Consider the following 113,953-nt stretch of genomic DNA (forward strand, 5'->3'; position numbering starts at 1 on the left):
CAGCTCCCCCCCGGAACTGGGCGCCCGCCCCGCCCGCGGCCTCCCGGGGCGGCCCCGACCGCCCCCTCTCTCGTCGGCCGCCCGCGGGGCCCCCCCGCGGGCGGGCGGGGGGGGCGCCACTCGTGCGCCTCCGCGCGTACGGGCCGCCCGTCAGCTGTCCCCGGCGCGCGGTCCCCGCGGATGCGGCGCTGCTCCCGGCGGCCGCCGGGGTCCACCACCGGGATGCGGTCGCCGGGCCCGGGAGACACCGGTGGGGCCGGCTCCGCATGCGGAACCGGCCCCACCAGCCTTCATGTGACGCAACGCGTGCCCAGACACCCTCCGCGGCCCGCGGACGCCCCGTACCCCCGGTGCTGCCACGCCGGGAAGGCCGGACCCCTCGCCGTCAGGGGGTGCGCGGTCCGCTGAGGGTGTTCAGCGCACCGGGGTCACCTCCCCATGCCCCAGCCGTGAGCGCCGTTGGCGCACGCGTTCCCGAACGCGGGGTTCAGCAGACCGATCACGTCGACCGTGTTCCCGCAGGCGTTGACCGGGATGTGGATGGGGACCTGCACGACGTTGCCCGACAGGACGCCCGGCGACGACACCGCGGCCCCCTGCGCACCACTGTCGGCCGAGGCGGCACCCGCACCCGCGACGACCGCACCCCCGATGGCGACCATGACGGCGGCACTCTTCAGCAGACGAGACATGACACTTCCTCTACTTGCTTGCTCGGCACGCGCCCTGACGGGCGGTGCGAGGGGAGCCGAACGCCCCTCACCCGCAATCCGTACCGGCGCCCGGGCCGGCTTGGGCCGACCGTCCTGATTCCCTCGCATGGCGCAACGGCCGGACAGGCGTCCGATAGTTCAGGAGACGGTCGAACCTCGCGGCGGGCCCCCTCGCCGGAGGCGGCTCAGGCGTCGGTCTCGGTGCGGTCACCACCCCAGAGGGTGTGGAAGCTGCCGTCGCGGTCGGTGCGGTGGTAGGTGTGGGCGCCGAAGTAGTCGCGCTGGCCCTGGGTGAGGGCGGCGGGCAGGCGCGGGGCGCGCAGCGAGTCGTAGTAGGCGAGGGTGGCGGCGAGGGCGGGGGTGGGGACGCCCTGGGTGACGGCGGTGGCGAGGACGGTGCGCCAGGCGTCCTGGGCGGCGGCGATCTCCTCGGCGAAGCCCTTGTCGGCGAGGAGGCTCACGAGGTCCGGCTGGGTCTCGTAGGCCTGGGTGATGCGGTCGAGGAAGGCGGCGCGGATGATGCAGCCGCCCCGCCAGATCGCGGCGACCTTGCCGAGGTCGATGTCCCACTCGTACTGCTCGCTGCCGGCGGCGATCTGGTGGAAGCCCTGGGTGTAGGAGACGATCTTCGAGGCGTAGAGGGCCTGCTCGACCTGGTCGGCGAAGGCGGCCGCCTCGTCCTTGCCCAGGGTGCGGGCGGAGGGGCCCGCGAGGTGCCGGGAGGCCTCGCGCAGGTCGGCGTGGCCGGAGACGGCGCGGGCGAAGACGGCCTCCGCGATCCCGGAGACCGGGACGCCCAGGTCGAGGGCGATCTGCACGGTCCAGCGGCCGGTGCCCTTCTGCTCGGCCTGGTCGAGGACGACGTCCACGAAGGGCTTGCCGGTGGCGGCGTCGGTGTGGGCGAGGACCTCGGCCGTGATCTCGATGAGGTACGAGTCGAGGCGGCCGGTGTTCCAGGTCCGGAAGGTCTCCGCGATCTCGGCGGGGGAGTACCCGGCGACATCGCGCAGCAACTGGTACGCCTCGCCGATGAGTTGCATGTCGGCGTACTCGATGCCGTTGTGCACCATCTTGACGAAGTGGCCCGCCCCGTCCGGGCCGACGTGCGTGACGCACGGGGCGCCGTCCTTCGCCTTCGCGGAGATCTTCTCCAGCATCGGGCCGAGCGCGTCGTAGGACTCGACGCTGCCGCCGGGCATGATGCTCGGGCCGTGCAGCGCGCCCTCCTCGCCGCCGGAGACGCCGGTGCCGACGAAGTGGATGCCCTGTTCGCGCAGTTCCTTCTCGCGGCGGCGGGTGTCGGCGAAGTGCGCGTTGCCGCCGTCGACGATCATGTCGCCGGGTTCGAGCAGCGGCGCGAACTCCTTGATCACCGCGTCCGTCGGCTCACCGGCCTTCACCATGATCACCAGGCGCCGGGGCCGCTCCAGCGCGGCCACGAACTCCTCGGCGCTCGTCGTGGGCACGAAGATGCCCTCCTCGCCGAACTCCTCCACCAGCTGGTGCGTCCGGGACGCGGTGCGGTTGTGCAGGGCGACCGTGTAGCCGTTCCGCGCGAAGTTCCGGGCGAGGTTGCGCCCCATGACAGCGAGCCCGCTGACACCGATCTGGGCTGTAGTGCTCATGTCTGTCGCTCCTGGATTGGAATTTGATAGATCTTGTTCGGGTGGAAAGGGCGGGAGCGTAGCGTGGGCGACCGCCTCCACCGAGCCCTCGTCCGCACTCTCTACGATGTCGGAGCCGCGCGTGCCTCATTTCGATCTGCCGCTCGACGAACTGCGTGCCTACAAGCCGCCGTTGACTGCGCCCGACGACTTCGACGCCTTCTGGGCGAAGACGCTCGCCGAGGCCGGGCAGTACGCCCTCGGCGCGCGGTTCCGCCCGGTCGACGTCCCGCTCACCGCGGTCGACGTCTTCGACGTTACGTACGCGGGCTTCGCGGGGCATCCCGTGCGGGGCTGGCTGGTCCTCCCCGCGGGGACCACCGAGCCGCTCCCGGCCGTCGTCGAGTACATCGGCTACGGCGGCGGCCGGGGGCTGCCCCACACCCACCTGCGCTGGGCGGCCGCCGGGTTCGCCCACTTCGTGATGGACACCCGCGGCCAGGGCAGCGGGGGCTCCGCCGGTGACACCGCGGACCCGGTCGGCAGCGGTCCCGCGGCCCCCGGATTCATGACGCGCGGCATCCAGGACCCGCACGACTACTACTACCGGCGGGTCTACACGGACGCCGTGCGCGCCGTCGAGGCGGCCCGCGCGCACCCGCTGGTCGACGCGGAGCGCGTCGCCGTGACCGGGGGCAGCCAGGGCGGCGGCATCGCGATCGCCGTGGCCGGACTGGTGCCGGACCTGCGGGCCGCGGCGCCCGACGTGCCGTTCCTCTGCCACTTCGGCCGCGCCGCCACGCTCACCGAGCGTCACCCGTACCGTGAGATCGCCCTCTACCTCAAGGCGCACACCGGCGAGGACGAGCGGGTCTTCCGGACGCTCTCGTACTTCGACGCCATGAATTTCGCGGCCCGCGCGAGCGCCCCCGGACTCTTCTCCGCGGCCCTGGAGGACCTGACCTGCCCGCCGTCGACCGTCTTCGCCGCGCACAACCACTGGGCAGGCCCGGAGCGCTCGATGGAGGTGTACGCCTTCAACGACCACGAGGGCGGCGGCCCCGTCCAGCAAGCCGTACAACTGCGTTGGATTCCAGGCCACTTGAGGGACTGAAAGCGGCCACCGGCACCTCCGCCGCTCTTGTCACGGCGCCGTGGGAGCCGCTACTTTGCGGCTCCTGCGTGCCTGTCGGGTTTCCAAGGGGGCTTCCATGGCGTTACGCGGCCGGCATCGCCGGTACCAGCCGAGCCGGGTCAACCGGGCGTCGCTGACCGTCACCGTCGGCGGAGCCGGCATGGCGATCCCGCTCATCGGCGCGGGGACGGCGCACGCCGCCGACGTCCAGACGTGGAACAAGGTCGCCGCGTGCGAGTCGACCGGCAACTGGAGCATCAACACCGGCAACGGTTTCTACGGCGGTCTGCAGTTCACCCGCTCCACCTGGGCCGCGTACGGCGGTACGGCCTACGCACCCCGCGCCGACCTCGCCACCAAGGACCAGCAGATCGCGGTCGGCGAGAAGGTCCTGAAGGGGCAGGGCCCCGGCGCCTGGCCGGTGTGCTCGCAGCGCGCGGGCCTGACCCGCACGGCCGAGCAGCCGGCCCCGGCCCGGACCCGCACGGCCGAGCAGCCCGCCCGGACCCGCACGGCCGAGCGGCCCGCCCCGGCCCGTACCGTGCGGGACGTCAAGCCCGAGGTGACCCCGCAGTCGGCGGCCGGCCGCGCCGAGATGTACACCGTGGTCGGCGGCGACACGCTCTCCGGCATCGCCGACGCCCGCGAGGTGCCGGGCGGCTGGCACCGGCTGTACACGGCCAACCGGCACACCATCGGCGGCGACCCGGACCTCATCTTCCCGGGCCAGCGGCTCGCGATGCCCGGGGCGGCGACGAGGACCGCCGGACCGCGGACGGCCCCCCAGCCCCAGAAGTCCCACCCCGAGCAGGCGCAGAAGACGCCCCACGAGAAGACCGGACCGAAGAGGACCGAGGCGAAGAAGACCGAGCCGAGGAAGACGGCCCCGAAGAAGACCGAGCCGAAGCAGGCGCACCGGACCGCGACCAAGAAGAGCGGCACCCCCCACAGCAGCTCGCGCGGGGCCGTCGCCCCGGTCGACGCCGCGCTCGGCACGCCGTACCACGCGGCGGGCTCCTCCTGGTCGAAGGGGTACCACACCGGGGTGGACTTCGCCGTGCCCACCGGCACCTCCGTCAAGGCCGTCGCCGCGGGCCAGGTCGTCGCGTCCGGCTGGGGCGGCGCTTACGGCTACCAGGTGGTGATCCGGCACGCCGACGGCCGCTACAGCCAGTACGGGCACCTGTCGGCACTCTCCGTCAAGAGCGGTCAGCGCGTCGTGGAGGGCCAGCGCATCGCCCGCTCCGGGTCCACCGGCAACAGCACCGGACCCCACCTGCACTTCGAGATGCGGACCGGCCCCGGCTTCGGCAGCGACATCGACCCGCTCGCGTACCTGCGGGCCCACGGCGTCAGGATCTGACGTTCCGGTCCGCCCGGTCGCGGCGAGACGGCTTCGGCATGCCCTCCAGGCCTGCCGGGCTGTCCGGGACCGCCGGGGTGTGCTGGGAGATCACCCGGGCGTCCCGGTCCCGGCCGATCCGCTCGGTCGTCAGCAGGATCAGACCGCCGGCCGCCACCACACCGCACCCCAGCGCCAGCACCGTGCCGATCGTGCCGTGCCGGAACGTCTCGCCGAACAGGGTGAGGCCGACGGCCGCCGCCACCACCGGGTTCACGACGGTCGCGGTCGCCAGCGGCGCGGCCAGGCCCGCGCCGCGGTAGGAGGCCTGCGAGAGCAGCATGCCCGCCGTGGCCAGGGCGGCGATCGCCAGCAGCGTGCCGAGCTGCTGCACCGGCCGGCCCGACCAGTCGACGGCGACCGATTTGGTGAAGACCGACGCCATGCCGAAGCTGCTGCCCGCCGCGACGGCCAGCAGCACCGCGCGGACCACCGGATGCCGGTGCGCGGCCCGCGCCGACATCATCAGCACCAGCACGCCGCCGGCCGTGATCAGCCCGACCAGCAGCCGCTCCGCGCCGTCCAGCGAGTCCTCGGAGGCCGCGCCGGTCAGCGCCAGCAGCCCCGCGAGCCCCACCGTCGCCATGATCGCGCCACGCCAGGCGGTCGCCCCGGCCCTGCGCCGCACCAGCAGAGCCGCCATCGGCAGCGCGAGCACGATCGTCAGGGCGCCCAGCGGCTGCACGAGGCTCAGCGGACCGTACGCGAGGGCGATGACGTGCAGCAGCGCGCCCAGGCCGTTCAGGCACCCGGCGCCCCACCAGGCGGGCCTGCGCAGCGGCGCGTACGCCGACGCCGGGGAGGTCTCGGCCACCCGCTCCTGCACGATCGCCCCGCCCGCGTAGGCGACCGCGGAGACCAGGGAGAGCAGCACGGACCAGACCAGGGCACTCATCGCGTGCTCCCCGGCGTGAGGTGCGGCGCGCGGTCGGTTCTCATACCCTCCACGATCCCTCGCGCCGGCGCTCCTGTCGTCCGACCTGAGCACGCAATGGGTCCTACTGCCGATGGAGTACGCCGCCCCCACAGTCATCCCCAGGACGGGTGCCCGCGCGCAGGCCGTGGGGCCCCGATCCGTCCGCGCCCTTCCGCGCGGGGCCCGCATGGGTGACCATGAGACGCGGTGCGAGCACGACCGACCTGAGTGAGTGGAACGAACGGATACGGGGGGCCGCGCGTGCGCGTGGGAGTGCTCAGCAGGGAGTATCCGCCGGACGTGTACGGCGGCGCCGGGGTGCATGTCGAGTTCCTGGCAAGGGAGTTGCGGCCGCTCGTCGACCTGGAGGTGCACACCTGGGGCGAGGGCGCGGCCGACGGGGTGCGCCGGCACCGCGCCTGGCCGGCGCTGGAGGGGGCCAACGACGCGTTGCGCACCCTCTCCGTCGACCTCTCCATGGCCGCCGCCCTCGACGGCCGCGACCTCGTGCACTCCCACACCTGGTACACCAACCTCGCGGGCCACCTGGCCGCCCTGCACCTCGGCATCCCGCACGTGCTGACCGCGCACTCGCTGGAGCCGCTGCGGCCCTGGAAGGCCGAACAGCTCGGCGGCGGTTACGCACTGTCGTCCTGGGCCGAACGCACGGCGATCGAGGCGGCGGACGGCGTCATCGCCGTCTCCCGCGCGATGCGCGACGACATCCTCGCCTGCTACCCGGCCCTGGACCCCGCGCGGGTGCGCGTCGTGCACAACGGCATCGACGTCTCCCTCTACCAGGCCGACCCCGGCACGGACGTACTGCGGCGCTTCGGCATCGACCCGGACCGCCCGTACGTCGTCTTCGTCGGCCGCATCACCCGCCAGAAGGGCGTGCCGCACCTGCTGCGCGCCGCCCGCGACCTGGCCAAGGACACGCAACTGGTGCTCTGCGCCGGAGCGCCGGACACGCCGGAGATCGGCCGCGAGTTCCGGGAGCTGGTCGCGGAGCTGAAGAAGACCCGCGACGGGGTCTGCTGGATCCCGTCGATGCTGCCGCGCGACGAGGTCGTCCAACTCCTCACGCACGCGGCGGTCTTCGTCTGCCCCTCGGTCTACGAGCCGCTCGGCATCGTCAACCTGGAGGCCATGGCCTGCGGCACCGCGGTCGTCGCGTCCCGGGTCGGCGGCATCCCCGAAGTGGTGACCGACGGGGAGAGCGGCCTGCTCGTCCCGTACACGGAGGCGGACCCGGAGGCCTTCGAGGCGGGGCTCGCCCGCGCACTGAACGAGGTGGTCGGCGACCCCGCCGCGGCGCGCCGCATGGGGGAGGCCGGCCGGGAGCGGGCGGTGGAGCGGTTCGGCTGGGCCGCGGTGGCCCGGCGCACGGTGCAGGTGTACGACGAGATCCTCAACGGCGCCTGAGACGCCAGGACATGGAGGGGGCTGTCATGCGCGGTGGGCCTTCGGTGCTCGGGATCGTACTGGCGGGAGGAGAGGGGAAGCGGCTGATGCCGCTCACCGCGGACCGGGCGAAGCCCGCGGTGACCTTCGGCGGCACCTACCGCCTTGTCGACTTCGTCCTGTCGAACCTGGTCAACGCCGACATCCTGCGGATCTGCGTGCTGACGCAGTACAAGTCGCACTCGCTGGACCGGCACGTCACCACGACCTGGCGGATGTCGAGCCTGCTCGGCAACTACGTCACGCCGGTCCCGGCCCAACAGCGCCTCGGGCCGCGCTGGTACTCGGGCAGCGCCGACGCGATCCTGCAGTCCCTCAACCTCGTACACGACGAACAGCCCGACTTCATCGCGGTGTTCGGCGCCGACCACGTCTACCGGATGGACCCGCGGCAGATGCTCGCGCAGCACATCGAGTCCGGGGCCGGCGTCACCGTCGCGGGCATCCGGGTGCCGCGGGCCCAGGCCCCGTCCTTCGGCATCATCACGCCGGCCCGCGACAGCACCCGCGTCGAGGCCTTCCTGGAGAAGCCGACGAACCCGCCGCCGCTGCCCGGCGGCGGCAACCAGGTCTTCGCCTCGATGGGCAACTACCTCTTCACCACCAAGACCCTGATCGACGCCTTGCAGCACGACGCGGAGGACGAGGACTCGGCGCACGACATGGGCGGCTCGATCCTGCCGCTGCTCACCGAGCGCGGTGTCGCCCAGGTCTACGACTTCGACGAGAACCGGGTGCCGGGGGAGACCGAGCGCGACCACGCCTACTGGCGCGACGTCGGCACCCTGGACACGTACTACGAGGCCCACATGGACCTCATCTCGGACGAGCCGATGTTCAACCTGGACAACCGGCGCTGGCCCATCTACACCCACGCCGGGCAGCTGCCGCCCGCCAAGTTCTGCGCGGCGGGCATCGCGAGCGAGTCGATCGTCAGCCCCGGCTGCGTCATCCGCGGCCAGGTCACCGGCTCCGTCCTCTCCCCGGGCGTGACGATCGAGGACGGCGCGGTCGTCCAGAGCTCGGTGCTCCACGACAACGTGCGGGTCGGCCGGGGAGCGGTGGTGCGCGGCGCCGTGCTCGACAAGAACGTGGACGTCCCGGCCGGGGCGACGATCGGCGTCAACCCGGTCCGGGACGCGGAGCTCTACACGGTCTCGAAGAACGGGGTGATCGCCCTGGGCAAGGGGCAGGCGGTGCACTGACCCCGGGCGGCTGGCCAGGCGGTGCACTGACCCCGGGCGGCCGCCCGGCACCCGCTCAGGCCGACGCCACCCCCCTGACGTCGATCGGCACCGCGCGGATCCGGTAGCCGCGCTCGTCCAGCAGCTGGCCGTTGAGCTTCATCGGCCACAGCGCCACCGCGCGGTCCACCACCGTCAGGGCGGGCACCCGCTCGGCGAGCCGCACCTCGAAGCGCTGCGCGTCGTCGAGCGAGCGGACCCACGCGATCACCTTGAGGTTGTGGCGGCCCACCACGCCCGCGCAGAGCCGCACCTCACGCGCGCCGGTGATCTGCTCGGCCACCCCGCGCAGTTCACCAGGGGCCACCCGCCCCCACAGGATCAGCGACACCGGCCACTCCGAGAGCGGCCGCGCCACCTCGCAGCGGGTGTGCGCCATGCCCGCCGCGAACAGCTTGTTCACCCGGCGGCGCACCGTGTCCGGGCTCGTCCCGCACCGCTCGGCAAGGACACGGTGGCTCGCCCTGCCGTCCACCGACAACTCGGCGAGCAGCGCGAGATCGAGGTCGGTCAGCGCGAAGACCGGGGCGTCCGCGCGGGCGGGCGCCGACTCCGTCAGGCGGGCGATCCGCGCCGAGTCGAGCGCGCGCAGCCGCCACTTGCTGCCCTCCGCGTAGACGGTGCTCGCCAGGTGGGTGCGGGTGGCGACGATGCCGTCGAGCGCGCCGAGGCGGTGGGTGACCCAGCGGGTGAGCGCGGGCAGATGCGGCGCGAACACCGTGAGCAGCAGGTCGCGTCCGCCGCTGACGTGCTCGACCGCCGCGACGTGCGGCTCGGCCGTCAGCTCGCGGGCGACCCCGGGCAGCCGGCCGTTCGCGCAGTCCACCTCGACGAACGCCAGGCACCCCTGGCCGGACTCGGCGACCAGCGGCGCCGGATGGCAGCTGACCCAGGCGGCGCCCGCCCGCGTCAGCCGGGCCCAGCGGCGGGCCACCGTCACCGGATCCACGCCGAGCGCCGCCCCGATCCGCGCCCAGCCGGCCCGCGGCGCGATCTGCAGCGCGTGCACCAGGGCCTGATCGAGGGCGTCGAGCACCTGGCCGGAATCCTGCGTCATCGCCCCACCCTTGCGTTTTCCCTGCGATTCAGGGCCCGTGGCTGCGCCGGGGACCCACTCTGAACCCCCGTCCCCGCCGTCCGCCGGACCGTACCAGGAGGTTCACCCCCGCATGTCGATCACCGAACGCGCCGCGGAGCTCCAGCCCGACCTCGTCGCACTGCGGCGCGCCCTGCACCGCACGCCCGAACTCGGCCTCACCCTGCCCCGCACCCAGGAGAGGGTCCTCACCGCCCTCGACGGGCTGCCCCTGGAGATCACCCTCGGCACGGGCCTCAGCTCCGTCACGGCGGTCCTGCGCGGCGGGCGCCCTGGCGGCGCCGTGCTCCTGCGCGGCGACATGGACGCGCTGCCCGTCACCGAGAACAGCGGCGTCGCCTACGCCTCCCGGGTACCGGGCGCGATGCACGCCTGCGGCCACGACCTGCACACCGCGGGGCTCGTCGGCGCGGCGACCCTGCTCGCCGAGCGCCGGGAGCACCTGCACGGCGACGTCGTGTTCATGTTCCAGCCGGGGGAGGAGGGCCACAACGGCGCGGGCGCCATGATCGAGGAGGGTGTCCTGGAGGCCGCCGGCCGGCCCCTCGACGCGGCGTTCGCCCTGCACGTCGCCGCGAACAAGCTGCCGGGCGGCCTGGTCGCCACCCGGCCCGGCACCGTCACCTCCGCGTCCGACGTGCTGCGGGTCACCGTCCGCGGCCGGGGCGGCCACGGCTCGACGCCCGCGAGCGCGCAGGACCCGGTCCCCGTCGCCTGCGAGATCGTCACCGCGCTGCAGACCTGGGTGACGCGCCGCTTCGACGTCTTCGACCCCGTCGTCGTCACCGTCGGCACCTTCCACGCCGGCACCCAGCAGAACGTCATCCCGGAGACCGCCACCTTCGAGGCCACCGTGCGCAGCTACTCCGAGGCCGCCCACGCACGGCTCGTCGAAGGCCTGCCCCGGCTCGCCCGCGGCATCGCCCGGGCGCACGGCGTCGAGGCCGAGGTGGCCTACGACGTCCAGTACCCGGTGACCGTCAACGACCCCGGCGAGACCGCCTTCGCCCTCGACACCGCACGGGAACTGCTCGGGCCCACCCAGGTGTGGCAGGCCCCCGACCCGGCCAACGGCTCCGAGGACTTCGCCTTCGTCCTCCAGCGCACCCCGGGCGCGATGCTCCTGGTCGGCGCCGCACCCGAAGGGGTCGACGCCGTGAGCGCCCCGATGAACCACTCGCCGCGCGCCGTCTTCGACGACCGGGTCCTTCAGCGCCAGGCCGCCCTGCTCACCGTGCTCGCCGAGGAGCGGCTCGCGCGGGGAGCCGCGGCATGACCGCCACGGCCGCGCCGAAGGTCCGCGCCGTCGTCGGGCTGCTCGTCGCCTTCGAACTGATCAGCGGCTTCCTCCAGGGCGCCGCCGTCCCCCTGGTCCCCGACGTCCAGGAATGGCAGGGCATCAGCACGGGCCGGGCCCAGTGGTTCACCACGGTGCAGTACCTCGCCGCCGCCGTCAGCGTGCCCGCCTTCGGGCGCCTCGGCGACCTGTACGGGCACCGGCGCGTGCTGCGTGCAGCCCTCGGCACGATCGCCGCCGGCACGCTCCTCGTGGCGTGTGCCCCGAACCTCGGGATCCTGCTCCTGGGCCGCGCTCTGATGGGCCCCCTGGCCGCGCTGCTGCCGTTGGAGATCGGTCTCGTACGGGACCGGCTGACCGTCGACGGCGGGCGCCGGGCCGTCGGCCTCCTGGTCGGCTCCCTCACCCTCGGCACGGTCCTCGGCCACGCCCTCGTAGGCCCCCTGCTCTCGCTCCTCGGCGACCTGCGCGCCACCCTGTTCGCGCTCGCGGCGCTCGCCGTGGCCTGCGTCGCCGTGTCGTTCGCCGCGGTCCCCGAGTCCCGCACCCGGGCGGGCGGGCGCATGGACTGGTCCGGCGCGGCCCTGCTCGCGCTCGCACTGATCGTCCTGCTCGGCACGGTGTCCCGCGGCTCCGCCTGGGGCTGGCTGTCGGCGCCCACCCTGGGCGGCCTGCTGCTCGCCGTCGTCCTCCTCTGCGGATGGACACGGCTGCAACTCGCCCGCCCGCACGCCCTGGTGGACGTCCGCGCGCTGGCCCGCCCGCAGAGCGCGCCGTATTACGCGTCCGGGTTCGTGCTCGGCGCCGTGATGCTCGGCGGGCAGAGCGTCGCCGTCAGCTTCATGGCCGCGTCACGGGCGGACGAGGGGTACGGGTTCGACCTCGCCGCCTGGCAGATCAGCCTGTACGGGGTCGTCCCGAACATCGCGGCCTTCGCCGGGTCGGCGCTGTGCGCCGCGCTCGCCGCCCGCATCGGGTACCGGCGGCTGCTCCTGACGGCGTTCACACTGCTCACGGCCGGGTACCTCGGGCTCATCGGCCTGCACGGCGGGCTGGTGCCGTTCGCCGTCGCCAACGCCCTGACCGGCTTCGGCTGCGGGCTCGCGCTCGGCGGACTGCCCACCGTCATCGTGGAGGGCAGCCCCGCGGACCGCACGGCCAGCGCCACGGCCGTCTACAACAACCTCAAGACGCTCGGCGGCAGCGTCGGCGGCGCCGCCTTCGCCGTCGCGCTCGGCGCCCTGGTCATCGGCTCGACGGACACCCCGGCACTCGCCGCGTATCTGACGATCTGGACCTGCGGAGGAGTGGCCTGCGCGCTCGCGGTGGGGCTGCAACTGCGCGCGCGCAGACCGTCGTCGGGCGTCACAGCACCCGGCGCCGCCGCCCCAGCCACGTCTGCGCGATCACCACGACCGCGAGGAACGCTCCGCTGACCACCTGCTGGTACGCGGAGTCGAGCGAGCCGATCTGGTTGATCACGTTCTGGATGACCTTGAGGAGGAGCACCCCGACCAGCGAACCGCTGATGAAACCGAAACCGCCGGTCAGCAGGGTGCCACCGATGACGACCGCCGAGATCGCCTCCAGCTCCATGCCGGAGCCGAGGATCGTCACGCCCGACACCAGCCACGCCGCGTTGAGCGCGCCGGCCAGGCCCGCGCAGAGACCGGAGAGGGTGTAGACCCCGATCTTCGTGCGGGCCACCGGCGCCCCCATCAGGGCCGCCGCGTCCTCGTTCCCGCCGACCGCGTACACGTACTGGCCGAACCGGCTGCGGCGCAGCACCACCGCGCCGAGCACGAACAGGACCAGCGTGATCCAGACCGGCAGGCCGATCCCGAACAGCTTCTCCTGGCCGAGCGAGGCGAAGACCGTCGACTTGTCGACGAGGTAGGTCTGCGAGCCCTCGTCGGTGATCGCGAGGAGCAGGCCGCGGGCGCCGAGCATCGCGGCCAGCGTCACGATGAACGGGGCGAGCCGCGAGCGGGCGATGAGCACGCCGTTGACCAGCCCGATCAGCCCGCACACCGCCAGCGGCAGCAGCAGCGCCACCACCGTCCCATACTGGGAGCCCCAGGCCGCGAGGACACCGCCGAGCGCGAACAGCGAACCGACCGAGAGGTCGATGCCGCCGGTCACGATGACGAAGGTCATGCCGAGCGCCACGACCGCGAGGAACGCGGACGACAGTGCCATGTTCTCCAGGTTGTCCCCGGTCAGGAACGTGTCGAAGGAGAGCGAGGCGGCGATCACCGCGATCACCAGCGTGACGAGCGCGCCGTGCTGCTGGGCCAGCGCGCTCAGCCGCTCCGCGCGCGTCGCGCCGAGCGGTTCCTCCGGAGCGTCCTTGGCCGGCTGTGCCGCTTCGACATCGGTCATCGTCATCGCTTCCCCCGTTCCCTGGCCGCGTAGACGGCGAGCACGATCACCACGGCCTGGGCGATCTGCGTCCACGACGGCGGCAGGTCGTGCTTGATGAGCGTGGCCGTGAGCAGCTGGATGAGGACCGCGCCGGCCACCGTGCCGCCGATCCGCACCCGGCCGCCGGTGAGCGGAGTGCCGCCGACGACGACCGCGGTGATCGCCGAGAGCTCCATCAGATTGCCGAGCGAGGTCGGGTCGCTCGCGGTGAGCCGGGCGGTGGCCAGCACCCCGGCGACCGCGGCCAGCACGCCGGAGACGACGTAGACGAGGATCAGGACCCGGCGCACCGGCAGGCCCGCGAGCTTCGCCGCGGGCCGGCTGTCGCCGATGGCGAGGAGCTGGCGGCCGAACGTGGTGCGCCGCACGACGAAGGCGACGAGCAGCGCGAGCGCCGCCGCGATCAGGACGAGGTAGGGGATGCCGAGCACGTCGCCGGTGCCGAGCGAGCGCAGACCCGGGTCGCGGACGTCCTTGAGCTGCGGCAGCAGCACGAGGGCGAGTCCGCGTCCGGCGACCATCAGCGCCAGGGTGGCGACGATGGGCTGGACCCCGATGAAGGCGATGAGCGCGCCGTTGGCGACGCCGACCACGGCCCCGCCGATCAGCGCGGCGATCAGCGCCATCCACACCCCGTAGCCGAGGTAGAGGGAGATCAGCGAGGTGGCGAGCGCCATCACCGAGCCGACCGACAGGTCGACCCCCTCGGTGCCGATGGCGAGCGCCATGCCGAGGGCGACGATGAGGACGGGCGCGACCTGCACGGCCTGCGTGCGGAAGTTCTCCGCCGACAGGAAGTGCGGGGTGAAGGCGATGTTCGCCACCAGCAGGACGGCGACGCCGACGTAGACGCCGTACTCCTGCAACAGGCGCAGGAGGCGGGCGCGGTCGACGCCGGCCCTGCCCAGCGACAGATCAGTCAACGGTCGGCCCTCCAGCCGGGGTTGCGGCGATGGCGCGCATCAGTCGGTCCTCCGTGACCGCGTCACCGCTGAGCTCCGCGACCACGGCGCCGTCCTTGAGGACGACGACCCGGTCCGAGCCCTCGATCAGCTCCTCCGGGTCGGAGGAGATCAGCAGGACGGCGAGCCCGTCGTCCGCCAGCTCGTCGATGAGCTTCTGGACCTCGGCCTTGGCGCCGACGTCGATGCCGCGGGTCGGTTCGTCGAGCAGCAGCACCTTCGGGTTCATCGCGAGCCACCGGGCGAGCAGCACCTTCTGCTGGTTGCCGCCGGACAGCTCGCCCACCTTCTGGTGCGGGCCCGCCGACTTGATGCGCAGCCGCTTCACGAAGGTGTCCACGATGCGGTCGATGCGGCCCTCGTCGACGAGGCCGAAGCGGGACAGGCCCGGCAACGCGGCGAGCGCGATGTTCTCGCGCACCGACAGGCCCGGCACGATCCCCTCCGCCTTGCGGTCCTCGGGCAGCAGGCTGATGCCGGCCCGGATCGCCGCGGGCGTGGAGCCGGTGCGCACCGGTGTGCCGGCCACCGTGACCCGGCCGCTGTCGGTGGGCAGCGCCCCCGCGATCGCCTTCGCGGTCTCGCTGCGGCCCGACCCGAGGAGCCCGCCGAGGCCGACGACCTCCCCGGGCCGTACCTCCAGCGACACTCCGTGCAGCTGGTGTTGCACCGTCAACTCCTGCGCACGCAGGATGGGTTCGGCCGCCGCGTCGTGCTCGCCGGAGAACTTGGTCAGTCCCTCGTCCTGTACGTCGCCGATGTCGCGGCCCAGCATCAGCGAGACCAGCCGCAGCCGGTCCAGGTCGGCGAGCCGGCCCGTGTGCACCACCTTGCCGTCCCGCAGCACGGTCACCGCGTCGCAGACCTCGTACAGCTCGTCGAGGCGGTGGCTGACGTAGACGACGGCGATGCCGCGCTCGCGCAGCATGCGGATCACCCCGAAGAGCGTCCGCACCTCGCGCGGTTCCAGGGACGACGTCGGCTCGTCCATGATGACGACCTTGGCATCGACCGAGACCGCGCGCGCCAGGGCCACCATCTGCTGGGCGCCGATGCCCAGTTCGCGCAGCGGGCGCTGGACGTCGACCCGCACGCCGAGCTCGCGCAGGGCCGCGTCGGCCTCCCGGTTCATCCGGCGGAAGTCGATGAGGCCGAGGCGGCCGCGGGGCTCGCGGCCCAGGAACAGATTGCGGGCCACGCTCATCAGGGGGACGAGGTTGACCTCCTGGTAGATGGTGGAGATCCCCGCGTGCTGGGCCTCGAGCGGCGTGGCGAAGCCGACGTCGCGGCCGTCGTAGCTGAGTGCCCCCTCGCCCGCCGTGGTGGCGGGGTCGGGCTGGTACACGCCGGTGAGGACCTTGATGAGGGTCGACTTGCCGGCCCCGTTCTCCCCGATGAGGGCGTGCACCTCCCCGGCGCGCGCGGTGAAGTCGACACCGTCGAGTGCGCGCACGCCGGGGAACGTCTTGCTGAGGTTCTTCGCCGACAACATGTCAGAAGGCCTTGTCCAGGTCCGTCTTGGCGTTGTCCTTGGTGTACGCGCTGTCCTTGATGACGATGTCCTGGCCGACCTTGTCGCCCTTGGTGAAGGAGTCGAGGGTCTGGAAGGCGAGCGGCCCGAAGCGCGGGTTGGACTCGACGACGCCGGAGATCCAGCCGTCGACGATGCCCTGCACGGCGTTGCGCGTGCCGTCGACCGTGACGATCTTGACGGCGCCCGCCTTCTTGCCCGCGCTCTTGAGCGCGTTGACCGCGCCCAGGCCCATCTCGTCGTTCTCGGCGTAGATCCCGCTGATGTCGGGCTTGGACTGGATGAGCTGCTCGGTGACCTGCTGGCCCTTCTCGCGGGCGAACTCGCCGGTCTGCTTGAAGACGATCTTCAGTCCGGGCGCCTTCGCCTTGATCTGGTCCTCGAAGCCCTTGGTGCGCTCGGTGGTCACGTTGTTGCCGGCCGCGCCGAGCAGGATCGCGAGGGTGCCCTTGCCGCCGGTCGCCTCGATCATCTGGTCCGCGGCGCGCTTGCCCTGCTCGACGAAGTCCGAGCCGATGAAGGACACGTAGTCCTTGCAGGCCGCGGCGTTGATCTTGCGGTCGACGGTGACGATCGGGATGTGCTTGGCGCCGGCCGCGCGCAGCACCGGCTCCCAGCCGTCGGAGTTGAGCGGTGCGATGACGAGCAGGTCCGCGCCCTTGGAGATGAGGTCCTGCACGTCGCTGATCTGCTTGGAGAACTGCGACTGCGCGTTCGCCGTCAGCAGTTTGATGCCGCGCTTCTCGGCCTCGGCCTTGATGGAGGCGGTCTCCGCGATACGGAACGGGTTGGCCTCCTTCTCGGACTGCGAGAAGCCGACGGTGGCGCCCTTCAGGTCGAGCTTCTTGCCGCCGTAGGCGGAGACGTCGCAGGTCTCGCCGGTGCCGGGGGAGGCCACCTCCTGTCCGGCGTTGTCGTTCTGCGCGCTCGAACTCCCCTTGTCCGAGGCGGAGTCGTCGTCCTCGGACTTGGCGCAGCCGGTGGCGAGGGCCAGGCTCGCGACGAGGCCGGCCGCGAGCAGGGCCTGGGAGGTGGTACGGCGAATGCGTGCGGTCTGCGTCATGTGGAGATCCCCAAAACGGCACGGCCCGGCGCGTGAACGCGCTGACGGGGTGGATGTGTTCGGCCAGTCGGAACGGCGTACAGGGGAGGTTTTTACATCGTTGGAAGGATGCTGTCCAGACCTTGCGCAGCTACTCGTGCCGTTATCCGTGCCGCCGTCCCCGCCGCCGGGACCGGCCGGCACCGGCCGCGGCCGGTCACCGGCGGCCGAGCGTGCTCTCCCGCTCGATCAGCCGGTAGGCGGCGGTCAGTTCACGCCCCGTCCGCTCCTCGGGACGCTCCAGGCGGTGCAGCAGCGACTCCACCGCGAGCCGGGCGATGGCCTGCTTGTCCGGCGAGATCGTGGTCAGCGTGACCGCCCCGAAGCGGCCCTCCGCGATGTCGTCGAATCCCACCACCGCCACGTCCCACGGCACCCGCAGCCCCCGCTCGTGCAGCACCCGCATCGCCCCGATCGCGACCAGGTCGTTGTAGGCGAAGACCGCGTCCGGGCGCACCCCCGCGTCCAGCATCCGCGCCATCGCCTCCGCCCCGTCGCCCCGGTCCCAGCCGCCCGTCGCCCCCACCTGCGACTCCGGCGCGGGCAGCCCCGCCTCCGTCAGCGCCGCACGCCAGCCCGCCAGGCGCAGATGCGCGGGCCGGTTGGCCGAATCGGTCCGCTCGCCCAGGTACGCGATCCGGGTGCGGCCCCGCCCCAGCAGGTGCCGGACCGCGCTGCGCGCCGCCGCCACGTTGTCGATGGCGATGTGGTCGTAGGGCAGGTCGTACTCCCGCTCGCCGAGCAGCACCAGCGGCACGTCGTCGTCCCGGCCGCGCAGATCCTCCGCCTCCAGCTCCAGCGGGCTCAGGATCAGCCCGTCGATCACCCGGGCCCGGAAACCCTGACTGACCAGGACCTCCTGCTCGCGCTCGCCCCGCGTGTGGTCGAGCAGGACCGTCACGTCGTGCTGCGCGGCCGCGTCGATCACCGCTCCCGCCAGCTCCGCGAAGTACGGGTTGCCCAGCTCCGGGACGGCCAGCGCGATGATCCCCGTACGCCCTTTGCGCAGGTGGCGGGCGGTGAGGTTGGGACGGTAACCGAGCTCGTCGATGGCGAGCTGGACGCGGGCGCGCATCGCGGGCGTGACGTGCTGGTAGTTGTTCACGACGTTCGAGACGGTCTTGATCGAGACGCCCGCGCGCTCCGCGACATCCTTGAGGCTCACCCGCACGGATTCTCCTATGGCTCGGCGCGCCCGCTCGTCCGGGCGCGCATGTCATGCCCCTGGACAGCACGCGGGAATGCGTGCTGTCATGCCAACTGCCGTTCCTTCCAACGTTGTACAGACGAGTTGTACCGACTAGAGCGGCGAGCCGCCACCCTTCCTCGACGTGTTCCACCGGACGCGTCCAGCACTGGAGGATCCGTGCGCACCAGAACCCTCAGACGACATGGCCGCCATCTGGCCCCGCTGCTCACCGCGGCACTCGGTCTCACCGCACTCACCGTGGCGCCCAGCGCCACGGCCGCGGACGAGCCGGTCGTGCCGCATGGGCTCAAGGGCGAGTACTACACCCAATCCGCCCCGGGAGCCTTCGACTTCGACGAGTTGAAGGCCACCGGTTTCGACCCACAGCTCGACTTCGGCAGCCTGGACTCCCGGCTCCAGTCGGCGACCGGCAGCGCCGACGACGCGAACGTCCGCTGGACCGGCGAACTGGTCCCGGAGAAGACCGGTCTGACAACGTTTTCCGTCACCGGTGACAACGGCTTCCGCCTCTGGGTGGACGACAAGCTGGTGATCGACCACTGGGTCGACGACTGGGACAAGGAACAGACCTCCCAGGCCGTCCAGTTGACCGCAGGACAGGCGGTCAACTTCAAGGTCGAGTACTTCGAGCACTACGGCGGGTCCAACCTGCACGTGCGCTGGACCGAGCCCGGCGAGCAGAAGGAGGCGATCCCTTCCTCCGCGTTCCGCATCCCGGACGACTGGGCGTACGACGGGGCCATCGGCACCACCGTGCTCGGCGACGGCCGCACCCTCAAGCTCGACTTCGCCCAGAAGCTCGGCACCGTCCCCGGCGCCGTGAACGACCACCTCACCGCGGTCATCGGCGGCGCCAAGTGGCCGCTGAAGAGCATCAAGGCCGACCCGAAGGACGCGCGGGCCCTGCTCGTGAACCTGACGGAACCGGTCGTCGGCAACAAGGACGGCGACGCGCCCGGCCTCGCCGACGTCACCTACGACGGCAAGGGCGGTCTGACCGGCAGCGACGGTACGGCCGTCGGCTCGTTCTGGTCCAGCGGCCCGAACCACTCGACGTACCAGCTGTCCACCAAGTGGGGCGACGACGTCACGCCGAAGAACGCGCACCGCGAGTACCCGCGGCCGCAGCTGACCCGCTCGGACTGGCAGAACCTGAACGGCAGCTGGGAGTTTGCCGCCGCCAAGGACGGCGACCCCGTGCCGACCGGCAAGAAGCTCGGCGAGAAGATCCTCGTGCCCTACCCGGTCGAGTCCCAGCTCTCCGGGATCGAGCGGCACGAGGACCGCATGTGGTACCGCCGCACCTTCACGGTCCCCAAGAACTGGAAGGTCGGCAAGGACCAGCGCCTGAAGCTGAACTTCGGCGCCGTCGACTGGAAGTCCGAGGTCTACGTCAACGGCAAGAAGGTCGCGGACCACAAGGGCGGCTACGACAAGTTCAGCGCCGACATCACCGACGCGCTGAAGCCGGGCCGCACCCAGGAGCTGATCGTCGGCGTCTACGACCCGACGGATGCCGCGGACGGCGAGAACCCGCCGATGGGCAAGCAGCGCCTGGACCCCAGCGGCATCTGGTACACCCCCTCGTCCGGCATCTGGCAGACGGTGTGGATGGAGCCGGTCGCCAGGGACAGCGTCACCGACCTCAAGCTCACGCCGAACGTCAAGGACGGCGACGTCGCCGTCGAGACCACGGGCGTGCGGTCCGGTCTGCCGGTCCGGGCCACGGCGTATGCGGGCAAGCGCAAGATCGGCACCGTCACCGGCGTCTCCGGCAAGCCGCTCACCCTCAAGATCAGCAAGCCGCACCTGTGGACCCCGGACGACCCGTTCCTCTACGACCTCAAGGTGAGCGTCGGCAAGGACCGCGTCGGCAGCTACTTCGGGATGCGCTCCATCGCCGTCGAGAAGGTGAACGGCACCCCGCGCACCGTCCTCAACGGCAAGCCCACCTTCATGATGGCCACCCTCGACCAGGGCTTCTGGCCGGACGGCCTGCACACCGCCCCCAGTGACGAGGCGCTCGCCTACGACCTGAAGATGCACAAGCAGATGGGCTTCAACTCCGTCCGCAAGCACATCAAGGTCGAGCCCGACCGCTGGTTCTACTGGGCCGACAAGCTGGGCCTGATGGTGTGGCAGGACATGCCCGCGATGACGGCCGGCGTCAACCCGTCGACCGCCGCCCGCGCCGAGTTCGAGCGCGAGATGAAGATCATGATCGACCAGCACGCCAACCACCCGTCGGTCGTCATGTGGGTCACCCTGAACGAGGGCTGGGGCCAGTACGACGAGGCGCGCCTCGCCGACCAGGCCAAGTCCTGGGACCCGACCCGTCTGATCAACTCGATGTCGGGCATCAACCTGGGCCGCGACGGCGGCACCGGCGACATCCTCGACGAGCACGGCTACCCGAGCCCGGCGCTGCCGCCGAACCCCGACGGCAAGAGAGCCCTGGTCGCGGGCGAGTACGGCGGCCTCGGCCTCGCCGTGCCGGGACACGCCTGGTCGGTCCAGCAGTCCTACGTCGACGTGGACCCGGCGACGTACACGGACGACTACCTCACCAAGCTCGCCGAGGTGCACGCGCTGGCCTGCAAGGGCGGCAACGGCGCCGTGTACACGCAGATCACCGACGTGGAGGGTGAGCTGAACGGGCTCATCACCTACGACCGCAGGGTCGTCAAGCCGGACGTGAAGCGGGTGCACGACGCGCAGCAGGCGCTGATCAAGGACGCCTCCCAGGCGACCGTGCAGAACTGCGCCTGATCCTTCCGTCCCCGGGGGCGGGCCCGGCACACCGGGCCCGCCCCTTCCCGTGGCTCCACCTGAATGAGGGAGCAAGTTGATGACCGTGACACGACGTGGCGTGCTCCGGACCAGCACCGCGGTCGCCGCCGCCGCGATGACCGGCGTGCCGGCCGTGGCCGCGAGCGCGGCCCCGGCCGCCGCCCGGGCCGGCGTCGCCCCCGACGCCTTCACCCGCCTGCCCGTCGGCAGCATCACCGCCCACGGCTGGCTCGCCGAACAGCTCCGGCTCCAGCTCGCCGGGGTCTGCGGCCGCTACGAGGAGACCTCCCACTTCCTGGACATGGACACCAGCGGCTGGGTCCACCCCGAACTCGGCGGCTGGGAGGAACTCCCGTACTGGCTGCGGGGGTTCGTGCCGCTGGCGATCGCCACCCGGGACCCCGACGCCCTGGCCACCAGCAAGCGCTGGATCGACGCCGTCCTCGCCACCCAGGAGGCGGACGGCTTCTTCGGGCCGCGCGCCCTGCGCACCGCGCTCAACGGCGGCCCCGACTTCTGGCCGTTCCTGCCGCTCCTCATGGCGCTGCGCACCTACGAGGAGTACACCCACGACGCCCGCATCGTGCCGTTCCTCACCCGCTTCCTGACGTACATGGAGGCCCAGGGCGAGAGCGCCTTCGACAGCAGCTGGGTCTCCGTGCGCTGGGGCGACGGCATCGACACCGCGCGCTGGCTGTACGAGCGCACCGGCGACGCGTTCCTGACCGGCCTCGTCGAGAAGATGCACCGCTACGGCGCCGACTGGACCGGCGCCCTGCCCACCCCGCACAACGTGAACATCGCCCAGGGCTTCCGCGAGCCCGCCCAGTACGCCCAGTGGGCGACGAGCGGCGCCGACGACCTCGTGCGGGCCACCTACCGCACCTACGACCACGTGCTGGCCGAGTACGGCCAGTTCGCGGGCGGCGGCATCGCCGGCGACGAGAACTACCGGCCCGGGTTCGGCGACCCGCGCCAGGGCTTCGAGACCTGCGGCATCGTCGAGTTCATGGCCAGCCACGAGCTGCTCACCCGGCTGACCGGCGACCCCGTGTGGGCCGACCGCTGCGAGGACCTCGCCTTCAACATGCTGCCCGCCTCCCTCGACCCGCAGGGCAAGGCCATCCACTACATCACCAGCGCCAACAGCGTCGACCTGGACGACGCGCGCAAGACGGACGGCCAGTTCCAGAACGGCTTCGCGATGCAGTCGTTCCGGCCGGGCGTCGACCAGTACCGCTGCTGCCCGCACAACTACGGCATGGGCTGGCCCTACTTCACCGAGGAACTCTGGCTCGCCACCCCGGACCGCGGACTCGCCGCCGCCCTGTACGCCGCCTGCGAGGTGCGGGCCGAGGTGGGCGCGGACGCCGTGCCGGTGATCGTACGGGAGGAGACGGAGTACCCGTTCGACGAGACGATCACCCTGACCGTGAGCACCGGGCGGCCCGTCGACTTCCCGCTGCGGCTGCGCGTGCCCGGCTGGTGCGCCAAGCCCCGGCTCGCCGTCAACGGCCGTACGGTACGAGCGGATCCGGGCCCGTCCTTCGCCGAGATCCGCCGTACCTGGCGCGACGGCGACCGGGTCACCCTGCGGCTGCCGCAGCGCACCACCCTGCGCACCTGGGACCGCAACCACGACAGCGTCAGCGTCGACCACGGCCCGCTGACCTACTCCCTGAAGATCGCCGAGAAGTACGTGCGCACCGGCGGCAGCGACACCTTCCCCGAGTACGACGTGCACGCCGCCTCTGCCTGGAACTACGGCCTCGTGCCCGGGAGTTCGCCCACGCTGCGGCGCGAGCCGGGGCCGCTGCCGGCCAACCCCTTCGCCCCCGGCGCCGCGCCCGTCACGCTCGCCGCACGGGCCCGCCGCATCCCCGAGTGGATCGCGGACGAGGAGCACGTGGTGGCGCCGCTGCAACCCAGTCCCGCCCGCAGCCGGGCGGCCGTGGAGACGGTGACGCTGGTGCCCATGGGCGCGGCCCGGCTGCGCATCACGTCGTTCCCCACGGCCGGCCCCGACGGACACCCCTGGACGCCGCACCCCCCGTACCGCCGCATCCAGAACAAGCACAGCGGCAAGGTGCTCGCCGTCGACTCGATGTCCACGGACAACGACGCGCGCGTCGTGCAGTTCGACAACTCCGGCACCGGCGACCACGCCTGGCAGCTGCTCGACGCGGGCGGCGGCAGGCTCCGCATCCGTAACGGCCAGAGCGGCAAGTACCTGTCCGTCAAAGCGAGTTCGACCGCCGACAGCGCCTGGGCCGTCCAGTACGAGGACGACGGCCGCACCGACCTGCTCTGGACCCGTGTCGACAAGGGCGACGGCTGGTTCCTGCTGCGCAACGAACACAGCGGCAAGGTGCTGGGCGTCGACGGGATGTCCACCGCGAACAGTGCCCAAGTGGTGCAGTTCGCCGACAACGGGACGGAGGACCATCTGTGGCGTCTGACGTCTTGACGGCCCTCCGGGACGCACGAAGAATGAGCCCGCACTCTGACAACGTTGTCGAAAGGCGCACGATGACAAGGCGTACGACGAGAAGGCCGGCGGCGGGCGGACGGACCCGCCGCGCACTGGGCGTGCTCGGGGCCGCCGTCCTGCTCGGCACCGGGCTCGCGGCGCCCGCGGCGCAGGCGGCGTCGGCCCCCGCGAAGGACCGGCTCACCGATCTGGTCAACCCGTTCATCGGCACCGAGAACGAGGGCAACACCTACCCCGGCGCCGCCGTCCCGTTCGGCATGGTGCAGTTCTCGCCCGACACCGGCCACAACACGGGCTACGACTACTCCGAGAACCACATCCGCGGGTTCTCCACGGTCCACATCTCCGGCGTCGGCTGCGGCCTCGGCGGCGATCTTCCGGTGCTGCCGACGACCGGTGACATCACCAGCACCGACAACGCGAAGTACGCCGCCGAGTTCAGCCACGACGACGAGACCGCCGAGCCCGGCTACTACAAGGTGGGCCTGAAGACCGGCATCGACGCCGAACTGAGCGCCACCGAGCGCACCGGGGTCCAGCGCTACACCTTCCCGTCCACCGACAAGGCCAACGTCCTGATCAACGCGGGCCAGTCGCTGCACAAGACCCTGCACACCAAGGTCGAGATCCTCGACGACCACACGGTGCGCACCGCCGTCACGGGCAGCGGTTTCTGCCAGGACACCAAGGCGTACACGCTCTACACGGTCACGAAGTTCGACCGGCCCTTCACCACGTCCGGTACGTGGAAGGGCGACGCGGTCACCGCCGGCTCGAAGTCCTCGGCCGCGGACGCCGACCGCAACGGCGCCTACGTGCGGTTCGACACCACCAAGGACCGCACCGTCGAGGCGACCACCGCCATCTCCTACGTCGACGCCAAGGGCGCGGCCCTCAACCTCCGCGCGGAGGGCGGCCGCTCCTTCGACAAGGTGCACCGCGCGGCGACCGCCGCCTGGGAGGACCGGCTCGGCGACGTACGGGCCCAGGGCGGCAGCGACACCCTGCGGCGCACCTTCTACTCCTCGCTGTACCGCTCGTTCCTCGCGCCGAACGTCGGCAGCGACGTGGACGGCCGCTACACCGGCTGGGACCAGAAGACCCACCGCGCCAAGGGCTTCACGTACTACCAGAACTGGTCCCTGTGGGACACCTACCGCACCCAGGCGCAGCTCCTGTCGCTCCTCGCGCCGCGCGAGTCGCGGGACATGGCGCTGTCGGTCATCCAGATCGACAAGGACAGCGGCTGGCTCCCCAAGTGGGGTTACGGCACGGTCGAGACGAACATCATGACCGGTGACCCCGTCACCCCCTTCCTCACCAACGCCTATCAGCAGGGGCTGTTGAAGGGGCACGAGAAGGACGCGTACCGCGCACTGAAGAAGAACGCCGACGGGGTGCCGCCCGCCGACTCGGCGCCGGTGGGCCGCGAGGCCAACAAGGAGTACCTGGCCGACGGGTTCGCGCCTTACATCAAGGACCGCGCGCACGTGAAGCCCGGTGACTCCGACTACGACCACGGGGCCTCGGCCACGCTGGAGTACGCGCTCTCCGACGCCATGCTCGGCCAGATGGCCAAGGAGCTGGGATACAAGGCCGACGCGAAGCGGTACGCCGAGCGGGCGCAGAACTACCGGAAGATCTTCGATACTTCGACCGGCTTCTTCCGTGCGCGCGACGCCTCGGGCGCCTTCACCGGGCCGGCCGACCCCGCGCAGAGCGAGGGCTTCCACGAGGGCACGTCCTGGCAGTACCAGTGGCTCGTGCCGCAGGACCTGCCCGGCATGGTCTCCCTGATCGGCGGCACGGACGCGGCGAACAAGCGCCTCGACTCCTTCTTCGCCTACGACCAGCTCGTCGCCGACCCCGCGAAGACCGCCCGCGAGGTCTGGGTCAACGGGCCCTACGACTACTACAACGCGGACAAGTACAACCCGCAGAACGAGCCCGACCTGATCGCGCCGTACACGTACCTGTCGACCGGGCAGCCGTGGAAGACCACCGACGTGGTGCACGCCGCGCTGACCCTGTTCACCGACGCGCCGACCGGCATGACCGGCAACGACGACCTGGGCACGATGTCCGCCTGGAACGTCCTGTCGTCCATCGGGATCTTCCCGGTGCAGCCCGGCACCGACACGTGGGGCCTGTCCACGCCCGTCTTCGAGCGGGTCGACCTCACGCTGGACCGCCGCTACTACCCGCAGGGGCGGCTGACGGTGAAGGCGCCGGGCAGCTCCGGCACCGACCGGTACATCCAGTCGGCCCGCGCGAACGGCGCCGCGTACGGCAAGACGTATCTGACCACCGGGGACCTGCGCGGTCTGCGGGACCTGTCCTTCACGGTGGGCAGCACGCCCTCGCGGTGGGGGACCGGGGCCGATGCCGCGCCGCCCGCGCTGAAGTGACGCACTAGCCGGCCCACCCGTGTCACTGTGACCCGCCTCCCCAAGGGGGCGGGTCACCTGACGTTGACGCAGTGTGATGCCGGGTGCCTTTACGTAGTCGGCCTGCTGGGGAGCGCGACGGGTTTGGAGACTGGGGCAGGCGCTCCGTAAAATTCCGGTTTCGAAAGCCCGCGCGGTCCGCGCGTGGCGCGGCGGACCTCAGGAACGGCAGCGGCGATGACGGTGACAGACGACAATCAGGCCCCGGGGGCCGAGGACCTCTCCGAGGTCCTGCACGGTCCTGGCATCGACCCCGAGCGGCTCGCCGTCTGCCTCAGCGTGCTGGACGAGCTGGACACCCTCGACGTGGACCACCCGGACGCGATCACGGTCCGGCGCGCCACCGCGGGCATCTACCGGACCGTGAAGCAGCGCCGCCGCCAGGAGCGGCGCGCCGCCAAGACGGCCCACGACAAGGCCGTCACCGAGGCGACCGCGACCGGCTCCGCGCAGCGCATCGACGACGAGACGGAGGGCCTGCTCCCGTCCTCGGGGACCGAGGAGGGCCGGCTCGCCGGGATACTCCAGCGCCCGCGCTCCTGCTACACCTGCAAGGCGCGCTACGTCGAGGTCGACTACTTCTACCACCAGCTCTGTCCGGACTGCGCCCGCGTCAACCGCTCCAAGCGCGACGCCCGCGCCGACCTCACCGGCAAGCGCGCCCTGCTGACCGGCGGCCGCGCCAAGATCGGCATGTACATCGCGCTGCGCCTGCTGCGCGACGGCGCGCACACCACCATCACCACGCGCTTCCCCAAGGACGCCATCCGCCGCTTCACGGCGATGGAGGACTCGGCGCAGTGGCTGCACCGCCTGGAGGTCGTCGGCATCGACCTGCGCGACCCCGCCCAGTCCGTCGCGCTCGCCGAGCGGCTCTCCGCTCAGGGCCCGCTCGACATCCTCATCAACAACGCGACGCAGACCGTGCGCAGGCTCCCCTCCGCCTACGCCGCCCTGGTCGAGGGCGAGAGCGCGCCGCTGCCCGCGGGCGAGCTGCCCGCGCACTCGGTGATCGGCGCGTTCAACTCCGGCGCGGTCGACGGGCTCGCCGCGCTGCCCCTGGGCACCAGCGGCCTGGACGCGCAGCAGGTCGCCGACCTCGCGCTCGTCGCGGGCAACGCCAGCGTCGCCCGGCACCTGGACGGCACCGCCATCGACGCGGGTGGCCTCGTCCCCGACGTCGTCGACTCCAACACCTGGGTGCAGACCATCGACCAGATCTCCCCGGTGGAGCTCCTGGAGACCCAGCTCTGCAACTACACGTCGCCGTTCATCCTGATCAGCGCGCTGCGCCCGGCGATGGCCGACGCGGCGAAGAAGGCGGGCAGCGGCCGCGCGTACGTCGTCAACGTCTCGGCGATGGAGGGCGTCTTCGGCCGCGGCTACAAGGGCGCGGGCCACCCGAACACGAACGCGGCGAAGGCCGCGATGAACATGGTGACGCGCACCAGCGCCCAGGAGATGTTCCAGTCCGACGGCATCCTGATGACCTCGGTCGACACCGGCTGGATCACCGACGAACGCCCCCACTACGACAAGCTGCGCCTGGCCGAGGAGGGCTTCCACGCCCCCCTCGACCTGATCGACGGCGCGGCCCGCGTCTACGACCCGGTCGTGCGCGGCGAGGCGGGCGACGACGTGTACGGGGTCTTCCTGAAGGACTACGAACCCGGCAAGTGGTAGCCCGGCCGCCGCTCGGCGGCGGCCGGACCGCCGCCGAGCGGCGGCAGCCCCGGCGGCGCGGGAGTTCAGCGGGTGGGAGCGACCGTCGGGCGGCTGTGCGCCGCCACCAGTTCGAGGACCGGGCGCCAGTCCTCCAGGTCCCCGGCGGCGAGGCCGACCACCTTGCCCGCGTCGTCGGCCTGCCGCAGTGTCACGGCGTCCTCCGCCAGCGGATCGGCCTCGAACGCGGCGACCTCGTCCGGCCGCATCGGGCCGCCCTGCGCGCCGAGCGTCAGCGCGCTCTGCGGCGACAGGCCCCGGCCCGGCTCGACCGCCGTGAGGTACCGCTTGGCCGGGACGTGCAGCCGCACCAGCCGGGCCACCCGCTCGCCGAGCAGCCCGCGCACCGCGTCCGCCGCCCGGTCCGCGTGCCCGGCGTCGTCGCCCGGGCACAGCAGATGCCCGAGATCGTGCACCAACCCCGCGACCTGCAACTCCTTGTCGCTGGGGTGGCCGCGGCGCAACAGGGCCGCGGTCTGCAGCGCGTGGTCGTGCAGATCGACCGGGTCACCGCTGCGGTCGGGGGTGTCCCACACGCCCCGGCAGGCCCGCAGCGCCGCCATCAGTTCCCCGACGGTGCGCAGCTCGACGCGTTCCATGGACGACTCCTCCCGAAGCTCCTGCGCTGGCTGTCCGGAAGCAGACCATGGGGACCGGGCCAGTACCTGACGGACCGGTCAACGGCACGTTAACGCTCGTCCCGCGCCCTCCGGGCGCCGTGCGGGGGCGGTACGCACCGTGACGGCGCACCGCGATCCCTGCGAGGAGCTGAACACCGCGGGCGCCCCGCCCGTATCTTCCCGTACCACCAAGGACCCCGCCGCCCGGGCGGGTCGACGTCGGTCACCGGGAGGACCGCTTGCGCCGCGTCAACGGCACCACTCTCATCCTCGCCGCCCTGGTCGCCACCCTCGGCGCCCTGGCCTTCCCGATCTGGTCGTACGCCGACCGCTCGGGGACCGGGCAGGCCGACCTCGACGCGAGCACCGTCGCCACCCAGTGGGGCCCGCTCTCGGCGACGGACCGCGACTTCCTCGTCAAGGTCAGGCTCGCCGGGCTCTGGGAGATCCCGGCGGGCCAGCAGGCCATGGAGCGCGCGCCGACCGAGGCGGTCAGGAACGCGGGGGACCACCTCGTCGTCGGCCACACCGACCTCGACCAGCGGGTGCGCGCGGTGGCGGCGAAGCTCGGCGTCGAGCTGCCGAACCAGCCCAGCGCGCAGCAGCAGGGCTGGCTGGACGAGATGTCCGCGGCGAGCGGCAAGGACTACGAGCGCAAGTTCGCCAATCTGCTGCGGGACTCGCACGGCAAGGTCTTCGCCCTCATCGCGCAGGTCCGGCACACCACGCGCAACGCCCTGGTACGGGAGCTGGCCACCGACGCCAACCAGACCGTGCTCGACCACATCACCATGCTGGAGAACACCGGTGACGTGGACTTCGACGGCATCGCGAACGAGGCGGCGGGCACCGCGACCGCCAGCCCCTCGGGCCCGCCCGCGCCCGACGGCCGGATCCCGCCCGCCCCCGTCCCGGCCCGGCCCACGGGGTCGCCGGACGCCACGTCCCGCCCGTCCGCGCAGCCGGCGGACGAGCCGGGCCGCACCATCGCGACGGACCGGCCCGCCCCGACCTCGTAGCAGGCCCGGCACGGGCCGGGGCCGCCCGGGGAGGCGCACCCGGGCGGACGGAAAAAGGGGTCGCGCGGAACCGCTCCCACATGGCTGAATCGAACACCCGGCGACCGCCACAGGGCGTACGGGTTTCAACCCCATCGAGCGGACCCTCGCTCATTTGGTTACTCTGTAGCCGGACGGTTACCGCACGTGGGTCCCACCCGTACCCATGGGGCCGTCCGGGGAGCGGCCGGTCACCACGGCCGGTCCCGTCAGCGACAACCGGCGCCACCGCGCCCGAACTGGCCCTCTACACAAGCCCGATCGGGCGTCCGGTGTCCCGCGAGACGCTGGACCGGTCACGCCGGAGCGGGTTACCCGACACACAAGGAGTGCGCGGTGACACCAGAGAAGACCACACGCGATCAGCGCCCGAAGGAACGTACGGAGCGGGCCGGCCGCAGGCCGGAGAAGCTCGGCAGCCTGGACGTCTGGGCCCGCTCGGCCCCGATCCGCCTCGCCGGGTACGAGGACGACCTCGCCGAGCCCCACATCCTGCCCAGCGTCGACTGACCCGCCCCGCCGGCCGGACCGTCCGCCCGCATCCCCGCACGAGGGGATGCGGGCGCACGTGTGTCCGGGCCTGTCCTCGCGTCCCGCGGTCGCGCCCGCACCCCGCGGTCATCGGATCTGTGCACGGAAGATGTCCAAGAACCTGCCCGTTTTATCCATAGACCGCCGACCTCCACTACGGAACCATCCGATGTCATGTGGACCGAGTTCCGTACGAAACCGCCCCGCGCGCGCCGTGGCCCGCGGCTGGCCTGCGCCGCCCTCGCCCTGTTCCTGACCGCAGCGCCGGTCTCCGCCGCGAGTGCCGCCGCCCCCGCCCCGGACCTGGCCGCCCGCGCGGGGGCCCCGGCTCCGCCCCGTACCGTGCCCGCGCTCACCGACTGGCAGGGCGCGTCGGGGGCGTACCGCTTCAGCGGCCGGACCCGGCTCGTCGCGCACGACGCCGCCGCCCGCCGCGTCGCGCGCACGCTCGCCGACGACCTGCGCGCGGCGGGCAAGGGGACGGTGCCCGTCACGGGCGGGGCCGCCCGGGACGGCGACATCGTCGTGGACGTCGACGCCCGCGACAAGAAGCTCGGCGCCGAGGGGTACGAACTGCGCGCCGGAGCACGGCTGGAGATCACCGGCGCCGCCGAGACCGGAGCCTTCTACGGCACCCGCACCCTCCTGCAACTCCTCGCGCACGACGAGCGGATCCCCGCGGGACGGACCGTGGACGTCCCGCGCTACAAGGAGCGCGGCGTCGGCGTCTGCGCCTGCTACGTGCACATCTCCACCGACTGGCTGGAGAACCTGGTCCGCGACATGGCGTACCACAAGCTCAACCAGCTGCTCCTCGAACTCAAGGTGAAGAGCGCCGCCCACCCCGAGGCCAATTCCTGGGGCTACTACACCAAGGACGAGATCCGGCGCCTCGTCGCCCTCGGCGCGAAGTACCACGTCACCATCGTCCCGGAGATCAACTCACCGGGCCACATGGACCCCTGGATCCAGGACAGGCCCGACCTCCAGCTCGTCGACACCGACGGCAACGCCCAGCCGTCCCGCCTGGACGTCACCAAGCCCGAGGCGCTCGCCTACTACAAGAGCCTCATCGACGAGTACGGCGAGGTCTTCCCCGGTCCGTGGTGGCACATGGGCGCCGACGAGTACATGCTCGGCTCCGACTTCGCCAAGTACCCGCACGTCCTGGAGTACGCGCGCGCCCGCTACGGCCCCGACGCCACCCCGCAGGACGCCTTCATCGACTTCGTGAACCGCGTCGAGGCGTACGCCGCGAGCAAGGGCAAGCGACTGCGCATCTGGAACGACGGACTGACCGGCGCCAACACCGTGCCCGTCACCCCCGGCACCACCGTCGAACACTGGCTGAACGTGAACGTCGGACCCAGCCAACTCATCGCGCAGGGCCACCCGGTGATGAACGCCGCCTACTCCCTCTACGTCATCCGCGGCGGCTTCCACTCCGACACGGAGAAGCTCTACGACGAACAGTGGGACCCGCGCAGCTTCGAGGGCGAGAAGCTCGCCTCCCGGACCGGCGTCACCGGCGCCAAGATCAGCCTGTGGCCCGACAACGGCCGCGGCGAGACCGAGAACGAGGTCGCCGAGGCCGCCTTCCTGCCGCTCAACCACATCGCCCAGACCACCTGGGGCGCGCCCCACCCCGACGCCGGCTACGCCGGGTTCACCGACCGCGCCGCCGCCGTCGGCCACGCCCCCGGCGTACGGGACCTCACCCGGGTGCCGCTCGCCGACGGCACGTACACGCTCACCGACCGCGCCCACCGCACCACCCCGGCCCGGGTACGGCTCACCCGTACCGCCGACGGCTACGCCACCCTCACGAACGCGGCCGGCGCCTGCCTGGAGACGCGCGCGGGCAAGCTCACCCTCAACGTGCCGCTGGAGCCCGGCTCCGCCGTCACCTGGGAGACCTGCGACGCGAAGAACACCCTCCAGCGCTGGCAGCTCACCGCGGACCGCGGCGGCCTGCGGATCACCAACGCGATCACCCGCATGACGCTGGACGCGACGGGGACCGGCGGGCTCGCGCAGTACCCGCCGGACCAGCGGCCGCCCACCGCCTGGGCCCTCACCCGGGCCTGAACCGCGCCCGGTCCTCGCGCGGCCCCGGGCCGCGCGAGGACCGGCCCGGCATCCGGGGCTCAGCCCCCGAACACCCGCCGGCCGCCCACGAAGGTCTGCGCCACCCGCGCCGCCCCGATCTCCTCGGGCGGCCCCGCGAACGGGTCCCGGTCGAGGACGACCAGGTCCGCGAGGAACCCGGGGGCGATCGCCCCGGTCTCGGCGTCGAGCCCGTTCACGTACGCGCTGCCCGCCGTGTACGCGGTGAGCGCGTCCAGCAGCCCGATGCGCTGACCGGGCAGGAACACCGGCGTCCCGGCGGGCGCGTCGGGAGCGACCCGGTTCACCGCGACATGGATGCCCTGCACCGGATCGGGGCTGCTCACCGGCCAGTCGCTGCCCGCCGCCAGCGTCGCGCCCGACCGCAGCAGCGCCGCGAACGGGTACTGCCGGGCGGTCCGCTCCGCGCCGAGGAAGGGGATCGTCAACTCGTCCATCTGCGGCTCGTGCGCCGCCCACAGCGGCTGGATGTTCGCACTCGCGCCGAGCGCCCGGAACCGGCCGATGTCGTCGGGGTGCACGACCTGGAGGTGCGCGAGGTGCGGCCGCGTGTCCGACCAGCCGTTGGCGCGCCGCGCCGCCTCCACCGCGTCGAGGGCCTCGCGCACGGCCCGGTCGCCGAGCGCGTGGAAGTGCACCTGGAAGCCGTGCGCGTCGAGCGCGGTGACGTGACGCCTGAGGTCGTCCGGCGGCACGAAGCTGATCCCGCTGTTGTCCGTCCGGCAGCCGCAGCCGTCGAGATAGGGACCGAGCAGCGCCGCCGTGCCGTTCTCGGCGACCCCGTCCTGCATGATCTTCACCGTGGTCGACCGCAGCCGGCCGCGGGTGCCCGCCGCCCGCCGCGCGCACAACTCCTCGATCTGCTCGGTGCCGCGGGCCCGGTCCCACCACAGCGCGCCCACCACACGCGCCGTGAGCCGCCCGTCGTCCGCGCAGGCGAGATACGCGTCCGTGGGGTCGGTGAGATTGGCGTGCGTGCCGAGCAGCGCGTCCTGCCAGGCCGTGACGCCGAGCGAGTGGAGCAGCTCCTGGGCGCGCAGCAGCCCCGCGATCCGCTCCTCGCGGGTCGCGGGCGGCAGCAGCCCGCCGACCAGGTTCGCCGCGCCCTCCTGGAGCATGCCGGTGGGGGCGCCGGAGGCGTCCCGCTCGATCCGGCCGTCGCCCGGATCAGGCGTGCGCGCGTCGATCCCGGCCCGGCGCAGGGCTTCGGAGTTGACCCAGGCACCGTGGTGGTCGCGGTTGACGAGGTACACCGGCCGGTCGGGGACGACCGCGTCCAGCTCCGCGACGCTCGGCAGCCCCCCGGGGAACGCCTCCATCGCCCAGCCGCCCCCCGTGATCCACTCCAGCCGCGGATTGCGCCGGGCGTACGCGGCGATCCGCTCGCGGTAGGCGGCGAGGGTCGTCGCCCCGCTCAAGTCGCACTGGCCCAGCTCCATGCCGCCACCCACCGGATGCACGTGCGCGTCCTGGAAGGAGGGGATCAGCAACTTGCCCGCGAGATCCACGACTTCGGTACGCGGACCGATCAGCTCGCGCACCTCGTCGTGGCCGACGGCGACGATCCGCTCGCCGCGTACGGCCACCGAAGTGGCCCGGCTGCGCGCGGGGGAGCCGGTGTGGACCTGACCACCGGTGAGGACGAGGTCGGCGGGGCCGGTACGGGCGGACGCGGTACCGGCGGGTGCGATGTCGGACATGCGGAACAACTCCTGCGGAAGTGGGGGCAGTCGGGTCGTCACGGGAGGTCGAGCGCGGCCGGCGGCACCGGGTCCGCGCCCGCGTCCGTGCCGCGCCGGACCGTGAAGTAGGGGGAGCGGCGGCGGTACTTGGCCACGGCCGCCATCGCGAGGCCCGAGAGGACGGTGGCCGCCGGCACGGAGAGCATGAACCAGCCGTTGTCCGGGCTGAGGGCGAAGTGGTCGCTCATGGTGGCGTAGCTGCGGCCGAGGTAGCAGCCGACCCCGAGCAGCGCCAGCGCGCTGAGCCCCGGCGCGACCACCCAGCGCAGCGCCCGCGCCGGGGAGGTGCGCAGGACCGAGCGGAAGCGGACGGCGCAGGCGAGCGCCGTCAGGCCGTAGTACAGGGCCACGGTCAGGCCGATCGAGTTCACGGCCGCGAGGATCATCTCGTTCAGCTTCGGGATGGCGAGGGCGAGGAGCGCGACCAGCGCCGCGACGGCCATGACGAGCACCGTGCCGGCGGCGGGGGAGCCGTAGCGCGGGCTGATCCGCGTCCAGACGCGGCCCATCGTGCGGTCCCGGCCCATCGCGTACAGGCCGCGCGCGGTCGGGATGACGCTGGACTGCAACGACGCGACCGCCGAGAACAGCAGCGCCAGCAGCGGCAGGCTCGCGACGGGCTCGTCGGCCAGCTTCGCCCCGAGGTAGGTGAGCGCGCCCGGGCCCTGCTCGATCAGCTCCGGCAGGGACATCTCCCGCTGGAAGGCCACCGATCCGTACAGGAACAGCGCGAGCATCGTGAACAGGGCGATGAACCCGCCGCGGCCCACGTCCCGTACGTCCTTCGTCTCCTCGGTGACACTGAACGCGGCGTCCCAGCCCCAGAAGAAGAACACCGCGAGGACGAGCCCCTGCGCGAACGCCGTCCCGTCGTGCACGGCGAACGGGTTGAGCCACGCCCACCGGAAGGCGTGCGCCCCCGTGACCAGGCACCAGCCGCAGAACCCGAGCAGTACCGCGTACTCGAAGACGAGCAGCCACGCCTGGAGGCGGGTCGCCTTGCGGACCCCGGTGACGGCGGTGACGGTGACGACGCCCAGGACGAGGAGGCCGACCACCGTGCTCAGGGCTGTCGAGTTCGGGTCGAGGTCCAGGCCCCACAGCGTGTGCAGGTGCGCTTTCGCCGCGAACTGGAGGAAGACCGAGCCGGTCACCGCGCTCGTGTACGCCATGAAGACCACGGTGCCGACGAGGGTGACCCAGCCGGTGAGGAAGCCCAGCCAGGGGCCGAGCGACGAGGCGACCCAGACGTAGCCGCTGCCCATGTTCGGTTCGTCGCGGTTGAGGCGGGCGTACGCCGTCGCGATGCCGAGGATCGGCAGGAACGCGACGATCAGCACGGCGGGTGACTGCAGGCCCACCGTCGCGGCGAGGGCCCCCATCCCGATGCCGATGCTCGTGGTGGCGGCGGTGCTGGAGGCGGCGATGGCGACACCGTCGACGACGCCGAGGCTGCGGCGCAGGCCGGGAGGTTCGCTGCTCATGGGCGGGCTCCTGAGGTCGGGGAAGGGTCAGGGAAGGACCGGGGAGGGACCGGGGAAGGAGGCTGCGATCAAAGCGGCCTTGTCAGCAGTGCGTCAATGGTGTTGACATAAGGGGGTCCGGGTCGTCGAAAGGGTGGGTGGCATGGCTGAGGGACGCGTTCCGGCGGAGCGGCGGCGGCGCAAGCCGACCAGGTCGGGCGTGGTGCTGTCCGAGGAGGTGATCGTCGACTGCGCGCTGCGGCTGGTGGAGCAGCACGGGCCGGACGCGCTGAGCGTGCGGCGGCTCGGTGCGGCGCTCGGCTGTGACCCGAGCGCGCTGTACCGGTACTTCCACCACACGGACGATCTGCTGCTCGCGCTCGCGGACCGCATCATCGGGGAGGCGCAGGAGGGCTTCGAACCGGACGGCATGCCGTGGCAGGACGCGCTGCGGGAGATGGCGCGGCGGGTCCACGGCGGGTACCGCAGGCATCCCCGGGTGGCGGCGATGGCCGCGTACCGGGTGACGCGGCGGCTCAACGAGTTCCGGGCGGTCGACACGGGGATCGGGCTGCTGCGGCGGGCGGGGTTCGACGGGGCGTCCGCGGTGCGGTACTACGCGGCGTTCATCGACACGGTGCTGGGGCATGCGGCGCTGGACGCGGCGCAATTGGCTCTGCCGGTCGAGCGGAGGGGGGCGGATGAGTTGGCGTGGGGCGGGGTGTATGCGGAGTTGCCGGCGGGGGAGTATCGGGAGTTGGCCGCTGTGCGGGGGCACTTGCCGTGCATGGGGGGGAGTTCGTTCGAGGTGGCGTTGGAGTTGCTGGTGTCGGCGTTGGTGACGGCGGCGGCGGCGTCGGCGTCGGCGTCGGCGTCGCGGGAGGGTGGCTGAGCTTCGCTCCCGCCGACCGCCCGGTGGGGCTCCTCGCGCAGTTCCCCGCGCCCCTGAAGCATGCGGCTTCGCCGCAGCTCCAGGGCCCCATAGGGCGGCGCACGAAGTGCGCCCCCGCAGGGGCGCGAGGAACCGCGCACGCTCACGCGATCTCCCTGCAGCGAAGCAACCCCTTCAGGGGCGCGGGGAACTGCGCACGTCCACGCGATCTCCCTGCAGCGAAGCAACCCCTTCAGGGGCGCGGGGAACTGCGCACGTCCACGCGATCCCCCTCCGGCGAAGCAACCCCCTTAGGGGCGCGGGGAACTGCGCACGCTCACTCCATCACCCTCCAGCGGAGCAACCCCCTCAGGGGCGCGAGGAACCCCACCGACCCAGCCGGCCGGATACCCGGAGAGCTGCTCAGGGGCGCGGCGCGTCCGGGCGCGGGCTCAGGGCAGCTGGGAGCGGAGCCACGCCTCGACCTCCCCCACATGCCCCGCGGCAGCACTCCGCGCAGCCTCCGGATCCCGCGCGACCAGCGCCCGATGGATCTGCGCATGCTCCCGCCGGGTCCGCTCGAAGGCCCCTTCCTCCTGGTACCCCCGCCAGACCCGCGCCCGGAACGTCCGTGAGGACAACCCCTCCACGATCGCCGCCATCGTCTCGTTCCCGGCCGCCGCCACGATCGCCCGGTGGAAGGCGAGGTCGTGGGAGAGGATCTCCTCGGGATCGTCGGTGGCCTCCATCGCCGCCAGGTGCTCCTCGACCTCGGCGAGCTGGGACCGGGTGATCCGCGCCGCGGCCAGCGCCGTGGCCGTCGACTCCAGGATCCGCCGGACCTCGAGCAGCTCCACCAGCCGCGGCCCGCGCGACAGGTCCGCCACCACCCCGAACGTCTCCAGCAGGTCCCCGGCCTCCAACTGCGTGACGTAGATACCGGACCCGTGCCGCGCCTCCAGCACCCCGAGCACGGTCAGCGCCCGGATCGCCTCCCGCATCGAGCTGCGGGAGATCCCCAGCTGGACCGCCAGGTCCCGCTCGGTGGGCAGGCGCTGCCCGGGCTCCAGGCTGCCACCGCCGATCATCGCCTTGATCTGCTCGATCGCCCGCGCCGTGACGGTGCCCTTCTGGGGGGCGGTCTGCTCCACGATGAGGTCCTCCCGAGTACGGGTCCCGCTGCCGGATGCGGGGCAGTCTAGCCAGCGCAGTGGTCCGACCACCAGGAAAGTGGTCGGACCACAAGAGGCGGCACGGGGCCGCAAAACCCGGAAAAGATGGCGACGAAGGGTGTTGGCGGCCCCAAGTGGTCTGATAAATATCTCGGCGCGGACCGGAACCAGGACGGCGGGACCCGGCCGCGAGCCCATGACCTTCCGGAGCCGAGGAGCGGTCCGATGACTGGCACCACGAAGCGCGCGAAGAGTTCGAGAGCGAAGGCGCTGCGCACGGCCGCGCTCCTGGGATGCGCCGCCCTCGCCCTCACCGCGTGCGGCAGCACCAAGGACGACGCGGCGGGCGCCGGCGGCGGGGGCGGCGACGGCACGGGCAAGGTGGGGGTGATCCTCCCCTTGCTGACCTCGCCGTTCTGGCAGTCGTACAACGACTACGTGCCGAAGATGGCGACCTCCGAGGGCGTGGACGCGCTGAAGACGGTCAACTCCAACAGCGACCCGTCGCAGCAGATCACCGACATCAACAACCAGCTCAACCAGGGCGTCGGGGGCCTCGTCGTGGCCCCGCTCGACAGCGCGGCCATCGCCGCGGGACTCGACCAGGCCGAGCGCAAGGGCGTCCCCGTCGTCGCCGTCGACGTGGCGCCCGAGAAGGGCAAGGTCGCCATGGTCGTACGGGCGAACAACGTCGCGTACGGCGAGAAGGCCTGCGCGTACCTCGGCAAGCACGTCACGTCCGGCAAGGTCGTGCAGATCATGGGCGACCTGGCGTCGGTCAACGGCCGCGAGCGCTCGAAGGCCTTCCGGGACTGCGTGCGCAGCACCTACCCGAAGCTCAAGGTCCTGGAGATCCCGGCGAAGTGGGAGTCGGACACCGCCGCCTCCAAACTGGACACGCTGCTCAACGCCGATCCGGACATCAAGGGGATCTACCTGCAGGCCGGCGGCGTCTACCTCGCACCGACCCTGCAGACCCTCAAGTCCAAGGGCATGCTCAAGGCGGCGGGCACGGCCGGGCACATCGCGATCGTCTCGAACGACGGCATCCCGCAGGAGTTCGACGCCATCCGCAAGGGCCAGATCGACGCGACCGTCTCCCAGCCCGCCGACGCGTACGCCAAGTACGGCATGTACTACATCAAGGCGGCGATGCGCGGGAAGACGTTCGCGCCCGGGCCGACCGACCACGGATCGACGATCGTCAAGCTGCCCGGCGGCACCCTGGAGGACCAGCTGCCCGCGCCCCTGGTCACCAAGGACAACGTCGACGACCCCAAGCTCTGGGGAAACACCGTCAAATGACAACCGAGACAGCTCCGTTGGTGGAAGCCACCGGCATCGCCAAACGGTACGGGCCCACGGTCGCCCTCGCCGACGGCCGGCTGACCGTGCGCGCGGGCGAGTCCCACGCCCTGGTCGGCCGCAACGGCGCGGGCAAGTCCACCCTCGTCACCGTCCTCACCGGGCTCCAGGCGCCGGACGCGGGCACCCTGCTCTTCGACGGCAGGCCCGCACCGCCGCTCGCCGACCGCGAGGCCTGGCGCGCCAAGGTCGCCTGCGTCTACCAGAAGCCCACGGTCGTACCGGAGTTGACGGTCGCCGAGAACCTGTTCATCAACCGGCAGCCCGGCGCCCGGCACGGCTTCTTCAGCTGGCGGACGCTGCACGCACAGGCCGCCCGCCTCCTCGACACCTGGGACATCCACGTCGACCCGGGCGCCCGCACCGCCGACCTCAGGGTCGAGGACCGCCAAATGGTCGAGATCGCACGGGCGTTGAGCGGCGGCGCCCGGTTCATCGTCCTCGACGAACCGACCGCCCAGCTCGACAACCGGGAGATCGAGCGGCTCTTCGCCCGGATGCGGGCACTCCAGGACTCCGGCGTCACCTTCCTCTTCATCTCCCACCACCTCCAGGAGGTCTACGAGGTCTGCCAGACGGTCACCGTCCTGCGCGACGCCCGCTGGATCACCACGGCGCCGGTCGCCGAACTCCCGCGCCCCGCACTGGTGGAGGCGATGGCCGGCGAGGCGGTCGCCGAGCGGGCCGCCGCCGCGGCCGAGGCCGTGGTGGACCAGGACGGCGTGGACACCCCCGTGGTCCTGGACGTGCGCGGACTGACCGCCGACAGCTACCGGGACGTGAGCCTGACCGTGCGGCGCGGTGAGGTCGTCGGCCTCGCCGGGTCCAGCGCCAGCGGCAAGACCGCCCTCGCCGAATCACTGGCGGGTCTGCACACGCCGGCCGCGGGCAGCGCCCACCTCGACGGTGCCCCGCTGCCCTTCGGCGACGTGGCGGCCGCCCTGAAGGCGGGCGTGGCCTGCGTGCCGCGCGACCGGCACGACCAGGGCCTGGTCACCGGCATGTCGATCGGCGACAACGCCACGATGACCGTCCTCGGCCGGCTCGGCCGCTACGGCTTCGTCGGCACCGACCGCAAGCGGTCCTTCGCCCGCGATCTCATCGAGCGCCTCGACATCCACGCCGAGGGCCCGCAGCAACCCGTCAGTGACCTCTCCGGCGGCAACGCGCAGAAGGTCGTCATGGCCCGCGCCCTCGCCTCCGAACCGCACCTGCTCGTCCTCATCAACCCCACCGCGGGCGTGGACGTGAAGTCCAAGGAGTCCCTGCTGCGCCGCGTCGACAGCGCCCGCGACGACGGCACGGCCGTCCTCGTCGTCTCCGACGAACTCGACGACCTGCGCCGCTGCGACCGCGTCCTGGTCCTCTTCCACGGCCGGGTCGTCGCGGAACACGCGGCGGGCTGGGCGGACCACGACCTGATCGCCTCGATCGAGGGCGTGGCCCAGGACGCGACCGCACACGACGGTCCGCGCCACGGACCCCGCTCCCCCCTCGGCGGAGCGGCTGGAGAAGAAGGAACCCACCATGGCTGACACCCGGGCCCCGTCGGCCCCGGCCGACCGGGCCACCGCCCACCCCGCGGGCTCCGGCCCCGCCAGGTCCGTACTGCTGCGCCGGGCCCGGGAACTCGCCCTCGTCCCCGCCCTGGTGCTGCTCCTGGTCCTCGGCGCCCTCGTCAACGACTCGTTCCTCACCGAACGCAACCTGATCTCCATCCTCGGCGCCTCGGCCGCCCTCGCGATGGTCGTCCTCGCCGAGTCCCTGGTCCTGATCACCGGCAAGTTCGACCTGTCCCTCGAATCGGTCGTCGGCATCGCACCCGCGGTCGGCGCCCTGCTGGTCCTGCCCGCCGCGCAGTCCGGCTGGGGAACGGGATTCCCGGCCGGGCTCGCGATGCTCGCGATCCTCGTGGTCGGCGGCGCCATCGGCGCCTTCAACGGGATCCTCGTCGTCAAGTTCAAGCTGAACGCCTTCATCGTCACGCTGGCGATGCTGATCGTGCTGCGCGGCCTGCTGGTCGGCGCCACCAAGGGCAAGACGCTCTTCGGCATGCCCGACTCGTTCTTCTCGCCGGCCACCACCACGTTCCTGCGCATCCCCATGTCGGTGTGGCTCGCCGCGCTCTGCTTCGGCGTCGCCGGGCTCGTCCTGAAGTACCACCGCGTGGGCCGCGCCCTGTACGCGATCGGCGGCAACGCGGAGGCGGCCCGCGCCGCCGGCATCCGCGTCGAACGCGTCATGCTCGGTGTCTTCGTCGTGGCCGGCGTGCTCGCCTCGGCCGGCGGCATCATGCAGACCGGCTACGTCGGCGCCATCAGCGCCAACCAGGGCAACAACATGATCTTCACGGTGTTCGCCGCGGCGGTCATCGGCGGGATCAGCCTCGACGGCGGCAAGGGCACCATGTTCGGCGCGCTCACCGGCGTCCTGCTGCTCGGCGTCGTGCAGAACCTGCTCACCCTCGCCCAGGTGCCGTCCTTCTGGATCCAGGCCATCTACGGCGGCATCATCCTGCTGGCCCTGATGATCGCCCGCGTCACCACCGGCCGCGCCCAGGACTGACCGCCCGTCCTCGCCACCGCCTGCGCCCCGGCCCCCTGCCCGAAAGGCATTCCGTGTCCGCAACCGCCCCGCGGGTCACCGCGATCGACACCTACGACATCCGGTTCCCGACCTCCCGGGACCTGGACGGCTCCGACGCCATGAACCCCGACCCCGACTACTCGGCCGCGTACGTCGTGCTGCGCACGGACGCCGCCGACGGCCACGAGGGGCACGGCTTCACCTTCACCATCGGCCGCGGCAACGACGTGCAGGTGGCCGCGGTCCGGGCGCTCGGCCACCACGTCGTCGGCCGCTCCGTCGACGCGCTGTGCGCCGATCCGGGCAGCCTCAACCGCGACCTGGTCGGTGACAGCCAACTCCGCTGGCTGGGGCCCGAGAAGGGCGTGATGCACATGGCGATCGGCGCGGTCGTCAACGCGGCGTGGGACCTCACCGCCAAACGGGCCGGCAAACCGCTGTGGCGGCTGCTCGCCGACGCGGAACCCGAGTGGCTCGTCCGGCAGATCGACTTCCGGTACATCGCGGACGCGCTCACCCCCGAGGAGGCCCTGGGGTTGCTGCGCGCCGGGCGCGCGGGCGCCGACCGGCGCGCTGCCCGGCTCACCGAGCGGGGCTACCCCGGCTACACCACCTCGCCCGGCTGGCTCGGATACTCCGACGAGAAGCTCACCCGGCTCGCCCGGCAGGCCGTCGCCGACGGATTCACCCAGATCAAGCTGAAGGTCGGCGCCGACCTCGCCGACGACGTGCGCCGCTGCCGCACCGCCCGCGAGGTCATCGGCCCCGGCGTCCGGCTCGCCGTCGACGCCAACCAGCGCTGGGACGTCGACGAGGCCATCCGGTGGACCACCGCCCTCGCCGCGTTCGACCCGTACTGGGTCGAGGAGCCCACCAGCCCCGACGACATCCTCGGCCACGCCGCGATCCGCGCCGCCGTCGGCCCGGTCAAGGTCGCCACCGGCGAACACGTACAGAACCGCATCGTCTTCAAACAGCTCCTCCAGGCCGGCGCCCTGGACATCCTGCAGATCGACGCGGCCCGCGTCGGCGGCGTCAACGAGAACCTCGCGATCCTGCTGCTCGCCGCCAAGTTCGGTGTCCCCGTCTGCCCGCACGCGGGCGGCGTGGGCCTGTGCGAACTCGTCCAGCACCTGTCGATGTTCGACTACGTCGCCCTGACCGGCACCACCGAGGACCGCGTCATCGAGTACGTGGACCACCTGCACGACCACTTCCTCGACCCGGTCGTCATCCGCGACGGCCGCTACCTGGCGCCGACCGCACCCGGCTTCTCCGCCACCATGCGTCCCGAGTCCATCGCCCGGTTCACCTACCCCGACGGGGAGTTCTGGCTGACGGAGCGGGCCGCGCAGGAACCGCCCCACCCGAACGGAGCCGCAGCATGACCGAGACCGCCCGCCTCCAGGACTTCGCCGGACTCAAGGCCCTCGTCACCGGAGGCGCCTCCGGCATCGGCCGCGCCACCGCACGCCTGCTCGCCGCCCGCGGCGCGGACGTCGCCGTCCTCGACCGCGACATCACGGCCGTCGACGAGCCGCTGCGGGGGTACGCCGCCGACGTCACCGACGACGCGGCCGTACGGGCCGCCGTGGCCACCGCCGTCGCCGACCTCGGCGGACTCGACGTCCTCGTCAACAACGCGGGCATCGGCGCGCAGGGCACCGTCGCCGACAACGACGACGCCGAATGGCACCGGGTCCTCGACGTCAACGTCGTCGGCCTGGTGCGCGTCGCCCGCGCCGCCCTGCCCGCGCTGCGCGACTCCGACCACGCGGCGATCGTCAACACCTGCTCCATCGCCGCCACCGCGGGACTGCCGCAGCGCGCCCTGTACGCCGCCTCCAAGGGCGCCGTGTACTCCCTCACCCTCGCGATGGCCGCCGACCACGTCCGCGAGGGCATCCGCGTCAACTGCGTCAATCCCGGCACCGCCGACACCCCCTGGATCGGCCGGCTTCTCGACAAGGCCGACGACCCGGCCGCCGAACGCGCCGCCCTCGAAGCCCGCCAGCCCACCGGCCGCCTCGTGCACGCCGACGAGGTGGCCGGCGCCGTCGCCCACCTGGCGAGCCCGCTCTCCGGCGCGACCACCGGCACCTCCCTCGCCGTCGACGGCGGCATGCAGGGCCTGCGCCTGCGGCCCGCGGGGCAGTGACGCCGATGCGGGCAAGGACCCTCGGCCGCAGCGACGTCCCCGTCACCGCGCTCGGCTTCGGCGCAGCGGCGATCGGCAACCTCCTCACGCCGGTCGGCGACGAGGCGGCGTACGCGGCCCTCGACGCCGCCTGGGACGCCGGCATCCGGTACTTCGACACCGCCCCGCACTACGGCACCGGCCTGTCCGAGCGACGCCTCGGCGCGTATCTGCGCGGCCGGCCCGCCGGCTCGTACACCCTGTCCACGAAGGCGGGCCGGCTCCTGGTACCGGCCGACGGCACCGGCGACGACCTGCGCAACGGGTTCGCGGTGCCCGCCACCCACCGGCGGGTGTGGGACTTCAGCGCGGCCGGGGTGCGCCGCTCGATCGAGGAGAGCCTCGGCCGGCTCGGCCTCGACGCCGTCGACGTGGTCTACCTCCACGACCCCGACGACCACGCCGAACAGGCCTTCACCCAGGCCTATCCGGAGCTGGAACGGCTGCGCGGCGAAGGGCTCGTGGGCGCCATCGGCGCGGGCATGAACCAGGCGGCGATGCTGACCCGGTTCGTCCGCGACACCGACGTCGACGTCGTCCTGTGCGCCGGACGCTACAGCCTGCTCGACCAGCGGGCCCTGCCCGCGCTGCTGCCCGCCGCGGCCGCACGCGGCGTCTCCGTCGTCGTCGGCGGCGTCTTCAACTCCGGTCTGCTGGCCGACCCGAGACAGGGCGGCACCTTCGACTACGCCCGCGCCGCGCCGCACCTCGTGGCCAGGGCCCTGGAGTTCAAGGAGCTGGCCGAACGCCACGGCACGTCGCTGCGCGCGGCGGCACTCGCCTTCCCCTTCGGCCATCCTGCCGTCACCGGCGTCCTGGTCGGCACCCGCTCGGCCGCCGAAGTCCTGGACACCGCCGAGCAGTTCGCGGCCCCCGTACCCGCCGCGTTCTGGGCCGAGGCCCGCGACCGCGGCCTGCTCGACCCCGACACCCCCGCCCCCGGGCCGAAGGAGAGCGCGTGAGAGTCGCCCTGCACACCAAGGTCCGCGCCGACCGCGTCGCGGAGTACGACGCCGCGCACCGCGAGGTCCCCGCCGAACTGGTCGCGGCGATCCGGGCCGCCGGGGCCACCCGGTGGACGATCTGGCGCAGCGGCACCGACCTGTTCCACCTCCTGGAGTGCGAGGACTACGCCCGCATGCTGGCCGAGCTGGAGCGGCTCCCGGTGAACATCGCCTGGCAGGCCCGGATGGACACGCTCCTCGACGTCGCGCACGACTACTCGGCCGACGGCGCGGCAGCGGGCCTGCCCGTCGTCTGGGAGCTGCCGTGACGGGCACCCCCGGGATCGTCGACGCCCACCACCACGTCTGGGACCTGTCCGTCCGCGACCAGGACTGGATCACGGGTCCCGAACTGGCGCCCATCCGACGGGACTTCACCCTCGACGACCTCGCCCCGCAGGCCCGGGCCGCCGGAGTCACCGCCACCGTCCTCGTCCAGACCGTCACCGTCGCCGAGGAGACGCCCGAACTCCTCGCTCTCGCCGGTCGCGGCGGTCTCGCCGCGGCCGTCGTCGGCTGGACCGACCTGACCCGCCCGGACGTGGCGGAGGCGCTGGCCGCCCTGCGCGAGCTGCCGGGCGGCCGGCACCTCGTGGGCATCCGGCACCAGGTGCAGGGGGAGGCGGACCCCGCGTGGCTGCTCCGCCCCGACGTGCGCCGGGGCCTTGCCGCGGTGGCCGCCGCCGGACTCGCGTACGACCTGGTGGTGCTCCCGCACCAGCTGCCCGCCTGCGTCGCCGCGGCCGCCGCCCACCCGGAACTCACCTTCGTCCTCGACCACGTGGGCAAGCCGCCGATCGCCACCGGGGACCCGGAGCCCTGGCGGACCCGCGTGCGGGCCCTCGCGGCGCTCCCGAACACGGTCGCCAAGCTCTCCGGGATGGTCACCGAGGCCGACCCGGCGGCCTGGACCGTGGAGACGCTCAGACCCTGGGCCCACACGGTCCTGGACGCGTTCGGCCCCGGCCGGGTGATGTTCGGCTCGGACTGGCCGGTGTGCACGCTGGCGGCCTCTTACGCTCAAGTGGTCGACGTGGCAGCGCAGTTGGTCGGCGGCGTCGACGCGGACGTGTTCGCCGGGACCGCCCGGCGGGTCTACCTCAGCCGGGTCGGCGCGCGGAACTCGCGCACATAGGTCCGCTCCCACCACGCGCCCGTCGCCCGCAGCTCGCGCCACGTCGTGTACCGGTAGCGGTACACGCGGGCCCGGATGTACGTGGGCGGCGCGCCGGGGAACGGACAGTGGCGCAGCAGGCGCAGCGTGTCCCGGTCGCCTTCGAGGAGCCGCTCGACGAAGCCGTCGAACCAGGGCCGGGCGTAGGCGGGCGACAGCGCGGCGAACCACATCATCCAGTCGAGCCGCAGATGGTAGGGGGCGAACGGGCGCGGCAGCCGGCGCGGGTCGCCCGGCTTGCCCCGGAACTCGTAGGCCCGCCACTCGGCGGCCGGGCCCGGGACCGGGTCGGCGGTCCCCTCGACCACGATCTCCTGGCGGACGCGGCCGACCGTGCCGAAGGCGCCGTACGCGTTGACGAGGTGCAGGGAGTCGTAGGAGCGGTTCATCGCCTGGCGGCGGGAGAAGAGATTGCGGGCGGGCCGCACGCTCAGGCACACCACGAGTGCCGTCGCCGCCAGCACGACGGTCTCGTACCAGAGCGGCGCGGCGGGCAGGGCGCGGGCGGGGCGCAGCGGGGTCAGGTCGAGGGCGGCGACCGCGATCACCACGGTCAGCCAGTTCAGCCACGCGAAGTTGCCCGACAGGATCAGCCACAGCTGGGTGACGATCATCAGCGCGGCCGCCGCCGTGGCGAGCGGCCGCGGGGTGAACAGGAGGAAGGGGACGACGAGCTGCGTGACGTGGTTCGCCGCCGCCTCCATCCGGTGCAGGGGCCGCGGCAGCCGGTGGAAGAACCAGCTCAGCGGGTTCGGCATCGGCTGCGTCTCGTGGTGGAAGTACAGGCAGGTCAGCTTCCGCCAGCAGGCGTCACCGCGCCATTTGATCAGCCCCGCGCCGAACTCCAGCCGGAACAGCAGCCACCGCAGCAGGAACAGCACCAGGACCGGCGGCGCCACCTCGTCGTTGCCGAGGAACACCGCGAGGAATCCGGTCTCCAGGAGCAGCGACTCCCAGCCGAAGCCGTACCAGAGCTGTCCGACGTTGACGACCGACAGATAGAGCGCCCACGGCGCCAGCCACAGCAGCATCGCTCCCCACAGCGGCAGCAGCTGGTCCGCGCCCGCGAGCAGCGCCACGGCGAGCCCGGCCCCGGCCCACGCGCACCCCGCGAAGAACCGGTCCGAGTAGTGCAGCCGGAACAGCGTCGGCGCCCGCCGCCACGGCACCCGCGCCAGGAACCGCGGCACCGGCAGCATCCCGCGCTCCCCGATCAGGGCCCGGAACTGGAGCGCGGCCGCGGCGAACGCGACGAGGTACACCGCGGCGAGCCCCCGCTGGAACAGCAGGCGGCTCAGCCCGTAGTCAGTGTCACCGAACCACTCCATCCCCTCAGTCTGCCCCGCCCCGGCCCGCCCGGGCGCATGCGGGCGCGGACCCGCCCGCGCCCGCATGCGCCCCCCTGACCCTGCCTCTAGCGTGGGCCCCATGGACGCGGGCAGCTGGGGCGGCGAGGAACCCGGCGATCCCCCCGAGGGGGAGAGCCCGGACGACTCCCCGCGCGGATTTCTGGAGGCGTACGGGCGGGGCCTGCGCATGGGCGGCTTCGAATGGGACCTCGTCTCCGGCCTGATGCACATGGACGCCAACGCCTTCGAGGTCTTCGACTTCGACCCCGGGGAGTACGACGGCAGGCCCGAGACCCTCGGACAGCGCGTCCCGCCCGGCGAGGGCAGCCGCCTCGACGCCCTCGTCTCCCAGGCCCTCAAGAGCGGCGAGGAGAACTACGGCGCGTACTTCCGCATCCGCACCCGCGCGGGCGAGCTGCGCTGGACGCACACGCGCGGCTACATCCGCCGCGACGAGGAAGGCCGGCCCCGCCGCATCGTCGGCATCGTGCGCGACGCCACCGACGAGCTGAACGACGCCACCGTGCAGCAGGAGCGCGCGGCCCGCGAGGCCGTCCGGCGCCGGGAGACCGACGTCGTGCAGTCCACCACCGCCGCGCTCGCCCACGCCCGCACCGTCGAGGAGGTCCTCGACGTGCTGCGCGAGACGCACGGCGTGGAGCACCTCGGCGCGACCAGCTTCGTCATGGGCCTGGTCCGCGGCGGCCGCATCCACCTGGTCGCCGAGGGCCCGGCCGGCAGCTTCGTGCCCGGCACCCACATCACCCACGTCGACGAGCCGTACCCGATGGGCGAGGTCGTGCGCACCCTCATGCCCCGCTTCATCGAGTCGCCGGAGGACTTCGCCGCGTCCTACCCGCTGCTGTGGCCGCACATCACCCACCTGGGCATCCGCTCGGCCGCCTATCTGCCGCTGATCGCGCAGGCCCGGCCGATCGGCGCCGTCGGCCTGCTCTACCACGACCGCAAGGGCTTCACGCAGTCCGAGCGCAACGTCCTGGTCGCCCTCGGCAGCAGCATCGCGCAGAGCCTGCAGCGCGCCATGTTCTACGAGCAGGAGAAGGACCTCGCCCAGCACCTGCAACAGGCGATGCTGCCGCGCACCATCCCCACGGTGCCGGACGCCGACATCGCCGTGCGCTACCGGTCCGCCTCCGGCCAGTCCCTCGCCCGGGACATCGGCGGCGACTGGTACGACGTGATCCCGCTGCCGGGCGGCCGGTTCGGCGCCGTGATCGGCGACGTCCAGGGGCACGACACGCACGCCGCCGCGGTCATGGGCCAGCTGCGCATCGTGCTGCGCGCCTACGCGGCCGAGGGCCACCCCCCGGCGACGGTGATGGCCCGCGCCTCCGTCTTCCTCCACGAACTCGACACCGACCGGTTCGCCACCTGCCTGTACGCGGAGGCCGACCTGTCGACCGGTGTCGTCCAGATCGTGCGCGCCGGACACCTCGACCCGCTGCTGCGCCTGGCCGACGGCACCGGCCACCGGCTGCCCGTCGAGGGCGGCCTGCCGCTCGGTCTCTCCGCGGAGTTCGGGCGGCTCGCCTACCCGGTGACCACCGCCGAACTCGACCCGGGCCAGACCCTGTTGCTCTGCACGGACGGCCTCGTCGAACAGCCGGGCGCCGACCTCGACGACGGCCTGGACGCCCTGACCGCGCTCATCGGCAGCGGCCCCGCCGACGTCGACCAGCTCGCCGACCGGCTCTGCGCCTCCGTCGACGAACGCGGCGGCGAGGACGACGTCGCGCTGCTGCTCCTGCGCCGCCGGGGCGCCGGGGCGGCGCGCGGCGGCGGCCGGCTGACCGAGCACGTGCCGCCGGGCGACCCGGAGGCCCTCGCGGCCGCCCGGCACATGATCCGCACGGCGGTCCGCGCCTGGGGCGCGGGCGACAGCGCCGACGAGGTCGAACTCGTCGCCGACGAACTCATCACCAACGCCCTCATGCACACCGACGGCCCGGCCGTCGTCACCCTGCGGGTGCTGACCGGCGCCGACCGCAGGCTCCGGGTCGACGTGGAGGACGGCTCCAGCGCCCTGCCGCGCCGCCGGGAGGCCGGTGCGGCCGGGGTCTCCGGCCGCGGCCTGCTCCTCGTGGACCGGCTCGCCGACGCGTGGGGCGTGGAGGCGCGCGGCGGCGGCAAATGCGTGTGGTGCGAGTTCGTGGTCCCCGCCCGCGCCCGGGTCGGCCGCGGGCTCCTTCAGCATGGGGGCGGGGGCGCCGACATCGGGGAGTGGTAAACGACAACCGTTCACCCGTACGGCCGCTTTCCGCGTTCCGTCCCGACGGGGCCACACCGGCGCTGTCGCACCACGAACGCGTACCGGACCGCCCTTTTCGACTACACGCAGTGAAGCCCCTTGTTGCACGGATCACCGCCAGGCCGCGCCATGGGATACGAGGCACATGGTCGAAGCGGCGACCTCCGTTCGCCCCCATGTTCCGGAGGGAGTGATCACGCATGACGCAGGGCGAGACCTTCAACACCCCCGATGCCCTCGTGGGACTCACGGCGCACGACCGTACGGGAGAGAAGATCGGCAGCGTTGAGCGGGTCTATCTCGACGACGCGACCGGCCGTGCTGACTGGATCACGGTGAAGACCGGCCTCTTCGGCATGAAGGAGAGCTTCGTACCGCTGGCCGGTGCCAGTCGCGGCGCCGACGACACGCTGAAGGTGGCGTACACGAAGGAGAAGGTCAAGGACGCGCCCCGCGTCGATGCCGATCAGCATCTGGACCAGTCCGAGAAGCAGGAGCTCTACGCGCACTACGGCCTCGCGAAGCCGTCGGCGGCCGGTACGGCCGGCGCCGGCGGGACCGGGCGCGAGGGCACCCGCGGCGCCGCGGCCGGCGGCGCGGCGGCCGGCGCCGGCCTGGGCATGGGCGACGACGCGCACGGGCGGCACGCCGCGGCCGCCGGTGCCCGCGAGCCCGCGATGCGCTCCGGCGCCGGGACCGACGGCAAGGACGAGATGATCCGCTCCGAGGAGCGGCTGCGCGTCGGCACCGAGGAGCAGGAGGTCGGCCAGGCCCACCTGCGCAAGGTGGTCGAGACCGAGAACGTCTCCACCTCCGTCCCCGTCTCGCACGAGGAGGTCCGCGTCGTGCGTGAGCCGATCCGCGAGGGCGAGCTCAAGGGCACGGACATCGGCGAGGCCGAGACCGAGGTGACGCTGCACGCCGAGCGCGCGGTCGTCAGCAAGGAGACCGTCCCGGTCGAGCGGGTCCGCCTGGAGACCGAGAAGGTCACCGAGACGGACGAGGTCTCCGGCACGGTCCGCAAGGAGCGGATCGAGTACGACACCCCCGAGGCCGACCGCAAGGGCATGCCCCGCGACGACAAGTCGGGTCCGGGACACGGGCCGCGTCACTGACGCCCCCTTCCCCGTAGGCACGGCGGGCCCGGCTGCGAAGCCGGGCCCGCCGCTGCGTCGTGGCCGCCACGGCCCGCCCCGGCCGTCCGCCAAGATCGCCGGACCCGGCGCCCGGTGGCACCCTGGACGTATGCCGGAACTCCCCGAGGTCGAAGCGCTGAAGGACTTCCTCACCGAGCACCTGGTGGGGCACGAGATCGTCCGCGTCCTGCCGGTCGCGATCAGCGTCCTGAAGACGTACGACCCCCCGCTGACGGCCCTGGAGGGCCGCGCCGTGACCTCCGTGGCCCGCCGCGGCAAGTTCCTCGACATCGCCACCGACGGACCGCACCTCGTCACCCACCTGGCGCGCGCGGGCTGGCTGCACTGGAAGGACCGGCTGCCCGACGGGCCGCCGAAGCCCGGCAAGGGCCCGCTCGCGCTGCGCGTCGCGCTGGAGACCGGCGAGGGCTTCGAACTCACCGAGGCGGGCACGAAGAAGAAGCTCGCGGTGTACGTGGTCCGGGACCCCGGCGACGTGCCGGGCGTCGCGCGACTCGGCCCCGACCCGCTCGCGGCGGAGTTCGACGAGGCCGCCCTCGCCGGCCTGCTCGCGGGGGAGCGGCGCCAGATCAAGGGCGCGCTGCGCGACCAGTCGCTGATCGCGGGGGTGGGCAACGCCTACAGCGACGAGATCCTGCACGTGGCCCGCATGTCCCCGTTCAAACTGACGGCAGCCCTGACGCCGCAGGACGTGCACACGCTCTACGAGGCGCTCCGCACCACCCTCACCGACGCCGTGGAGCGCTCCCGCGGGGTCGCCGCGGGCCGCCTCAAGGCCGAGAAGAAGAGCGGGCTGCGCGTCCACGGGCGGACCGGTGAGCCGTGCCCGGTCTGCGGCGACACGATCCGCGAGGTCAGCTTCAGCGACAGCTCCCTGCAGTACTGCCCGACCTGCCAGACGGGCGGCAAGCCACTGGCGGACCGGCGGATGTCCCGCCTGCTGAAGTAGCCCCGGGCCTCCCGGGCCTCCCGGGCGCCGCCGGGCCACGGCCGCGGGGGAGGCCCGCTCACTCGTCGCCCACCGGCAGCGCCAGCAGGCGGGTGCCGTCGGCGGTGCGGACCTCGAAGCGGCTGATCTCGTCCGGGTGGTCCGCCGCACCGCCCTGCACCATGACCCGGCCCGCGCCCCCGCCGCCCCGGACCGCCCAGCTCGCCACCGTCTGTTCGCCGCCGTCCCGGCCCACGGCGACCAGCGCGCAGACCCGGGGCCCGCCCGGATCGCGGACGTCGAGGGCCACCCGGGTGCCCCACCCCTGCGGGTCCGCGGTGAGCGTCGCCGCGACCTTGCTCACCGGGTCCCGGCCGCGCAGCGCGAACCCCGCCCCGCCCTCACCTCCGCCCCCGGCCAGCAGCGCGGCGCCCCGCCCGGCCGCGCCGAGCAGCAGCAGCGCCGCGAGCGCCGCGCCCCACACCCGCCGCCGCGCCGCCCGATGCAGCGCCCCGGCCCGGTCCACGGCCCGCTCCACCAGCAGCGGCGCGGGGCGCGCGAGGACCTCGGCCCGGCGCGGCGTCACCCACGCGTACACCCCCAACGCGTCGGCAGCCGGGCCGAGTTCGCGCAACCGCGCGGCACACACCGCGCACTGCGGCAGATGGTCCTCGAAGCGGAACCGTTCCGCCGCGTCCAGGACCCCCAGCGCGTAGGCGCCGGCGTCGCGATGCCGTTCCAGGGGCCTCATGCGTTCCTCCCGCTCTCGCCCACCGGTACGCACCCGGCGCCCGATCCGCTCAAGCGACCCGCCGATTACACTCCGCCGCATGCTGCGCGTACTGGTCGTCGACGACGAGGAGCCCGCCCTCGCCGAACTCCTCTACCTGCTGCGCGCGGACCCGCGGATCCGCAGCGCCGAGGGCGCCACCGACGCCACCGAGGCGCTGCGCCGCATCGGACGCGCCCTGGAGGACGGACCCGGCGCCGACGGAGCGATCGACGTGCTCTTCCTCGACGTCCGGATGGCGGGCCTGACCGGGCTCGACGTGGCCCGGCTGCTCGCCGGGTTCGCCCGCCCGCCGCTGGTCGTCTTCGTCACCGCCCACGAGGACTTCGCCGTCCAGGCCTTCGAGCTGAAGGCCGTCGACTACCTGCTCAAACCGGTCCGCCGCGAGCGGCTGGCCGAAGCCGTGCGCCGCGTCGCCGAACGAGCCGCCAGCGTCCCGCCACCGGCCACCGTCGCGGACCGCATCCCCGTCGAACTCGGCGGCGTCACCCGCCTCGTGGCCGTCTCCGACATCACCTACGCCGAGGCCCAGGGCGACTACGCCCGGCTGCACACCACGGACGGCGCGGGCCACCTCGTGCGCATCCCGCTCGCCACCCTGGAGGAGCGCTGGCAGCCGCTCGGCTTCGTCCGCGTCCACCGCAGCCACCTCGTCTCCCTGCACCGCATCGACGAACTCCGCCTGGACGGCGCCGGGATGACCCTGCGCGTCGGCACCGCCGAGATCGCCGTCAGCCGCCGGCACGCGAGCCGCGTACGGGAGCTGCTGATGCGGCGGGCTCCCGGCTGACCTGGGCCGCCGCCCCTTCCTCTGCCGGGCCCCGCCCGCCTACACTCCGCCCGTGTCCGAACAAGCCACCGGCCCCCGCACGCGCACGCACCGGGGCGCTCCCCGGCGGGAGGTCGTGACCGGCGAGCCCCGCACGGTGCACGGCACACCGGGACCGCGCACCCTGGGCGAGATCGACGAGCAGACCCCGCTCGGCGCCGCCTACGTCCGCTCCCTCATGCGCGGTCAACTCCGGGCCGCAGCAGCCGCGTTCGCGGTCCTGGCGCTGCCCGTCGCGGTGCTCCCGCTGTTCTTCGGGGCGCTGCGCAGCACGGCCGTCGAATGGCTCGTCCTCGGCGTCGGCTGTTACCCGTTCCTCGTCCTGATCGCATGGTGGTACGTCCGCCGCGCCGAACGCAACGAACGCGACTTCGCCGAGCTGGTCCGCGGCCGGGACAGCGGAACCCCGTGAACGAGGCGTACGCGATCCCCGCGGTGGCCGTCGTCGTGCTCGCCACCGTCCTCATCGGCGGGTTCGGGCTGCGCATCTCCCGTACGACCTCCGACTTCTACGTCGCTTCGCGCACGGTCGGTCCGCGCCTCAACGCGGCGGCGATCAGCGGCGAGTACCTGTCGGCGGCGTCCTTCCTCGGCATCGCGGGGCTGCTCCTCGTGCACGGCCCCGACATGCTCTGGTACCCCGTCGGCTACACCGCGGGCCACCTCGTCCTGCTGGTCTTCGTCGCGGCCCCGCTGCGCCGCTCGGGCGCGTACACGCTGCCCGACTTCGCCGAGGGGCGCCTGGAGTCCCGCCAGGTGCGCCGCGTCGTCAGCCTGTTCGTCGCGGGCGCCGGCTGGCTCTATCTGGTGCCCCAGCTCCAGGGCGCGGGCCTGACGCTGCAGATCCTCACCGGGGCGCCCCGGTGGTTCGGCGGGGCGCTGGTCGCCGCGGTCGTCGTGCTCGCGGTCGCGGCGGGCGGCATGCGCTCGATCACCTTCGTCCAGGCCTTCCAGTACTGGCTGAAGCTGACCGCGCTGCTGGTCCCGGCGTTCTTCCTGCTCCTGGCGTGGCGGGGGAGCGGGGGCCCGCCGGGCCACGTGCCGCCCGCCGACCTGCCCTCGGCCGGCGCCGGCGCGGGACAGCCGCTGGCCACCAGCCGTGCCGACCACCCGCTCTACGCCACGTACGGGCTGATCGTCGCGACGTTCTTCGGCACGATGGGCCTGCCGCACGTCGTGGTCCGCTTCTACACCAGCCCGAACGGCCGCGCGGCCCGCCGCACGACCGTGGTGGTGCTGGCGCTGATCGGCGCGTTCTATCTGCTGCCCCCGCTCTACGGCTGGCTGGGACGGCTCTACGCCCCCGGGCTCTCCGCCACCCATGACGCCGACGCCACGGTCCTGTTGCTGCCCGGCCTCGTCGTGGGCGGCACCGGCGGCGACCTGCTGGGGGCCCTGGTGGCGGGCGGCGCGTTCGCGGCGTTCCTGTCGACGGCGTCCGGGCTGACGATGGCGGTGGCCGGGGTGATCAGCCAGGACGTCCTGCCGGCCCGCGGCGTACGCCACTTCCGGCTCGCCGTCGCCCTCGCGATGGCGGTGCCGCTGGCCGGGGCGCTCCTGGTGGACGGCGTCCCGGTGGCGGACGCCGTCGGCATGGCCTTCGCGGTCTCCGCCTCGTCCTTCTGCCCGCTGCTCATCCTGGGCATCTGGTGGCGCCGCCTCACCCCGCCCGGCGCCCTGGCCGGGCTCTTCCTCGGCGGCGGCTCGGCGTTCGTCGCGGTGACGTCGACGGTGGCCGGCCCCCGGACCGACGGCTGGCTCCACACGCTCCTGGCCTGGCCCGCGCTCTGGTCGGTCCCGGTCGGTTTTCTGGCCATGACCCTGGTCTCCCTGGCGACCCCCCACAAAATCCCCCCGCACACAACATCAACGATGACCCGCCTCCACCTCCCAGAAGCCCTCAGATCAGGCCCCCCAAAGGGCCGCGAGGACCCCCCACGCACGGCGGCGGCGAAAAAACCCATGCCACCCACGGCGGAGGGCGCCCCGAAGGGGCGCGGGGAACGGCGCGAGCAACCCCCACGCACGGCGACGGCGAAAACAACCACGCCACCCACGGCGGAGGGCGCCCCGAAGGGGCGCGGGGAACGGCGCGAGCAACCCCCACGCACGGCGACGGCGAAAGCAACCACGCAGCCCACGGCGGAGGGCGCCCCGAAGGGGCGCGGGGAACGGCGCGAGCAACCCCCACGCACGGCGACGGCGAAAACAACCACGCAGCCCACGGCGGCGGGCGCCCCGAAGGGGCGCGGGGAACGGCGCGAGCAACCCCCACGCACGGCCACGGCGAAAACAACCACGCCACCCACGGCGGCGGGTGCCCCGAAGGGGCGCGGGGAACGGCGCGAGCAACCCCCACGCACGGCCACGGCGAAAACAACCACGCCACCCACGGCGGCAGCCACCCCCAGCGCCCAGGCGGACCACCAGGCACCCCCCACCAGAACCCGCCCCCGCCGAACGGCGAAAGGCCCGCTCAAGTGACCGGCACCGTCACAGCAACCCTGCTGGCCCTCTGCCCCCTCCTCACCGCGACCGGCTTCCTCATCGGCAGACGCACCGCCCACCCCGCGGGCCGCAGCGACGTAGGCACCCCCGTGGAACGCGCCACCTTCGAAACCCTGCACACCGCCTCCCTGGCCGCCCCGGCCCTGCGCGCGGGCCTCACCGAGGACACAGCCCGCACCTCCGCCCGCCGCCTGCGCACCCTCCTCGGCACGGACGCCCTGGCCGTCACCAACCGCTCGGCCGTCCTGGCCTGGGACGGGGCCGCGGGCCAGCAGCACACCGGCCACGTCCTGGGCCAGGTCGTCCCGGTCCTGGCCGGAGGGCGCTCGGTCGCCTTCGACTGCGGCTGCGCGGACGTCGACTGCGCACTGCGCTGGGCGGTCGCCGCCCCGGTGGTCGCCGACGGCCGCGTCCTCGGCTCGGTCGTCGCCTACGCGCCCCGCGAGTCCGCGGTCCTGGCGCGGGCCACGGACGAGGTGGCCCGCTGGGTCTCGGTCCAGCTCGAACTCGCCGAACTCGACCGCTCCCGCACCCGGCTCATCGAGGCCGAGATCAAGGCGCTACGGGCGCAGATATCGCCTCACTTCATCTTCAACTCGCTGGCGGCGATCGCCTCGTTCGTCCGCACGGACCCCGAGCGCGCCCGCGAACTGCTGCTGGAGTTCGCCGACTTCACCCGCTACTCGTTCCGCCGCCACGGCGAGTTCACGACCCTCGCCGACGAACTGCACTCCATCGACCAGTACCTGGCGCTGGTCCGCGCCCGGTTCGGCGACCGCCTCTCGGTCACCCTGCAGATCGCGCCGGAGGTGCTGCCGGTCACGCTGCCGTTCCTGTGCCTCCAGCCCCTGGTGGAGAACGCGGTCAAGCACGGCCTGGAGGGCGCCGTGACGCGCAGCCGCATCACCATCGGGGCGACGGACGCGGGCGCCGAGGCCGAGGTGGTCATCGAGGACGACGGCGTGGGCATGGACCCCGCCCGGCTACGGGCGATCCTGCGCGGTGAGGGCGGCGCCTCGCGCGGCATCGGCCTGTCGAACGTCGACGAGCGGCTGCGCCAGGTCTTCGGCGACGCCTACGGGCTCGTGATCGAGACGGGCGTCGGCGCGGGCACGAAGATCACGGTCCGTATCCCGAAGTACCGGGCCGGCGTCCACGCCCCCTGAGCCCGGCCCCGTCGGGTCCGCCCGGCGGGGCCGCGCTCAGAACAGGTGGATGGCCAAATGGCCGAGCGGCAGCCCCAGTTGCCAGGCGGGCGTCCACACCTGCGGCCCGTCCTCCTCGTCGGGCACCGGCACGGCGTCCAGGTCAGGGGCGAGCAGCTCCGTCTCCTCCAGCCATCTCCACGCGGCGGCGGCCAGCTCCAGATCGGGGGGCCGGACGCCCGCGCCGGGCCCGGACGCCTCCCGGCCCGCGCGCTCCTCCCGCTCCGCGAAACGCGCCCGCACCCAGGCCTGCCACGGCTGGTCGTACGCCGTCAGCGAGGACCACGTGTCCAGCTGCGAGACCACCCGGATGCCGGACAGCTCGTCGTCCGAGTCGGCCAGGAAGATGGTCAGGGCGAGGGCGTCGCGCCCGGCCCGGAACTCGAACGACGTGGGGGGCATCAGATCCCCGGTGCGCAACAGCTCGTCCGCGATGTACTCGGCGTACAACCACGCCATGGGCACGACGAGTTCACCGCCGTCGGCGCCCCTGGCGCCTCCCTGGCTCTCGTGGGACATCCTTTCCTGCCTTCCTCCGGTCCGTGCGCTTCGCCGGCCCCCGGACCCCACCCGTCCAACGCACCGGGGAGGACAGCGGATTACTCAACCGAGGAAACGCCACCCTGAGCAAGGCGCTTTACCGATGCTTGACCCGGCCTTCTGTTTCACCGCAGGTCGGGCGCGTAACCCGGAAGGACGCCGCGCAACGCACGCAACGCGTAATACGCGCGGGACTTGACGGTACCCGGGGGGATGCCGAGTGCTCGTGCGGCCTCCGCCACGCTGGCGCCCTTGAAGTAGACCTCCAGCAGCACCGCCCGGTGCTCGGGGCTGAGCGTGGCCACCGCCTCCCGCACGTCGAGCGCGGCGGCGGAGCGCTCGGCGTGGTCGCCGCAGACCCGCGCGCTCTCCAGGACCGCATCGCCCACCTCGGCGGGCCGGGCGAGCCGCGCCCGGCGGGCGTCGATGGCGAGCCGCCGCCCCACCGTGAAGAGCCAGGGCCGCACCGACTCGAACCGGGCGTCGAGCGCCTCCGGGTGCTGCCAGGCCCGTACGTACGTCTCCTGGACCAGGTCCTCCGCGCGCTGCCGGTCCCCGTCGCACAGGCGCAGCAGGAAGGAGAACAGCGGCCCGCCGTGCTCCCGCTGGACCTGGGCGAGGTCCGCCTCCGGGGTCGTGCGTCTCGTGAGCGCCGTCGTCATGCGCGTATGGCAACGCAGGGCGCCCCGCGGGCCCAGGGGGCACGCGCGGCTCTGCGGTCAGCGGTCGATGCCGTCGACGAACGGTGCGGCGAGCGGGCCGGGCGGAGTACCGGCGTGATTGACGGCCATTCAGGGAAACGCCCGGTATGGGGTCTTGACTCCAACCTGTCCGCATATGTGGATACCTAAGGCGAAAATCATACCGGTATGCGCCGCTCTGTCCCCCAACCGCAAGGAGTCCGCTCGATGACAGCCACGCCAGCCACGCCAACCACGCCGGAAGCGACGCCTACGCCGGCCACCACGCCCGCGACCGGCACGACGGCCACGACAGGTCCGGCGACGCGGCCCGCCAGGACACGCAGACCGGCGCCGGCGCCACCCGGCCCGCGCGGGGGCGGGCCCCGCCGGGTGCGGCCGGTGGCCGGGCTCCTCCTGGCCGCACTCGGCTGCCTCGCCACCGCGGGGTGCGCCACCCCCTCCGACGCGCCCGCCCGCACGCCCGTCGCGGGCTCGGGCGGCCACTCCGCCCCGCCGCGGGCCCGCGGCTTCACGCTCGTCGCGTCCGGCGACGTGCTGCCGCACACGTCGATCATCGAGCGGGCCCGCGCGGACGCGGGCGGCACCGGCCACGACTTCCGGCCGATGCTCGCCGGGGCCCGGTCGGTCGTCGCCCCGGCGGACCTCGCGATCTGCCACATGGAGACGGTGTACGGCGAGCCCGGCCACTACAGCGGCTACCCGGCGTTCAAGTCCCCGCCGCAGGTCGCCGCGGGCCTGCGCGCCACCGGCTACGACTCCTGCTCGACGGCCTCCAACCACACCCTGGACGACGGCGCCGACGGCATCGCCCGCACCCTGGGCGCCCTCGACCGGGCGGGGATCGCGCACGCGGGCTCCGGCCGCACCGCCGCGGAGGGGCGCGGCCCGGCGTGGCTGCGCGCGGGTGACGCCAAGGTCGCCCAGCTCGCCTACACCTACGACACGAACGGTTATCCGCTGCCTCAAGGGCGGCCCTGGGCCGTCAACCTGATGGAGCGTCAGCGCGTCGTCGCCGACGCCCGCGCCGCGCGGAAGGCGGGCGCCGACGTCGTCGTCGTGTCGCTGCACTGGGGCACCGAATGGCAGGACGCCCCCGACGACCGCCAGCTGAGCCTCGGCAAGGAACTCACCGCGTCCCGCACCCGCGGCCGCCCCGACATCGACCTGATCCTCGGCACCCACGCGCACATCCCGCAGGCCTACGAGAAGGTCAACGGCACCTGGATCATCTACGGCATGGGCGACCAGGTCGCCGGCGAGATGTTCAACTACGACGGCGCCCGGGACGCCCGCGGCAACATGGGCACCCTCGGCCGCTTCACCTTCGCCCCGCCCACCCGCCCCGGCGCGCGCTGGCAGGTGACGAAGGCCGAGTACGTGCCCGCCTGGTTCGACGTACGCGCAGGCCGCGTCGTGAACCTGAACCGGGCCATCGACCGGGGCGCGGCCCTCAGCGCCGTCCGCGACCGCATCCGCCGGGCCGTCCTCAGCAGGGGCGCCGCGCAGGACGGCCTCCTGATGGGGGACTGACCCGGCGCCGCCGGGCCGCTACCGCTCAGGCGGGCTCTGCGCCAGTTCGGAGTGGTTGCGTGAGTACCCGAAGTAGACGACGAGGCCGATGACGAACCAGACGGCGAACCGCACCCACGTCTGCCACTGGAGGAACGTGATCAGCCAGATCGAGAAGACGACACCCAGCGCGGGCACCACGGGCATCCCCGGCGTGCGGAACGTGCGCGGCAGCTCCGGCTGCCGGTAGCGCAGCACGATCACCGCGACGCACACCACGACGAACGCCAACAGGATGCCGATGTTGGTCAGTTCGGCCGCCTCGCCGATCGGCAGGAAACCGGCGATGGCGGCCGACGCGACCCCGACGATCCAGGTCACGCGCGTCGGCACGTGCCGGGTCGGATGCGTCTTCGCGAACCACTTCGGCAGCAGCCCGTCCCGGGACATGGAGAACCAGACGCGGGTGACCCCCAGCATGAAGGTGAACATGACGGTCAGGATGCCGATGATGGCGCCGACCGCGATCACGTCCGCGAGCCCGCTCAGCCCGGCCGCCTTGAACGCGGTCGAGAAGCCGCTCTCGGGGTCGATGTCCTTGTAGTCCTGCATCCCGGTCAGGACCAGGCACGCCAGCACGTACAGCACCATCGAGATGGCCAGCGAGTACAGGATCGCCTTCGGCATGTGGCGCTGCGCGTCCTTGGACTCCTCGGCGGCCGTGGACATGGCGTCGTAGCCGAAGACCGCGAAGAAGACGGTGGCAGCGCCGGTGAACGCGCCACTCACCCCGAACGGGAAGAACGGCGTGTAGTGCCCTGTGTTGATGTGGAAGAGGCCCACGCCGATGACGAGCAGGACGACCAGCACCTTGAGCACGACGACGACCGTCTCGAAGCGGGCCGCGTTCTTGATGCCGAGGGTCAGCAGGTAGGCGATGAGCAGGCACAGCGCCGCGGCGAACAGGTCGACCCTGTGGCCGTCGCCCGTGCCCGGCGCCCCCAGCATCCAGTGCGGCAGGTCGAGCCCCATCTCGCCGAGCAGGAAGCTGAAGTACCCCGAGATGCCGATGGCCACGACGGCGACGATCGCGGTGTACTCCAGGAGCAGGTCCCAGCCGATGAACCAGCCGGCGAGCTCGCCGAGCACCGCGTAACCGTAGGTGTACGCCGATCCGGCCTTCGGGATGAGCCCGGCGAACTCGGCGTAGGAGAGGGCCGCCGCCGCGCTGGCCACACCCGCGATGAGGAAGGAGATCAGCACCGCGGGCCCCGCGGTGCCGTTGGCGACCGTGCCGGCGAGGGTGAAGATGCCCGCGCCGATGATGCCGCCGACCCCGATCGCGGTCAGCTGCCACAGGCCCAGCGAGCGGGTCAGCTGTCCTTCCTTGCCCGCCCCGGCCGCGGTGTCGTCGATCCGGTCGATCGGTTTGCGGCGGAGCACGCCCTGTCCCGTGCGCGGACGTGGGGGAACGGCCATGAGCTCACCTCTTCGCAGACGTGACGGCTGACGGCCGATCATGATGCACCCGTGACGGCGGCGGGGGAAGACGCCGCGCCCCACCGGGGCCGCGCCGGGTTACGGCACGACCGTGACAGGCCAGCGGCCCGCCTTCACCAGGCGGACGGCGACCGAGCCGACGATGCGGTGTCCGGCCTGTTCGGAGGCGCCGACGACCACGGCGTCCGCCGTGAGCTGGTCGGCGGCGGCGACCAGCCCGTTGAACGGGTCGCCGCGGAAGGTGTGGAACTCCCAGCGCACGTCGTATATGTCCTTCACCCGCTCCGTGGCCTGCCGGATCTCCGCGATGAGGCTCTCCGCGATCTCGTCGGTCGTCTCCGCCACGGGTACGCCGAGCGCGGCGCCCGCCGCCATCACGGGCTGGACGTAGACGACGGCGAGCAGCGCGCGCTGGCGGCGGGCCAGGCCCCCCGCGTAGGCCGCGGCGCGGAAGGAGGAGTCGGAGCCGTCGACCCCGACGACGATCACCTTCGGGCCGTCCGTACCGCGTTCGAACTGGTGTGGCTGCTGATCGGTCACGCGCAGAGGCTAGCGGAACCCCCAGGTGGGACAAGGGGCGGGGGAGAGCCGGACCCTCCGGTTCCGGTGCGGGCCGCCGCCGCTCAGCGCACGGACGTCAGCCGGGCGAAGACCACGACGTTGCCGGTGTAGCCGCTGTGCTCGGAGAATCCGCCGCCACAGGTGATGACGCGCAGCTCCGGGGCGCCGGTGGAGCCGTAGACCTTCGTGCCGGGGAAGTGCGCCTTGGCGAAGACGTCGATGCCGTAGATCTCGAAGATCGCCGTCCTGCCGTCCGCGCGGGCGACCTCGATGTGGTTGCCCTTCTTGAGGGAGCCCAGGCCGTAGAAGACGGCGGGTCCGCGCTGGTTGTCGACGTGGCCGACGACGACGGCCGTGCCGTTCTCCCCGGGGGCGACCGCGCCGGTGAACCAGCCCGCCAGATTGGGGTCCTCGGGCGGCGGCGCGTCCACCCAGCCCTCCGCGTCCAGCCCGACCTGCGTCACCGGGGCGTCCACCTGGATCGCCGGGATCCGCACGCGCTGGGGCGGCGAGAACGACAGCACCCCGGCCGGTCTCGGCGGGGAGGCGGGGGAGTGGCCGTCCGTGGCCGCGGCGGCGGCCGAGGCGGGCTGGGGCGGGCCGAGGTCGAACTCCCCCGACCCGTTGCGGATCAGTGCGAGGCCGGTCAGCAGCACCAGCGCCAGAGCCCCCCAGGGGGCCCGCTTGCGCGGCTGTTCCTCGTCGGCGGACCGTGCGTCGGACATGGGCTCTTCCCCTCTGGTGGCGGCGCGGCCGCGACCGTTGCGCGTAGGCAGACGCTAAGCGGGCCCCGGGCGGGGGGCGACGGGACGAGGGCGAACGGGTGGTGGCACCCGGGGCGGGACACCCCGCCGGTGCGCCATCCGAGTTGACGTACGCCGGACCGCGGGGACCGGGTGTGACCTGCGGTGATGGCGGGGCGAGCGGCGTGCGCCCCGGTGTGTCGGCTCACCGGTACGGCCGAGCCCCGAAGTGCGGTGGCGCACCCGGCATCTGAGGGTTCGTCTGGGAGGCGTTCTCGCCGATCTTCCCGGGACCTCTCCCGGGAGCGTCTTCCGCGGAGGATCTTCATGCGTACCACCCGCGCCCTGGCGGTGTCCGCCGTCGTGTCCGCCGCGGTCGGCCTCGCCGCCCCCGCCGCCTCCGCGTGGACGGAGCCGTCCACCATCACCGCAGGACCGGGCGCCGTGCCGCGCGGAGGGCAGCTGACGGTCACCGTCACCGGAGCCACCTGTGCGTCCGGCGGGGTCGCGCGCTCCGACGCGTTCGGCACCGCCGCCCTGATCGCGGTCCCCGGCCGCGGGACCGCGCGGGCCACCGCGACCGTCCGCGGCGCCGCGGGGCCCGGCGCGCACGACATCAGCGTCAACTGCCAGGGGCTGACGGTGACCAGGCCGGCCGCCTTCACCGTCATCCAGGGCGGGGTGCACGGCGGTTTCGGCGGTGCCCACGAGACCGGCGCCACCCCCACCGACATGGCGATCGGCGGCGTGCTCGTCGCCTCCTCGCTCATCGGCGGCGGCGTGTTCTGGCTGCGCCGCCGCGCGGAGAACAAGAGCTGAGCACGGCAGGGGACGTCAGCCCTTGCCGTCACCGGTCCGGCGCCGCGCCAGGGAGTACGCGGTGCCGAGCGCGCCGGTGATCAGCGCCGCGCCGAGGCCGATCTCGCGCAGGTCGAAACCGCCGATGCTGCCGCCGACCCCGGCCTTGACGCCGTGATCGATGGGCGGCGGCGTGGGGTCGTGGGGCCGGTCGCCCTCGATCGTGAGGTCCAGCGAGCGGGGCCGGTGGCCGTCGCAGGAGAACTTCACGGAGTACATCGCACCCCGCTTGGCGTCCCAGTCGACCGTGACGGAGCGCGAGCTGTGGCGGCCGGTGAGCGTGATGGTGTCGAAGATCCCGGCGCTGACCTCGGTCGTTCCCTCGCAGCCGGTCTGGGAGAGCATCACCTGCCCGCCCGGGGCGACGGTGGTCGGCGAGGCGTTGACCTCGAACGCGACGTCGTCCCCCGCCGCGGCGGGGGACGAGGTGAGGGCGAGTGCGGCGACGGACAGCACGGCGGCGGAAACGGCGCGTATCGCGTGCATGGAGATTCCTCCGGGTCCACGAGGAGCAGCTGCGGACCGGTTCCGCGCGCTTGGGGGACAAACACCTCGGTGCCGGAAACGCTAGATAAAGACCCGTATGGTCGCTATTCCTGTCGCGCGAATGGGGGACGGGCCAGTGGTGCCAAGGGTCACCGGGCCCCCGGGAAGAGCATCAGGAACGGGTCCGCGGTCGCCGCGACGCCCCGGCTGTAGGGCGCGTCGAAGTCCCAGATCAAGAAGAGCAGGAAAGCGATGAGGGACGAGAAGAGACCGGCGAGGATCAACTCGCGGCGGGTGCGCCGGATCTGCAGCGCGAAGATCATGCCGATGGTCACCAGGGCGCCCACGACCAGGCCGAACCAGACGACGCCCGGCATCGTGGCGCCGGTCGAGTCCGCCCGCGCGTTGCGCGCGTCGTCCGCCGCCGTCACCTGGTCCAGCAGCGGCTGGTAGGCCTGGGCCTGGAAGTCGTTCTCCGGCTCGAAATCGGTCACGTCGTGCCGCACCTTGTCGAACAGCTGGGTGCCCTTGTCGGTCAGCTCCCCCTTGGTCCGCATCGCGTGCCACTCCGTGGTCACGACATGGCTGACATAGGCGTCGACATCCGCCCGGATCCTGGTCCGGACGTCGGCGGGGTAGACGCGGACCCGCTCGTGGATCTCGTGCAGCGCCTGCGCCTCGTTGCGCACGTGGTCCTGGGCGGCGCTGCGGGCCTCCCAGGCACCGGCGATGGCCAGGCCGAGGACGATCGCGTAGACCACCCCGATCATCATCGTCATGTACTCGATGACGTCCGGGGTCTCGGTCGGGTCGTCGTCGTCACCGATCCTGCGCTGCTGGAGCACCTGGACGATCAGCACGACCGCACAGACAGCGACCATCGCGAGAGCAAGAACAAGCCATTCCGACATCAAAACCTCCACACGGGTTCAGCGGGGGCGCAGTGCGGCGACCGCGAGCACCGCGGGCGCGGTGATGAGCAAGGTGAGCGTGACGAGCGACGGTCCGCCGCGGGGCGGTGCCCGGTGCACGGCCGGGCGGCGGACGGGGTAGTGCACGGCCGCGGGGGCCGGCGTCGGGGACGCCGAGGGCGTCGGGGCCGGTGCCGGGCTCGGCGGTGGCGGCGTGGGGGTGGGCGTGGGCGCCGGACGGGTCGGTGAGGGCGGCGGCGGAGGCTGGGCGGGCGGCGGCGCCGGGCGCTCGGGCGCGGGGGCCGGCGGGGGCGCCGGAGGCGGCGGGGTGGGCCGGGGCGGCGACGGTTTCGGTGGCGTCGGTTTGGGCGTCGGGGTCGGCTTGGGCGTCGGGGTCGGCTTCGGTGGGGGCGTGCTCGGCTCCGGACTGCACCAGTCGCCGCCGTCGCCCGCGACCGCCACGGCGCCGCCCGGACCGCCGCCGACCGAGGCGTAGGCACAGGCGTCGGCCGGGGCGAGGGGCACGGCGGCGGCGACGGGGGCGCCGCACAGCCAGGCCACGGCCACCGCCGCGACGACTCGGGTGACCAGGGCCGACCTGGCCCGCATGGTTGGGTGCACGAGCGAGATCATGAGCGGTGCGGCGCCCGGGCGGGTGCTCGACGGCGCGGAATACTCCGAAGGAGGGGATCGGCGGCATGCGTGTTTGACGCCCGTGCCGTCCCCCGTCCGGGTCAACGAATCCGGGACGGCGTTGAACGCACCCGCCGCTCCCGCCCGTATCCAGTGCCAGGTGCGGACCCGACCGGGTCTGCACAACACCCAAGCATCATGCGGGAGTTGACGATGAAGACGTCCTGGCGGAACGCCTCGCTCGCGGTGAGTGCCGCGGCCCTGCTCGCGCTGACGACGGCGTGCGGCCAGGAAGCCGGCGGCACGTCCACGACCGGCCAGAACGTGGGCAACGCCGCGCCGGCGCAAGGCGGTTACGGCTCCGACGGGTACGGCTCGTCCCAGCAGGACAAGGCGGACTCGGCGCCGAAGGCGAAGGCCGCGGGGCAGCTGGCGGTGTGGGACAGCAAGAAGCTCGGGAAGGTCCTCACGGACAGCGCCGGATTCACGCTCTACCGCTTCGACAAGGACACCGCGCAGCCGCCAGCCTCGAACTGCGACGCGGCCTGCCTGAAGACGTGGCCGGCCGTCCCGGCGAGCGGCGTGCAGGCAGCGCCCGGCGTCGACCCGGCCCTGATCGACGAGGTGACCGCCGCCGACGGCACCAAACAGCTGACCGTCGACGGCTGGCCGATGTACCGCTACGCCATGGACGCCGGCCCGGGCGACGCCAAGGGACAGGGCGTCGGCGGCACCTGGTACGCGGCGGCCCCCGACGGGAAGAAGGCGAGCCCGGCCGCGGCCGGACAGCCCGCCGACCTCGCCGGCCTTTCCACCCGCAAGGACCCGGAGCTCGGCGAGATCGTCGTCGACAAGAACGGGATGACCGTCTACCGCTTCCTGAAGGATTCCGCCTGGCCCATCAAATCCAACTGTGTCGGCGCTTGTGCGCAGAAATGGCCCGCGGTCGCGCCGGTCGCCAAGAACGACACCGAGAACATTCCGCTCAAGGGCTACATGACCTTCGACCGGCCCGACGGTTCCCCGCAGCAGACCCTGAACTGCTGGCCGGTCTACACCTTCTCCGGTGACAGGAAGCCCGGGGACACCAACGGGCAGGGCGTCGGCGGGACTTGGTACGCGGCCGCGCCGGACGGCAAGCCCGTGGGCGCCCCCGCGAAGTGACCGAGGCGACGGCGGGGCGTCCGGTGCGCGGGGCACAGTAGAGTCGTCACAGGATCGGAATGGCCGGTCCGTTCTCCCTCGGGCCGCGAAAAGGGCCGAAGGCGGGAACGGACCGGTTCTTTTCGGGCCGGACAGCGTGGCTTTCGGGGCGGTTTCGGATCTCTGTCACCTGGCACGTGCCGCAGGCAGTGACCGAGAACGGATGGTCAATTTCCGTTTTGACTCGCCCCTTTGGCGGCTGATCAGTAGCCTCTGCTCGAACACCGGCTCGCCTACGCCTTGGAGAGAGTGATGGAGCGTCCTGCCTGGGCCCCGCAGGGCATCGACATCTCGGTGCCCAGCGTGTCCCGGATCTACGACTACTACCTGGGCGGTTCGCACAACTTCGAGGTGGACCGGGAGGCGGCGCGCAAGGCCATGGAGTTCCTGCCGGGCCTGCCCAAGATCATGCAGGCGAACCGGGCGTTCATGCGGCGGGCCGTGCGCCACGCCGTCGACGAGGGCCTGACCCAGTTCCTCGACATCGGCTCCGGCATCCCCACGTTCGGCAACGTCCACGAGGTGGCGCAGCAGGCGAGCCCCGGCGCCCGCGTGGTCTACGTCGACCACGACCCGGTCGCCGTCGCGCACAGCCGGGCCGTCCTCGACGGCGACCCGGACACCGCGGTCGTCGCGGCCGACCTGCGCAAGCCGCAGGAGATCCTGCGCAGCCCCGAGGTCACCGAACTCCTGGACCTGGAACGGCCGGTGGCGCTTCTCCTCGTCGCCGTGCTGCACTTCATCGAGGACGCCGACGACCCCTACGGGGCGGTGGCCGAGCTCGGCGAGGCGCTCGCGCCCGGCAGCCTGCTGATCGTCACGCACGCGACCTACGAGGGCATGCCCGTCCCGGCGGAGCGGGCCGGCGGCGCCGTCGACGTCTACCGGAACGATGTCCGTAATCCGCTGATCATGCGGAGCCGCGAGGAGATCGGCCGGTTCTTCCAGGGGTACGAGGTGGTCGAGCCCGGCATCGTGCCGATGCCGGTGTGGCGGCCGCAGACGGCGCCCGAGGACGAGGACCCGTTCACCTTCGCGGGCTATGTGGGAGTGGGGCGCAAGGCGTGAGCGAAGAGCCGGGCGGGCCGGAGGACAGACTGCGCAGGTTCGCCACGATCTGGAGCCGGGCGATCTTCCCGGTGACGGCGACGTCGCTGACCCGGCCCGAGTTCGAGGAGAAACTCGTGCCGCTCGCCCGCCGGCTGCGCGAGGCGCTGGCCGCACGGGCGCTGGACGCCGCACAGGGACAGGCCGTCGGCGCCGCCCTGATCGACGCCCACTGCACCGACCCCGAGGCGCTCAGCCGCACCCTCGACGTGGTCGACGCCTACCTCGTCCTGTACTGCGGCGAGGAGGCCCGCACCGCGGAGCGCGAGGACGACCTGCGGGCTCGCTGCGCCCGCCTCCAGCACACGGTCGCCGCCGGCTTCGCGGCCGCCCTGCGCGAACGGACGCGGGCCGAGCAGGAGGCCATCTCGCTCGCCGCGCTCAACGCCCGCAGCGCCGTCGCCGAGGCGCTGCACGCGAGCGAGGCCCGCTTCCGCGCGGTCTTCCACGGCGCCGCGATCGGCATCAGCATCGCCTCCCTCGACGGCACGGTCCTGGAGGTCAACGACGCGCTGGTCCGGATGTTCGGCGGCGCCGAGGGGATGCTGCGCGGCCGCAACGTCGCGGAGTGGACCCACCCCGACGACGCCCCGCAGGTGTGGCACCTCTACCACGAGCTGGTGCGCGGCGACCGCGAGCACTACCGCGTGGAGAAGGCCTTCCACCGGCCCGACGGCACCGCCCTGTGGACGAACCTGACGGTCTCGCTGCTGCGCGACGCCGAGGGCGTCCCGCAGTACCAGCTGGCGCTCCTGGAGGACACGACCGAACGCCGCCTGCTCAACCTGCGGCTGCGGTACGAGGCCACGCACGACGCGCTCACCGGGCTGCCCAACCGCACTCTGTTCTCCGAACGCCTGGAGAAGGTGCTCGCCTCCGGCGAGGGCATGCGGTTCGGGCTCTGCTACCTCGACCTCGACGGGTTCAAGACCGTCAACGACAGTCTCGGCCACGCCGTCGGCGACCGGCTCCTCGTCGAGGTCGCCGACCGGCTGCAGGCCTGCGCGACCGCGCCCGGCGAGATGGTCGCCCGGCTCGGCGGCGACGAGTTCGTCGCGCTCACCACCGGCCGGGACACCGAGGCGGAGGTCGACGAGCTGGCCGGCCGCATCATGGGAGCGCTCGCCTCGCCGATCCGGATCGACGGCCGCGAGCTGACCGTGCGCGGTTCCATCGGCATCGTCGAGGGCCCGGTCGGCGACCGCAGCCCCGCGGAGGTGCTGCGCAGCGCCGACATCACGATGTACCGGGCCAAGTCCGCGGGCGGCAACCGCTACGAGCTGGCCGACCCCGAGGCCGACGCCCGCGCGATCACCCGGCACGGGCTGACGACGGTGCTGCCCGCGGCGCTGGACCGGGGCGAGTTCTTCATCGAGTACCAGCCGCTCGTGCACCTCGGCGACAGCAGCGTGCGCGGGGCCGAGGCACTGGTGCGGTGGCGCCACCCGCAGCACGGAGTGCTCGGCCCCGACCGGTTCATCCCGCTCGCCGAGCACACCGGTCTGATCGTGCCGCTCGGCCGCTGGGTGCTGGAGGAATCGGTCCGCCAGGCCCGCGTCTGGCAGGACCGCCACGAGGAGGCCGGGCCGCTGCGCATCAACGTGAACCTGTCGCCGATGCAGCTCGCCCACCCCGGCCTGGTCGCCGACACGGTCGACATCCTGGAGCGGGCCGGGCTCGCGCCCGGGGCGCTGTGCCTGGAGGTGACGGAGTCGGCGCTCATCGGGGCGGACGACGACCTGCTCAAGCCGCTGCGGCGGCTCTCGGAGATGGGCGTCGACATAGCGCTCGACGACTTCGGTACGGGGTACTCGAACCTGGCGAATCTGCGGCGCCTGCCGGTGAACGTGCTGAAGCTCGACCGCTCCTTCACGCAGGGCATGCAGCAATTCCCCGCCGATCCCGTCGACCTGAAGATCGTCGAGGGGATCGTGGCGCTCGCCCACAGTCTGGACCTCGCGGTCACGGTCGAGGGGGTGGAGACGGGGGCGCAGGCCGAGCAGTTGCGGGAGCTGGGGTGTGACACGGCTCAGGGCTGGTACTACGCCCGGCCCGGGCCGCCGGACCGCCTCCACGAGCTTGCTCTCGCCGACGCCACGGGCTGACCCGGGGCCCACCCGGCGCGGGCCCGCCCCTGATGGGCCGTCGCTCGACCGCGGGTCCGGGGGGGGGAACTGCGCGACCAGCCCCCACCGGGCGGTCGGCCGAACGAGGTCCTTTCAGGGGCGCGGGGAACTGCGCACACAGCCGAAGCGGCCCGCGCCCCGCGAACCCCGGGTCACCCCTCCCGCTCCGTCAGCATCCGCTGCAACTCCCGGGCCGCCCGAGGCGGAGCCACATCACTGCGGTGGGCCAGCGCGATGGTCCGCTGCAACCCGGGCCGAGCCAGCGCGGTGACCCGCAGATCCGCCCCGGCCCGCACCGCGACCATCCGCGGCACCACCGCCACCCCGAGCCCCGCCCGCACGAACCCCAGCACCGCGTCCATCTCCCCGCCCTCGACCGCGAAGTCCGGCTCGAACCCCTGCGCCCGGCACGCCGCCACGGTCAGCTCCCGCAGGTCGTACCCGTGCCGGAACATCACCAGGCGCTCCCCCTCCAGGTCGCTGACCCGCACCGACGCGCGCCCGCCCCCGGGCCGGCGCGCGGCCGGTGAGGAGACCACGACCAGCTCCTCACGGAGCAGCTCCCGGGTCGTCAGCGCCGGCGCGGGCGACGGCAGGGGCAGCACCACGAGCGCCAGATCCAGCGCCCCCCGCGCCAGCTCGCGCACGAGGTCGTGCGAGCCGCCCTCCTCGATGAGCAGCTGGATGCCGGGGTAGCGGTCGTGGAAGGCGCGCAGCACGTCCGGCAGCAGGCCCGTGCAGAGCGACGGCGTCGCTCCGAGCCGCACCCGACCGCGCCGCAGCTGCACCAGCTCCTGGACCTCGTGCCGCGCGGTGTCCGCGTCCGCGAGGATGCGCCGGGCCAGTGGCAGGAGCGCCTCGCCCGCGTCGGTCAGGGTGATGTTCCCCCGGGCCCGCTGGAAGAGGTCGGCGCCCAGCTCCCGCTCGAGCGCGCGGATCTGCTGGGACAGCGAGGGCTGGGCGACATGGACCCGTTCGGCGGCGCGCGTGAAGTGCCGGGTCTCCGCCACCGCGACGAAGTACTGGAGCTGTTGGAACTGCATAGGACCAGATTAGTTCCTTGCATAGGCAATGCCTATGGAAATGAGCCGGACCATGTCTTGGACCGATCGGCTCCCTCGGCCCTACCGTCTTCTTCCATGGCTCTGGCAACGCGGACGGACCGACGACCGTCCATGACGCGCTCCATCTGGGACAGCTCCCTCGGCAAGAAGACCGTGATGGCTGTCAGCGGCATCGTGATGCTGCTCTACCTGGTCGCGCACATGATCGGGAACCTGAAGATCTTCTTCGGTCCCGGGGAGATCAACCACTACGCCCACTGGCTGCGCACCATGGGCGAGCCGGTCCTGCACTACGAGTGGGCCCTGTGGCTCGTCCGCGTCGTGCTCGTGGTCGCCGTCGTGGCCCACGCCACCTCCGCGTACCAGCTCAGCCGCCGCGACCTCAAGGCGCGCCCGGCCAAGTACGCGCACAAGAAGCCGGGCGCGAGCTACGCCACGCGCACCATGCGCTGGGGCGGCGTCATCCTCGGCCTCTTCATCGTCTGGCACCTGCTCGACCTGACGACCGGCACCGTGCACCCCGGCGGGTACGAGCACCTGCACCCGTACCAGAACATCATCGACACGTTCTCGACCTGGTACGGCAACGTCATCTACATCGCCGCGATGCTCGCCCTCGGCCTGCACGTCCAGCACGGGTTCTGGAGCGCCGCGCAGACCCTCGGCGTCGGCAGCCGGACCCGCGACCGCGTCCTGAAGACCGTCGGCAACGTCCTCGCCGTACTGCTCACGCTCGGCTTCATCGCCGTGCCCGTGGGCGTCATGACCGGATTGGTGAGCTGAACAGCATGAGCACGTACGCGCAGTACACGACCGGCGAACCGGTCGCCGACACCAAGGCCCCCGCCGGGCCCGTCGCCGAGCGCTGGGACACCCGCCGCTTCGAGGCGAAGCTGGTCAACCCCGCCAACCGGCGCAAGCACACCGTCATCGTCGTCGGCACCGGTCTCGCGGGCGGCAGCGCCGGCGCCACGCTGGCCGAACAGGGCTACCACGTCGTCCAGTTCTGCTACCAGGACTCGCCGCGCCGCGCCCACTCGATCGCCGCGCAGGGCGGCATCAACGCCGCCAAGAACTACCGCAACGACGGCGACTCCGTGCACCGCCTCTTCTACGACACGGTCAAGGGCGGCGACTTCCGCGCCCGCGAGTCGAACGTGCACCGGCTCGCCCAGATCTCCGTCGAGATCATCGACCAGTGCGTCGCGCAGGGCGTGCCGTTCGCCCGCGAGTACGGCGGCCTCCTCGACACCCGGTCCTTCGGCGGCGTCCAGGTCTCCCGCACCTTCTACGCCCGCGGCCAGACGGGCCAGCAGCTGCTGCTCGGCGCCTACCAGGCACTCAGCCGCCAGGTCGCCGCCGGGAACATCGAGCTGCATCCCCGTACCGAGATGCTCGACCTCGTGGTCGTCGACGGCAAGGCGCGCGGCATCGTCGCCCGCGACCTGATCACCGGGAAGATCGACACGTACTTCGCGGACGCCGTCGTCCTCGCCTCCGGCGGCTACGGCAACGTCTTCTACCTCTCCACGAACGCCATGAACTCCAACGCGACCGCCGTCTGGCGGGCGCACCGGCGCGGCGCCTACTTCGCCAACCCCTGCTTCACGCAGATCCACCCCACCTGCATCCCGCGCACCGGCGACCACCAGTCGAAGCTGACGCTGATGAGCGAGTCGCTGCGCAACGACGGGCGCATCTGGGTGCCGAGGGCCGCGGGCGACGACCGCCCGGCGAACGAGATCCCCGAGGCCGAGCGCGACTACTACCTGGAGCGCATCTACCCGGCGTTCGGCAACCTCGTGCCCCGCGACATCGCCTCCCGCGCCGCGAAGAACGTGTGCGACGAGGGCCGGGGGGTCGGCCCCGGCGGGCAGGGCGTCTACCTCGACTTCGCCGACGCCATCGCGCGCATGGGCCGGGGGGCCGTCGAGGCCAAGTACGGCAACCTCTTCGACATGTACCAGCGGATCACCGACGAGGACCCGTACCAGGTACCCATGCGGATCTATCCGGCCGTGCACTACACGATGGGCGGCCTGTGGGTCGACTACGACCTCCAGACCACCGTGCCGGGCCTCTTCGCGATCGGCGAGGCCAACTTCTCCGACCACGGCGCCAACCGGCTCGGCGCCTCCGCCCTGATGCAGGGCCTCGCCGACGGCTACTTCGTCCTGCCGGCCACCATCAACGACTACCTGGCGAAGAACCCGCACACCGACGAGGTGGACGCCGCGCACCCGGCGACCGTCGAGGTCGTGCGGGAGACCGAGGAGCGGCTCGCGCGGCTCCTCGCCGTCGACGGGGACCGCACCCCGGACTCCTTCCACCGCGAACTCGGCGAACTCATGTGGGAGTTCTGCGGCATGGCCCGCACCGAGACCGGCCTGCGCAAGGCGCTCGAACGCATCCCGCAGATCCGCGAGGAGTTCTGGCGCCGGATCAAGGTCCCGGGCACCGGAGAGGAGTTCAACCAGTCCCTGGAGAAGGCGAACCGCATCGTCGACTACCTGGAGCTCGCCGAGCTGATGTGCCTCGACGCGCTGCACCGCGCCGAGTCCTGCGGCGGCCACTTCCGCGAGGAGTCCCAGACCCCGGACGGCGAGGCCGAGCGGCGCGACGAGGAGTTCTCCTACGCCGCCGCCTGGGAGTTCACCGGGAGCGGCGAAGCCCCCGCCCTGCACAAGGAAGACCTCGTCTTCGAGTACGTCCACCCCACCCAGCGGAGCTACGCATGAAGCTCACCCTGCGCGTCTGGCGCCAGCGCGACGCCGACGCCGACGGCGCCATGTCCACGTACGAAGTGGACGGCATCTCCCCGGACATGTCGTTCCTGGAGATGCTCGACACCCTCAACGAGGAACTCATCGTCACGGGCGAGGACCCCGTCGCCTTCGACCACGACTGCCGCGAGGGCATCTGCGGCGCGTGCAGCCTGGTGATCAACGGGGACGCGCACGGCCCCGAGCGCACCACCACCTGCCAGTTGCACATGCGCTCCTTCCACGACGGCGACACGATCGACATCGAGCCGTGGCGGGCCTCCGCGTTCCCCGTCATCAAGGACCTCGTCGTCGACCGCTCGGCCTTCGACCGGATCATCCAGTCCGGCGGCTACGTCACGGCGCCGACCGGCGCCGCCCCCGAGGCCCACTCCACCCCGGTGCCCAAGCCGGACGCGGACTTCGCCTTCGAGCACGCCGAGTGCATCGGCTGCGGCGCCTGCGTGGCCGCCTGCCCCAACGGCGCGGCCATGCTCTTCACCTCCGCCAAGGTCAACCACCTGAACGTGCTGCCGCAGGGCGCGCCCGAGCGTGAGACCCGCGTCCTGGACATGGTCGCGCAGATGGACGAGGAGGGCTTCGGCGGCTGCACCCTGACCGGCGAGTGCGCCACGGCCTGCCCCAAGGGCATCCCGCTCTTCTCCATCACCAGCATGAACAAGGAGTGGCTGCGCGCCCAGCGCAAGGTGAGCCGCGGCTGACCCATCGGACGTCCCGCGAACAGCGCGGGGTGGGCGGGGCCGGGGGCTGGTGCTCTCCCGGCCCCGTCATCGCGTCGCCCTCACCTCTTTGTACGCTCCTCCCGTGGAGCCACAGGATCACGCAGAACCGGGAAACACCCCGGCGGCACAACGACTCGCGGCGTTCTGGGGCGACCTGGAGACGCACCTGACCGTCGGCACGGCACCCGGCGCCGCCGAGGGGCTCGCCCGCTGGGCCGCCGCCCGCGGCCTGGGTTTCACCCACATCGTGCTGGCCCGCGGCCGCCACCGCTCCCAGCCGATGGTGACGCTGCGCGGGCGGGGCCGCGCCGACGAGTGGACCGCTGGGCCCGTCGCCCGTATCGCCGGACTGCTGGCCGAGGAGGGGTTCACGGTCTTGCGTACCAAGACCGAGTCCGCGCCGTGGGCCACGGGAGTGCCGGTCACCGACGCGCAGGCCCGGCTCGCCCCCGCCCACCTGCACTTCGAGCACCACGTCAAACTGCTCGTCGACCCGGGTCGAGACCCGGCCTCCCTCGCCGCGCGGCTCGGCGGACACACCGCCCACGTGTCGTGGAACGCCCGGCGTGTCCGGGACGACGGACGGCACGAACGCTTCGTGACCCAGCGCTGCCACGGCGTCGGCCGCACCACCGCCGGGCGCCGCCTCGACGCCCTCCTCGCCGCCCTGTCCGACGAACCGGGTATCCGGATCCTGGAGCACGAGCGCGAATACGTCCTGCACGACAGCCGGCTCGGGCTCGACGCGGGCTGGATCACGGAAGGAACCGCGTCATGACACCGTCCCAGAGGCCGCCGGACGATCCGGTCTGGCGGCGCGCCCTGTCCGCCGGCAACCCCGTGCCGCACTCCGCGCCCGGCGAGGAGGTCCGCTGGGGCCTCGACCTGCCGAGCACCCTCGTGCCCGCGCCCGAAGGGCTCGACCAGCCGTTCGTCTTCGACCCGGCGCTCATCCAGTTCTCGAACGCCTTCCGCGCGGGCGACCCGCGCTTCTCCGACGAGGCGGCGGCACGGCAGTGGTTCCTGGCCCGCCGTACCGCCCTCGACCTGGTGCTCGGAGCCGTGGCGTCCACCCCGCTCGGTTCCCGGCTGGTGCTGCGCGGCAGCGTGCTCATGGCGACGTGGTTCGGGGACGCGGCCCGGGAGCCGGGCGACCTCGACTATGTGGCGCCCGACGCCTGGGAGTTCGAGGGAGCCGAGGCACAGGCGCTGTTCGGGCAGCTCGCGGCGGCGGCGCAGGCCGCGGGCGAAGCCGGTCCCGCGAACGGCGTGCGGATCGATGGCGCCGGAGCCGTCACCGAGGACATCTGGACCTATGACCGGGTGCCGGGGCGGCGCCTCCTGTTGCCCTGGACCGCCCCGGGCACGCAGGGTGGCACCGTCCAGATCGACGTCGTGCACCACGAACTCCTCGCCGCCCCACCTGCCTTGACCCGGCTCCGGCCGCTCGGCGCGGGCCCCGGCACCGTCGTGCGGGCGGTCACGCCCGAGTTGTCGCTGGCCTGGAAGGTGATGTGGCTGATCGGGGACATGCACCCCCAGGGCAAGGATCTCTACGACGCCGTGCTCCTCGCCGAAGCGGCCCCGCCGTCGTACGAACTGCTGCGGAGCGCGTTCGTGCTCGCGGGCGACGAACTGCTGAGGCCGGGCGGGCACTGGTGGCTGAGCGAGATGCGGGCGTCGGCCGACACCGGCTGGGAGCACTTCCAGGCCGAGTACCCGCACGTCACCGGCTCCGTCGATGAGTACACGGCCCGGCTGTGGGCCGTGCTCGAACCGCTGGCGGCGCGCGCCGAGAGCGAGCAGCGGGACGAGCCCGGGGAGTACGAGCGGTGGGCGCGCTGGCTGGCTCCGCTGGTCGAGCACGTCCGCGCCACCGCCCCCGGCGCGCCGGTGCAGGCCGTGGCCCGTCGCATGTCGCAGTCGGGACGCTGGGGGTTCCTGGCCGCGGTCGTCGTGGTCCGGGAGGTCGGCGGACGCGCGACGGTGACCCTGGGGGAGGCGCGCGACGCGGTTCTGGCGCGCACCGAGCACTGGGCTCATCTGCGCACCCGCCCCGAGCTGTGGCCCATGCTCCTGGAGGGGCTGGGCTGACCGTGCCGGCCTGAGGGACACCGGCCGGGGCATGGCTCAGCCCGGGACACGCGGCAGCGGTTCAGCCGTCCAGCGCACGCCGCAGATAAGGGGCGGTGCGGCTCGCGGCGTCACCCGCCACCTCCCGGGGCGGCCCCGCCGCCACCACGCGGCCGCCCTCCTCGCCGCCGCCCGGACCCATGTCCACCACCCAGTCCGCCCCCGCGACCACCGCCATGTCGTGCTCCACGACCACCACGGAGTGCCCCGCGTCGACCAGGCCGTGCAACTGCCGCAGCAGCACCTCCACATCGGCCGGATGCAGCCCGGTGGTCGGCTCGTCGAGCAGGTACAGGGTGTGGCCGCGCCGCACCCGCTGCAACTCGCCCGCCAGTTTGATGCGCTGGGCCTCGCCGCCGGAGAGCTCGGTGGCGGGCTGGCCGAGGCGGAGGTAGCCGAGCCCCACGTCGAGCAGGGTCCGCAGGCTGCGGCGGACCGCGCCCGCCGCCTCGTCCTCGGCGAAGAACGCGGCGGCGGACTCCACGGTCAGGTCGAGGACCTCCGCGATGTTCCTGCCCCGGTACGTCACCTCCAGCGTGGGCGGGTTGTAGCGGGCGCCCGCGCAGTCCGGGCACGGCGCGTACGTGCTGGGCAGGAAGAGGAGTTCGACGCTGACGAACCCCTCGCCCTGGCAGGTCTCGCAGCGCCCGCCCGCGACGTTGAAGGAGAAGCGGCCGACGCCGTACCTGCGCGAGCGCGCCTCGTCCGTCCCGGCGAAGACCTTCCGCACGACGTCGAACAGGCCGGTGTAGGTGGCCAGGTTGGAGCGCGGGGTACGCCCGATCGGCTTCTGGTCGACGACCACGAGCCGTCCCACGCCGGCCAGTTCCCCGGTGACCTCGCCGATCAGCGTCGACTTGCCGGAGCCGGAGACACCGGTCACGGCGGTGAACGCGCCCAGCGGCAGCTCCGCCGTCACCTGGCGCAGGTTGTGGCGCGTGACCGGGCCGACCTTCAGCCAGCCCCGCGGCGGCCGTACGGGACGCTCCGCGCGCGGCGTGTCGTCGAAGAGGAAGCGGGCGGTCGCCGAGTCCCCGACCGCGCGCAGTTCCTCGACCGGGCCGCTGTGCAGCACCTGCCCGCCGTGCTCCCCGGCCAGCGGGCCGACGTCGACGAGCCAGTCCGCGTGGCGCATCACGTCCAGGTGGTGCTCGACGACGAAGACCGAGTTGCCCGCCCCCTTCAGGCGGTCGAGGACCGTCAGGAGCGACTCGGTGTCGGCCGGGTGCAGTCCGGCCGACGGCTCGTCGAGCACGTACACGACACCGAAGAGACCGGACCGCAACTGCGTGGCCAGCCGCAGGCGTTGCAGCTCGCCCGCGGAGAGCGTCGGCGTCGCCCGGTCGGGGCTCAGGTAGCCGAGGCCGAGTTCGGTGACCGTCGCGATCCGGCCCAGCAGGTCGTCCGTGAGCACCCGCGCCGTCTCGGTGGGTTCCACGGGTGCGCGCAGGACCTCGGCCAGCTCCGTCAGCGGCAGCCGCGCGAGGTCGGCGATGGTGCGGCCCGCGAACGTCACCGCCAGCGACTCGGCCCGCAGCCGGGCACCGCCGCACTCCGGACACGCCGAGGACTCCAGGAACGTCTCGGCCTTCGCGCGCAGCGTCCGGCTCTTGGAGTCGGCGAACGTCTTCAGCACGTACCGGTTCGCGCTCATGTACGTGCCCTGGTACGGGCGTTGGATGCGCTCCGCGTCCCGGACGGGATGGACCGTGACCACCGGCTGCTCGTCCGTGAACAGGATCCACTCCCGGTCCGCCCGCGCCAGCTCGCGCCAGGGCCGGTCCACGTCGTGGCCGAGCGCGTCGAGGATGTCGCGCAGGTTCTTGCCCTGCCAGGCGCCCGGCCAGGCGGCGATCGCGCCCTCACGGATCGACAGCGACGGATCGGGGACGAGCAGCGCCTCGGTGGTGCGGTGCACGCGGCCCAGGCCGTGGCAGGCCGGGCAGGCTCCGGCCGCCGTGTTCGGCGAGAAGGCGTCCGAGTCGAGCCGCGGCGCCCCCGGCGGGTAGCTGCCGGCCCGGGAGAACAGCATGCGCAGCGAGTTCGACAGCGTGGTGACCGTGCCGACCGACGAGCGGGACGTCGGTGCCGAGCGGCTCTGCTGGAGGGAGACGGCCGGCGGCAGCCCGCTGATCGCGCCCACCGCGGGCGCGCCGATCTGGTGGATGAGCCGGCGCGCATAGGGCGCGACCGACTCGAAGTAGCGGCGCTGCGCCTCCGCGTAGATCGTGCCGAAGGCGAGCGAGGACTTGCCCGACCCGGACACCCCCGTGAACACCGCGAGGACGTCGCGCGGGACGTCCACGTCCACGCCCTTCAGGTTGTGCTCACGGGCGCCGCGGACCCGGACGAAGCCGTCGCTGCGGGGGTCGGACGGGATGGGGTGGGACATCGGCGCGGCTCCAGGTGGTGCGGTCTCACGTGGTCCGGACCCGGCGGGCGGGCCGGGGCGAACCACCCGATCTTAGGACGCGCCCCGCGCGGCGCCCCGAAGGCCCGCCCGGTCAGCCGCCGGGCCCCTGGGGCGGGCGCAGCCGGGCGATCCTGGCCAGCCGCCGGTACGACTCCAGCAGCCCCTCCCGGTCGTACGTACTGGTCGTCACCAGCACTTCCTGCGCGCCGCTCGCCGCGATGACCTCCGCCAGCTCCTGCGCGACCTGGGCCTCCGTGCCCGCGATGTGGCCGCGCAGCCCGGACTCGTACAGCTCGCGCTCCTTGGCGGTCATCTCCAGGGCCGCGACCCGCTCGGCCGGCGGCAGGGGCGGGAAGGTGCCGTGCGTGCGCGCGTGCGCCATCGACCAGGCCTCGGGGACCAGCAGCCGGCGCGCCTCCGGTTCGCTGCCCGCCACGGCGACCGTCCCGGAGATCACGACGTAGGGCTCCGCGGCCCAGACGGACGGGCGGAACTGCGCGCGGTAGTGGTCGACGCCGCGCAGCATCCTCTCCCGGCCGCGCAGGTCGCCGATGACCAGCGGCAGGCCCGCGCGGGCGGCGATGTCGGCGCCCTCACCCATCGCCAGCACGTACGGCGGCACGGTCAGGCCCTCGCTGGGGCGGGCGTGGACCCGGGTCGGGGAGGTCCCGGCGAAGAACGCGAGCAGTTCGTCGAGCTGCCCGGCGAAGTCGTCCGTTTCCGCGGCGTCCTTGCCCCGGCCGAGCGCCCGGCGCACCCCGTCGGTGAAACCGACCGAGCGGCCGATCCCCATGTCGATCCGGCCCGGGAACAGCGACTCCAGCACCCCGAACTGCTCGGCCACGACCAGCGGCCGGTGGTTGGGGAGCATGACGCCCCCGGTGCCGACCCGGATCGTGCGGGTCGCCGCCGCGACGGCCGCCGCGAGCACGGTCGGCGCGGAGCCGGCGACGCCGGGGACGCCGTGGTGCTCGGAGACCCAGAGGCGGTGGTAGCCGAGACGCTCCAGGTCCTGGGCGAGCGTGACGGTGTCGCGCAGCGCCTGCGGGGCGGTGGCGCCCTCGCGGGTGCGGGAGCGGTCAAGGACGGAGAAGCGGGTCGTCTCGATCACGGTGGTCACGTCCGTCTCAACGCTTCGCCGCCGCCGGGATTCCCGGACGCGGCCCGTAGGGTGCCGTCATGACGCGGGACACACGGCCGCTGGCCGTCTTCGATCTGGACGGCACGCTGGCCGACACCGCCCACCGGCAGCGGTTCCTGGAGCGCAGGCCGCGGGACTGGGACGGCTTCTTCGCCGCCGCGCCGCACGATCCGCCGCTCGCGCAGGGCGTGGAGCTGGCCCGCCGGAGCGCACACGAGTGCGAGGTGGTGTACCTGACCGGGCGGCCCGAGCGGTGCCGCGCCGACACCGAGGCGTGGCTCGCCGCCCAGGGGCTGCCGCCGGGCGCGCTGACGATGCGCCGCGAGGACGACCGCAGGCCCGCCCGGCGCACCAAGCTGGAGCTGCTGCGCCGGCTGGCCCGCGGTCGCACCGTACGGATGCTCGTCGACGACGACGAACTGGTCTGCGACGAGGCCGAGCGGGCCGGGTTCACCGTGGTCCGCGCCCGCTGGGCCGGCACGTCCGCGGAGCTGAAGGACGCCCAGGAGCGCGAGGGGCGGACCTAGGGTCTGTCCGCGCCCCTCGCCGGGCTCAGTCGTCGGCGTCCAGGCGGAAGCCCACTTTGAGGCCGACCTGGTAGTGCTCGACGTCGCCGTCGACGATCTGGCCGCGGACCTGGGTCACCTCGAACCAGTCGAGGTTGCGCAGGGTCTGGGAGGCGCGCGCGATCCCGTTGCGGATCGCCTGGTCGACACCCTCGTGGGAGGTGCCGACGATCTCGGTGACGCGGTAGGTGTGATTCGACATGGTTCCACCGTGCCCCAGGGTGCCGGGGACCGCGAGGGGGCGAGCGGACACGTATGTCCGACTTACTTTCCAGTAACGCTTGACCCTCCGATTGGTACATACCAAAATCCAGCCACACCCGTGCGAGCCGCGCGCTCTTCCCCCCACGTCGGGCGATCCTCCCTGTCCGCAGGCAGAAAGTGACCCACGTGAGATCCCGCCGTGCCGTGCTGTCCCTCGGTTCCCTCGTCGTCGTGACCGGCACGCTGCTGAGCGCGTGCGGCGCGCTGCCCGGGGGCGAACCGGACCGGCGCACGGTCACCGTCTGGCTGATGCGCAACAGCGCGTCGGACGCCTTCCTCGCCCGCTTCACCAAGGAGTTCGAGGAGCAGCACACCGACGTGCGCCTGGACATCCGCATCCAGGAGTGGACCGGCATCGGCGAGAAGGTCGTCGCCGCCCTGAAGGGCAAGCACGGCGAGCACACCCCCGACGTGATCGAGGTCGGCAACACCCAGGTCCCGCAGTACGTCGACGAGGGGGGCCTGCTCGACCTCTCCCTGGAGTCCGCGCGCGACCTCGGCATGGCGCAGTGGCTGCCCGGCCTCGCCGAGCCCGGCGTCGACAAGTCCCGCCAGTACGGCATCCCGTGGTACGCGGCCAACCGGGTCGTCATCTACAACAAGGACCTCTTCGCGCGGGCCGGGATCGAGCAGCCGCCGAAGACCCGCGCCGCCTGGCTGGACGCGACGCGCCGCCTCGACGCGGGCGCCACCCAGGGCATCTACCTCGCCGGGCAGGACTGGTACACGCTCTCCGGGTTCATCTGGGACGAGGGCGGCGAGCTGGCCCACGAGTCGGCGGGCACCTGGACCGGCGCCCTGGACACCCCGGCCGCGCTGCGCGCCATGGACTTCTACCAGCGGCTCCAGGCGCTCGGCGCCGGGCCCAAGGACGCCGACGAGGAACACCCGTCGCAGGCCGCCCAGTTCGCCAAGGGCGACATCGCCCAGATCATCTCGGTGCCCGGCGCGGCCCAGCAGATCATCGACGCGAACCCGTCCCTCAAGGGGAAGCTCGGGTACTTCCCGATCCCCGGCAAGACGGCCGCCCGCGCCGGCGCCGTCTTCACCGGCGGCTCGGACCTCGTCGTCCCCGCGGCCACGGGGGACCGGGCGGGCGCGGTCGCCGTCGTGGAGGCCCTGGCCGGCAAGAAGTGGAACACGGACCTGGCCAGGACCATGAACTACGTGCCGAACAAGACGACCCTCGCCGACGCGGTGGCCGGCGAGCCCGGCGTCGCGGCGATGGCCGTCGGCGCCGCCCACGGCAGGGCGACCCCCGCCTCGCCGCTCTGGGCGACGGTGGAGGCCGCCGACAACCCCATCAAGGCCTACATGTCCCGGGTGCTGTCCGGCGCCGACCCGGCCGGCGAGGCGAAGAGGGCGTCCCGCGAGATCACCCGCCGCCTGGACGAGAGCGGCGAATGAGAGACGGCCCCCGGCACGCCGCCGGGGGCCCTGTGCGCTCGACGCGCGGCGCGGCCGGCTAGGCGGTGGTCGGCACCGTGCTGAGCCGCCGGCTAGGCGGTGGCGGGCACCGTGCTGAGCGACACCGCGAAGCGGCCCTCGGTGTCGGTCCACCACTCCACCAGGTCGAGCCCGGCGGCCGCCAGCTCCCGCTGCACCCCTTCGCGGCGGAACTTGGCCGAGATCTCCGTGCGCAGCTCCTCGCCCGCGGCGAAGGTCACCGCGAGGTCCAGCGCCGGGACCTTGACGGTCTGCGCCACGGCGGAGCGCAGCCGCATCTCGATCCACTCCCGCTCCGCGTCCCAGACGGCCACGTGCGCGAACGCGGCCGGGTCGAAGTCGGCGCCCAGCTCGCGGTTGACCACGTTCAGCACGTTCTTGTCGAACGCCGCGGTGACGCCCGCCGCGTCGTCGTACGCGGCGACCAGCGTCGCCTCGTCCTTGACGAGGTCGGTGCCGAGCAGGAAGAAGTCACCGGGGGAGAGCAGGCCCCGGACCGAGGTGAGGAAGGCCGCGCGCTCCTGCGGCAGGAGGTTGCCGATGGTGCCGCCGAGGAACGCCACCAGGCGCGGCCCCGGCGTCGGAGGCAGCGCGAGCGGCCGCGTGAAGTCGGCGACCAGGGCCTGGAGGGTGAGCGCCGGGTACTCGGCCAGGAGCACGTCGGCCGCGCCCCGCAGGGCGCTCTCGCTCACGTCCACCGGCACGTAGTGCGTCAGCTGCGAGAACGCCGCCAGCAGGTGCCGGGTCTTGTCGGACGAGCCCGAGCCCAGTTCGACGAGGGTGCGCGCCCCGGTCGCCGACGCCAGCTCCGCGGCGCGCGCCACCAGGACCTCCCGCTCGGCGCGGGTCGGGTAGTACTCGGGCAGCGTGGTGATCCGGTCGAAGAGGTCGCTGCCGTGCGCGTCGTAGAACCACTTCGGCGGCAGCGTCTTGGGGGAGCCGGTCAGACCGGCAAGGACGTCGGCGCGCAGGGCGGCCCCGGTGGCGTCCTCGGGAAGGGTGCGGGTCAGGGTGTACGGGCTCACGCGGACGGCTCCTTGAGCGGGGTCAGCAGGACGTCGGTGCGGCTCGCCGCGAGGAGCGTGCGGTCGGGCACTTCCGTCCAGCGCGGATCGTCGTCGTACGGCTCGGAGGCGACGACGGTGCGGCGGCCGGGCTCCGTGAGGTACCACAGGGTGTCGCCCCACGCGGTCGCCGCGATCGTCTCGCCATTGGTGACTAGCAGGTTCAGGCGGGCGGCGGGCGCCGCCTCGGCCGCCATCAGGACGGTGTCGGCCAGGGCCTGCGCCTCGTCGTCGCCCGCGCGCAGCCGGTGCAGTACCAGCGCCCACAGGAACGCCGCGTCGCAGCGGGCCTCCATCGCCAGCAGGTCGGCGGCGGGGACGGACGGCACGAGCGGCGCCAGCGAGTCCGGCCACCCCGGCACCGCGCCGTTGTGGCTGAACAGCCAGGGCCCGGCGGCGTACGGCGCCGCCGCGGCCTCCCCGTCCGCACCGGCCAGCGTCGCGTCCCGGACGGCCGCGAGCACCGAGCCGGAGCGCACCACGCGGGCCAGGTCCGCGTACGGCTGGTCGCCCCAGATCGGCCCGGCGCGCCGGTAGCGGGCGGGCACCGGGTCCCCGTCCGCGTACCAGCCCACCCCGAACCCGTCGGCGTTGACCGTGCCGTACCGCTGTCTGCGCGGCGCCCAGGACTGCCGGAAGAGGCTGTGCGGCGGCGCGTCGAGCACCTCGCCCAGCGGCACCGGCGGCCCCAGGTACGCAAGGTGACGGCACATCAGCCGGCCTCCTGCGGGGCGGCGTCCCGGGCCGTGCGGAAGCCCGCGAAGATCTGCCGCCTGACCGGCAGGTCCCAGTTGCGGAACGTGCCCCGGCACGCCACCGCGTCCACCGCGAACGAACCGCCCCGCAGCACCTTGTGCCCGGGGCCGAAGAACACCTCCGAGTACTCGCGGTAGGGGTAGGCGACGAACCCCGGGTAGGGCAGGAAGTCGCTCGCCGTCCACTCCCACACGTCGCCGATCAACTGCCGTACGCCCAGCGGCGACGCGCCGGCGGGGTAGCTGCCCGCCGGAGCCGGGCGCAGATGGCGCTGGCCCAGGTTGGCGTGGTCCGGCGCCGGGTCGGCGTCGCCCCACGGATAGCGCGTCGAGCGGCCCGTCGCCGGGTCGAAGCGGGCGGCCTTCTCCCACTCCTCCTCGCTCGGCAGCCGGCGCCCGGCCCAGCGGGCGTAGGCGTCGGCCTCGTACCAGCTGACGTGCAGCACCGGCTCGTCGGGCGGCACCACCTCCGTCACCCCGAAGCGCCGGCGCAGCCACTGGCCCGCCTCCCGCCGCCAGAACCGCGGCGCCTCGAAGCCGCCCTCGCGGACCATCGCCCAGCCCTCCGGCGCCCACCAGCGGGCGTCGCGGTAGCCGCCGTCGGCCATGAACTCCTGGTACGCGCCGTTCGTCACCGGCGTCGTGTCGAGGTGGAAGGCGGGCACGAACCGGACGTGCGCCGGGCGTTCGTTGTCCAGCGCCCATGGCTCGGCCGTCGTGCCCATGGTGAACGGGCCACCGGGGACCAGGACTTCGGCGGGACCGTCGAAGGGACGCGCGGGCCCCTCGGGCTCGGGCGCGGTGAGCGCCGCCGCGCCCGCCCGGAGCTGATGGGTGATCAGCATGGTCTCGTCGTGCTGCTGTTCGTGCTGGGCGATCATGCCGAACGCGAAGCCGGACCGGGTCAGCCGCTCGGCGCCGTCCGTCTCGAACGACGCCGCGTCCAGGACGTCGAGCGCCCGGCCCCGCACCTCGGCCGCGTACCCCCGGGCCTCCTCCGGCGCGAGCAGCGGCAGCCGCGGCCGCTCGGACCGCGGGTGCTCGAACGCGTCGTACAGCGGGTCGATCTCCGGCCGCATCGCCGCGCGGCCCGCCACCGCCCGCAGCAGCCACTGCTCCTCCTGGTTGCCGATGTGCGCCAGGTCCCACACCAGCGGCGACATCAACGGCGAGTGCTGCGCCGTCAGTTCGGGCCCCTCCACGCAGCTGGTCAGGAGGGTGGTGCGGCGGCGGGCGGCCAGGAGGGCGTCCGCCGCGCGCCCGCGCAGCGCCTCCGGGTCCGCGCCGGCGAGCCCGGTGCTCTCGGCGGTCTTCGCGTGCTCCTCGATGGTCATGAGTGGAAGGTCCTCCCCTGTGCGGGTGCGGGAAGCTGGTCGAGCACGTCGTCGGCGGGGCACCGGCCCCGGACGACATGGCGGTGCGTGAAGTCGGCGACGGCCCGCTGCACGTCGGCGCCGGCGCCGATCCTGGGCAGTGCCTCCAGAGCGGTCATGAAGCAGGCCGTGGCCGCCTCGCGCAGCTCGGGGCCGGCGAGACCGAGCCGGGCCGCGTCCCGCCACAGCGGGTTGTGCGGCGCGGGCCGGGCGCCGGCCCGTTCCGCCAGCGGCTTGACCACCCGGTACGCGGTCTCGGCGGCCTCCGGGTCGTCGAAGAGGGCGGTCGTCACCGCGAGCGGCACGAGCCAGCCGTCGTCGCCCGGCTGCGCGTCGATCATGCGCAGTTCGAGGTGGCCGCGCGGCCGCACCGGCGGGAACAGCGTGGTCAGGTGGTAGTCGAGGTCGGAGCGGGTCGGCGGCCGGTGCCCGTCCCCGCCCCGGGCCCACTCCCGGAAGGAGAGAGCCTCGGGAACCTGCCAGGGGCCGCTGTCCGTGCGCACGCACATCACCGGCGCGTCCAGGACGTGCCGCGTCCACGCCGCGCGCGGTTCGCCGTCGAGCGGCGGTGCCCCCGAGCGGCCGACGGCGATGCGCTCCCACAGCTGCTGGCGGGTGGACCGCCAGCCCGTCGAACGGCCGCCGAGCATCGGTGAGTTGGCGAACGCGGCGACCAGGACCGGGCCGAGCAGGTGCGCGAGCCGCCAGCGCCGGCCGTGGCCGAGCGGCCCCGGCTCCTCGTACCCGGCGTCCAGGCACACCTGCACGGAGGCGGAGGAGCACATCATGGACCGGCCGGCCGGGCCCGCACGGTCGAGGGACGCCTCCAGGGCGTCGTAACGGGGCTGGTGCAGGACGCGTCGCGGGGGCCGCCACGGGTCGGTGCCGTGGCCGGACAGGACGAGTCCGTGACCGCGGAGCGCGGTGCGCACGGCGGCCAGGTCGGCCCGCATCGTGGTGACGCACTCCATCAAGGTGGCGGCAGGGAGCGAACTCAGCTCCAGCTGGCCGCCGGGTTCCACGGTGAGCGCCGAACTCAGGGGCAGGGCGCGCAGCGCGACATAGGCCGCGTCGAGTCGTTCGGGTGCCACCAGGGCCTGGGGACGCCGGGGTTCGTGGACGATCCACTCCAGCTCCACACCCACGGTCCTGGGCGGGCCCGTCTTGAAGCAGATGCCCTGCACCAGAGCCTCCGCCTCGGCCACGGTGACCGGGTCACCGTGGCCCCTACAGTCTCCCTCGCTCATGCCGGGGTCCTCCGTGTCCTTGGCGTCCTTGGCGTCCTTGGCGTTCTTGGTGTTCTTGGTGTTCTTGGTGTTCTCGTGCATCCATGGTCCCCGGTGGGGGCCATGCCGGCGATTCGGCCCGGGGCGGGCCGATCCGGGTCATGCCCGTCCCACCCAAGACGGTCGTGGCGCTTCGCACAAGAGTGCCCCTGAGCCGCCCGGCGGCTCCCGGACGGTGTTCCCGCCGCTGTCCTGCGGCTTTGCCCGAACCGGTACGGACGGGACACATCACTGTTGCCCCGCCCGTCACCGCCGGGTCACGTCCAGCCGTAGCGCTCCCGCAGCCGCAGCACCACCAGATCGAACCGGCCGCGGTCCAGCGCGCACGCCTCACGGCGCATCCCGCGCTCGTGCACGCGCAGCACCCGGTCCACGTCCACCCACGACTCCCGGCCGCCGCTGTCCCACGGCCCCGACCCGATCGGCACCCACTCCCGGTCGTGGTCGTGCCGCTTGCTGGACAGCTGCACCGCGAGCAGCGTGCCCGCGGCCTCGCGCGCGACGACGAGCACCGGGCGGTCCTTGCCGCGCCCGTCGTTCTCCTCGAACGGAACCCACGTCCAGACGATCTCGCCCGGATCCGGATCGCCGTCGTGGGCGGGCGCGTACTCGGTGCGCACCGCCCCCACCTGGCGCGGCTGCGCCTCCACCGTGGCCGTGGCGCCGCTGCGGCCGGGGTGCTCGTACGCGGGGTCATCCGTATAGGCAGTCACGGGGGTCACCGTAGGACCTGGACGGCCCAGTCCGCACGGCGGATGCGGCGGACGCCGCACAGGCTCGGCACATGGCCCGAGCCCCGCACCGATGCGTCCTGTCCCTCCTCGCCGTCCTGCTCACCCTGAGCGCCGCCGCACCCCAGCGCGCGCCCGGGCCACCCCCGCGCACCGTCTCGGCCTGGCTGCCGTACTGGGCGCAGGAGGCCGGCTACCGCGAGGCCCTCGCCCACGCCGACCAGCTGCGGACCGTCAGCCCCTTCTGGTACGAGACGAAGTCCGCGACCCTCGTCGGCCGGCACCCCGGCGCCGGCGACCGCCGCGTCATCGACGGCCTGCGCGCCAAGGGCATCCAGGTCGTCCCGACCGTCATGGAACAGCTGGCCCCCGGCGCGCTGGCCGCCGTCCTGACCAGCCCGGAACAGCGCGCGGCCCACGTGAAGGCGCTGCTCGCCGTCGTACGCAGCCGCGCCTACGACGGCATCGACCTCGACTACGAGACCATCGCGCCCACCCCGCAGGACCAGTACCCGGCCGTGCGCGACGGGTACGTCGCCCTCGTCACCGACCTCTGCGAGCAGCTGCATGCCGCACACAAGCAGTGCTTCGTCACCGTCACCCCCAAGACCCGAGCCACGGGCCGCGTCTGGGACTACCCGAAGCTCGGTGCCGCCGCCGACCGGGTGCGCGTCATGGCGTACAACCTGCACCACGCCGAAGGCGCCCCGGGGCCGGTCTCCACCCCGGCCTGGTACGACGAGATCCTGGCCCGCGCGACCGCCGAAGTGCCGCGGGACAAACTGGATATGGGGCTGCCCGCGTACGGCTGGGACTGGGCGGTCGGCAGCACGCCCCGGGCCCGGCACGTGACCGCGCTGGAGGCCGACGCGCTGCGCCGCAAGGTCCGGGCGCCCTACGCGCTCGACCCGGACTCCCGCACGCCGCACTTCACCTACCAGGACGGCGGCACCCGCCGCACCGTCTGGTACCAGGACGCGCGGGGCACCGCGGCGCACCTGCCGGTGCTGCGCAAGTACGGGGTGACGCACACCGTGCTGTGGGCACTCGGTTTCGCGCAGCCGGATCTGTGGGGGACGCTTGCCGCGGGGTAGCCGTGGCTCGGGCGGGGCGTGCGCACCAGGTCGGGCCGGGTCCGGCCGCCACTCCGCCCGCCCGGGCCCCGCCCGCGGGAGCCGGTCTGGAAAGATGCCCGGCGTCATGGTGCAGATACCCGAGCAAGTGCCCGCCGAGCCACCCCCGCCCCCCGGCCCCGCGCCCGCGCGTCCCGCCCGCGGCTCCGTGCCGACCAGCGCCGACGTCGCCCGCCTGGCCGGTGTGTCCCGGGCCACGGTCAGCTACGTCCTGAACAACACCAGCGCCGTCCGGATCAGCGAACCCACCCGCCGCCGCGTCCACCAGGCCGCCAAGGATCTCGGCTACGTCCCGCACGCCGCGGCCCGCAGCCTGCGCGCCGGCCACACCCGGATCGTGCTGCTGCCCACCCCCGAGGTCCCCGTCGGACCGCTGTACAGCGGCTTCCTGCACGCACTGCAATGGGCGCTCAGCCGCCTCGACTACACGGTGGTCCAGTACGGCAGCGTCGGCCTCACCGGCGACGACGCCGCCCGGGCCTGGGCCGAGCTGCGCCCCGTCGCCGTCCTCGCCCCCGCCGGCATGGGCCCCGACGGCGTCGCCGTCCTCAAACGCTCCGGCGCCCGGGCCGTCCTCACCCTCGGCCCCGACCCCGTCGAGGGCGCGCACGCCCTGATCATGGACCACCGGGAGGTCGGCCGCGCCGCGGGCCGCCACCTCCTCGCCCGCGGACACCGCAGGATCGGCGTCGTCATGCCGCGCGAGGAGGGCCTCGGCGCCTTCGCGCTGCCCCGCCTCGCCGGGGCCCGGGAGACCGGCGCGGACGTGGTGCCGCTGCCGCTGGCGTACACCGAGGCCGACGCCGCCCGCGTCGCCGCGCAGCTCCGCGCCGAGGACCTGCACGCCGTGTTCGCCTACAACGACGAGTACGCGATGCTGCTGATGCGCGCCCTCCAGGACGCCGGTGCCGACGTCCCCGGCGACGTAGCTCTGATCGGCGCCGACGATCTGATGCTCGGCCGGCTGCTGCGCCCCCGCCTCAGCACGGTCCGCATCGACCTGCCGTCCGGCGAGGAGCTGGCCACGCTCGTCGACCGGCTGGTGCGCGACCCCGCGGCGGAACCCGAGGTACGGGACGTGCTGGGAGCGAGCGCGGTGCCCCGCGCGTCGACCTGAGCGCCACCGGACACGGCAGAAGGCGGCCGCCACACGGGCGACCGCCTTCTTGTCCGCAGCTGTCGGCGCTCAGCCTTCCTCGGGCTGCTGCGCCGCCTGCGCCTGCTGCTCGGCGACCGACTTGCGGACCTCGTCCATGTCGAGCTTGCGGGCCTGCCCGATCACGTCGTCCAGCGCCTCCTGGGGCAGCGCGCCCGGCTGCGCGAACACGGCCACCTGGTCACGGACGATCATCAGCGTCGGGATCGACTGGATGCCGAACGCGGCGGCCAGCTCCGGCTGCGCCTCCGTGTCGACCTTGCCGAAGACCAGGTCAGGGTTGGCCTCGGCGGACTTCTCGTAGACAGGGGCGAACTGCTTGCAGGGCCCGCACCAGGACGCCCAGAAGTCGATCAGCACGAACTCGTTCTCCGTGACCATCTGATCGAAGTTCTCCTTGGTCAGCTCCACGGTGGTGCTGCTCATGGTGATTTCCCTCTTCCTGCTTCCTGGGTTTCGGGGCGAAGCCGTGAAGGGCAAAGCCGCTGGGCACAACGGTCCGCAGAGCGGCCGTATTCCGCGCACGTACCCGTGTGGCTCACCGGCACACCTACGACCACACTGGTGCCCATGACGGAACCCATGGAGTACACGTACGACGTTGTTGTGGTGGGAGCGGGACCGGTCGGCGAGAACGTCGCCGACCGGGCACGGGCGGGCGGACTGAGCGCCGCCATCGTGGAGAGCGAGCTCGTGGGCGGCGAGTGCTCCTACTGGGCGTGCATGCCCAGCAAGGCCCTGCTGCGCCCGGTGATCGCCCGCGCGGACGCCCGCCGCGTGCCCGGCCTCGCCCAGTCGGTGCAGGGCCCCCTCGACGCCGCCGCCGTGCTCTCGCGCCGCGACTATTTCACCTCGAACTGGAAGGACGACGGCCAGGTCGGCTGGCTGGAGTCCATCGGAGTCACCCTCCACCGCGGCCACGGCCGCCTCGCCGGACCCCGCCGGGTCACGGTCACCGCCGACGACGGCACGCTCACCACGCTGACCGCGCGGCACGCCGTCGCCGTCTGCACCGGCACCCGCGCGGCCCTGCCCGACCTGCCGGGCCTCGCCGACGCCAAGCCCTGGACCAGCAGGGAGGCCACCAGCGCCGACCACGTGCCCGGCCGCCTCGTCGTGGTCGGCGGGGGCGTCGTGGCGACCGAGATGGCCACGGCCTGGCAGGCGCTCGGCTCCCAGGTCACCATGCTGGTCCGCGGCGGCGGCCTGCTGGAACGGATGGAACCGTTCGCCGGCGAACTGGTCGCGGACGCGCTCCGCGAGGCGGGCGCCGACGTGCGGACGGGCACGTCGGTGACGGTCGTCGAGCGCCGCGGCTCCACCGTCACCGTCACCCTCGGCGACGGCTCGACGCTGGAGGCCGACGAGATCCTCTTCGCGACCGGCCGGGCCCCGCGCACCGAGGACATCGGCCTGGAGACGGTGGGCCTGGAGCCCGGTTCCTGGCTGAGCGTCGACGACACCCTGCGCGTCGAGGGCCACGACTGGCTCTACGCCGTCGGCGACGCCAACCACCGCGCCCTCCTCACCCACCAGGGCAAGTACCAGGCCCGGATCGCGGGCGACGTGATCGCCGCGCGGGCCGCCGGCGTGCCCCTGCTGGAGACCGACCGCTGGGGCGCCCACGTGGCCACCGCCGACACCGCCGCCGTCCCCCAGGTCGTCTTCACCGACCCGGAGGCGGCGAGCGCGGGCCTCACCCTGGCCGAGGCCGAGGAGGCGGGCCACCGCGTGCGCGCCGTCGACTACGACATGGCGAACGTGGCCGGAGCGGGCCTCTACGCCGAGGGCTACACCGGCCGCGCCCGCATGATCGTCGACCTCGACCGGGAGATCCTCCTTGGCGTCACGTTCGTCGGCCCCGGCGCCGGCGAACTCATCCACGCCGCCACGATCGCGGTCGCGGCCGAGGTACCGATCGACCGGCTCTGGCACGCGGTGCCGTCGTACCCGACGATCAGCGAGGTGTGGCTGCGGCTGCTGGAGACGTATCGGGGTTAAGTGCACATAGCACAGGTCAGTGTGCATGGCATGGACCGAGACATGATCGAACGTCCCTGAAACCGATGGGCCGGTGGCGCTTCGGGGTCCGTCGATACCCCGGATGGCGCCGTGGCCGAGAGGCAACGCTGCGCGTCCGGCAGGATCGCGGGCGCTGCCGAGTTCAGCTGGGACAGGGCCTCGTCGACTGCACCACGATCCGAACGGCGAAGTCCGTTTCACGATGGAGGCCTGGGGCGCGCGGACAGAACCGCGCGCCCCTTCGGCGCGGTTATCGGAAGGCGACGCCCGAACGGGGGCATGTTGGCCGGGGGAGAAGCAGGCCGTCCGCTGTACCGACGCTCGGACAGGACCCTGAAGTCCGGGACCACTGTCGCCTGTTGCTGGAGCGAAGGCAGGTAGAAACACGAATAAGGGCGACGTAAAGTTGATAGGGGGTCTGCAGTGTCCGCACGCAGAACGTTCAGGGGACGGTCACGGCTCGGTTCGTGACCCGGGGGAAACAGACGGATCCTTTCAAGGGCTCAGCGCCATGAAGCACAATACCCAACCTTCTGAAGAGTGGGCGACCTCTCAATGGGGACCCGGTGGTGGCCAGGCGGCCGCACACCCCGCGCCCGCAACGGAAAGCCCGACCCCGCCCCCGCGCCACGGCGCCAACACCCGGCGGCACCCCCGGTGGTTCATGTGGTTCTTTCTCGCAGTGCAGGTGGTCTTCCTGCTCTGGATCATTCTCGGTGCGCGCTCCAGCGCGGGAACTCCGGACGACTGCGGCTCCCTGGACGCCCAGACGTGCAATGACGCCGAAAGTGCGGGTACAGCCATCGGCGTCGGACTCATCATCCTTCTCTGGGCCATCGTCGACATCATTCTCGGCATCACTTACGCCGTCATCCGGCTGGCGCGGCGTCCTTAGAGGGCCTGCGAAGATCAGGAATGACGGCCAAGTTGTCGCCGAGGTCGCACCCGTACCAGGAGATGTGTCGCGATGAAAAGAGTCATAGCGGCGGCCAGCACGGTTCTCGCCATATTCGGAGGGGTCGCAGCCTGCGGTTCCAGCGCCAGCAACGACACCAGTGGGGACACCGTCTCGGTGGATTCACAGAAGGAAACCCCCGCGGAGCCGAAGGAGGACAGTTCTGCGGAACCCAGGACGGACAGCTCTGCAGAGTCTAGGAAGGAGAGTTCAGCGGAACCGAAGAAGGAGAAGCCTGCGGAGACCCAGAGGGAGACACCTGCGCAGACCAAACAGGAGACGCCCTCGGCGACCGGGGAAGAGACCCCTTCGGCGTCCGAACCACAAGAGCAGGAAACCTCTTCGCAGCCGGAGTCTCAGCCGGCAGCGGACAGCGCACCGACCCTCAAGGTCGGCAAGACCGTGCATGTCGAGACCACCGAGTACAGCGACGACGGCAGCACGCTGACCGGCACCGCAGACGTCACCCTGGTGTCCGTGAAGGAGTACGACGCCGCTGACCTCTCGAGCGACTCGGTCAGCAGTGAACTGGAGGCGGGCCAGGAGATCGCGTCGGTCACTCTCAAGGTCAAGAATACGAGTGGCACCGAGATCAGCATGACGCCGTACAACAGCTCCCTCACCTGGACCGGCAAGGACGGAAAGGTCGCCGAGGTCATGACCGGCTACCTGGATGAGCTGTCCTCCGCCGAAGACCTCGGCGGGACGGACAGTCTGAAGCCCGGCGAGTATGTGCAGGGCGCCACTGTGGTCGTCATCCCCGGTAATCAGCCCGGCAAGCTGCACATCGAGGACGACGGCGGGAAGCACCTCTTCGATGTTGGCACTCAGGGAGTTGCTTAACCAGCAAGTCGCCGACAGCGCTGCCCGCGGCTACTCAAGCAGCGGGCATCCCGCGTCCGAGAGGGCCCGGCACCGGGAGGGAGTGCCTCAGGCCGGGCGTCGGCGGGTCGCGTCGGCGGTCGCCGTGGTCACGAGCGCGTCGACCGCTGCTGTCGTCGGCGGGGCCGGGGCGTGTTCCGCGAACAGCAGGTGGGCGCCGCCGACCAGGGAGAGTGTGAGTGAGTCGAGATCGGCGTCGGCTGCGATGCGGCCGCGTGCGCGCTCGTCGGCGAGGTAGGCGGAGATCGCGTCCGACGCCTGGGCCAGGATCGCGATGCCGCCCCCGGGCATCAACTGCCGCAGCCGGGTGCGGAGTTCGTCCCGGAACGTGATCAACGGGATGATCGCCATCGGCACCGGACCGAACAGGGTGAACAGCGCACCGGTGAGGTTGCGCGCGACGGTGCCGCTCCCGGCCGCCGCGCGCAGCGCGCCCGCCTCCCGCTCCAGCCGTCCGGCCCGGTCGAGCACGAGGTCGGTGAGGAATGCGTCGAAGTCGCTGAAGTGCCGGTGCAGGACCCCTTTGGCGCAGCCCGCCTCGTCGGTGACGGCGCGGCTGGTCAGCCCGCTCGGCCCGCCCCGCAGGAGCACGCGCTCGGCGGCGTCGAACAGCTGCTGTCTCGCGTCACGAAGGTGTACCCCGGTCGGCACGCGCCCGTCCTCTCCTACGCCTCCTGCGCCGCCCCGCCGACGCCCGTTCGTCGCGCCGCGAGCGCGCGCCCGGCCGGAAGCGGGCGCCCGCCCATCCTAGGCGCGGCGGCCCCGGCGTCTTCGGCAAGCGGAGGTGCAACCCTGGGTTGACGGAGTGGGCGAGTGCCCACTACGGTCGGGCCATGGCGCATGGGAAGCTCGGCGGAGACCTCCACCAGCAGCGCGGCACAGCCGAGAACTTCGGGCTGGACGCGGCACGCTACGACCGGACCCGGCCCCGCTATCCGGACGGCCTGGTGACCCGCGTGGTGCGGGAATGCCCGGGCCGCGAACTGCTGAACGTGGGCGCGGGCACGGGGATCGAGGCACGCCAGTTCCAGGCGGCCGGCTGCACGGTCCTCGGGGTGGAGCCCGATCCGCGGATGGCGGAGTTCGCGCGGACCCACGGCACGGAGACCGAGATCGCGCGCTTCGAGGAATGGGACGCGGCGGACCGGCGCTTCGACGGACTCGTCTCGGGCCAGGCGTGGCACTGGGTCGACCCGGTGGCGGGCGCGGCCAAGGCCGCGTCGGTGCTGCGCCCGGCGGGACGCTTCGCCGCGTTCTGGAACGTCGCGGAGCCGCCGGCGGAGATCCGCGAGGCCTTCCGGAAGATCTACGACGAGGTGGTGCCGGACGCGCTGGCCGCGCGGGCTTACCGCACGCCGGCCCCGCCGTCGCCGCACACGACGAGCGAGTCGCCGCTGCTCACCAAGACCGTCGAGGGCATCCGCCGGACCGACGGGTTCGGTGAGCCCGAGCAGTGGCGGTTCGCGTGGCGGCACGTCTACAGCACGGACGCCTGGCTCGATCAGCTCCCCACACAGGGGGACCACGGCCAGTTCGAGCCCGGGAAGCTGGAGCGGGTGCTGACCGAGGTCGGCGCGGCGATCGACGCCAGGGGCGGCAGCTTCGAGATGCGGTACACCGCCGTCGCGGTCACTGCGACGCGGTCGGTCCTCTAGGGGCGCCCTGTTTCCGAGCCGCCCCGCCATCCTGCGGGGCGTCGGAAGCGTGCGCGTCACCCCGTCCGGCGGTGGCACCGGAAGCGTGCGCGTCACCCCGTCCGGACCTGCCGAGGTGTCCCCCGGGGCGGCCCGGGCCAAGCTGGAGACGCAACCTCCCGAGGAGCGTGATCGACGTGGCCCGCAACCGCCGGCTCATCCTGCGCCCGCCGTCCGCGGTCTGGGCGCTGCTGTCCGACGGCCACCGCTACGGGGAGTGGGTGACGGGAACGCAGCAGGTCCTGGCCGTGGACCCGGAGTGGCCCGCGGTCGGTGCCGCCCTGAAGGTACGGGTCGGGCTCGGCCCGCTGACCCTCGACGACACCAGCGTCGTACGGATCAGCGAACCGGAGCACCGGCTCGAACTGGAGGCGAAGGCCGATCCGTTCGGCGCGGCCCGCATCGCGATGAACCTGCTGCCCTGGGGCGGGCACACCCTGTTCGTCCTCGACTGGCACCCGCTGCGCGGACCCGGCACCCGTATGCACGGACTGCCCGTGGAGTACCTCGTGAAGATCCGCAACGGCATGATGCTGACGACACTGGCCCGCATCGCGCTGGGCGAGGGCACCCCGGCCGGCGTGGCCCCCTGATCCCGGCCGGCCCCGTGCGGGCCGACACCCTTCAGTGCTGCTGCGGCTTCTGCGGGGTCGCCTCGCTGGGACGTACGACCACGAAGCCCTCGCCCTCCAGCATCAGCTGCACCGCCTCGCCGGAACCGCCGCGGATCATCGAGCCGATGGACTGCGAACGGTGCAGCGACGTGCGCAGCCCCGCGCTCCAGCCGACGACGGCGTCGGTGTCCACGTACACCGGCTGCTGCGGGGAGACCGGCAGGACGAGCGGGTTGCCCTCACAGACCAGGCCCAGCTTGCCGTGGCCGGTGAAGACGCTGTTGAACAGGCCGCCGCCGCTGATGCCCGCGCCCTTCACCGTCTTTATCTCGTACGAGAGGGTGGCGTCGAAGCACAGGACGTTGCGGCCGTTGACCGTGAACACGTCGCCGGGCTCGACGTCGACCACGAAGACGTTCTGCGCCTCCTGCGCGAACCAGGCCTCCCCCTTGCCCTGCACCTTCATCAGGGGCAGGCCCTCACCGGTGACGGCACGCTTCAGCATGCCGCCGACGCCCTGGCCCTTCTTCTCGAACTGCAGGTTCCCCCGATAGGCGATCATCGCCCCCTGCCGTGCCAGCATCTCGCCGTCGACCACGTAGCGGATCGACTTGGCGTTCTGGACGGACATCCCCGGTGCGACCGCGGCCTGCACCATGTACTCATGCGCGAAAAGATCACCCTTCATGGGGGCATCGTCGCCCGGACGAATCGGTTCCGACAAGTCCGCCACGGCCGCGACGCGTCCCGGCGCCGGCCGCCGCCGGCCCTCGGTGCCGGTCTCACCCGCGCCGCGGGCCGCCGCGCTGCGCGCCGTCCTGTCGTACCGCCTTCAGGATCACGAATTTCGGGTCCCCGGCGACGAGTTCGCTGTTGCCGAAGAGGCGGCGCAGCTTCAGGTGGTAGCCGAGGTGCCGGTTGCCGACCACCCACAGCTCGCCGCCCGGCCGCAGCGCCGCGTGCGCCTGCGTGAACATCCGCCACGCCGTCGCGTCGGTCGTCGCCTGGTGCGAGTGGAAGGGCGGGTTGTTGAGTACGAGGTCCAGGGTGGCGGCGGGGACGTCCGCGAGGCCGTCGCCGACCCGGAAGACCGCCTTGCCGGGCCGCTCGCCGCAGTTCTCCGCGTACGTCGCCTCGGCCGAGGCCACCGCTTGGTGCGACTCGTCCGTGAACAGCAGCTCCGCGTCGGGTGCGGCGAGCGCGGCGCTCATGCCCACGACTCCGTTGCCGCAGCCCAGGTCGGCGATGCGGGCGGCGCCGGTGGCCCGCGGCAGGTGCCGTAGGAAGAAGCGCGTGCCGATGTCAAGTCGCTCGGCGCAGAACACGCCGGCGTGGTTGACGACCGTGCGGCCGGCCGCCGGGCCGATGTCGTCGGGGAGCCGGTACCGCACCGGCCAGGGGTCGCGCCCAGGGGTCAGTGACAGGTCCGGTGTGCTGAGGACGAGCCGCGCCTTCTTCTCGGCGAGCGAGGTGCGGGTGGGGCCGACGATCCGCTCGAACAGGTTCAGGGTCGAGGTGTGGATCTCCTTGACCATGCCGGTGCCGACGACCACGGTGCCCTCGTGCAGGGCGGGCCGCAGCCGGTGCAGCTGGTCCTCCAGCAGCGCGAGGCTCTTGGGCACCCGGACCAGCAGGACGTCGACGCGGTCCGGCGGGGTGTCCTGCGTGGTCAGCAGGGTCGCGCCCGGGCCGGAGACGCCCTTGCGGGCGAGGTTCTCGCCGGTCGCCCGCTGTCCGAGCCAGGAGTCCGAGATCAGCGTCGGCGCGCAGCCGTCGACCCCGGTCAGCGCGGTGCCCAGGGCGCCCCAGCGGTCGCCGACCACGACGACGGCGCCGGACAGGTCGGTGCGGTTCTCGGCCAGGTGCTTGAGCAGGTAGTCGTCCGCCGCGTCCCAGGCGCGCAGCTGATCGCGGGGGTCGGCCGGGAAACGGGTGAGGTCGACCTCTCCCCAGGGCGTGGTCATGCGGTGGGCGGCCGGGTCGGGCTGATCAGTGCGGTTCATCGTCCGACCAGGCTAACCGAGCCCCGGGCCACACCGGCGCGGCCGGGCGACCCCGCGGGCCCGGGCCCCCGCTCCGGACAACCGGGTTACCGGGCCGGCCTGTGTGCCGCTGCCTGGGGCAGGGCCGTCCCGGCTGGGTGGGGCGGCCTGCTTGTGGGGGGTACGCCTCAGGTCGGCCGGGGCGCCGGGCCCGTTTGTGAGCGGCTGTCCCGGGACACCCCGGCCACCCGTCCTTACTCCTCCGGGAACTCCCCGGCCAGCGCCGCCGCCATCCGCAGATGCGGGGTCGCCTCCGCGTCGCGGCCCTGGCGCTCCAGCGTCCGGCCGAGCATCAGCCGGGCGTACCCCTCGACCGGGTCGCGCTCCACGATGATCCGCAACTGGTTCTCCGCGCGCCGGAGTTGGGCGGAGTGGTAGTAGGAACGGGCGAGCAGCAGACGCGGTCCCACCTGCTCCGGGACCTCCTCGACGAGACCGTCCAGGATGCCCGCGGCGGTGGTGAACTCCTTGGCGTCGAAGAACTGCCGCGCCCGCTCCCAGCGCTCCGCGGCCGTCCCGTGCGTGTAGTACTTCTGCTCCACGGTTGCCTCCTTCGCGGCCGTCAACGAAAGGGAGCACCCGGCATATTCCCGGGGCCTCGCCCCGCTGGTAGCGGGGCCCGGCACCAGGACCCGGGCGAGGGGCGCATTTCGTGCCCCCACTCATCGGGCCCATGGGGCTGCGGCGAAGCCGCATGCTCCAGGGGCGCGGGGAACGGCGCGAGAAGCCCCACGGCGGACAGCCAGAGAACTGCCCTCCGGCACCAGGACCCCGGCGCCGGGGCAGCCCCGCCCGGGCCTCCGCCCCCCCGAGGCCCGCCCCGCCCCCCGGGCGAGGACCACCCGGACGCAAGACACCGCACGTTCCGGCCGACATCCCGCGAGCCGGAACCGTTCCGCGGCCCCAGCCCGTAAGTTGCTGTGCGCCCAACCCCGCCCCGCCCCCCTCCTCCGACTTACGCACACCCGGCCCCGCACGCCGTGTCCCGCGCACACCCGGCCCCGCACACACCCGGCCCCGCTATACCCGGTCCCGCACACCCCCGTGCCTAGGGAGCCCCATGGACACCAACCGTCCCCTCGGACCCGGCATCTCCCGCCGCCACTTCCTGCAGACCACCACGGCAACCGCCGCCACCGTCGCCGCCGGCACCGCCCTCGCCCCGCCCGCCACGGCTGCCCCGCCCGTCGCGCCCGCCACAGCGACCCCCGCCCGGCCCGCCACCCTCACTCTCACCGCCGCAACCAACGGCGCCGCCACCCTCGCCCCGTCCGGCGACCGCCTGGTCGCCGAGGTCCAGAACGTCCTGTGGTCGATCCCCCGCACGGGCGGCCCCGCGACCGCGCTCACCACCCCCGAACTGGAGCCGACCCGGCCGCAGTTCAGCCCGGACGGCACCCGGATCGTCGTCAGCGCCTACCGGGGCGGCGGCTTCCACCTGTGGCTGCTGGACGCCGACGGAGGCACGCCCCGGCAGCTGACCGACGGCCCGTGGGACGACCGCGGCCCGGCCTGGTCCCCGGACGGCACCCGGGTGGCGTTCGCCTCCGAGCACGGCGGCGACCCGGTGACCGGCACCCCGTACCGCATCTGGGCCGTCGACGTGCGCCACGGGACGCTCACCCGGCTGACGGGCCTGCCGGGGCAGCCGGGACCCGGACAGGGCGGCGCCTGGGAGGACTTCGACCCGACCTGGTCGCCGGACGGCGCGCGCGTGGTGTTCGTCCGCGGCGTCGTCACGGCGGCCGGCACCCTCCAGGCGTCGACCCTCGCCTCGGTCGGCGCGGACGGCGCCGGGCCCGTCACCACCGAGCACACCGACACCTCCGGTGCCCAGGTCATGACGCCCGCCCTCTCGCCGCGCGGTCGCCTCGCCCACCTGCGGACCACCCCGGCGCCCGCCGCGAGCTGCACCCTCGTCGTCGACGGCGAACCCGTCGCCGTACCCGGCGACATCGCTCCGGTGCCGCCGCGCTGGACCGGCGACGACGGCCTGCTCCTCACCGTGGACGGCACGTTCCGCATCGTGCGGCCCACCGCGCCCGAGGACGCCGAACAGATCCGCTTCGTCGCGCGGCACACCGTCGACCGGCCCCGATACCGCGTCAAGCGCCACGACTTCGAGCCCGGGGGAGTGCGGCCGGTCCGCTCCGCGCACCTGCCCGCTCTGTCGCCCGACGGCCGCTCCGTCGCCTTCGCCGCCCTCAACTCCCTCTGGGTGGGCGCCACATCGGGCGGACGCCCGCCGCGCCGCGTCGTCCGGGCCCCCGCGACCCGGTACGTCCTGGCCCCTTCCTGGACCCCTGACGGCACGGGGATCGTCTACGCCGACGATCGCGCGGGCCTGTTCGCCGTGCGCCGCCACACCCTCGCCACCGGGGAGGAGACCGTGCTCGCCGAGGGCGGCCGGGTCTTCCCCGCGCTCTCCCCGGACGGCACCCGCCTCGCCTGCCTGGACATGTCGGGCAACCTCGTCGTCCGCGACCTGGCCGCGGCGACCGACCGCGTCCTCGCGCGACCGCTGGGCAGCGGCGGCCTGCCCGGCCGGCCCTGCTGGTCACCCGACGGCCGCTACGTCGCCCTGTGCGACCGCGGCCGCCTCAACCAGCGCTTCCGCGAGGGCCTCAACCTGATCCGGGTCGTCGACACCGCCGGCGGCGAGACGGTGCTGCACGCCGTCGCCCCGCACGTCTCCCTGGCCGACCGCTACGACTCCGGGCCCGCCTGGTCCCCCGACGGCCGCACCATGGCCGTCGTCGTCGAGTCCGCGCTGTGGCTGCTCCCCGTCCACCCCGACGGCGCCCCCGCGGGCCCGCCCCGCCAGGTCACCGAGGAGGCCGCGGACCACCCGAGCTGGGCCGCCGACGGCCGGAGCCTGCTCTACCTCTCGGCCGGCCGGCTCCGGCTCCTGGACGTCGCGCGCGGCACCGCCCGCACGGTCCGGGTCCCGCTCGACCAGCGCCGCCCCCGCCCCGCCGACACGGTCGTGCACGCCGGGCGACTGTGGGACGGCACCGACGGCACCGACGGCACCGACGGCACCGACGGCTCCGTGCGCGACGACGCCGACATCACCGTCGAACGCGGGCGGATCGTCGCGGTGGGGCCGCACCGGACCGGCGGCACGCGCCGCGCCCGCCGGCGCGTCGACGCCTCGGACCGCACGGTCCTGCCGGGTCTGTGGGACTCCCACACCCACCCCTGGCAGTCCACCTACGGCGCCCGCCAGACCACGCTGCAACTCGCGTACGGGATCACCACCGCGGTCTCCCTGGGCGGATTCGCCTACGAACAGGCCCGGATCCGGGAGGCCACCGACGCGGGAGCGCTCGCCGGGCCCCGGCTCCTGGCCACCGGCGAACTCCTCGACGGCGCCCGCGTCGCGTACAGCATGGGCCGCGCCCACCGCACCCGCGCGGGCCTGCGCCGCTCCCTCGACCGGGCCGCCGCGCTCGACTGGGACTTCGTCAAGACCTATGTCCGCGCCCCCGGTTGGGTGATGGCGGAGGCGGCACGCTTCGCGCACGAGCGGCTCGGCGTCCGCAGCGGAAGCCGCCTCTGCACCCCTGGTGTGCAGCTGGGCCAGGACCTGACGACCCATCTGCAAGCGACCCAGCGCCTGGAGTTCGGGCACGCCACGACCGCGAGCGGACGCGCCGGGCAGGACGTGCGGCAGATCTACACGCGGGCCGGGTTCCACCTCGTCGCGACGCCGTTCACCGCCGCGGCGCTGCTCGGCGCGGACCCCGCGCTCGCGGAAGACCCACGCGTCACCAGGCTGATGCCGCCCTGGGACAGCGCCCTCGTCGACGAACTGGCCGCGTCGCCGCCCACCGCCGCCCAACTCGCCACGCTGGACCGGGAGACCGGCATCTACCGGAGCATCCTCGCCGACGGCGGCCTGGTCGCCCTCGGCACCGACCAGCCGCTGGTTCCGGTCGGCCTCCACCTCCACCTGGCCCTGCGCGCGCTGCACCGCGGCGGCCTCTCCCCGGCGGCGGTCCTGCGCACCGCGACCGTGCTGCCCGCGCGGGTCTTCGGGGCGGACCGGGACCTGGGCACTGTGGAGGAAGGCAAACTCGCCGACCTCACCTTTGTCGACGGCGACCCCTTCACCGACTTCGACAGCCTCGTCAGGACGACCTCCGTGCTGCGGGGTGGCATCGCCCACCACCAGGCGGACCTGGTCGGCGCGGTCGACCCGGTGACCGCCGGGGCCCGCGCCGCCGGGGCGCACGACGACTGGCTGGAGGTGGGCCGCCACATGAGGAAGGACGGCTGCTGCGACCCCGGCCTGTGACGGCGCCCGGCGCGCGGGGGAGAGTGTGCCCATGCACACCACGGACACTTCCGCGCGCGGGGACGGCCCCGCCCACCGCCTCCTGGCGGGCGACCCGGCCTCGCCGGTCCTCCTCCATGTGCCGCACGGCTCCCGCACCGTCCCCGCCACCGTCCGGGCCGGGCTCCTGCTCGACGAGGCCGCCCTGACAAGGGAGTTGGACCTGCTCACCGACGCCCACACCCAGGAGCTCGCGGAGCGGGCCGCGGCGGGCGCGGCCGTGCCGCCGTGGCGGTTCGTCAACGAGCGGTCCCGGCTGGTCGTCGACCCCGAGCGGTTTCCCGACGAGCGCGAGGAGATGCGTGCGGTGGGCATGGGGGCCGTGTACACCCGCACCTCCGGGCGCACGCCCCTGCGGCCCGAACCGCCCGCGGACGAGGCCGCGCTCCTCACCACGTACTTCCACCCCTACGCGCGGGCGATGACGCGGGCCGTCGACGACCGCCTCGCGGCGACGGGCCGCGCCGTCATCATCGACGTCCACTCCTACCCGAGCCGCGCGCTGCCCTACGAGCTGCACGGCACGGACCCGCGCCCGCCCGTCTGCCTCGGCACCGACCCCGTCCACACCCCGGACACCCTGCTCGCCCTGGCCCGCGAGGCGTTCGCCCCCCTCGGCGAAACCGCTCTGAACACGCCCTTCTCCGGTGCCTACGTTCCCTTGCGGCACTACGGCGAGGACACCCGCGTCAGCGCCCTCATGCTGGAGCTGCGCCGCGACGTCTACCTCCACGAGCCCGTCACCCCGCACGACGGCCTGGCGAAGGCCGCGGCGTGTCTCACGGCGCTGATCGAGGCGGTGACCCGTGGCTGACCCCACCGCACCCTTCCTGTACGTCGTCGTGTGCGCGGCCGGGGCCGCCGACGGCGTCGAGGCCTTCGTCGCGGACGCCCAGGCCGCGGGCTGGGAGGCCGGGGTGATCGCGACCCCCACCGCGCTCGGCGGCTTCTTCGACCGCACCGCGGTCGAGGAGCGCACCGGCCGCCCGGTCCGCTCCGCCTGGCGCACCCCCGCCACACCCCGCCCGTTCCCGCCGGCGGACGCGATCGTCGTCGCACCCGCCACCTTCAACACGCTCAACAAGTGGGCCGCGGGCATCGCCGACACCCTCGCCGCGGCCACGCTCTGCGAGGCCTACGGCGCGGGCACCCCGACCGCCGCCGCACCCTGCGTGAACGCCCAGCTCGCCCGGCACCCCGCTTACCAGGACAGCGTCCGGCGACTGCGGGCGATGGGCGTACGGTTCGCGGCGGGGGAGTTCTCCTGGGCAGCGACGACCGAGCTGCTCACGCACCTGAAGGCGGACGGCTGACCGTGACCCGGCGCCGCCAAGCGCCGCCGTCGCGCGGCGCCGCCAAGCGCCGCCGTCGCGCGGCGCCGCCAAGCGCCCCGTCCGCACGCAGGCAGACGTAGAGGCGTACCACCGTGCCCAGGAGAATGACCGCGGCGGCCGGTCAGTACCCCCGCACGGGAACCAGCGCCTCCGGTGTCAGATCCGCCAGGGTCGGATAGCCGTCCACCGCCATCAGCAGGTCCGCCTCCGCCAGCAGCGTGCGCAGGACGTGGACGAGGCCGTCCTCCCCGCCCGCCGCCAGGCCGTAGGCGTACGGGCGGCCGACGCCGACCGCCGTCGCGCCCAGGGCGAGGGCCTTGACGACGTCGGCGCCCGAGCGGACACCGGAGTCGAAGAGGACCGGCAGACCGTCCGCGGCCTCGACGACGCCGGGCAGCGCGTCGAGCGCGGGCAGGCCGCCGTTGGCCTGGCGGCCGCCGTGGTTGGAGCAGTAGACGCCGTCGACCCCGCCGTCCCGGGCCCGGCGCACGTCCTCGGGGTGGCACAGGCCCTTGAGGATCAGCGGGAGATCGGTGAGGGACCGCAGCCACGGGAGGTCGTCCCAGGTGAGAGGGGCGCCGAAGACGCCGACCCAGGTGGAGACGGTGTCCATCGGGTCATCGCTCGGGACCAGGGAGCGGAACCGCGGGTCCGAGGTGTAGTTGGCCAGGCAATGGCCGCGCAGCTGCGGGAAGTTCGAGGTCGACAGGTCGCGCGGGCGCCAGCCGGTGACCCAGGTGTCGAGCGTGACGACGATGCCCTTGTAGCCCGCGGCCTCGGCCCGCTTGACGAGGCTCTCGGCGAGCTCCCGGTCGGTGGGGGTGTACAGCTGGAAGAAGCCCGGCGTCCCGCCGAACTCCGCGGCCACGTCCTCCAGCGGGTCCACCGACAGCGTCGAGGCGACCATCGGCACCCCGGTGCGCGCCGCGGCCCGGGCCGTCGCCAGGTCCCCGTGCCCGTCCTGGGCGCACAGCCCGATCACCCCGACCGGCGCCATGAACAGCGGCGAGGCCAGGCGGTGCCCGAACAGGTCCACGGACAGGTCGCGCTGTGTGGCGCCGACCATCATGCGCGGCACCAGGCCGTACCGCTCGAACGCCCGCACATTGGCCCGCTGCGTCTGCTCGTCGCCCGCGCCGCCCGCCACGTACGACCACACGGACGGGGGCAGCGCCGCCCGCGCCCGCTCCTCCAGGGCCTCGAACGCCATCGGCAGGGCGGGGACGACACCCCGCAGTCCGTCGAGGTAGATCTCGTACTGGTAGTCGCCGAACTGCGGGCTCATCACACACCTCGTCATCGAAGTCCCGGAAGGAAGGCCTGAAGCGGGGCCGGAACCGTACGACCGGCCCCGTGCGCCCAATCTGCCAGCACTTCGGCGCCCGGCAAAGAGATCAGCAGAGCGTGCGGACGAACTCCAGGGAGGCCGTGAAGATCTCCTCCACGCCCTCCTCGGGGAGACCGACCCAGCCGTGGTTCGCCCCCGGCACCGTCCGCAGCTCGACCGGGGCACCGGCGGCGCGCAGCGCCGCCGCCAGCTCCCGCCCGTGCCCGCACGGCACCATGACGTCCTCCTCGCCGTGCACGACGAGGAACGGCGGCGCGCCCGGATGCGCCTGCCGGACGGGGCTCGCGGCGGCGGCCAGTTCGGGGACGGCCGCGGGCGCCGCGCCCAGCAGCAGCGCCTCCATGGTGGCCGGGCTCGCGGGGTCGAACGGCGGCCGGGGCGTGACCAGGTCCGCGGGCCCGTACCAGATGACGGCGCCCGCGAGCGCCGGCTCGGTGTGGGTGAGGGCGAGCAGCGAGGCGAGGTGGCCGCCCGCGGACTCGCCCCACACGACGGTGCGCCCGGTGTCGACGCCGAGTTCCCCGGCGCGCAGCCCGAGCCAGCGCAGCGCGGCGCGCAGGTCCTCCAGCGGTGCCGGGAAGGTGGCCTCGCCGCTGAGCCGGTAGTCGACGCAGGCGACGGCGAGGCCGGCCGCGGCGATCCGCTCGAAGGGGCCGGGCTGCCAGGCCCGGGTGCGCACCCCGAGGTCGTCGCGGCGCCCGCGCCGCCACGCCCCGCCGTGCGCGAACAGCACCAGGGGCGCGGGGCGTCCGGTCTCCGGTCCGGGCAGCCACAGGTCCAGTTCCAGCGGCCGGCCGCCCTCCACGACGCCGTACGGGACACCTCGCAGCGTCCGGACCCCGGCCGGGCGCGCGGTGGCCGGCGGCAGCGGGGCGACGTCCGGGTGCGGGGCGGCGATCAGCCCCAGCAGCTCGGCCGGTGTCATGCGGTCCTCCACTCCTGGTCGGGCAGGAAGCGGACATCGTACGTCCGGGGCACGGTGGCGAACTTGTGCGGCTCGGGGACGAACGGCCGGTGCGGCAGGCCGTGCCCCTCGGCCGGGGTGCCGAGGCTCTCGAAGAACCGCTCGAAGGTGCCGCCGGGCCCGGCCGCGACGCCGACGATCTGCGTGTGGTGGCGCTCCATGCGGTAGGCGTGCGGGCAGTTCTTCGGTACGAAGCCGAAGTCGCCCGGGGTGAGCAGCCGTTCGCTCTGCTCGCCCGCGGTGTCCTCGACGAAGAGGCGGACCGCGCCCTGGGTCACGTAGAAGACCTCGTAGGTGTCCGCGTGCAGGTGCGCCGGGATGATGTCGCCCTTGGGGCCTTCGCAGGTGAAGAAGTTGAAGGTGTTCTCGGTCTGCTCGCCGCCCGCGTAGACGGTGATGAGGTCGCCGAAGAGGTGGGCCCGGTCGCCCTCGCCCTTCTCGATGACGTACGGGGTGCCCGGCTCGGCCGGGATGCGGGACGCGTCCCGGTAGCGTGTCGCGAACTCGATGGTCATGACGTGCGCGCCTCCTCTGTCAGGCTGCCTGACGGGCAATGTCAGGTAGCCTGACATGTCTGCCGCGCGGTGGGCAAGTGCCCTGACCGGGGCCATGAGCGGGAGGGCGAGGGAAGCGATGACGCGGAGCGGGCGGGACCTGCCGCAACTGCTGGGCGAGGCCAGGCGCTGGTTCGAGGACGGGATGCTCGCGGCGCTGGAGGCCGAGGGCGTGCCGGCCGTGACGCCGCCGCAGGTGCAGCTGTTCGCCGCGCTCGACGAGGACGGCACCACCGTGGCGGAGCTGGCCCGGCGGACCGGCGTGACGCGGCAGACCGTGCACCAGGCAGTGCACTTCCTGGTCGCCGCCGGACTGCTGGAGCAGGTCCCGGACCCGTCGTCGGCGCGGCAGCGGCTGATCCGGCGCACGCCTGCCGGACTGCACGCCCATGACCGCGCGCGCCGCGCGCTCGGCCGCCTGGAGGCCGAACTGGCCGACCGGGTCGGGCAGGGGGCCGTCGCCGCGCTGCGGGCCGCCCTGGAGTCGCCCGAGGCTCCGTGGAGCGAACCGCCCGCCGCCCCGGCCGACCCCCGGTTTCGTCCCTGACCTCCCCGCTCTCCCCGGCGCCTCCGCCGCCCTCTGCGGCCGACATGTGCAAACAAAATCGTTGACAATCTTGTTGGCCTAGATTTAGCGTCGACAGGCACTCACTCAGGGAGGGCAGATGCCGAAGGAAGCCCGTCCAGGCTCCGGAGAGCAGGCCAAGCAGTACGCGTTGGAGCGGCTCAGGCAGGCGATCCTGCGCGGCGAGATGTCACCGGCCCAGCGGCTGGTGGAGAACGAGCTCGCCGAGCAGTACGACGTCACCCGCGCGAGCATCCGGGCGGCCCTGCTCGACCTCGCCGCCGAGGGGCTGGTCGAGCGGATCCGCAACCGCGGATCGCGAGTGCGCGTGGTCACGGTCGAGGAGGCCGTGGAGATCACGGAGTGCCGGATGGCGCTCGAAGGGCTGTGCGCGGCCAAGGCCGCGGTGGACGCCACCGAAGCGCAGCTCGATGAGCTGTCCGACCTGGGCGCCGCCATGTCCAAGGCGGTCGCCGACGGCGATCCGCTCTCCTACTCCGAGCTCAACCACGACCTGCACGCTCGCATCCGGGACATCTCCGGCCAGCGCACGGCCGTCGGTCTCCTGGAGCGGCTCAACGCCCAACTGGTGCGCCACCGCTTCCAGTTGGCGCTTCGTCCGGGGCGTCCGCAGCAGTCCCTGAGTGAACACCTGGCCGTGATCGAGGCGATCCGCGCCAGGGATCCACAGGCGGCCGAACGGGCCGTCCGCGCCCACCTCGGCAGCGTGATCGACGCCTTGCGCGCCGGCTGACGCCGCCCGGGCGGGCGCGCCCCCGTAGTCAAGGAGACACAGCATGACCAACGGCAACGCGCCCGCCGCCCCACCACGATCGACGCTGGTGGTCACCGCCCACGCCGGGGACTTCGTGTGGCGGGCCGGTGGCGCCATCGCCCTGGCCGCCTCCCGGGGCGAGAAGGTCACCATCGCCTGCCTCACGTTCGGCGAGCGCGGCGAGTCCGCCACGGCCTGGCGCGAGGGACGCGGGCTCGACGAGATCAAGGCGCTGCGCCGCGACGAGGCCGAGCGCGCGGCGGCCGAACTCGGCGCCGCCGTCCGCTTCTTCGACGCGGGCGACTACCCCCTCCTCGCCACCGCCGAACTGACCGACCGGCTCGTGGCCCTCTACCGCGAGACCCAGCCCGACGTCGTCCTCACCCACCCCGCGGAGGACCCCTACAACGGCGACCACCCGGCCGCGAACCGCATGGCCCTGGAAGCTCGCGTCCTCGCGCAGGCCGTCGGCTACCCGGGCGAGGGCGAGATCATCGGCGCCCCGCCCGTCTTCTTCTTCGAGCCGCACCAGCCGGAGATGAGCGGCTTCCGGCCCGAGGTGCTCCTCGACATCACCGAGGTGTGGCAGGCCAAGCGCCGCGCCATGGAGTGCCTGGCCGCGCAGCGCCACCTGTGGGACTACTACACCGACCTCGCCGTGCGCCGCGGCGTCCAGCTCAGGCGGAACGCGGGACCGAACCTGGGGCTCCCGCACACCACCCTGGCCGAGGCGTACATGCGCCCGTTCCCGCAGATCGCGAAGGAGCTCGCCTGATGCCCGGCGTCATCGTCACCGACCCGCCCAAGGCCGCGCCGCGGGACGTGGCGGCGCTGGCCGCCTTCGGCGTCGCCACCGTGCACGAGGCGAGGGGCCGCACCGGACTCCTCGGCCACCACCTGCGCCCCAACCAGCAGGACACCCGGATCGCGGGCACCGCGGTCACGGTCCTGTCCTGGCCCGGCGACAACCTCATGATCCACGCGGCGGTCGAGCAGTGCGGCGAGGGCGACATCCTCGTCGTCACCACCACGTCCCCGTCGACGGACGGCATGTTCGGCGAACTCTTCGCCACCGCTCTCCAGCGGCGCGGCGTGCGCGGCGTCGTCACCGACGCCGGTGTCCGCGACACCGCCGAGCTGCGCGCGATGGGCTTCCCCGCCTGGTCCGCCGCCGTGTCCGCGCAGGGCACGGTCAAGGCGACCGGCGGCAGCGTCAACGTCCCCGTCGTGCTCGGCGGCGCGACCGTCCGCCCCGGTGACGTGATCGTCGCCGACGACGACGGCGTCGTGGTCGTGCCCCGCGAGAGCGCGCGGGAGACGGCCGACAGGTCCCGGGCCCGCGAGGAGAAGGAGGCCGCCACCCGCGCCGCGTTCCTGGAGGGCCAACTGGGCCTGGACCGCTACGGGTTGCGCGCGACCCTGACGGACCTGGGAGTCGAGTACCGCACGTACGAGGAGCACACCGGAGCCGGGTCGTGACCGCCCCCGCCGGGGTGCGCTGCACGCTGATGCGCGGCGGCACCTCGAAGGGCGCCTACTTCCTCGCCTCGGACCTGCCCGCCGAACGGGCCGCCCGCGACGACCTGTTGCTGCGGATCATGGGCAGCCCCGACCCGCGGCAGATCGACGGGATCGGCGGCGCGCACCCCCTGACGAGCAAGGTCGCGGTCGTCGCGCCCGCCACGGACCCCGCGGCCGACGTCGACTACCTCTTCCTCCAGGTCGGCGTCGACAGCCCCGAGGTGTCGCACGGGCAGAACTGCGGCAACCTCCTCGCCGGGGTCGGCCCGTTCGCCCTCGCGCGCGGCCTGGTCGCGGCCGGACCGCGGGAGACGGCCGTGCGCATCCGCATGGTCAACACCGGGGACCTCGCCACGGCGACGTTTCCGACCCCGGGCGGGCACGCCGACCCGACCGGCGACGCGGAGATCTCCGGCGTCCCCGGCACCGCGGCCCCGGTCGTCATCGCCTTCCCGCCCGGCAGGGGGCCGTTGCTCCCCACCGGCCGCGTCCGCGACACGGTCACCGGCCTCGACGTCACGTGCGTGGACAACGGCATGCCGACCGTGCTCGTCCCCGCGGCGGCCCTGGACGTCACCGGGGACGAGGACCCGCAGGAGCTGGAAGCGAACACCGAGCTAGCCGAGCGCCTGCGCGAACTACGCATCGCAGCGGGGGAGTTGATGGGGCTCGGCGACGTCTCGGCGGCCACCGTGCCCAAGCTGACCCTGCTCGCCCCGCCCCGGCGCGGCGGCGCCGTCACCACCCGCACCTTCATCCCCGTACGGTGCCACACCGCCATCGGTGTCCTGGGTGCGGCGAGCGTGGCCGCCGGGCTGCGGATCGAGGGCGGCGTGGCCGCGCCCCTCGCGCGGCGGCCCGCCGACGGCGACCGGCTGCGCATCGAACACCCCACCGGCTACACGGACATCGAGAGCAGCCTCACCACCGGCCCCGACGGGTTGCCGCGCGCCCGCCGCACCGCCGTGCTCCGCACCGCCCGCACCCTCTTCGACGGCACCGTCTTCCCCCGGCCCGCCGCCTCCCCCCTGCCTACACCTTCCTCAGGAGGTCCCCGATGACTCCGCCCCTCGGCGACATCGCCCACGTCGGCCACGCCCAGCTGTTCACCCCCGACCTGGACGCCAGCGTCGCCTTCTGCACGGACTTCCTCGGCCTCACGGTCAACGGCCACACCAGGGGCGGGAGCGGCGGAGGCGACGGGGGCGACGGGGATTCGGTCTACCTGCGGACCTTCGACGACTACGAGCACCACAGCCTGGTCCTCACCGCCCGCGACCGGCCCGGCCTCGGCCGGCTCGCCCTGCGCACCTCCAGCGAGGAGGCGCTCCAGCGCCGGGTGAAGGCCGTGGAGGAGGCGGGCGGCACCGGCCGGTGGGTCGAGGACGAGCCAGGGATCGGCAAGCTGTACGTCACGACCGACCCGGACGGCCACGAGCACGCCCTGTACTGGGAGAGCGAGTACTACCGCGCCCCCGACGCGCTGCGCCCGGCCCTGAAGAACCAGCCGCAGGCCAAGCCGAACCGGGGGGTGGGCGTCCGCCGCCTGGACCACGTCAACTTCCTGGCCGCCGACGTCCTCGCCAACGCCGAGTTCCAGCAGGACGTGCTCGGCGCCCGGCCCACCGAGCAGATCCGGCTCGACACCGGCCGGGTCGCGGCCCGCTGGCTGACCTTCACCGACAAGTCGTACGACGTCGTCTACACCGAGGACTGGACCGGCAGCGAGGGCCGCCTGCACCACATCGCCTTCGCGACCGACACCCGCGAGGACATCCTGCGCGCCGCCGACCTCGCCATCGACTCCGGCGTCTTCATCGAGACGGGCCCGCACAAGCACGCCATCCAGCAGACGTTCTTCCTCTACGTCTACGAGCCCGGCGGCAACCGCATCGAGCTGTGCAACCCGGTCTCCCGCCTGGTGTTCGCGCCCGACTGGCCGCTCATCACCTGGACCGAGGCGGAGCGTGCGAAGGGGCAGGCCTGGGGGCTGAAGACGATCCAGTCGTTCCACACGCACGGCACGCCGCCCGTGGCGCCCCCGGCCGGGGGCTGAGCGAGCGCGCTCCGGCCCCGGGCGGACGGCCACCGTCCACCCGGGGCCGAATTGTTTCTAAGATTGTCAACAAAAGTGTTGACGGAGTGCCGCCCCGGTTCCTAGCGTGCTCACACCCCCCGCTCCGGCCGCCGCACGACCGGCCGGCCGGTCGTCCCCGCACCACCGCTCCAGGGATCCCCTCCCGGACGAGAGGAAACAACGATGTCCTCCTCCGCCACCCCGCGGGCCGCGCGCCGCGGCCTCAGCATGGGCAGACTGGTCTTCGCCCTGTGCTGGCTGGCCGTCCTCTTCGACGGCCTCGACATGTTCATCTACGGTTCCGTGCTGCCGCACATGCTGGAGACGAAGGCGCTCGGCCTCGGCCCGGACCGGGCCGGCGACCTCGGCAGCTACGCCACGTTCGGCATGCTGGTCGGCGCCCTCACCGCGGGCACCGTCTCCGACCGCGTCGGCCGCAAGAAGATGATGGTCGGCTGCGTCACCCTCTTCTCGCTCGCCTCCGGACTCTGCGCGCTGGCCCCGAACGTGGCGGTCTTCGGCCTCGGCCGCACCCTCGCCGGACTCGGCCTCGGCGGCCTGCTGCCCACCGCGATCACGATGGTCTCCGACTACGCCCCGCGCGGCCGCGGCGCCCTGATCGTCGGCGGCCTGATGACCGCGCACCACGCGGGCGGCATCCTCTCGGCGTACGTGGCCACCTGGGTGGTCGAACCCCTCGGCTGGCGGGCGGCGTTCTGGTTCTGCGTCATCCCGCTGCTGTTCGTGCCGGTGATCGCCAAGGCCATGCCGGAGTCCCTGAGCTTCCTCCTGGCCCGGGGCCGCACCGAGGAGGCGCGGCGCCTGTCGGCCGCGTACGACGTGGAACTGCCGGCCATCAAGGCACCCCGCCCCGCGGGCACCGGCCGCTGGGACCCGCTCACGGACCTGTTCCGCGCCCAGCAGTGGGTCCAGACCCTGCTGTACTGGCTGGCCTCCTTCGGCGGACTGCTCCTCGTCTACGGGGTCGCGACCTGGCTGCCGACACTGATGCGCGCCGAAGGGTACGACCTGGGCTCCTCCCTCCAGTTCGTCGTCGTCTTCAACCTCGGCGGCATCATCGGCATGCTCCTCGCGGGCCGGGCCGCCGACCGGTTCGGCGCCCCGCGCATCTCCGCGATCTGGTTCCTGCTCACCGCGGCCGGCGTCTACCTGCTGAGCATCCACATGCCGCTCGCCCTCACCTTCGTCGTGGTCTTCCTCGCCGGTGTCTTCCTCAACAGCGCCCAGACCATGATCTACGCGACGGTCTCGATCCGCTCCGCCCCCGAGAGCCGCGCCACCGCCGTCGGCTGGACCTCCGGCATGGGCCGCTTCGGCGCCGTCTTCGGCCCCTGGCTCGGCGGCCGGCTGCTCGCCTCCGGCAACGGCGACTGGGGCTTCACGGCCTTCGCCCTTGCCGGGCTGTTCTCGATGGTGTTCATCGGCATCGCGTCCCTGCGCAGGACGGCGCAGGCCGCGCCCCGGGCCACCGACCGGCCGGTGGCCGCCGCGTAGTCTGCGGATCATGACGCGCGCCTGGATCCTGCCGATCGTCCTGCTGCTCTGCGGCGCCGCCGCCACGACCGGCCCGGCCCTGCGGGGGGACACGGGGCCGGCCGTGGCGTACGCGGTGGTGTTCCTCGTGCCGGCCGGGGTGTGCTCGCCGCTGGTCTTCCCGCGCTCGATCGGCGCGGAGGAGGCGCGGCGGCGCAGCGCAGCCGACGGCCGGCCCGTCGTCTACTGGCGGCCCGGCTGCACGTACTGCCTGCGCCTGCGCCTCCGGCTGGGCCGCCGGGCCCGCCGCCTGCACTGGGTGAACATCTGGCGGGACCCGGCGGGCGCGGCCGCGGTCCGGGCGGCCAACGCCGGCAACGAGACGGTCCCGACCGTCGTCGTCACGAACCGCCCCCACACGAATCCGGATCCCCGGTGGGTGCGGGAATTGGTGTGAGGGGGCGACCTTGGCGCGGGTGTTGTGAGCGGTGCTCTGACCGTCTCCTGCCTGCACTTTTCCACCCAGAGCCGCACGAACGCCTGCACCCGGGGTTCTACACGCATCACACACGACTCCTCCCCGGGTATGACACCCGCCGCCCGTGCCTACCGCGAACGCGGGTCGGGAGTCCGGCTCAGAGGCTTACCCCCGGGCGGGAAGCAGCGGAGACGATGGAAACAGATCCTGCCGACCACCCTGACGTGCGACGACGCACATCCGGGCGGTCGCCGCCGCCCTCATGAAACCGACGGGAGCCCTTTCGCCGTGGCTACGTTCCTGTACAGACTCGGACGGCTGTCCTTCCGGCGCCGCCGCTATGTGGCGCTGCTGTGGGTGCTGCTGCTCGGCGGGATCGGCTTCGCGTCGTCGGCCGCGCCCGCGCCGCCCGCCGACTCGTTCTCGATGCCCGGCACCGAGGCGCAGAAGGCCTTCGACCTGCTGGAGCAGAAGTTCCCCGCGGCCGGCGCGGAGGGAGCGACCGCCCGCGTCGTCATCCGCGCCCCGCAGGGCGAGAAGCTCACCGACCCCGCGCCCAAGGCCGACGTCCGGGACCTGGTCTCCGCGCTCGGCCGGGGCCCGCAGGTCTCCTCGGTCGCCGACCCGTTCAAGGCGAACGCCGTCAGCAAGGACGGCACCACCGCCTACGCCTCCGTGTCCTACAAGGTCGCCTCGACCGAGCTGACCGACGCGGCCCACGACGCCCTCACCAAGGCCACCGACGACGCCCGCGCCCAGGGCTTCACCGTCGAGTCCGGCGGTGACGCGGTCCAGGCCGACCAGGAGATGGGCGGCAGCGCCGAGCTGATCGGCATCGCGATCTCCGCGGTCGTCCTGCTCATCACGTTCGGCTCGCTGGTCGCCGCCG

99 protein-coding genes and 1 pseudogene (1 of these 100 cut by a window edge) are annotated in these 113,953 nt (G+C 73.2%); 60 read left to right on the forward strand and 40 right to left on the reverse strand.

From position 1 onward, the window contains the following. Positions 1-428: 428 nt before the first annotated feature. Together ACIBW6_RS01485 and gndA are read right to left on the reverse strand one after the other, a co-directional pair. Entirely contained in the window at positions 429-692 is a 264-nt protein-coding gene (locus tag ACIBW6_RS01485) for a chaplin (protein ID WP_399055317.1), read from the reverse strand. Between the two features lie 206 nt (positions 693-898). After that, the gene (gndA, locus tag ACIBW6_RS01490; RefSeq protein ID WP_399055319.1) at positions 899-2,338 is read right to left on the reverse strand and encodes an NADP-dependent phosphogluconate dehydrogenase; all 1,440 of its coding nucleotides are present in this window, start codon (positions 2,336-2,338) and stop codon (positions 899-901) included. Positions 2,339-2,459: 121 nt separating this feature from the next. Between gndA and ACIBW6_RS01495 the strand changes: the two genes are divergently transcribed. Then, positions 2,460-3,431 carry an acetylxylan esterase gene (locus ACIBW6_RS01495; RefSeq protein WP_399055321.1) on the forward strand — a complete coding sequence of 324 codons (972 nt, stop codon included), beginning with the start codon at positions 2,460-2,462 and terminating at the stop codon, positions 3,429-3,431. A 97-nt stretch (positions 3,432-3,528) separates the two neighbouring features. Further along, positions 3,529-4,815, forward strand: coding sequence for a transglycosylase family protein (locus ACIBW6_RS01500; RefSeq protein ID WP_399055323.1), 1,287 nt, complete (start codon positions 3,529-3,531; stop codon positions 4,813-4,815). Here ACIBW6_RS01500 and ACIBW6_RS01505 read toward each other — a convergent pair. Continuing rightward, positions 4,805-5,749, reverse strand: coding sequence for a DMT family transporter (locus ACIBW6_RS01505; protein ID WP_399055325.1), 945 nt, complete (start codon positions 5,747-5,749; stop codon positions 4,805-4,807). The genes ACIBW6_RS01500 and ACIBW6_RS01505 overlap by 11 nt on opposite strands. Before the next feature lie 288 nt (positions 5,750-6,037). On the opposite strand from ACIBW6_RS01505, the gene glgA reads away from it, so the two are divergent. Together glgA and glgC are read left to right on the forward strand one after the other, a co-directional pair. Next, the gene (gene glgA, locus ACIBW6_RS01510; RefSeq protein WP_399056379.1) at positions 6,038-7,195 is read left to right on the forward strand and encodes a glycogen synthase; all 1,158 of its coding nucleotides are present in this window, start codon (positions 6,038-6,040) and stop codon (positions 7,193-7,195) included. Between the two features lie 26 nt (positions 7,196-7,221). Continuing rightward, a complete protein-coding gene (gene glgC / locus ACIBW6_RS01515; protein ID WP_399055327.1) occupies positions 7,222-8,439 on the forward strand; it encodes a glucose-1-phosphate adenylyltransferase in 1,218 nt (405 codons plus the stop codon). Positions 8,440-8,494: 55 nt separating this feature from the next. On the opposite strand, the gene ACIBW6_RS01520 is transcribed toward glgC, so the two are convergent. Beyond that, a complete protein-coding gene (locus tag ACIBW6_RS01520; protein WP_399055329.1) occupies positions 8,495-9,535 on the reverse strand; it encodes an Lrp/AsnC family transcriptional regulator in 1,041 nt (346 codons plus the stop codon). A 112-nt stretch (positions 9,536-9,647) separates the two neighbouring features. Between ACIBW6_RS01520 and ACIBW6_RS01525 the strand changes: the two genes are divergently transcribed. Continuing rightward, positions 9,648-10,850, forward strand: a complete 1,203-nt coding sequence (locus ACIBW6_RS01525; protein ID WP_399055332.1) for a M20 family metallopeptidase — start codon at positions 9,648-9,650, stop codon at positions 10,848-10,850. Continuing rightward, positions 10,847-12,307: an MFS transporter gene (locus ACIBW6_RS01530; RefSeq protein ID WP_399055334.1), complete on the forward strand. Its 1,461-nt coding sequence runs from the start codon at positions 10,847-10,849 to the stop codon at positions 12,305-12,307. Before ACIBW6_RS01525 ends, ACIBW6_RS01530 begins: the two co-directional genes overlap by 4 nt. Here ACIBW6_RS01530 and ACIBW6_RS01535 read toward each other — a convergent pair. The 5 genes from ACIBW6_RS01535 to ACIBW6_RS01555 form a co-directional block, all read right to left on the reverse strand. Continuing rightward, complete coding sequence (locus ACIBW6_RS01535) at positions 12,237-13,259, reverse strand: ABC transporter permease (protein ID WP_399055336.1); 1,023 nt, start codon at positions 13,257-13,259, stop codon at positions 12,237-12,239. The genes ACIBW6_RS01530 and ACIBW6_RS01535 overlap by 71 nt on opposite strands. Beyond that, a complete protein-coding gene (locus ACIBW6_RS01540; RefSeq protein ID WP_399055338.1) occupies positions 13,256-14,218 on the reverse strand; it encodes an ABC transporter permease in 963 nt (320 codons plus the stop codon). The genes ACIBW6_RS01535 and ACIBW6_RS01540 overlap by 4 nt, the downstream gene beginning before the upstream one ends. After that, positions 14,211-15,749 (reverse strand): sugar ABC transporter ATP-binding protein, encoded by a 1,539-nt coding sequence (locus tag ACIBW6_RS01545; protein ID WP_399055340.1) that lies wholly within the window; start codon positions 15,747-15,749, stop codon positions 14,211-14,213. The genes ACIBW6_RS01540 and ACIBW6_RS01545 overlap by 8 nt, the downstream gene beginning before the upstream one ends. Before the next feature lies 1 nt (position 15,750). Further along, positions 15,751-16,851, reverse strand: coding sequence for an ABC transporter substrate-binding protein (locus ACIBW6_RS01550; RefSeq protein ID WP_399055342.1), 1,101 nt, complete (start codon positions 16,849-16,851; stop codon positions 15,751-15,753). 196 nt (positions 16,852-17,047) lie between these two features. Then, positions 17,048-18,061 carry a LacI family DNA-binding transcriptional regulator gene (locus tag ACIBW6_RS01555; RefSeq protein WP_399055344.1) on the reverse strand — a complete coding sequence of 338 codons (1,014 nt, stop codon included), beginning with the start codon at positions 18,059-18,061 and terminating at the stop codon, positions 17,048-17,050. Between the two features lie 195 nt (positions 18,062-18,256). Between ACIBW6_RS01555 and ACIBW6_RS01560 the strand changes: the two genes are divergently transcribed. From ACIBW6_RS01560 to ACIBW6_RS01575, 4 genes are all read left to right on the forward strand, one after another. Then, positions 18,257-20,869, forward strand: a complete 2,613-nt coding sequence (locus tag ACIBW6_RS01560) for a PA14 domain-containing protein (protein ID WP_399055346.1) — start codon at positions 18,257-18,259, stop codon at positions 20,867-20,869. Between the two features lie 79 nt (positions 20,870-20,948). Beyond that, positions 20,949-23,357: a beta-L-arabinofuranosidase domain-containing protein gene (locus ACIBW6_RS01565; RefSeq protein WP_399055348.1), complete on the forward strand. Its 2,409-nt coding sequence runs from the start codon at positions 20,949-20,951 to the stop codon at positions 23,355-23,357. 62 nt (positions 23,358-23,419) lie between these two features. After that, positions 23,420-25,789: a GH92 family glycosyl hydrolase gene (locus tag ACIBW6_RS01570; protein WP_399055350.1), complete on the forward strand. Its 2,370-nt coding sequence runs from the start codon at positions 23,420-23,422 to the stop codon at positions 25,787-25,789. Positions 25,790-26,005: 216 nt separating this feature from the next. Then, positions 26,006-27,511: an SDR family NAD(P)-dependent oxidoreductase gene (locus ACIBW6_RS01575; RefSeq protein ID WP_399055353.1), complete on the forward strand. Its 1,506-nt coding sequence runs from the start codon at positions 26,006-26,008 to the stop codon at positions 27,509-27,511. 65 nt (positions 27,512-27,576) lie between these two features. Here ACIBW6_RS01575 and ACIBW6_RS01580 read toward each other — a convergent pair whose 3' ends face one another. Then, a complete protein-coding gene (locus ACIBW6_RS01580; RefSeq protein WP_399055355.1) occupies positions 27,577-28,149 on the reverse strand; it encodes an HD domain-containing protein in 573 nt (190 codons plus the stop codon). Between the two features lie 260 nt (positions 28,150-28,409). On the opposite strand from ACIBW6_RS01580, the gene ACIBW6_RS01585 reads away from it, so the two are divergent. The 3 genes from ACIBW6_RS01585 (at position 28,410) to ACIBW6_RS01595 (ending at position 31,847) form a co-directional block, all read left to right on the forward strand. Further along, on the forward strand, positions 28,410-29,189 hold the full coding sequence (locus ACIBW6_RS01585; RefSeq protein ID WP_399055357.1) for a DUF4142 domain-containing protein: 780 nt from the start codon (positions 28,410-28,412) through the stop codon (positions 29,187-29,189). Positions 29,190-29,564: 375 nt separating this feature from the next. Next, complete coding sequence (locus ACIBW6_RS01590; protein ID WP_399055359.1) at positions 29,565-29,738, forward strand: hypothetical protein; 174 nt, start codon at positions 29,565-29,567, stop codon at positions 29,736-29,738. Positions 29,739-29,933: 195 nt separating this feature from the next. After that, entirely contained in the window at positions 29,934-31,847 is a 1,914-nt protein-coding gene (locus ACIBW6_RS01595) for a family 20 glycosylhydrolase (RefSeq protein WP_399055361.1), read from the forward strand. Positions 31,848-31,906: 59 nt separating this feature from the next. On the opposite strand, the gene ACIBW6_RS01600 is transcribed toward ACIBW6_RS01595, so the two are convergent. Together ACIBW6_RS01600 and ACIBW6_RS01605 are read right to left on the reverse strand one after the other, a co-directional pair. After that, complete coding sequence (locus ACIBW6_RS01600; protein ID WP_399055363.1) at positions 31,907-33,586, reverse strand: amidohydrolase; 1,680 nt, start codon at positions 33,584-33,586, stop codon at positions 31,907-31,909. A gap of 38 nt (positions 33,587-33,624) precedes the next feature. Continuing rightward, positions 33,625-35,112 carry an APC family permease gene (locus ACIBW6_RS01605; RefSeq protein WP_399055365.1) on the reverse strand — a complete coding sequence of 496 codons (1,488 nt, stop codon included), beginning with the start codon at positions 35,110-35,112 and terminating at the stop codon, positions 33,625-33,627. Positions 35,113-35,254: 142 nt separating this feature from the next. Between ACIBW6_RS01605 and ACIBW6_RS01610 the strand changes: the two genes are divergently transcribed. Next, positions 35,255-35,983, forward strand: a complete 729-nt coding sequence (locus ACIBW6_RS01610; protein WP_399055367.1) for a TetR/AcrR family transcriptional regulator — start codon at positions 35,255-35,257, stop codon at positions 35,981-35,983. A gap of 431 nt (positions 35,984-36,414) precedes the next feature. On the opposite strand, the gene ACIBW6_RS01615 is transcribed toward ACIBW6_RS01610, so the two are convergent. After that, on the reverse strand, positions 36,415-37,113 hold the full coding sequence (locus tag ACIBW6_RS01615; protein WP_399055369.1) for a FadR/GntR family transcriptional regulator: 699 nt from the start codon (positions 37,111-37,113) through the stop codon (positions 36,415-36,417). Between the two features lie 246 nt (positions 37,114-37,359). On the opposite strand from ACIBW6_RS01615, the gene ACIBW6_RS01620 reads away from it, so the two are divergent. The 8 genes from ACIBW6_RS01620 to ACIBW6_RS01655 are packed head-to-tail and all read left to right on the forward strand — an operon-like array spanning position 37,360 to position 45,421. Then, positions 37,360-38,439, forward strand: coding sequence for a sugar ABC transporter substrate-binding protein (locus ACIBW6_RS01620; protein ID WP_399055371.1), 1,080 nt, complete (start codon positions 37,360-37,362; stop codon positions 38,437-38,439). Beyond that, positions 38,436-40,034 carry a sugar ABC transporter ATP-binding protein gene (locus tag ACIBW6_RS01625; RefSeq protein WP_399055373.1) on the forward strand — a complete coding sequence of 533 codons (1,599 nt, stop codon included), beginning with the start codon at positions 38,436-38,438 and terminating at the stop codon, positions 40,032-40,034. The genes ACIBW6_RS01620 and ACIBW6_RS01625 overlap by 4 nt, the downstream gene beginning before the upstream one ends. Beyond that, positions 40,027-41,064, forward strand: a complete 1,038-nt coding sequence (locus tag ACIBW6_RS01630) for an ABC transporter permease (protein WP_399055376.1) — start codon at positions 40,027-40,029, stop codon at positions 41,062-41,064. The genes ACIBW6_RS01625 and ACIBW6_RS01630 overlap by 8 nt, the downstream gene beginning before the upstream one ends. Before the next feature lie 53 nt (positions 41,065-41,117). After that, entirely contained in the window at positions 41,118-42,473 is a 1,356-nt protein-coding gene (locus tag ACIBW6_RS01635; protein ID WP_399055378.1) for an L-fuconate dehydratase, read from the forward strand. Beyond that, complete coding sequence (locus ACIBW6_RS01640) at positions 42,470-43,243, forward strand: SDR family NAD(P)-dependent oxidoreductase (RefSeq protein WP_399055380.1); 774 nt, start codon at positions 42,470-42,472, stop codon at positions 43,241-43,243. The genes ACIBW6_RS01635 and ACIBW6_RS01640 overlap by 4 nt, the downstream gene beginning before the upstream one ends. Positions 43,244-43,248: 5 nt before the next feature. Next, complete coding sequence (locus ACIBW6_RS01645) at positions 43,249-44,244, forward strand: aldo/keto reductase (protein WP_399055382.1); 996 nt, start codon at positions 43,249-43,251, stop codon at positions 44,242-44,244. Further along, positions 44,241-44,555 carry an L-rhamnose mutarotase gene (locus tag ACIBW6_RS01650; protein WP_399055384.1) on the forward strand — a complete coding sequence of 105 codons (315 nt, stop codon included), beginning with the start codon at positions 44,241-44,243 and terminating at the stop codon, positions 44,553-44,555. The genes ACIBW6_RS01645 and ACIBW6_RS01650 overlap by 4 nt, the downstream gene beginning before the upstream one ends. Beyond that, positions 44,552-45,421 carry an amidohydrolase family protein gene (locus tag ACIBW6_RS01655; protein ID WP_399055386.1) on the forward strand — a complete coding sequence of 290 codons (870 nt, stop codon included), beginning with the start codon at positions 44,552-44,554 and terminating at the stop codon, positions 45,419-45,421. Before ACIBW6_RS01650 ends, ACIBW6_RS01655 begins: the two co-directional genes overlap by 4 nt. Here the strand turns inward: ACIBW6_RS01655 and ACIBW6_RS01660 are convergent. After that, positions 45,382-46,788: a lipase maturation factor family protein gene (locus ACIBW6_RS01660; RefSeq protein ID WP_399055388.1), complete on the reverse strand. Its 1,407-nt coding sequence runs from the start codon at positions 46,786-46,788 to the stop codon at positions 45,382-45,384. The genes ACIBW6_RS01655 and ACIBW6_RS01660 overlap by 40 nt on opposite strands. 100 nt (positions 46,789-46,888) lie before the next feature. Between ACIBW6_RS01660 and ACIBW6_RS01665 the strand changes: the two genes are divergently transcribed. The 3 genes from ACIBW6_RS01665 to ACIBW6_RS01675 all read left to right on the forward strand — a co-directional run bounded on the left by ACIBW6_RS01665 (position 46,889) and on the right by ACIBW6_RS01675 (position 51,184). Beyond that, positions 46,889-49,057: a SpoIIE family protein phosphatase gene (locus tag ACIBW6_RS01665; protein ID WP_399055390.1), complete on the forward strand. Its 2,169-nt coding sequence runs from the start codon at positions 46,889-46,891 to the stop codon at positions 49,055-49,057. A 221-nt stretch (positions 49,058-49,278) separates the two neighbouring features. Then, positions 49,279-50,193: a DUF2382 domain-containing protein gene (locus tag ACIBW6_RS01670; protein ID WP_399055392.1), complete on the forward strand. Its 915-nt coding sequence runs from the start codon at positions 49,279-49,281 to the stop codon at positions 50,191-50,193. 130 nt (positions 50,194-50,323) lie between these two features. Continuing rightward, complete coding sequence (locus tag ACIBW6_RS01675; RefSeq protein WP_399055394.1) at positions 50,324-51,184, forward strand: Fpg/Nei family DNA glycosylase; 861 nt, start codon at positions 50,324-50,326, stop codon at positions 51,182-51,184. A 58-nt stretch (positions 51,185-51,242) separates the two neighbouring features. On the opposite strand, the gene ACIBW6_RS01680 is transcribed toward ACIBW6_RS01675, so the two are convergent. After that, positions 51,243-51,914: a hypothetical protein gene (locus tag ACIBW6_RS01680; protein WP_399055396.1), complete on the reverse strand. Its 672-nt coding sequence runs from the start codon at positions 51,912-51,914 to the stop codon at positions 51,243-51,245. A gap of 79 nt (positions 51,915-51,993) precedes the next feature. On the opposite strand from ACIBW6_RS01680, the gene ACIBW6_RS01685 reads away from it, so the two are divergent. The 4 genes and pseudogenes from ACIBW6_RS01685 to ACIBW6_RS01700 all read left to right on the forward strand — a co-directional run bounded on the left by ACIBW6_RS01685 (position 51,994) and on the right by ACIBW6_RS01700 (position 56,456). Further along, positions 51,994-52,743, forward strand: coding sequence for a LytR/AlgR family response regulator transcription factor (locus ACIBW6_RS01685; RefSeq protein WP_399055398.1), 750 nt, complete (start codon positions 51,994-51,996; stop codon positions 52,741-52,743). A gap of 115 nt (positions 52,744-52,858) precedes the next feature. After that, a complete protein-coding gene (locus ACIBW6_RS01690) occupies positions 52,859-53,194 on the forward strand; it encodes a hypothetical protein (protein ID WP_399056382.1) in 336 nt (111 codons plus the stop codon). Next, positions 53,191-54,693 (forward strand): annotated as a pseudogene (locus tag ACIBW6_RS01695) (cation acetate symporter); the annotation flags it as partial. The gene ACIBW6_RS01690 and the pseudogene ACIBW6_RS01695, both read left to right, overlap by 4 nt. 569 nt (positions 54,694-55,262) lie before the next feature. Continuing rightward, on the forward strand, positions 55,263-56,456 hold the full coding sequence (locus ACIBW6_RS01700) for a sensor histidine kinase (protein ID WP_399055400.1): 1,194 nt from the start codon (positions 55,263-55,265) through the stop codon (positions 56,454-56,456). A gap of 36 nt (positions 56,457-56,492) precedes the next feature. On the opposite strand, the gene ACIBW6_RS01705 is transcribed toward ACIBW6_RS01700, so the two are convergent. Further along, on the reverse strand, positions 56,493-57,014 hold the full coding sequence (locus tag ACIBW6_RS01705) for a hypothetical protein (RefSeq protein ID WP_399055402.1): 522 nt from the start codon (positions 57,012-57,014) through the stop codon (positions 56,493-56,495). Between the two features lie 146 nt (positions 57,015-57,160). Next, complete coding sequence (locus ACIBW6_RS01710) at positions 57,161-57,697, reverse strand: sigma-70 family RNA polymerase sigma factor (RefSeq protein WP_399055404.1); 537 nt, start codon at positions 57,695-57,697, stop codon at positions 57,161-57,163. A 420-nt stretch (positions 57,698-58,117) separates the two neighbouring features. Between ACIBW6_RS01710 and ACIBW6_RS01715 the strand changes: the two genes are divergently transcribed. Next, positions 58,118-59,269, forward strand: coding sequence for a CapA family protein (locus ACIBW6_RS01715; protein ID WP_399055406.1), 1,152 nt, complete (start codon positions 58,118-58,120; stop codon positions 59,267-59,269). 18 nt (positions 59,270-59,287) lie between these two features. On the opposite strand, the gene ACIBW6_RS01720 is transcribed toward ACIBW6_RS01715, so the two are convergent. From ACIBW6_RS01720 to ACIBW6_RS01730, 3 genes are all read right to left on the reverse strand, one after another. Continuing rightward, entirely contained in the window at positions 59,288-60,727 is a 1,440-nt protein-coding gene (locus ACIBW6_RS01720) for an amino acid permease (protein WP_399055408.1), read from the reverse strand. A gap of 99 nt (positions 60,728-60,826) precedes the next feature. After that, positions 60,827-61,288: a universal stress protein gene (locus ACIBW6_RS01725; RefSeq protein ID WP_399055410.1), complete on the reverse strand. Its 462-nt coding sequence runs from the start codon at positions 61,286-61,288 to the stop codon at positions 60,827-60,829. Positions 61,289-61,371: 83 nt separating this feature from the next. Then, entirely contained in the window at positions 61,372-62,034 is a 663-nt protein-coding gene (locus ACIBW6_RS01730; RefSeq protein WP_399055412.1) for a class F sortase, read from the reverse strand. 345 nt (positions 62,035-62,379) lie between these two features. Here ACIBW6_RS01730 and ACIBW6_RS01735 point away from each other — a divergent pair, with 345 nt between their 5' ends. Beyond that, positions 62,380-62,871, forward strand: a complete 492-nt coding sequence (locus ACIBW6_RS01735; RefSeq protein ID WP_399055413.1) for a hypothetical protein — start codon at positions 62,380-62,382, stop codon at positions 62,869-62,871. Between the two features lie 15 nt (positions 62,872-62,886). Here the strand turns inward: ACIBW6_RS01735 and ACIBW6_RS01740 are convergent, their stop codons facing one another. The 3 genes from ACIBW6_RS01740 to ACIBW6_RS01750 all read right to left on the reverse strand — a co-directional run bounded on the left by ACIBW6_RS01740 (position 62,887) and on the right by ACIBW6_RS01750 (position 64,928). Beyond that, positions 62,887-63,396: a hypothetical protein gene (locus ACIBW6_RS01740; RefSeq protein ID WP_399055415.1), complete on the reverse strand. Its 510-nt coding sequence runs from the start codon at positions 63,394-63,396 to the stop codon at positions 62,887-62,889. 149 nt (positions 63,397-63,545) lie between these two features. Then, positions 63,546-64,307, reverse strand: a complete 762-nt coding sequence (locus ACIBW6_RS01745; RefSeq protein ID WP_399055417.1) for a hypothetical protein — start codon at positions 64,305-64,307, stop codon at positions 63,546-63,548. Positions 64,308-64,325: 18 nt separating this feature from the next. Beyond that, a complete protein-coding gene (locus ACIBW6_RS01750; RefSeq protein ID WP_399055419.1) occupies positions 64,326-64,928 on the reverse strand; it encodes a hypothetical protein in 603 nt (200 codons plus the stop codon). Between the two features lie 210 nt (positions 64,929-65,138). Between ACIBW6_RS01750 and ACIBW6_RS01755 the strand changes: the two genes are divergently transcribed. From ACIBW6_RS01755 to ACIBW6_RS01765, 3 genes are all read left to right on the forward strand, one after another. Next, positions 65,139-66,104 carry an SCO0930 family lipoprotein gene (locus ACIBW6_RS01755; protein WP_399055421.1) on the forward strand — a complete coding sequence of 322 codons (966 nt, stop codon included), beginning with the start codon at positions 65,139-65,141 and terminating at the stop codon, positions 66,102-66,104. 291 nt (positions 66,105-66,395) lie between these two features. Next, positions 66,396-67,211, forward strand: coding sequence for an SAM-dependent methyltransferase (locus tag ACIBW6_RS01760; protein ID WP_399055423.1), 816 nt, complete (start codon positions 66,396-66,398; stop codon positions 67,209-67,211). Then, positions 67,208-69,355, forward strand: coding sequence for a putative bifunctional diguanylate cyclase/phosphodiesterase (locus ACIBW6_RS01765; protein WP_399055425.1), 2,148 nt, complete (start codon positions 67,208-67,210; stop codon positions 69,353-69,355). The genes ACIBW6_RS01760 and ACIBW6_RS01765 overlap by 4 nt, the downstream gene beginning before the upstream one ends. Positions 69,356-69,528: 173 nt before the next feature. On the opposite strand, the gene ACIBW6_RS01770 is transcribed toward ACIBW6_RS01765, so the two are convergent. Then, positions 69,529-70,419, reverse strand: a complete 891-nt coding sequence (locus ACIBW6_RS01770) for a LysR family transcriptional regulator (protein WP_399055427.1) — start codon at positions 70,417-70,419, stop codon at positions 69,529-69,531. 132 nt (positions 70,420-70,551) lie between these two features. On the opposite strand from ACIBW6_RS01770, the gene ACIBW6_RS01775 reads away from it, so the two are divergent. From ACIBW6_RS01775 to ACIBW6_RS01795, 5 genes are all read left to right on the forward strand, one after another. Beyond that, positions 70,552-71,223 (forward strand): succinate dehydrogenase, encoded by a 672-nt coding sequence (locus tag ACIBW6_RS01775; RefSeq protein ID WP_399056385.1) that lies wholly within the window; start codon positions 70,552-70,554, stop codon positions 71,221-71,223. Between the two features lie 5 nt (positions 71,224-71,228). Beyond that, a complete protein-coding gene (locus ACIBW6_RS01780) occupies positions 71,229-73,178 on the forward strand; it encodes a fumarate reductase/succinate dehydrogenase flavoprotein subunit (RefSeq protein WP_399055429.1) in 1,950 nt (649 codons plus the stop codon). Continuing rightward, positions 73,175-73,924 carry a succinate dehydrogenase/fumarate reductase iron-sulfur subunit gene (locus ACIBW6_RS01785; protein ID WP_399055431.1) on the forward strand — a complete coding sequence of 250 codons (750 nt, stop codon included), beginning with the start codon at positions 73,175-73,177 and terminating at the stop codon, positions 73,922-73,924. Before ACIBW6_RS01780 ends, ACIBW6_RS01785 begins: the two co-directional genes overlap by 4 nt. Positions 73,925-74,027: 103 nt before the next feature. Then, entirely contained in the window at positions 74,028-74,723 is a 696-nt protein-coding gene (locus ACIBW6_RS01790; protein WP_399055433.1) for a hypothetical protein, read from the forward strand. Then, on the forward strand, positions 74,720-76,039 hold the full coding sequence (locus tag ACIBW6_RS01795; RefSeq protein ID WP_399055436.1) for a nucleotidyl transferase AbiEii/AbiGii toxin family protein: 1,320 nt from the start codon (positions 74,720-74,722) through the stop codon (positions 76,037-76,039). Before ACIBW6_RS01790 ends, ACIBW6_RS01795 begins: the two co-directional genes overlap by 4 nt. Before the next feature lie 61 nt (positions 76,040-76,100). Here the strand turns inward: ACIBW6_RS01795 and ACIBW6_RS01800 are convergent, their stop codons facing one another. Further along, positions 76,101-78,470 (reverse strand): ATP-binding cassette domain-containing protein, encoded by a 2,370-nt coding sequence (locus tag ACIBW6_RS01800; RefSeq protein WP_399055438.1) that lies wholly within the window; start codon positions 78,468-78,470, stop codon positions 76,101-76,103. A 112-nt stretch (positions 78,471-78,582) separates the two neighbouring features. Further along, the gene (locus tag ACIBW6_RS01805; protein WP_399055440.1) at positions 78,583-79,611 is read right to left on the reverse strand and encodes an LLM class flavin-dependent oxidoreductase; all 1,029 of its coding nucleotides are present in this window, start codon (positions 79,609-79,611) and stop codon (positions 78,583-78,585) included. 59 nt (positions 79,612-79,670) lie between these two features. Between ACIBW6_RS01805 and ACIBW6_RS01810 the strand changes: the two genes are divergently transcribed. After that, positions 79,671-80,159: a haloacid dehalogenase-like hydrolase gene (locus tag ACIBW6_RS01810; protein ID WP_399055442.1), complete on the forward strand. Its 489-nt coding sequence runs from the start codon at positions 79,671-79,673 to the stop codon at positions 80,157-80,159. A gap of 25 nt (positions 80,160-80,184) precedes the next feature. On the opposite strand, the gene ACIBW6_RS01815 is transcribed toward ACIBW6_RS01810, so the two are convergent. Continuing rightward, positions 80,185-80,400, reverse strand: coding sequence for a dodecin (locus ACIBW6_RS01815; protein WP_399055444.1), 216 nt, complete (start codon positions 80,398-80,400; stop codon positions 80,185-80,187). 188 nt (positions 80,401-80,588) lie between these two features. On the opposite strand from ACIBW6_RS01815, the gene ACIBW6_RS01820 reads away from it, so the two are divergent. Continuing rightward, positions 80,589-81,869, forward strand: coding sequence for an extracellular solute-binding protein (locus ACIBW6_RS01820; protein ID WP_399055446.1), 1,281 nt, complete (start codon positions 80,589-80,591; stop codon positions 81,867-81,869). 92 nt (positions 81,870-81,961) lie between these two features. On the opposite strand, the gene egtD is transcribed toward ACIBW6_RS01820, so the two are convergent. From egtD to ACIBW6_RS01845, 5 genes are all read right to left on the reverse strand, one after another. Next, positions 81,962-82,933, reverse strand: a complete 972-nt coding sequence (gene egtD, locus ACIBW6_RS01825) for an L-histidine N(alpha)-methyltransferase (RefSeq protein ID WP_399055448.1) — start codon at positions 82,931-82,933, stop codon at positions 81,962-81,964. After that, entirely contained in the window at positions 82,930-83,685 is a 756-nt protein-coding gene (gene egtC / locus ACIBW6_RS01830; protein ID WP_399055450.1) for an ergothioneine biosynthesis protein EgtC, read from the reverse strand. Before egtC ends, egtD begins: the two co-directional genes overlap by 4 nt. Then, on the reverse strand, positions 83,685-85,061 hold the full coding sequence (gene egtB, locus ACIBW6_RS01835; protein ID WP_399055452.1) for an ergothioneine biosynthesis protein EgtB: 1,377 nt from the start codon (positions 85,059-85,061) through the stop codon (positions 83,685-83,687). The genes egtC and egtB overlap by 1 nt, the downstream gene beginning before the upstream one ends. Then, a complete protein-coding gene (gene egtA, locus ACIBW6_RS01840) occupies positions 85,058-86,347 on the reverse strand; it encodes an ergothioneine biosynthesis glutamate--cysteine ligase EgtA (RefSeq protein WP_399056387.1) in 1,290 nt (429 codons plus the stop codon). The genes egtB and egtA overlap by 4 nt, the downstream gene beginning before the upstream one ends. A gap of 296 nt (positions 86,348-86,643) precedes the next feature. Continuing rightward, on the reverse strand, positions 86,644-87,099 hold the full coding sequence (locus ACIBW6_RS01845; protein WP_399055454.1) for a type II toxin-antitoxin system PemK/MazF family toxin: 456 nt from the start codon (positions 87,097-87,099) through the stop codon (positions 86,644-86,646). Positions 87,100-87,170: 71 nt separating this feature from the next. Here ACIBW6_RS01845 and ACIBW6_RS01850 point away from each other — a divergent pair, with 71 nt between their 5' ends. Then, entirely contained in the window at positions 87,171-88,211 is a 1,041-nt protein-coding gene (locus tag ACIBW6_RS01850) for a glycosyl hydrolase family 18 protein (RefSeq protein WP_399055456.1), read from the forward strand. A gap of 106 nt (positions 88,212-88,317) precedes the next feature. Next, a complete protein-coding gene (locus ACIBW6_RS01855; protein ID WP_399055458.1) occupies positions 88,318-89,367 on the forward strand; it encodes a LacI family DNA-binding transcriptional regulator in 1,050 nt (349 codons plus the stop codon). A gap of 69 nt (positions 89,368-89,436) precedes the next feature. Here the strand turns inward: ACIBW6_RS01855 and trxA are convergent, their stop codons facing one another. Next, positions 89,437-89,832, reverse strand: coding sequence for a thioredoxin (gene trxA, locus ACIBW6_RS01860; RefSeq protein WP_324775018.1), 396 nt, complete (start codon positions 89,830-89,832; stop codon positions 89,437-89,439). Between the two features lie 144 nt (positions 89,833-89,976). Here trxA and ACIBW6_RS01865 point away from each other — a divergent pair, with 144 nt between their 5' ends. From ACIBW6_RS01865 to ACIBW6_RS01875, 3 genes are all read left to right on the forward strand, one after another. Further along, on the forward strand, positions 89,977-91,407 hold the full coding sequence (locus ACIBW6_RS01865) for a dihydrolipoyl dehydrogenase family protein (protein WP_399055461.1): 1,431 nt from the start codon (positions 89,977-89,979) through the stop codon (positions 91,405-91,407). A 532-nt stretch (positions 91,408-91,939) separates the two neighbouring features. After that, the gene (locus ACIBW6_RS01870; protein WP_399055463.1) at positions 91,940-92,323 is read left to right on the forward strand and encodes a hypothetical protein; all 384 of its coding nucleotides are present in this window, start codon (positions 91,940-91,942) and stop codon (positions 92,321-92,323) included. Positions 92,324-92,395: 72 nt separating this feature from the next. Next, entirely contained in the window at positions 92,396-93,226 is an 831-nt protein-coding gene (locus ACIBW6_RS01875) for a hypothetical protein (protein WP_399055465.1), read from the forward strand. Positions 93,227-93,313: 87 nt separating this feature from the next. On the opposite strand, the gene ACIBW6_RS01880 is transcribed toward ACIBW6_RS01875, so the two are convergent. Next, on the reverse strand, positions 93,314-93,916 hold the full coding sequence (locus tag ACIBW6_RS01880) for a TetR/AcrR family transcriptional regulator (RefSeq protein ID WP_399055467.1): 603 nt from the start codon (positions 93,914-93,916) through the stop codon (positions 93,314-93,316). Between the two features lie 182 nt (positions 93,917-94,098). Here ACIBW6_RS01880 and ACIBW6_RS01885 point away from each other — a divergent pair, with 182 nt between their 5' ends. Further along, positions 94,099-94,920, forward strand: coding sequence for a class I SAM-dependent methyltransferase (locus ACIBW6_RS01885; protein ID WP_399055469.1), 822 nt, complete (start codon positions 94,099-94,101; stop codon positions 94,918-94,920). 176 nt (positions 94,921-95,096) lie between these two features. Continuing rightward, positions 95,097-95,552, forward strand: a complete 456-nt coding sequence (locus tag ACIBW6_RS01890) for an SRPBCC family protein (protein WP_399055471.1) — start codon at positions 95,097-95,099, stop codon at positions 95,550-95,552. A gap of 31 nt (positions 95,553-95,583) precedes the next feature. Here the strand turns inward: ACIBW6_RS01890 and ACIBW6_RS01895 are convergent, their stop codons facing one another. From ACIBW6_RS01895 to ACIBW6_RS01905, 3 genes are all read right to left on the reverse strand, one after another. Beyond that, entirely contained in the window at positions 95,584-96,261 is a 678-nt protein-coding gene (locus ACIBW6_RS01895; protein ID WP_399055473.1) for an AIM24 family protein, read from the reverse strand. 94 nt (positions 96,262-96,355) lie between these two features. Next, positions 96,356-97,576: a methyltransferase gene (locus ACIBW6_RS01900; RefSeq protein ID WP_399055475.1), complete on the reverse strand. Its 1,221-nt coding sequence runs from the start codon at positions 97,574-97,576 to the stop codon at positions 96,356-96,358. Positions 97,577-97,809: 233 nt separating this feature from the next. Continuing rightward, positions 97,810-98,157 carry a tetratricopeptide repeat protein gene (locus ACIBW6_RS01905; protein WP_399055477.1) on the reverse strand — a complete coding sequence of 116 codons (348 nt, stop codon included), beginning with the start codon at positions 98,155-98,157 and terminating at the stop codon, positions 97,810-97,812. Positions 98,158-98,675: 518 nt separating this feature from the next. On the opposite strand from ACIBW6_RS01905, the gene ACIBW6_RS01910 reads away from it, so the two are divergent. From ACIBW6_RS01910 to ACIBW6_RS01920, 3 genes are read left to right on the forward strand one after another with little or no spacing between them, the layout of a single operon-like run. Next, positions 98,676-101,915, forward strand: a complete 3,240-nt coding sequence (locus ACIBW6_RS01910) for an amidohydrolase family protein (RefSeq protein WP_399055479.1) — start codon at positions 98,676-98,678, stop codon at positions 101,913-101,915. A 31-nt stretch (positions 101,916-101,946) separates the two neighbouring features. Continuing rightward, on the forward strand, positions 101,947-102,768 hold the full coding sequence (locus ACIBW6_RS01915) for an N-formylglutamate amidohydrolase (RefSeq protein ID WP_399055481.1): 822 nt from the start codon (positions 101,947-101,949) through the stop codon (positions 102,766-102,768). After that, a complete protein-coding gene (locus tag ACIBW6_RS01920; RefSeq protein WP_399055483.1) occupies positions 102,761-103,267 on the forward strand; it encodes a flavoprotein in 507 nt (168 codons plus the stop codon). Before ACIBW6_RS01915 ends, ACIBW6_RS01920 begins: the two co-directional genes overlap by 8 nt. Positions 103,268-103,409: 142 nt before the next feature. Here the strand turns inward: ACIBW6_RS01920 and ACIBW6_RS01925 are convergent, their stop codons facing one another. The 3 genes from ACIBW6_RS01925 to ACIBW6_RS01935 form a co-directional block, all read right to left on the reverse strand. Beyond that, complete coding sequence (locus tag ACIBW6_RS01925; protein WP_399055486.1) at positions 103,410-104,573, reverse strand: alpha-hydroxy-acid oxidizing protein; 1,164 nt, start codon at positions 104,571-104,573, stop codon at positions 103,410-103,412. A gap of 109 nt (positions 104,574-104,682) precedes the next feature. After that, entirely contained in the window at positions 104,683-105,561 is an 879-nt protein-coding gene (locus ACIBW6_RS01930; RefSeq protein ID WP_399055488.1) for an alpha/beta hydrolase fold domain-containing protein, read from the reverse strand. Next, the gene (locus ACIBW6_RS01935) at positions 105,558-106,115 is read right to left on the reverse strand and encodes a quercetin 2,3-dioxygenase (protein WP_399055490.1); all 558 of its coding nucleotides are present in this window, start codon (positions 106,113-106,115) and stop codon (positions 105,558-105,560) included. The genes ACIBW6_RS01930 and ACIBW6_RS01935 overlap by 4 nt, the downstream gene beginning before the upstream one ends. 118 nt (positions 106,116-106,233) lie before the next feature. Between ACIBW6_RS01935 and ACIBW6_RS01940 the strand changes: the two genes are divergently transcribed. From ACIBW6_RS01940 to ACIBW6_RS01980, 9 genes are all read left to right on the forward strand, one after another. Beyond that, entirely contained in the window at positions 106,234-106,701 is a 468-nt protein-coding gene (locus ACIBW6_RS01940; protein ID WP_399055492.1) for a MarR family winged helix-turn-helix transcriptional regulator, read from the forward strand. A gap of 118 nt (positions 106,702-106,819) precedes the next feature. Continuing rightward, complete coding sequence (locus ACIBW6_RS01945; RefSeq protein WP_399055494.1) at positions 106,820-107,473, forward strand: GntR family transcriptional regulator; 654 nt, start codon at positions 106,820-106,822, stop codon at positions 107,471-107,473. Between the two features lie 43 nt (positions 107,474-107,516). Next, positions 107,517-108,269, forward strand: a complete 753-nt coding sequence (locus ACIBW6_RS01950) for a PIG-L deacetylase family protein (protein ID WP_399055496.1) — start codon at positions 107,517-107,519, stop codon at positions 108,267-108,269. Continuing rightward, on the forward strand, positions 108,269-108,973 hold the full coding sequence (locus ACIBW6_RS01955) for a 4-carboxy-4-hydroxy-2-oxoadipate aldolase/oxaloacetate decarboxylase (protein ID WP_399055498.1): 705 nt from the start codon (positions 108,269-108,271) through the stop codon (positions 108,971-108,973). The genes ACIBW6_RS01950 and ACIBW6_RS01955 overlap by 1 nt, the downstream gene beginning before the upstream one ends. Next, complete coding sequence (locus tag ACIBW6_RS01960) at positions 108,970-110,076, forward strand: 4-oxalomesaconate tautomerase (protein ID WP_399055500.1); 1,107 nt, start codon at positions 108,970-108,972, stop codon at positions 110,074-110,076. Before ACIBW6_RS01955 ends, ACIBW6_RS01960 begins: the two co-directional genes overlap by 4 nt. Beyond that, entirely contained in the window at positions 110,073-111,071 is a 999-nt protein-coding gene (locus ACIBW6_RS01965) for a VOC family protein (protein ID WP_399055502.1), read from the forward strand. Before ACIBW6_RS01960 ends, ACIBW6_RS01965 begins: the two co-directional genes overlap by 4 nt. Before the next feature lie 204 nt (positions 111,072-111,275). Then, the gene (locus tag ACIBW6_RS01970; protein ID WP_399055505.1) at positions 111,276-112,607 is read left to right on the forward strand and encodes an MFS transporter; all 1,332 of its coding nucleotides are present in this window, start codon (positions 111,276-111,278) and stop codon (positions 112,605-112,607) included. A gap of 10 nt (positions 112,608-112,617) precedes the next feature. Further along, positions 112,618-113,043 (forward strand): glutaredoxin domain-containing protein, encoded by a 426-nt coding sequence (locus ACIBW6_RS01975; RefSeq protein WP_399055507.1) that lies wholly within the window; start codon positions 112,618-112,620, stop codon positions 113,041-113,043. Between the two features lie 309 nt (positions 113,044-113,352). Then, positions 113,353-113,953, forward strand: partial view of an MMPL family transporter gene (locus ACIBW6_RS01980; RefSeq protein WP_399055509.1) — the 5' portion only. Its footprint extends 1,610 nt past the window's final position; the window shows 601 of its 2,211 coding nt (coding positions 1-601); it begins with the start codon at positions 113,353-113,355; its stop codon lies beyond the right edge, outside the window.

The sequence above is a fragment of the Streptomyces sp. NPDC049813 genome, assembly GCF_044465085.1.
Lineage (GTDB): Bacteria > Actinomycetota > Actinomycetes > Streptomycetales > Streptomycetaceae > Streptomyces.

Bases quoted from the DNA above. Each gene is read 5' to 3' on its own strand.
- ACIBW6_RS01535 (WP_399055336.1), bottom strand. From the start codon at position 13,259: ATGACGATGACCGATGTCGAAGCGGCACAGCCGGCCAAGGACGCTCCG.
- ACIBW6_RS01605 (WP_399055365.1), bottom strand. From the start codon at position 35,112: ATGAGCAGCGAACCTCCCGGCCTGCGCCGCAGCCTCGGCGTCGTCGAC.
- ACIBW6_RS01885 (WP_399055469.1), top strand. From the start codon at position 94,099: ATGGCGCATGGGAAGCTCGGCGGAGACCTCCACCAGCAGCGCGGCACA.
- ACIBW6_RS01945 (WP_399055494.1), top strand. From the start codon at position 106,820: ATGCCGAAGGAAGCCCGTCCAGGCTCCGGAGAGCAGGCCAAGCAGTAC.
- ACIBW6_RS01740 (WP_399055415.1), bottom strand. From the start codon at position 63,396: ATGCACGCGATACGCGCCGTTTCCGCCGCCGTGCTGTCCGTCGCCGCA.
- ACIBW6_RS01850 (WP_399055456.1), top strand. From the start codon at position 87,171: ATGGCCCGAGCCCCGCACCGATGCGTCCTGTCCCTCCTCGCCGTCCTG.
- ACIBW6_RS01645 (WP_399055382.1), top strand. From the start codon at position 43,249: ATGCGGGCAAGGACCCTCGGCCGCAGCGACGTCCCCGTCACCGCGCTC.
- ACIBW6_RS01680 (WP_399055396.1), bottom strand. From the start codon at position 51,914: ATGAGGCCCCTGGAACGGCATCGCGACGCCGGCGCCTACGCGCTGGGG.
- ACIBW6_RS01925 (WP_399055486.1), bottom strand. From the start codon at position 104,573: ATGAGCCCGCAGTTCGGCGACTACCAGTACGAGATCTACCTCGACGGA.
- ACIBW6_RS01935 (WP_399055490.1), bottom strand. From the start codon at position 106,115: ATGACCATCGAGTTCGCGACACGCTACCGGGACGCGTCCCGCATCCCG.
- gndA (WP_399055319.1), bottom strand. From the start codon at position 2,338: ATGAGCACTACAGCCCAGATCGGTGTCAGCGGGCTCGCTGTCATGGGG.
- ACIBW6_RS01625 (WP_399055373.1), top strand. From the start codon at position 38,436: ATGACAACCGAGACAGCTCCGTTGGTGGAAGCCACCGGCATCGCCAAA.
- ACIBW6_RS01730 (WP_399055412.1), bottom strand. From the start codon at position 62,034: ATGTCCGACGCACGGTCCGCCGACGAGGAACAGCCGCGCAAGCGGGCC.
- ACIBW6_RS01815 (WP_399055444.1), bottom strand. From the start codon at position 80,400: ATGTCGAATCACACCTACCGCGTCACCGAGATCGTCGGCACCTCCCAC.
- ACIBW6_RS01565 (WP_399055348.1), top strand. From the start codon at position 20,949: ATGACCGTGACACGACGTGGCGTGCTCCGGACCAGCACCGCGGTCGCC.
- ACIBW6_RS01570 (WP_399055350.1), top strand. From the start codon at position 23,420: ATGACAAGGCGTACGACGAGAAGGCCGGCGGCGGGCGGACGGACCCGC.
- glgC (WP_399055327.1), top strand. From the start codon at position 7,222: ATGCGCGGTGGGCCTTCGGTGCTCGGGATCGTACTGGCGGGAGGAGAG.
- ACIBW6_RS01900 (WP_399055475.1), bottom strand. From the start codon at position 97,576: ATGAACCGCACTGATCAGCCCGACCCGGCCGCCCACCGCATGACCACG.
- ACIBW6_RS01865 (WP_399055461.1), top strand. From the start codon at position 89,977: ATGACGGAACCCATGGAGTACACGTACGACGTTGTTGTGGTGGGAGCG.
- ACIBW6_RS01915 (WP_399055481.1), top strand. From the start codon at position 101,947: ATGCACACCACGGACACTTCCGCGCGCGGGGACGGCCCCGCCCACCGC.
- ACIBW6_RS01660 (WP_399055388.1), bottom strand. From the start codon at position 46,788: ATGGAGTGGTTCGGTGACACTGACTACGGGCTGAGCCGCCTGCTGTTC.
- ACIBW6_RS01875 (WP_399055465.1), top strand. From the start codon at position 92,396: ATGAAAAGAGTCATAGCGGCGGCCAGCACGGTTCTCGCCATATTCGGA.
- trxA (WP_324775018.1), bottom strand. From the start codon at position 89,832: ATGAGCAGCACCACCGTGGAGCTGACCAAGGAGAACTTCGATCAGATG.
- ACIBW6_RS01710 (WP_399055404.1), bottom strand. From the start codon at position 57,697: ATGACGACGGCGCTCACGAGACGCACGACCCCGGAGGCGGACCTCGCC.
- ACIBW6_RS01770 (WP_399055427.1), bottom strand. From the start codon at position 70,419: ATGCAGTTCCAACAGCTCCAGTACTTCGTCGCGGTGGCGGAGACCCGG.
- ACIBW6_RS01620 (WP_399055371.1), top strand. From the start codon at position 37,360: ATGACTGGCACCACGAAGCGCGCGAAGAGTTCGAGAGCGAAGGCGCTG.
- ACIBW6_RS01670 (WP_399055392.1), top strand. From the start codon at position 49,279: ATGACGCAGGGCGAGACCTTCAACACCCCCGATGCCCTCGTGGGACTC.
- ACIBW6_RS01530 (WP_399055334.1), top strand. From the start codon at position 10,847: ATGACCGCCACGGCCGCGCCGAAGGTCCGCGCCGTCGTCGGGCTGCTC.
- ACIBW6_RS01970 (WP_399055505.1), top strand. From the start codon at position 111,276: ATGTCCTCCTCCGCCACCCCGCGGGCCGCGCGCCGCGGCCTCAGCATG.
- ACIBW6_RS01580 (WP_399055355.1), bottom strand. From the start codon at position 28,149: ATGGAACGCGTCGAGCTGCGCACCGTCGGGGAACTGATGGCGGCGCTG.
- ACIBW6_RS01610 (WP_399055367.1), top strand. From the start codon at position 35,255: ATGGCTGAGGGACGCGTTCCGGCGGAGCGGCGGCGGCGCAAGCCGACC.
- ACIBW6_RS01520 (WP_399055329.1), bottom strand. From the start codon at position 9,535: ATGACGCAGGATTCCGGCCAGGTGCTCGACGCCCTCGATCAGGCCCTG.
- ACIBW6_RS01800 (WP_399055438.1), bottom strand. From the start codon at position 78,470: ATGTCCCACCCCATCCCGTCCGACCCCCGCAGCGACGGCTTCGTCCGG.
- ACIBW6_RS01975 (WP_399055507.1), top strand. From the start codon at position 112,618: ATGACGCGCGCCTGGATCCTGCCGATCGTCCTGCTGCTCTGCGGCGCC.
- ACIBW6_RS01780 (WP_399055429.1), top strand. From the start codon at position 71,229: ATGAGCACGTACGCGCAGTACACGACCGGCGAACCGGTCGCCGACACC.
- ACIBW6_RS01525 (WP_399055332.1), top strand. From the start codon at position 9,648: ATGTCGATCACCGAACGCGCCGCGGAGCTCCAGCCCGACCTCGTCGCA.
- ACIBW6_RS01755 (WP_399055421.1), top strand. From the start codon at position 65,139: ATGCGGGAGTTGACGATGAAGACGTCCTGGCGGAACGCCTCGCTCGCG.
- ACIBW6_RS01630 (WP_399055376.1), top strand. From the start codon at position 40,027: ATGGCTGACACCCGGGCCCCGTCGGCCCCGGCCGACCGGGCCACCGCC.
- ACIBW6_RS01795 (WP_399055436.1), top strand. From the start codon at position 74,720: ATGACACCGTCCCAGAGGCCGCCGGACGATCCGGTCTGGCGGCGCGCC.
- egtB (WP_399055452.1), bottom strand. From the start codon at position 85,061: ATGACCATCGAGGAGCACGCGAAGACCGCCGAGAGCACCGGGCTCGCC.
- ACIBW6_RS01760 (WP_399055423.1), top strand. From the start codon at position 66,396: ATGGAGCGTCCTGCCTGGGCCCCGCAGGGCATCGACATCTCGGTGCCC.
- ACIBW6_RS01955 (WP_399055498.1), top strand. From the start codon at position 108,269: ATGCCCGGCGTCATCGTCACCGACCCGCCCAAGGCCGCGCCGCGGGAC.
- ACIBW6_RS01705 (WP_399055402.1), bottom strand. From the start codon at position 57,014: ATGTCCCACGAGAGCCAGGGAGGCGCCAGGGGCGCCGACGGCGGTGAA.
- ACIBW6_RS01665 (WP_399055390.1), top strand. From the start codon at position 46,889: ATGGACGCGGGCAGCTGGGGCGGCGAGGAACCCGGCGATCCCCCCGAG.
- ACIBW6_RS01895 (WP_399055473.1), bottom strand. From the start codon at position 96,261: ATGAAGGGTGATCTTTTCGCGCATGAGTACATGGTGCAGGCCGCGGTC.
- ACIBW6_RS01930 (WP_399055488.1), bottom strand. From the start codon at position 105,561: ATGACACCGGCCGAGCTGCTGGGGCTGATCGCCGCCCCGCACCCGGAC.
- ACIBW6_RS01675 (WP_399055394.1), top strand. From the start codon at position 50,324: ATGCCGGAACTCCCCGAGGTCGAAGCGCTGAAGGACTTCCTCACCGAG.
- ACIBW6_RS01640 (WP_399055380.1), top strand. From the start codon at position 42,470: ATGACCGAGACCGCCCGCCTCCAGGACTTCGCCGGACTCAAGGCCCTC.
- ACIBW6_RS01485 (WP_399055317.1), bottom strand. From the start codon at position 692: ATGTCTCGTCTGCTGAAGAGTGCCGCCGTCATGGTCGCCATCGGGGGT.
- egtA (WP_399056387.1), bottom strand. From the start codon at position 86,347: ATGAGCGAGGGAGACTGTAGGGGCCACGGTGACCCGGTCACCGTGGCC.
- ACIBW6_RS01600 (WP_399055363.1), bottom strand. From the start codon at position 33,586: ATGTCCGACATCGCACCCGCCGGTACCGCGTCCGCCCGTACCGGCCCC.
- ACIBW6_RS01950 (WP_399055496.1), top strand. From the start codon at position 107,517: ATGACCAACGGCAACGCGCCCGCCGCCCCACCACGATCGACGCTGGTG.
- ACIBW6_RS01545 (WP_399055340.1), bottom strand. From the start codon at position 15,749: ATGTTGTCGGCGAAGAACCTCAGCAAGACGTTCCCCGGCGTGCGCGCA.
- ACIBW6_RS01685 (WP_399055398.1), top strand. From the start codon at position 51,994: ATGCTGCGCGTACTGGTCGTCGACGACGAGGAGCCCGCCCTCGCCGAA.
- ACIBW6_RS01940 (WP_399055492.1), top strand. From the start codon at position 106,234: ATGACGCGGAGCGGGCGGGACCTGCCGCAACTGCTGGGCGAGGCCAGG.
- egtC (WP_399055450.1), bottom strand. From the start codon at position 83,685: ATGTGCCGTCACCTTGCGTACCTGGGGCCGCCGGTGCCGCTGGGCGAG.
- ACIBW6_RS01855 (WP_399055458.1), top strand. From the start codon at position 88,318: ATGGTGCAGATACCCGAGCAAGTGCCCGCCGAGCCACCCCCGCCCCCC.
- ACIBW6_RS01775 (WP_399056385.1), top strand. From the start codon at position 70,552: ATGACGCGCTCCATCTGGGACAGCTCCCTCGGCAAGAAGACCGTGATG.
- ACIBW6_RS01870 (WP_399055463.1), top strand. From the start codon at position 91,940: ATGAAGCACAATACCCAACCTTCTGAAGAGTGGGCGACCTCTCAATGG.
- ACIBW6_RS01500 (WP_399055323.1), top strand. From the start codon at position 3,529: ATGGCGTTACGCGGCCGGCATCGCCGGTACCAGCCGAGCCGGGTCAAC.
- ACIBW6_RS01810 (WP_399055442.1), top strand. From the start codon at position 79,671: ATGACGCGGGACACACGGCCGCTGGCCGTCTTCGATCTGGACGGCACG.
- ACIBW6_RS01745 (WP_399055417.1), bottom strand. From the start codon at position 64,307: ATGTCGGAATGGCTTGTTCTTGCTCTCGCGATGGTCGCTGTCTGTGCG.
- ACIBW6_RS01720 (WP_399055408.1), bottom strand. From the start codon at position 60,727: ATGGCCGTTCCCCCACGTCCGCGCACGGGACAGGGCGTGCTCCGCCGC.
- ACIBW6_RS01575 (WP_399055353.1), top strand. From the start codon at position 26,006: ATGACGGTGACAGACGACAATCAGGCCCCGGGGGCCGAGGACCTCTCC.
- ACIBW6_RS01505 (WP_399055325.1), bottom strand. From the start codon at position 5,749: ATGAGTGCCCTGGTCTGGTCCGTGCTGCTCTCCCTGGTCTCCGCGGTC.
- ACIBW6_RS01550 (WP_399055342.1), bottom strand. From the start codon at position 16,851: ATGACGCAGACCGCACGCATTCGCCGTACCACCTCCCAGGCCCTGCTC.
- ACIBW6_RS01595 (WP_399055361.1), top strand. From the start codon at position 29,934: ATGTGGACCGAGTTCCGTACGAAACCGCCCCGCGCGCGCCGTGGCCCG.
- ACIBW6_RS01910 (WP_399055479.1), top strand. From the start codon at position 98,676: ATGGACACCAACCGTCCCCTCGGACCCGGCATCTCCCGCCGCCACTTC.
- ACIBW6_RS01735 (WP_399055413.1), top strand. From the start codon at position 62,380: ATGCGTACCACCCGCGCCCTGGCGGTGTCCGCCGTCGTGTCCGCCGCG.
- ACIBW6_RS01785 (WP_399055431.1), top strand. From the start codon at position 73,175: ATGAAGCTCACCCTGCGCGTCTGGCGCCAGCGCGACGCCGACGCCGAC.
- ACIBW6_RS01965 (WP_399055502.1), top strand. From the start codon at position 110,073: ATGACTCCGCCCCTCGGCGACATCGCCCACGTCGGCCACGCCCAGCTG.